Below are 115,343 nucleotides of genomic sequence, written 5' to 3' on the forward strand. Positions count from 1 at the left end.
TCACCGAGGTTCTGGAGGCGGCGGCGGCCCGGGCGGGCGAGCCCGTGCTCGCGGTCCCGGACGGCGAGGAGCGGCTCGCGGTCCTCGCCGTGGACGGCGGCTCGACCGTCACGACCTGCGTGGCGTACGCGCGGCGCGAGTCCGAGGAGGCGGGCGTCGTCATCGGCCTCTCCGCGCCCACCGGCCCCACGGCCACGGCAGGCGCCTACAAGCAGGCCGAACAGGCCCTCTCCGTGGCGCGCCGCCGGGGCCGCGCCCTGGTCGAGCACGAGGAACTCGCCGCCGGCTCCCTCCTGCCCCTGCTGGCCGACGACGCCGTACGCGCCTTCGCCGACGGCATGCTCCGCGCCCTGCGCGAACACGACGCCAAGGGCCGCGGCGACCTGGTGGCCTCGCTGCACGCCTGGCTCTCCCGCCACGGACAGTGGGACGCGGCGGCGGCCGACCTGGGCGTCCACCGCCATACGCTGCGCTACCGGATGCGCCGGGTGGAGGAGATCCTCGGCCGCTCCCTGGACGACCCGGACGTACGGATGGAACTGTGGCTGGCCCTGAAGACAACGGCCCCCAGCGCAACGCCGGAGGCCCAGTCCCCAACGGCGTAGCCCCCGACAGGCCCGCCCCCACCGACCGGCACCGGCTGCCCCCGCCCCGCCGCGCACGCCCCGCGCGGTCGCCGTACCGGCTGCGCCGTACCGGCTGCGCCGTACCGGCTGCGCCGTACCGGCTGCGCCGTACCGGCTGCGCCGTACCGGCTGCGCCGTACCGGCTGCGCCGTACCGGCTGCGCCGTACCGGCTGCGCCGTACCGGCTGCGCCGTACCGGCTGCGCCGTACCGGCTGCGCCGTACCGGCTGCGCCGTACCGGCTGCGCCGTACCGGCTGCGCCGTACCGGCTGCGCCGTACCGGCTGCGCCGTACCGGCTGCGCCGTACCGGCTGCGCCGTACCGGCTGCGCCGTACCGGCTGCGCCGTACCGGCTGCGCCGTACCGGCTGCGCCGTACCGGCTGCGCCGTACCGGCTGCGCCGTACCGGCTGCGCCGTACCGGCTGCGCCGTACCGGCTGCGCCGTACCGGCTGCGCCGTACCGGCTGCGCCGTACCGGCTGCGCCGTACCGGCTGCGCCGTACCGGCTGCGCCGTACCGGCTGCGCCGTACCGGCTGCGCCGTACCGGCTGCGCCGTACCGGCTGCGCCGTACCGGCTGCGCCGTACCGGCTGCGCCGTACCGGCTGCGCCGTACCGGCTGCGCCGTACCGGCTGCGCCGTACGCCGTACCGGCTGCGCCGTACCGGCTGCGCCGTACCGGCTGCGCCGTACCGGCTGCGCCGTACCGGCTGCGCCGTACCGGCTGCGCCGTACCGGCTGCGCCGTACCGGCTGCGCCGTACCGGCTGCGCCGTACCGGCTGCGCCGTACCGGCTGCGCCGTACCGGCTGCGCCGTACCGGCTGCGCCGTACCGGCTGCGCCGTACCGGCTGCGCCGTACCGGCTGCGCCGTACCGGCTGCGCCGTACCGGCTGCGCCGCCGCGCATCGCCCCCACCCCACCCCGCCCCCGTACGACATTGCGGCACACCGCGACACCCCATCACTCCACCCCGGACAACCCCCCACGCGCCCCCACGCCCCTACCGTGGACCCCACACGGTCATTCACCCCCGGATCTACTCGGAAGGGCCCGGACCCGCCATGACTTCCACCCACGCCTTCTGGCTCGCCGGCCGCCAGGCCACCGGCGACGACACGTTCGATGTCACCTCCCCCTGGGACAACCGGCTCGTCGGCACCGTCGCCGTGCCGACCGACGCCCAGATCGAGGAGGCCGTCGCGGCGGCGCACGCCGTGCGGGACGAGTTCGCCGCGACGCCCGCGCATGTACGGGCCGCCGCCCTCGACCACGTCTCGCGCCGGCTCGCCGAGCGCACCGAGGAGATCGCCCGGCTGATCTCCGCCGAGAACGGCAAGCCGCTCAAGTGGGCCCGCGGCGAGGTCGGCCGGGCCGTCTCCGTCTTCCGGTTCGCCGCCGAGGAGGCCCGCCGCTTCAACGGCGGCGAGGCGCAGCGCCTGGACACCGACGCGGGCGGCACCGGCCGGCTCGCGCTGACCCGTCGCTTCCCGCGCGGCACCGTCCTCGGGATCGCGCCGTTCAACTTCCCGCTCAACCTCTGCGCGCACAAGATCGCGCCCGCGATCGCGGCCGGCGCGCCGATCATCCTCAAGCCCGCCCCGGCGACACCGCTCTCCGGGCTGGTCCTCGGCGAGCTGCTGGCCGAGACGGACCTCCCGGCCGGCTCCTGGTCCGTACTGCCCGTGCCGAACGACCGGATGCCCGCCCTCGTCCAGGACGAGCGGCTGCCGGTGATCTCCTTCACCGGCTCCGACAAGGTCGGCTACGCGATCATGGATTCGGTGCCGCGCAAGCACTGCACCCTGGAGCTGGGCGGCAACGGCGCGGCCGTCGTCCTCGCCGACTACGCGAGCGACCAGGACCTCGACTGGGCCGCGACCCGGATCGCCACCTTCTCGAACTACCAGGGCGGCCAGTCCTGCATCTCCGTACAGCGCGTGATCGCGGACGCGTCCGTGTACGACCGGCTGGTGCCCAGGATCGTCGCCGCCGTCGAGGCCCAGACCACCGGTGACCCCGCCGACGACACCACGGATGTCGGTCCGCTCGTCAGCGAGGACGCCGCCAGGCGCGTCGAGGGCTGGGTCGACGAGGCGGTACGGGCCGGGGCCCAGCTGCTGACCGGCGGCAAGCGGGACGGGGCGTCCTACGCGCCCACCGTCCTCGCCGAGGTCCCCGCGGACAGCACCCTCGCCCAGGAGGAGGTCTTCGGACCCGTCCTGACGCTCCAGCGGGTGGACGGCGAGGCCGCGGCGTTCGGGACGGTGAACGGCTCGAAGTACGGCCTCCAGGCAGGGGTGTTCACCCATGACCTCCAGGCCGCCTTCCGCGCCCACCGCGCCCTGGAGGTCGGCGGCGTGATCATCGGCGACGTCCCGTCGTACCGCGCCGACCAGATGCCGTACGGCGGAGTCAAGCAGTCCGGGGTCGGCCGCGAGGGCGTGCGGTTCGCGATGGAGGACTACACGTACGAGCGGGTCCTGGTGCTGACGGGACTGGACTTGTAGGAGGTACGGGGAGCGGCGCGCCCGCACCGGTCGAGGCACGCGTCCCGTGTTCCACGACTGGTGCGGGTGCCCGGGGTCGGGTACATCTCGGAGGGATACACCGGAGGGAGACAAGGGACGCGGACGCGTCCCGGGTCCCCTTCCGCTCCCCTCCCCATCCCCCTCCCACCCCCACTCCGCGGCGAGGTGATGTCCTCATGTCCGCTCCACCCACCCGCTCGACGCACTCCGACCCGTCCCGTCCCTCCGCACCGCATGAACGTTCCGGTGAACCTTCCGGCCCGCCCAAGGTCTCCGAGCGCGAGGCCCGCCGGGTCGCGGAAGCCGCCCGCGAGCAGGGCTGGCGCAGGCCGAGCTTCGCCAAGGAGATGTTCCTCGGCCGCTTCCGCCTCGATCTGATCCATCCGCACCCGCTGCCCGCGCCCGACGACGTACGGCGCGGCGAGGAGTTCCTGGCGAAGGCGCGCGCGTTCTGCGAGACCCGGATCGACGGCGCGCTGATCGAGCGCGAGGCCCGGATCCCCGACGAGGTGATCCGCGGCCTCAAGGAGCTGGGCGCACTCGGGATGAAGATCGACACCGCGTACGGCGGCCTCGGCCTCACCCAGGTGTACTACAACAAGGCCCTCGCGCTCTTCGGCACCGCCAGCCCCGCGGTCGGCGCGCTGCTCTCCGCGCATCAGTCGATCGGCGTACCGCAGCCGCTCAAGCTCTTCGGCACGCCGGAGCAGAAGGACGCCTTCCTGCCGAGGCTGGCCCGTACGGACATCTCCGCGTTCCTCCTCACCGAGCCGGACGTGGGCTCCGACCCGGCCAGGCTGGCGACGACGGCCGTGCGGGACGGCGACGCGTATGTGCTCGACGGGGTGAAGCTGTGGACGACCAACGGGGTCGTCGCGGATCTGCTGGTGGTGATGGCCAGAGTCCCGAAGCCGGAAGGCGCCGAAGAGGCCCCGGAGGGGAGCCGGGGCGGGATCACCGCGTTCGTCGTCGAGGCGGACTCCCCGGGCATCACGGTCGAGCACCGTAACGCCTTCATGGGCCTGCGCGGCCTGGAGAACGGCGTCACGCGCTTCCACCGGGTCCGGGTCCCGGCGGCGAACCGGATCGGCCCCGAGGGCGCGGGCCTCAAGATCGCCCTCACCACCCTCAACACCGGCCGGCTCTCGCTCCCCGCGATGTGCGTGGGCGCGGGCAAGTGGTGTCTGCGGATCGCCCGCGAGTGGTCGGGCGCCCGTGAGCAGTGGGGCCGGCCGGTGGCCCGGCACGAGGCGGTGGGCGCGAAGATCTCGTTCATCGCGGCGACCACGTTCGCGCTGGAGGCGGTCGTGGACCTGTCCTCCCAGATGGCGGACGAGGACCGCAACGACATCCGGATCGAGGCGGCCCTCGCCAAGCTGTACGGCTCCGAGATGGGCTGGCTGATCGCCGACGAACTCGTCCAGATCCGCGGCGGCCGGGGCTTCGAGACCGCCGACTCGCTGGCCGCCCGCGGCGAACGGGCCGTCCCCGCCGAGCAGATGCTCCGCGACATGCGGATCAACCGGATCTTCGAGGGCTCCACCGAGATCATGCATCTGCTGATCGCGCGCGAGGCGGTCGACGCGCATCTCGCCGTCGCCGGGGACATCATCGACCCGGACACCTCCCTCTCCGACAAGGCGCGGGCGGGCGCGAAGGCGGGGCGGTTCTACGCGGGCTGGCTGCCGAAGCTGGTCGCGGGCCCCGGCCAACTGCCCGGCTCGTACGCCGAGTTCCATCCCGCCGGGCATCCGGATCTCGCCGTACACCTGCGCTATGTCGAACGGACCGCGCGCAAGCTCGCCCGCTCCACCTTCTACGCCATGTCGCGCTGGCAGGGCCGGATGGAGACCAAACAGGGCTTCCTGGGCCGGATCGTCGACATCGGCGCCGAGCTGTTCGCGATGAGCGCCGCGTGTGTACGGGCCGAGATGCTGCGGGCGAACAGGGACCACGGACGCGAGGCGTACCAACTGGCCGACGTGTTCTGCCGGCAGGCGCGGATCCGGGTCGAGGAACTCTTCCACCGGCTCTGGACCAACACCGACGAACCGGACCGCCGGGTGGTGGACGGCGTCCTGGCCGGTACGTACACCTGGCTGGAGGAGGGGGCGGTGGACCCGAGCGGCACCGGCCCGTGGATCGCGGACGCGGCGCCGGGACCGACGGAACGGGAGAACGTGCACCGGCCGATCCGCTGACGGGCCGGGCGGCCGAGGGGCCGGGCGGCCGGCCCCTCGGCGCGCCACCTGGTCAACTCATCGTCGGGTGCCGCAGGCAGGACAGAAGGCGGCCGACGCGGGCAGGTCGGCATGGCAGGACCCGCAGGTGTCGGGCCGGGCCAGCTGGTGGCCGCAGCCCGGGCAGAAGGCGCTGCCCCGGGTCTCGGCGCGGCACTGCGGGCACACCAACTGCCGTGCCGCCTGGCCGTCGAAGCGCTGCCCGGCCTGCTGTCCGGCCGCGTACGCCCGCTCCGAGGCCATGTCGTTGAGCCCGCGCTGACGGGCCGCGACGGCCTCGGCGGCGGTGTCCGGCGCGCAATTGAGACAGATTCCCTGCTCGGCGTTCCAGCAGCGGTTGCAGACGTAGTTCGTGCACCGCGCGCAGCGGTTGAAGTGCCCCTGGGCGTTGGATATCGCGCGCTGGAAGGCGGCGTCACGCGCACTGCCGTACCCCGCCCCGGCCAGCCCGTCCGCCGCGTTCGACACCCCGCTGCCGGTCCGCCCGAACAGCCCCCAGGCGGCGTTCACGCCCCGGCCGACCCAACCGGCGACCCGCCCGCTGGTGTACGGCTCGAACGGGGAGCGCCAGGTGTCCTGACACCGGTTGCAGGAGAACTCGAACTGGAAGCCGGCCCCCGTGCCCTGCTGTTCGCACAGGTCCCGGTAGTTGTTGCTGAAGTAGATCTCTGTACTCATCCGTACCTCCCCGCGCGGCGACACCGCGCCCCCAGTGGCTTGTTCACGCTCCAGCCGATTGACGCGCGGGGCGCTGTCCCGTACCGGTGCGAGGCACACAGTGACACATCTGTGCGGGTTGGCGTGCGGCTGTCGTATTTACGCGGCCGGGATACGCGCCGATACCGAGGCGCGGCCGGGGACGAGCGCGCTCCATGGCGCACAATCGGGGACCGGGCGCGCGATCGCGCGGCGCGAGCGCGCCGGCGATGGACTCATGACGGGGGTGCGGATGTTCCGGGCTGTGCGGGAAGCGGTCGTGTGGGTGGTGGCCGGGGCGGTGGTGATCGGTCTCGCCGGATGCAGCGGGGGCGGGGAGGGCGGCGCGGACGGCAAGGGCGGTCCCTCGGCTTCCGCCTCCGGGTCCGCCGCTGCTTCCGCTTCCGCCGCCGCGCCCGCGCCGGTCTCCCTGGCCCGGCTCACCGCCGCCTCGTTCACGGACGGCGAGAAGGTCGGGATGTACACCGCCTCCGAGTACGCCCTCGGTGTCCCGCTCGGCGAGAACTACACCGCCTCACCGGCCGTCTGCCGGCCGCTGGTCAGTCTCACCGAGGGCGCCACCGCGTTCGACCCGGTCGCCGAGGTCCACCGCAGGGTCGACATCCCCGACGAGATCCTGGGCCTGACCGTCTCCGTACAGCTGCGCTCGTACGCGGCCCAAGGCGCGCGCGGTGTCATGAAGGCGCTGGGCGCGGCCGGGCGGGCGTGTGCGGGCGGGTTCACCGAGGAGCGGGCCGTGGCGCGGGCGAAGTATCTGAAGGTGGAACCGGCCAAGGCGCCCGGCGTGGGGGACGAGGCCCGCGCGTACCGCTTCACGATCCTCGATGTGAAAGGCGAGGAGAAGCTTTACGAATATCTGACCGTTGTACGTTCCGGTTCCGTCACGCTCGCCTTCCGGGCCGAAATCGCCGGGATCCAGGATGTCGGGGGAGTGCCCGCGGAGATCGTCCGGGCCCAGTGGGAGAAATTCAGGTCCGCGCGGTAAGCCCGCGGTAGGCCGCGATAAGCGCGCGGTAAGGAATCGACGGGAAGCGCCAAGGGAATTCGGCCACCGGCGGGCGGCCAAGTCAGCACAGACCGGCGCACAGCGACATCCGCGGGGGCGCGCTGTCGGAGCGGCCCGCGGATGAGGCAAGAATGGGGGCATGAGCGACACCTCAGCCCCTCTCGCCGATCCGCACATCGCCTTCGATCCGACCGAGGGCCGCCGGGACATCGTCGTCCTCGGCTCCACCGGGTCCATCGGCACGCAGGCCATCGAGCTGGTCCTGCGCAACCCCGACCGTTTCCGCGTCACCGCGCTCTCCGCGGCGGGCGGCCGGGTGGACCTGCTCGCCGAGCAGGCGGCGCGGCTGCGGGTCCGGACGGTCGCGGTCGCGCGCGAGGACGCCGTGCCCGCGCTGCGGGAGGCGCTCGCGGCCCGGTACGGGACGGGCGAACCGCTCCCCGAGATCCTCGCGGGCCCGGACGCGGCCACCGACCTGGCGGCGTCCGACTGCCACACCGTGCTCAACGGCATCACCGGCTCCATCGGTCTCGCCCCCACCCTCGCGGCCCTCACCGCGGGCCGGACGCTCGCCCTCGCCAACAAGGAGTCGCTGATCGTCGGCGGCCCGCTGGTGAAGGCGCTGGCGAAACCGGGCCAGATCATCCCCGTCGACTCCGAGCACGCCGCGCTCTTCCAGGCCCTGGCCGCCGGCACCCGCGCCGAGGTCCGCAAGCTCGTCGTCACCGCCTCCGGCGGGCCCTTCCGCGGCCGTACCCGCGCCGAACTGGCCGGGGTCACCCGCGAGGCGGCCCTCGCCCACCCCACCTGGGCCATGGGCCCGGTGATCACCATCAACTCGGCGACCCTGGTCAACAAGGGGCTCGAAGTGATCGAGGCCCATCTTCTCTACGACATTCCCTTCGAACGGATTGAGGTCGTCGTACACCCTCAGTCGTATGTTCACTCGATGGTGGAATTCAACGACGGCTCGACCCTGGCCCAGGCGACCCCGCCGGATATGAGCGGACCGATCGCCGTCGGTCTCGGCTGGCCGCGCCGGGTGCCGGACGCCGCGCCCGCGTTCGACTGGAGCAAGGCGTCGACCTGGGAGTTCTTCCCCCTCGACACCGAGGCGTTCCCCTCCGTGGGACTCGCCCGGCACGTCGGGACGCTGGGCGGAACGGCCCCGGCGGTGTTCAATGCCGCGAACGAGGAGTGCGTCGACGCGTTCCTGGCGGGCCGGCTCCCGTTCAACGGCATCATGGACACGGTCACCGAGGTCGTCGCGGCACACGGCACCCCCCATGGGGGAACCGCGCTCTCGGTGGCGGACGTCCTCGAAGCCGAGACCTGGGCCCGCGCCCGGGCCCGCGAGACGGCGGCGAAGTTCAGCGAAGGCGCGGCGGCGCCGTCCCGTACGGCATCGGCCGGCTCCACCGGCGCGGCATCCACCAGCTCCACCAGTGCGACATTCAGCGAAGAACAGCCAGCGGAGGCTCGCGCATGACGATTCTGTTGACGGTCCTCGGCATCCTTGTGTTCGTCGTCGGGCTGCTCTTCTCCATCGCCTGGCACGAACTCGGCCATCTCACCACGGCCAAGATGTTCGGTATCCGGGTGCCGCAGTACATGGTCGGCTTCGGGCCGACCCTCTGGTCGCGCAAGAAGGGCGACACGGAGTACGGGATCAAGGCGATCCCCGCCGGCGGCTACATCCGCATGATCGGCATGTTCCCGCCGGGAGCCGACGGCCGGATCCAGGCGCGGTCCACCTCGCCGTGGCGCGCGATGATAGAGGACGCGCGCTCCGCCGCCTACGAGGAGCTGGAGCCCGGCGACGAGAAGCGGCTCTTCTACACGCGCAAGCCCTGGAAGCGCGTGATCGTCATGTTCGCGGGCCCGTTCATGAACCTGATCCTCGCCACCGTGATCTTCATGAGCGTGGCGATGAGCTTCGGCTTCCAGACACAGACCACGCAGGTCGCCGGCGTACAGAAGTGTGTGATCTCGCAGAGCGAGCAGCGCGACACCTGCGCGCAGAGCGACCCCGTCTCGCCCGCCCAGGCCGCCGGGCTCAAGAAGGGCGACCGGATCGTCGCGTTCAACGGGGAGCGCGTCGCCGACTGGGCGACGCTGTCCAACCTGATCCGCGAGACGATCGGCCCCGCCACCATCACCGTCGACCGCGACGGCACGGAGCAGGTGCTGAACGCCACGCTCGCCAAGAACATGGTCGCCGCGAAGGACTCCAAGGGCGAGGTCATCCCGGACAAGTACATCCCGGCCGGCTACCTCGGCTTCGCCGCCGCCACCGAGATCGTGCCGCTCTCCTTCACCGACTCCGTCGGCCGGATGGGCGACATGATCACCAACGGCGTCGACTCGATCATCGCCCTCCCCTCCAAGATCCCCGATCTCTGGAGCGCGGCCTTCGGCGACGGACCGCGCAAGGACGACTCCCCGGTCGGGGTGGTCGGCGCGGCCCGTATCGGCGGCGAGGTGATGTCCCTGGACATCCCGGCGCAGAACCAGATCGCGATGATGCTGTTCCTGCTGGCCGGCTTCAACCTCTCCCTCTTCCTCTTCAACATGCTGCCGCTGCTGCCCCTGGACGGCGGTCATATCGCGGGAGCGCTCTGGGAGTCCGCCACCCGCCGGCTGGCGAGGATCTTCAAGCGGCCCGACCCCGGTCCGTTCGACGTGGCGAGGCTGATGCCGGTCGCCTACGTAGTGGCGGGCATCTTCGTCTGCTTCACGCTGCTCGTCCTTGTCGCGGACGTCTTCAACCCCGTCAAGATCAGCTGATCCAGGGGGAGATCGGCTGATCCTCCCCGATTCACAGCGGCCGGACACCATTTGTGTCCGGCCGCTTACGTTTGGGCGGAATTTCTGTGTGGATGTGCTGCGGCGGTACGCGGTGGCGTAATCTCGGGGCTGGAGCCCGCCCGTCCCGGGACCTCGATCCACACCTTGGGGTTGCACTTCAGATGACCGCAATTTCTCTCGGAATGCCGTCCGTTCCGACGAAGCTCGCAGACCGGAGGGTCAGCCGCCAGATCCAGGTCGGGTCGGTGGCGGTCGGTGGTGACGCGCCGGTGTCGGTGCAGTCGATGACGACGACACGAACGTCGGACATCGGGGCGACGCTCCAGCAGATCGCGGAGCTGACGGCCTCGGGGTGCCAGATCGTACGGGTCGCCTGCCCGACGCAGGACGACGCGGACGCGCTGGCGACCATCGCCCGCAAATCGCAGATCCCGGTGATCGCGGATATCCACTTCCAGCCGAAGTACGTCTTCGCGGCGATCGACGCGGGATGCGCGGCGGTCCGGGTGAACCCGGGCAACATCAAGCAGTTCGACGACAAGGTCAAGGAGATCGCGCGGGCCGCCTCCGACGCGGGAACCCCGATCCGTATCGGGGTGAACGCGGGCTCGCTGGACGCGCGGCTGCTGCGGAAGTACGGCAAGGCGACGCCGGAGGCCCTGGTCGAGTCGGCGCTCTGGGAGGCGTCGCTCTTCGAGGAGCACGGCTTCGGCGACATCAAGATCTCGGTGAAGCACAACGACCCGGTGATCATGGTCAACGCGTACCGTCAGCTGGCGGCGCAGTCGGACTACCCCCTGCACCTCGGGGTGACCGAGGCCGGCCCCGCGTTCCAGGGGACGATCAAGTCGGCCGTGGCGTTCGGCGCGCTGCTCAGCGAGGGCATCGGGGACACCATCCGGGTCTCGCTGTCGGCCCCGCCGGTCGAGGAGATCAAGGTCGGCATCCAGATCCTGGAGTCGCTGAACCTGAAACCGCGCCGGCTGGAGATCGTCTCGTGCCCCTCGTGCGGCCGGGCGCAGGTCGATGTGTACAAGCTCGCCGAGGAGGTCACGGCCGGGCTGGAGGGCATGGAGGTCCCGCTGCGGGTCGCCGTCATGGGCTGTGTCGTGAACGGGCCCGGCGAGGCGCGCGAGGCGGACCTCGGAGTGGCCTCGGGCAACGGCAAGGGCCAGATCTTTGTCAAGGGCGAGGTCATCAAGACCGTCCCCGAGTCGAAGATCGTGGAGACCCTCATCGACGAGGCCATGAAGATCGCCGAGCAGATGGAGAGGGACGGCGTCCCCTCCGGTGAGCCCGAGGTCTCCGTCAGCTGACGCCGCTGACAGGCTGACGCGGTCGCTCCAGCAGACCCGGCAGACCCAGTAGACCCAGCAAGCCCCGGCAGACACAGCCGATGGAGCCGTACGGACCGCCCGGGACCCCGCGCACCTCAGCGGATCCCCGGCCGGTCCCGGCCCCACCCCGCACCTCACGGGTCTCGCGCCACCCGGCCCCCGGGCCCACCGGCCGCGAGACCCGTCGTGTGTGCGCCCCCTCCACCGCCACCGGCGGCGTACCACAGAGTCGCCAGGTACAGTGCGGGGATCAGCAGCCGTACGGTGAGGCCCCTCGTGTTGACGCAGACCACCACCCGGGTCCTCGAACCCAGCGAACTCGGCGCCGCGCTCGCCATCCTGGAGAGCGAGCCCGTCGCCAACGCCTTCGTGACCTCCCGCGTCCAGGTCGCCGGGCTCGACCCCTGGCGCCTCGGCGGCGAGATGTGGGGCTGGTACGCGGACGGACGCCTCCGCTCCCTCTGCTACGCCGGCGCCAACCTCGTCCCCATCTGCGCCACCCCCGAGGCCGTCCGCGCCTTCGCCGACCGCGCCCGCAGAACCGGCCGCCGCTGCTCCTCGATCGTCGGCCCCGCCGAGCCCACCGCCCAGCTCTGGCGGCTGCTGGAGCCCAGCTGGGGCCCCGCCCGCGAGGTCCGCGCCCACCAGCCGCTCATGGTCACGGAACAGCTCCCCGCGGAGGTCGCGCCCGATCCGCTCGTCCGCCGTATCCGCAAGGACGAGCTGGAGACGATCATGCCCGCCTGCGTGGCCATGTTCACCGAGGAGGTCGGTATCTCCCCGCTCGCGGGCGACGGCGGACTCCTCTACCAGGCGCGTGTGGCCGAACTGGTGGGCGCAGGTCGTTCGTTTGCCCGAATCGAGGACGGCAAGGTCCTCTTCAAGGCCGAGATCGGCGCCGCCACCCGCCAGGCGTGCCAGATCCAGGGCGTCTGGGTCGACCCGGACCACCGCGGGCGCGGCCTCTCCGAGTCCGGCATGGCCGCCGTCGTACGGTACGCCCTGGCCGATGTCGCGCCCGTCGTCAGCCTGTACGTCAACGACTACAACACCCCGGCGCGGGCCGCCTACCGCCGTGTCGGCTTCCGCGAGGTGGGCGCCTTCATGAGCGTGCTCTTCTGACCGGTCCGGCCCCTGTGACCGGTGACCGGTCCGACGCGCACGACAGTCCCCGACCGCCGCGAAAGTGAGGGTCCGGCCCCATGCCGAGCATCCCCGGGAGCAGCCCGCGCACCCCCGACGTCCAGGTCGGCCCCCTCGATCTCGCCGCCCGCGTCGACGACGCCCTCGCCGTACAGGCCCTCGCCTTCGGACTCAGCGAGGAGGAGGTCGGCGTACGCCGCCACATCGTGCTGCGCCACAACCTTCAGCGCGGCTGCCGCGCCCTCGGCGCCACCACCGCCGACGGACGGCTGGTCGGCTTCGTGTACGGCCTGCCCAACGACCGCGTCCACTGGTGGTCCACCGTCGTCGAACCGTATCTGCGCGTCACCGGCGACGACGGCTGGCTCGACGACTCCTTCGTGATCACCGAGCTGCATGTCCACCCCGCGTTCCAGGCGCGCGGCATCGGCCGCGCCCTCATCACCACCCTCACGGACGGCGCCGGGCAGCCCCGGTCGATCCTGTCCGCCATCGACACCGAGAGCCCGGCCCGCCGGATGTACCGCTCGCTCGGCTACGCGGACCTCGCCCGGCAGGTCCACTTCCCGAGCGCCCCCACGCCGTACGCCGTGATGGGCGCGCCCCTCCCGCTGCGCAGACCGGGTACGGCGGGATCGGGCGCGGGGGGAATCTGATTTCCGCCTGCCCCCGCGCCCCGGCTAACCTCCTGACAACAGCCGAGAGAACGCAGAACGCAGGAGTGCTCCCCATGTCCCAGGTCCAGCGCATGTCCCGTTTGATGGTCAAGACATTGCGCGACGACCCGGCGGACGCCGAGACCCTCAGCCACAAGCTGCTCGTCCGCGCCGGATACGTCCGCCGTACGTCCGCCGGCATCTGGAGCTGGCTGCCGCTCGGCAAGAAGGTCCTCGACAACATCTCCCGCGTGGTCCGCGAGGAGATGGACGCGATCGGCGCCCAGGAGGTGCTGCTGCCCGCGCTGCTGCCCCGGGAGCCGTACGAGGCGAGCGGCCGCTGGAACGAGTACGGCGACCTGCTGTTCCGCCTCAAGGACCGCAAGGGCGCGGACTATCTGCTCGGCCCGACCCACGAGGAGATCTTCACCCAGGTCGTCAAGGACCAGTGCACGTCCTACAAGGACCTGCCGGTGATGCTCTACCAGATCCAGACGAAGTACCGCGACGAGGCCCGTCCCCGCTCCGGCGTGCTGCGCGGCCGTGAGTTCCAGATGAAGGACTCGTACTCCTTCGACACCACGGACGAGGGCCTGGCCGAGTCGTACGCGCTGCACCGCGCCGCCTACCAGAAGATCTTCGCCCGGATCGGCCTCGACTTCCGGATCGTCTCGGCGGTCTCCGGCGCGATGGGCGGCTCGGCGTCCGAGGAGTTCCTCGCCCCGGCCGGCGCCGGCGAGGACACGTTCGTGGACTGCCCGAGCTGCGACTACGCAGCCAACACCGAGGCCGTGACCTTCGTGGCGCCGGCCGTTCCGGTGACCGAGCACGGCCCGGTCGAGGAGCTGGACACCCCCGACACCCCGACCATCGAGACGCTCGCCGCGCACCTCGGTGTGGAGGCGTCCGCCACGCTGAAGAACCTGCTGGTCAAGGTGGACGGCGAGATCACCGCCGTGGGTGTGCCCGGCGACCGCGAGGTCGACCTCGGCAAGCTCGGCGAGCACCTCGCGCCCGCCGTGGTCGAGCTGGTCACGGCCGACGACTTCGCCGGCCGGCCCGACCTCGTACGCGGCTACGTCGGCCCGCAGGGCCTCAAGATCCGCTACATCGCCGACCCGCGCGTCGCGGCCGGTACGGCCTGGATCACCGGCGCCAACAAGCCCGGCACACACGCCCGGAACGTCGTCGTCGGCCGGGACTTCGAGGTCGACGAGTACCTGGACGTGGTCGTCGTCGAGCCGGGCGACCCCTGCCCGGCCTGCGGCGCCGGCCTCAAGCTCGACCGCGCGATCGAGATCGGCCATATCTTCCAGCTCGGCCGCAAGTACGCCGACACCTTCCAGCTCGACGTCCTCGGCCAGCAGGGCAAGCCGGTCCGCGTGACCATGGGCTCGTACGGCATCGGTGTCTCGCGCGCCGTCGCGGCCCTCGCCGAGCAGAGCGCCGACGAGCAGGGCCTGTGCTGGCCCGCCGAGATCGCCCCGGCCGACGTCCATGTCGTCGCGGCGGGCAAGGCGCTCCAGACGGAGCTGGCGCTCGATGTCTCCGAGCAGCTCGCGGCGGCCGGTCTGCGCGTCCTGGTGGACGAGCGCCCCGGTGTCTCCCCGGGCGTGAAGTTCACCGACGCCGAGCTGATCGGTGTGCCGAAGATCCTGGTGGCCGGACGGCGCTCGGGCGAGGGCGTGGTGGAGCTGAAGGACCGGCGCACGGGGGAGCGCGAGGAGCTGACGGTGGCGGAGGCGATCGCGCGCCTGACGGCATGACCGACTGACCGCGTGCCGCGCCGCAGTCGGCGGCCTGGTGGTGGCCGTGTCGGCCGGCCGGACCGTGAGCGACCGATGAACCGGTCCCCGGTCCGCTTCGGTCCCCTGGCCGGTGTCCGATCGGTTGACCGGCAAGGGGACCACCCCGGTCCTCCCCTTGCCGGACGGGCTCGACAGCCCGTCCGGCAAGGGGCGTTCGCTCAAGGGGCGTTCGCCTACAGCCAGCCCGCGAACTCCAGCAGCAGCTCCGCGCTCTGCCGCCGGCCCGCCGTCAGCGCGCGTACGCCCGACTCCACCGCCCGGAACAGCGTCCAGCCGCGTACCCGCTCGCGGTCCAGGTCCAGCGAGTCCGCCAGCCTGCCGACGCGGCGGCGGGCCGAGGAGGCGCCGGAGGAGGCGGCCACCAGGTCCTCCACCCGGTCCCGGACCAGCCGCGCCAGATCGTAGGCGCGCTCGCCCACCACGGGCTCGGGGCCGACCGCGAGCCACGGTGCCCGGTCGCCCGCGAGAACCTTGCCCTGGCGGAACGCGCCGTGCAGGAGCAGCTCCTCGGCCGGTCCGTCCGCGCAGAGGGCCTCGCGGGCCGCGAGGGCGGCGGAGACCAGCGGCGCGAGCGTCTCGTCCTCGCTCGCCCGCAGCGCGTCCGCCTGCCGGGCCGTCCGCCCGGCCACCGTCTCGAACGGGTGATCCGCGGGCGGCTCCACCCACAGCCGGCGGACCGTACCCGCAGCCTCCAGCAGCGCCTTCGCCTCGGGCAGGGAGCGCAGCGACATCTCGGGGTGCAGCCGCTCCAGCAGCAGCGTGCCGTCCTCGGTTCCGGTGCCGTTCACCGGATCGAGGAGTTCCACCGCGCCCGAGCCGTGCCAGTGCGCCAGCGCCGCCCGCTCGGGGCCGGGCGCCGCGAACGGCGGGGCGATCTTGAGCGTCGCGGGGGAGCCGTCGGGGCGGCGTACGAGCAGGAGCAGCCCGCTCCGGCCGCCCGGCGCGATCACCCGCTCGATGTCGAGCCCGCGCCGGGCGACCGCCTCCGCCGTGGTCTCCGGCAGCCGGTCGAGCCACTCGGCCGCGCGAGAGTGCCCGTACTTCTCGCCGAGCGAGCGCACCAGACGCCCCGGCGGTTCGCCACCCATATGTGATCGGTCCCCTTCGTGCCCGGCGCCCAGTCCTGTCCGGACGGCTCACCGCCCGGCCCGCCGAGGGCGGGCTAAGCGCGTTCGGCGAGACCGGGGAAGGCTACGCCGCTGCCGCGCCACCGCGTCGCGCGCACCGCCGCCTCGCGCAGCGCGCCCGCCGCCTCGCGGCGCAGCGGCCCCTCGGCGGCCCGGACGAGATCGGAGTAGACACCCGCGACCCGGTCCTCCAGCTCGGCGGCCAGCCGCACTGCCGCCGCCGCGTCCGGGACCGCGAACGGCAGGGTGTACGCCGCCGCCGACGCGGCGGGCCGGCCGCCCAGGTCGCGTACGGTCCTGGCGAGCGCGTCGCGCCGGGCCCGGTGGGCCGCGTACGCCGCGGTGGCCTCGGCTTGGCGGGCCGCGTCGACCCGGCCGCCGACGACCCCGTACCCGTACACCGCCGCGTGCTCGGCGGCGAGCGCCGCCTGGGCGGCGGTCAGGGCGGCGGCCGGCGCACCGGTGGTCACGAGCGGGCTCCTTCGGTCAGCAGATAGGCGTGGGCGGCGTTCGCGGCGGCCAGCGAGGCCAGCAGCCGGGCCAGCTCGGGGGCGGCGGTGACGAGCGAGGCGGTGTGCGCGTCGGAGGTACGGCGCTCGGCGGCGGCCAGTTCCTTGAGCGCCTCCGCCGGATCGGAGGAGACGGCGGACGCTCCCGCGAGAGTGGCGGAAGGTTTTTCCGGAACTTTGTCCGTATTACCGCCCGTATCGGTGTCGGGATCAGCGTCCGAACTGCTGTCCGGTGACGGTTCGCCCGTCCGTAACGTCAACGCCGACACATGGCGGGCGACGGCCGCGCGCAGCGGGGTCAGCAGCTCCGTCCGCCGCGGATGGCGGGCCAGCACCGCGTCGTACCGGCGCAGCAGCTCCTCGCTGTCACCCGCCGCTCGCTTGCGCAGCGCCCGTGCCGCGCGGGCCGCCCGGGCCGCCGCGTCCGGTGACAGGACGCCGTCCGACGAGCCGCCCGAGGTGCAGGCGGTCAGCAGACCGGCCGCCGTCGCGCCCGCGGCCATGAGCGCGTGCCTGCGTGTCGTCCCCGTGCGCCCCACGCGTCTCTCCTCGGACTTCGCGATGATCACCGCAGGCGAGCGTACCCGCGGGTCACTCGTTCGTGGACGGCAACACCCCTTGGGACCGGATACCCTTTGATCCGACACACACCGATCAGACACGCGACGATCCCACAACAGCACACGCGGCCGAGGAGTCACCCGGATGAGCACCACCCAGAGCGAGAGGCTGCGCGAACTGCTGGAGCCGCTCGTCAGCGCCAAGGACCTTGATCTGGAAGAGATCGAGCTGTCGCGGGCGGGCCGGCGCCGGGTGCTGAGGATCGTGGTGGACTCGGACGACGGTGTGGACCTCGACGAGGTCGCTGAACTGAGCCGCTCCGTCTCCGAGAAACTCGACGAGACGGACGCGATGGGCGACGACGAGTACCAGCTCGAAGTGACCTCCCCCGGCGCCGAGCGCCCCCTGACCGAGCACCGCCACTACGTACGCGCCGTCTCCCGGCTGGCCCGGATCCAGCCGGTCGAGGGTGATGAGCTGGTGGCCCGGATCATGGCCGTCGACGACGAAGGGCTCGACCTCGAAGTGCCGGGCGTGAAGGGGCGCAAGCCCACCGCCCGCCGGATCGGGTTCGCGGACATCGCCAAGGCGCGTGTGGAGATCGAGTTCAACCGCAAGGACAAGAAGGAAGAGGAGGCGTAGCCGTGGACATCGATGTGAAGCTCCTGAAGGGCTTGGCACAAGAGAAGGAGATCCCCTTCGATCTGCTGGTCGAGGCGATCGAATCCGCCCTCCTCATCGCCTACCACCGCACCGACGGCAGCCACCGGCGCGCCAGGGTCGTGCTGAGCCGCGAGAACGGGCATGTGACGGTCTGGGCCAAGGAGGACCCGGCCGATCTGGAGGAGGGCCAGGAGCCCAAGGAGTTCGACGACACCCCGTCGGACTTCGGCCGGATCGCCGCCACCACCGCCCGCCAGGTCATCCAGCAGCGGCTGCGCGACGCGGAGAACGACGTCACGTTCGGCGAGTACGCGCGCCGCGAGGGCGATGTCGTCGCCGGCATGGTCCAGCAGGGCAAGGACCCGAAGAACGTCCTGGTGCGGCTGGACGACAAGCTCGAAGCCATCCTGCCCGTCCAGGAGCAGGTCCCCGGCGAGGAGTACACGCACGGGCTGCGGCTGCGGACGTACGTCGTCCGGGTGGCCCGGGGCGTACGCGGGCCCTCGGTGACCCTCTCGCGCACCCACCCCAATCTGGTGAAGAAGCTCTTCGCGCTGGAGGTGCCGGAGATCGCGGACGGCTCCGTCGAGATCACGGCGATCGCCCGCGAGGCCGGCCACCGTACGAAGATCGCGGTGCGGTCGACCCGGTCCGGGCTCAACGCCAAGGGCGCCTGCATCGGCCCGATGGGCGCGCGTGTGCGCAATGTCATGGCGGAGCTGCTCGGCGAGAAGATCGACATCGTCGACTGGTCGGACGACCCGGCCGACATGGTCGCCAACGCGCTCTCGCCGGCCCGGGTCAGCAAGGTCGAGATCGTGGACCTGGGAGCACGCTCCGCGCGGGTGACCGTCCCGGACTACCAGCTCTCGCTGGCGATCGGCAAGGAGGGGCAGAACGCCCGTCTGGCCGCCCGCCTCACCGGCTGGCGCATCGACATCCGCCCCGACACGGAGCAGTCCGACGACGACCGAGGTGACCGCGACGACCGCGGTGGTGACCGCGGCGGCGACCGTCAGGGCGGTCAGGACCGCGCCGGCGACCGCGACCGCGGTACCCGTCGGTAACGATCCGGGAGTGGTGTCGGCGCGTACGAGCGTTCGGACCTTGCCCCAAAGGGGTGGGGTCGGCGCGGGGAGGTAGACTTGAGGATGTCCGGGCGGACGAGCGACCGAGCATGCCCTGAGCGAACCTGCGTGGGCTGCCGGGAGCGAGCGGCCAAGAGCGATCTGCTGCGCATCGTGCTGGTCGGTGACCAATGTGTCCCCGATCCACGCGGTACGCTGCCCGGCCGGGGTGCGTATACGCACCCCGTTCTGAACTGTCTCGATCTGGCGGTCCGCCGCCGGGCGTTCCCCCGGGCCTTCCGGGTCCAGGGACCGCTCGACACCGCGCGACTGCGCCGGGCCGTCGGGACGAGCACCGCCATGGAGACGAGTCCGGCCATGGAGACAGGCACTGCGCAGGCAGCGCTGTAAGAAGAAGTACGGCACGGAATCCCGTGCGGTTCAGGTACCTCGCGAGTTGGAAGTAGGTCGAGATTGCGATGAGCACTCGATGAGTACGCGATGAGTACGCCCATGAAGTAGCGACGGTCCGGCGGTAACCCGGACCTAAAAGGAGCGAAGTGGCTAAGGTCCGGGTATACGAACTCGCCAAGGAGTTCGGCGTCGAGAGCAAGGTCGTCATGGCCAAGCTCCAAGAACTCGGTGAATTCGTCCGTTCGGCTTCCTCGACGATCGAGGCGCCGGTTGTACGCAAATTGACTGATGCTCTCCAGGGGCCCGCCGGCAACGGCCGGCCCGCTGCGAAGCCCGGGGCGCCCCGCAAGGCGACCCCCGCCCGTCCCGCCGCGCCCTCACCGGCGCAGGCGGCCCGTCCCGCTCCCAAGCCCGGTGCCCCGGCCCCCAAGCCGGCCGCCGCCGAGGCTCCCAGGAGCACCCCCTCCGCCGCGCCGACCCCCGGCCCGCGTCCGGCACCGGCCCCGCGTCCCGCGGCAGCTCCGAAGCCCGCGCCCGCCGCGCCGGCCGTACCGGAGTTCACCGCGCCCCCGTCGGCCCCGGCCGCCGGTCCCCGGCCCGGTGCCACCCCCGGCCCGCGTCCCGCCGCCCGTCCCACGGGCGGTCAGGGTGAGCAGCGCCAGGGTGGCGAGCAGCGTGACCAGCGCGGCGACCAGCGTCAGGGCGGCCGCTCCGGCGGCGCGCGCCCCGGCCAGGCCCCGCGTCCCGGCGCCCGTCCCGCGGGCCCGCGTCCGGGCAACAACCCCTTCACCTCGGGCGGTTCGACCGGAATGGCGCGTCCGCAGACGCCCCGTCCCGGCGGCGCCCCGCGTCCCGGTGGCGCCGGTGCCCCCGGCGGCCCGCGTCCGCAGGGTGCGGGTCAGGGTGGCGGTCCCCGTCCCCAGGCCGGTCCCGGCGGACAGACCGGTGGACGTCCGTCCCCCGGCGGCATGCCCCGCCCGCAGGCCCCCCGGGCCGCGGGTCCGGGCGGTGGCCCCGGTGGTAACCGTCCCAACCCGGGCATGATGCCGCAGCGTCCCGCTGCCGGCCCGCGTCCCGGCGGTGGCCCCGGCGGTGGCCGTGGTCCCGGCGGTCCCGGCCGTCCGGCCGGTGCCGGTGGCGGCGGTCGTCCCGGTGGCGGCGGCGGCTTCGCCGGCCGTCCCGGTGGCGGTGGCGGCGGTGGCTTCGCCGGTCGTCCCGGTGGCGGTGGCGGCGGCGGTGCCCCGGGTCGTCCCGGTGGCGGCGGCTTCGGTGGCGGCGGTGGCCGTCCCGGCTTCGGCGGACGTCCGGGTGGTCCCGGTGGCCGCGGTGGCACACAGGGCGCCTTCGGCCGTCCCGGCGGGCCCGCCCGTCGTGGCCGTAAGTCGAAGCGGCAGAGGCGCCAGGAGTACGAGGCCATGCAGGCCCCGTCGGTCGGCGGCGTCATGCTGCCGCGTGGCCAGGGCCAGACGGTCCGGCTGTCGCGCGGCGCTTCCCTCACCGACTTCGCGGAGAAGATCAACGCCAACCCGGCGTCGCTCGTCGCCGTGATGATGAACCTCGGCGAGATGGTCACCGCCACCCAGTCCGTCTCCGACGAGACCCTTCAGGTCCTCGCCGGCGAGATGAACTACGTGGTCGAGATCGTCAGCCCCGAGGAGGAGGACCGCGAGCTGCTCGGGTCCTTCGACATCGAGTTCGGCGAGGACGAGGGCGGCGAGGAAGCACTCGTCTCCCGTCCGCCGGTCGTGACCGTCATGGGTCACGTCGACCACGGTAAGACCAGGCTGCTGGACGCCATCCGCAAGACGAACGTCGTCGCGGGCGAGGCCGGCGGTATCACGCAGCACATCGGTGCGTACCAGGTCGCCACCGAGGTCAACGGTGAAGAGCGCAAGATCACCTTCATCGACACCCCGGGTCACGAGGCGTTCACCGCCATGCGTGCCCGTGGTGCCAAGTCCACCGACATCGCGATCCTCGTGGTCGCGGCCAATGACGGTGTGATGCCCCAGACGATCGAGGCGCTGAACCACGCCAAGGCGGCCGGTGTGCCGATCGTGGTCGCGGTCAACAAGATCGACGTCGAGGGTGCCGACCCGACCAAGGTGCGCGGTCAGCTCACCGAGTTCGGGCTGGTGGCCGAGGAGTACGGCGGCGACACCATGTTCGTCGACATCTCCGCCAAGCAGGGTCTGCACATCGACAGCCTGCTGGAGGCCGTGGTCCTCACCGCGGACGCCTCGCTCGACCTCCGGGCCAACCCGGATCAGGACGCGCAGGGTATCGCCATCGAGGCCCACCTCGACCGCGGTCGCGGCGCCGTCGCCACCGTGCTCGTCCAGCGCGGCACGCTGCGCGTCGGTGACACGATGGTCGCCGGTGACGCGTACGGCCGGGTCCGGGCGATGCTCGACGACAACGGCAACAACGTCGACGTGGCGACGCCCTCCACGCCCGTCCTGGTCCTGGGTCTCACCAATGTCCCCGGCGCCGGCGACAACTTCCTCGTCGTCGACGAGGACCGCACTGCCCGGCAGATCGCCGAGAAGCGTGCCGCTCGCGAGCGGAACGCGGCGTTCGCCCGCAGGGGCGTCCGGTTCTCCCTGGAGAACCTGGACGAGGCCCTCAAGGCCGGTCTGGTGCAGGAACTCAACCTCATCATCAAGGGCGACGCGTCCGGTTCGGTGGAGGCTCTCGAGTCCTCGCTGCTCCAGCTCGACGTCGGCGACGAGGTCGACATCCGCGTCCTGCACCGCGGTGTGGGTGCGGTCACCGAGTCGGACATCGACCTGGCGATGGGCTCCGACGCCATCGTGATCGGCTTCAACGTGCGCGCCGCCGGGCGTGCCGCGCAGATGGCCGACCGCGAAGGGGTGGACGTCCGGTACTACTCGGTCATCTACCAGGCGATCGAAGAGATCGAAGCGGCCCTCAAGGGCATGCTCAAGCCGGAGTACGAAGAGGTCGAGCTGGGCACGGCGGAGATCCGCGAGATCTTCCGCTCGTCCAAGCTGGGCAACATCGCGGGTGTCCTCATCCGCTCCGGCGAGGTCAAGCGCAACACCAAGGCCCGGCTCATCCGCGACGGCAAGGTCATCGCGGAGGACCTCAACATCCAGGGTCTGCGCCGCTTCAAGGACGATGTCACCGAGATCCGCGAAGGCTTCGAGGGCGGTATCAACCTCGGAAACTTCAACGACATCAAGATCGACGACGTCATCGCGACGTACGAGATGCGCGAGAAGCCGCGAGGCTGACGCACATCTGCCGTCCGGGGCCGGTCGACGGGACGTAATTCCGTCGATCGGCCCCGGCCGTTCCGTGTACGGTTTCGATGCCCCTGCCAAGCGCTGGCAGGGCGTCGAACCCGTACCGGCGGGACATCCGGACGTCTATGTATGTGGGGACTCTGTCCTTCGATCTGCTCCTCGGCGACGTACGGTCGTTGAAGGAGAAACGCTCTGTCGTCCGGCCGATCGTCGCCGAGCTGCACCGGAAGTTCGCGGTGAGCGTGGCGGAGACCGGCGGCCAGGACCTCCACCGCAGGGCCGAGATCGGCCTGGCCGTGGTGTCCGGCGACTGGGAACACCTCACGGACGTGCTCGACCGCTGCGAGCGCATGGTCGCCGGCCGGCCCGAGGTGGAGCTGCTGTCGGTACGGCGGCGGCTGCACAGCGACGAGGACTGACCGGGACGACGAGAACCGGCCGGGACTCGCCGGGACGACCGGGCGACACAAGACTGACCTGCACGACAAGAAACCCAGAAGGAAGAGTGACGGACCGGTGACCGACAACGCGCGGGCCCGCAAGCTGGCCGATCGCATCCAGGTCGTGGTCGCGGAGACCCTGGACCGGCGTATCAAGGACCCGCGACTCGGCTTCGTGACCATCACGGACGCCCGCGTCACCGGCGATCTGCGGGAGGCCACGGTCTTCTACACGGTCTACGGCGACGACGAGGAGCGCGCGGCCTCCGCCGCCGCCCTGGAGAGCGCCAAGGGCGTGCTGCGCTCCGAGGTGGGCCGCCAGACCGGCGTCCGCCACACCCCGAGCCTGGCGTTCGTACCCGACGCCCTCCCGGACAACGCCCGCACCATCGAGGACCTCCTCGACAAGGCGCGCGCCAAGGACGCGGAGGTACGGGACGTGTCCACCGGGAAGTCCTACGCGGCCGGGGCCGACCCGTACCGCAAGGACGACGACCCGGACTCCGACGACGACCCCGCCACGGACGGCGGCCCGGGCACCGACGGCCCGGGCACCGGCCGCACGGACGGTGCCGCCGCGGAATGACTCAGCAGAACACGACGCCCGACGGGCTTGTCATCGTCGACAAGCCGTCGGGCTTCACTTCGCACGACGTCGTCGCCAAGATGCGCGGGATCGCCAGAACCCGGCGCGTCGGCCACGCCGGCACCCTCGACCCCATGGCGACGGGCGTTCTCGTCCTCGGCGTGGAGCGGGCCACGAAACTCCTCGGCCACCTCGCGCTGACCGAGAAGGAGTACCTCGGCACGATCCGGCTCGGCCAGAACACCGTCACGGACGACGCCGAGGGGGAGATCACCTCCGCCACCGACGCCTCCGCCGTCAAGCGCGAAGCCATCGACACCGGGATCGCGGCGCTGACCGGCCCGATCATGCAGGTGCCGTCCAAGGTCAGCGCCATCAAGATCGACGGAAAGCGCTCGTACGCGCGGGTCCGCGGCGGCGAGGAGTTCGAGATCCCGGCCCGCCCGGTCACCGTCTCGTCCTTCCGGCTGTACGACGTCCGCGCGGCCGTCGCCGAGGACGGCACCCCCGTCCTCGACCTGGTCGTCTCCGTCGTCTGCTCGTCCGGCACCTATATCCGCGCCCTCGCCCGCGACCTGGGCGCCGGCCTCGGCGTCGGCGGCCATCTCACGGCGCTGCGCAGGACCCGGGTGGGCCCGTACGCGCTGGACGCCGCGCGGACGCTCGACCAGCTCCAGGAGGAGCTGACCGTCATGCCCGTCGCCGACGCCGCCGCGGCGGCGTTCGCCCGCTGGGACGTCGATGACAAGCGGGCAAAGCTGCTGGTCAACGGCGTACGGCTGGATATGCCGGCCTTCCCCACCAGCCCCGTCGCCGCGTTCGACCCCGAGGGGCGCTTTGTCGCGCTCGTCGAGGAGCAGCGCGGCAAGGCCAAGAGCCTCGCGGTCTTCGCCTGAACACCGTGGAGCGGGCAGGCGAGCCTGCCCGCTCCACGATCCCCCTCCGGCAGGGATCTATCCACCCCGAGCCCCGCATTCACCCCAACAGGCGGGCGCACGGAGTGTCCGGAGGGTGCACAGGGGGCGTGCCCGGCTCACGGCGGCGGTGTACCGGCCCCGGACGGCGGCGGTCGGTGGCGGCCGGCGTTCAACGGTGCCGGTGCGGGCCATGGGGGCCGGGCATGGCAGTCTTAGATCTGCGTAACTGGAAATCATGTACATGGGTTCGGGCGAGGAGCGGTCACAGTGCAGCGCTGGCGTGGCTTGGAGGACATCCCCCAGGACTGGGGGCGCAGCGTCGTCACCATCGGCTCGTACGACGGGGTGCACCGCGGACACCAGCTGATCATCGGCCGGGCCGTTGAACGCGCCCGTGAGCTGGGCGTTCTCTCGGTCGTCGTGACCTTCGACCCGCACCCCAGCGAGGTCGTCCGCCCCGGCAGCCACCCGCCCCTGCTCGCCCCCCACCACCGGCGCGCCGAACTGATGGCCGAGCTGGGCGTGGACGCGCTGCTGATCCTGCCGTTCACCCTCGCCTTCTCGAAGCTCTCGCCCGCCGACTTCATCGTCAAGGTCCTTGTCGACAAGCTGCACGCGCGCGCCGTCATCGAGGGCCCCAACTTCCGCTTCGGCCACCGGGCGGCGGGCAATGTCGCCGTCCTCGCCGACCTCGGCCCGACCTACGAATACGAGGTGGAGGTCGTCGATCTCTCCCTCAGCGGAGCGGCGGGCGGCGGCGAGCCCTTCTCGTCCACCCTCACCCGCCGACTGGTCGCCGAGGGCGATGTCGCGGGCGCGGCGGAGATCCTCGGCCGCCCGCACCGCGTCGAGGGCGTGGTCGTACGCGGCGCCCAGCGCGGCCGTGAGCTGGGCTTCCCCACGGCCAACGTCGAAACCCTCCCGCACACCGCGATCCCCGCGGACGGCGTCTACGCGGGCTGGCTCACCGCCGACGGCGAGCGCATGCCCGCGGCCATCTCCGTCGGCACGAACCCGCAGTTCGACGGCGTGGACCGGACGGTGGAGGCGTACGCGATCGACCGGGTGGGGCTGGACCTCTACGGGCTGCACGTGACCGTGGACTTTCTGACGTACGTACGCGGGCAGCGGAAGTTCGAGTCGATCGAGGCGCTGCTGGAAGCGATGGCGGCGGACGTGAAGCAGGCGCGGGAGTTGACGGCGTAGCCGTCTGTTTTTGGGCGCGCGTTCGGGCCCGGCCTGCGCGGGCGGTGCGCCCGCCCCCACCGGCGGGAGGGGGCCGGGGTCGCAGGAGGTGACGTCCCCGGATGTAGAGCGTGATTTGTGCCGCTGTACGGTCCGCAGTCGGCCGACGAAGCCGCACGCGGCGTAAATCATGCATCCGGGGATGCGCCTCCGGAGTGCCCCGGCCCCCGGCACGGGGACAACCGGCCCGCACCCCGAACCGGCCCGCACCACGGCCCCCTAGCGGTGGCGGACGGACAACAGCGCCTGGGTGTAGGGGTGCTGAGGTGTCATCAGGACGTCCTCGACCTGGCCGGTCTCCACGATCCGGCCGCGGTACATCACCGCCACCCGGTCCGCGATGTTCCACGCGAGCCCCAGGTCGTGGGTCACGACCAGCGCGGACAGGCCGAGTTCGGCGCGCAGGGACAGCAGGAGCGCCAGGATCTCGCCGCGTACGGACGCGTCGAGGGAGGCCACCGGCTCGTCGGCGACGATGAGTTCCGGTTCGAGGACGAGCGCGCCCGCGATGACGACGCGCTGGCGCTGGCCGCCGGACAGCTCGTGCGGGTAGCGGAGGAAGAAGCGTTCGGGCGGGCGGAGGCCGGCCCGGGACAGCGCCTCGGCCACGGCCGCGCGTTCGTCGCCCGGGCGGCCGTGGATGCGTGGGCCCTCGGCGACCGCGTCGTACACCGTGTGCCGGGGGTTGAGCGAGCCGCTCGGGTCCTGGAGGACGAGTTGCACGCGCTTGCGGTACGCCTTGAGGGCGCGCGAGCCGTACGTCAGGGGCTCACCGGCGAAGACGACACGGCCGGCCGTGGGCGGGACGAGACCGAGCAGGGCGCGCGCGAGGGTGGTCTTGCCGCAGCCCGACTCACCGACCAGGGCGACGATCTCCCCGGCGCCGATGTCGAGGTCGACCCCGTCGACCGCGCGGGCGGCCGGGGTGCCGCGGCGGCCGGGGAAGACGACGTGGAGGCCGGTGGCGGAGAGCAGCGGGCCGGGCCGTGGCTCCGGCGGGGTGCTCATGACGGCACCGCCGGGGCGATCCGGACGCAGGCCGCGCGCCGGCCCGGGGCCGCGTCCCGCAGCTCCGGGTCGTCGGTGGCGCAGCGGTCGAGCGTGACCGGGCAGCGCGGGTGGAACGTACAGCCGCCCGGCAGCGCCGACGGGTCGGGCGGGTCGCCGGGCAGCCCGCGGGGGGCGCGCCGCGAGGCGGGGTCGCCGACGCGCGGGAAGGCGGCGGAGAGCGCGTGGCCGTACGGATGGAGCGCGGTGTCGTACACGGCGCGCGCCGGTCCCTCCTCGACGACGCGGCCCGCGTACATGACGGCGAGCCGGTCGCAGGTGTCGGCGAGGACCGCGAGATCGTGGCTGATCATGAGCAGGCTGATGTCCTGGTCCGCGACCAGGCGTTCGATGAGCCGCAGGATCTGCGCCTGGGTCATGACGTCGAGCGCGGTGGTCGGCTCGTCCGCGACGATCAGCCGGGGGTCGCAGGCGAGCGCCATGGCGATCATCACGCGCTGGCGCTGGCCGCCGGAGAGTTCGTGCGGGTAGGCGCCGGCGCGGGCCGCGGGGAGGCCGACCTGCTCCAGGAGCGCGCCGGCGCGGGCGCGGGCGGCGGCCGGGGTGGTGCGCCGGTGGAGGAGGACGGGTTCGGCGATCTGGTCGCCGATCCGGTGGACCGGGTTGAGCGAGTGCATCGCGCTCTGGAAGACGATCGAGGCGCCCGCCCACCGTACGGCGCGGAGCCGGCCCCATTTCATGGTGAGGACGTCCTCGCCGGCGAGCAGGATCTCCCCGGAGAGCGTGGCGGTGGGCGGCAGCAGCCGGAGCAGGGCGAGGGCCAGGGTGGACTTGCCGCAGCCGGACTCCCCGGCGAGTCCCAGCTTGCGGCCCGGCTCGACGGTCAGGCCGACGCCGCGTACGGCGGGGACGGCGCCGGGGCCCGAACCGTACGTCACATGAAGGTTCTTGATCTCCAGCGCGTTCACCGGGACACCACCCGCCTCGGGTTGAGTACGGACTCGACGGCGCGTCCGCAGAGCGTGAAGGCGAGCGCGACGCACGCGATGGCGAGGCCGGGCGGCGCCAGGTACCACCAGTGCCCGGAGGAGACGGCGCCGGCCTCGCGCGCGTCCTGGAGCATGCCGCCCCACGAGACGACGACCGGATCGCCGAGGCCGAGGAAGGCGAGGGTGGCCTCCGTGAGGATGGCGGCGGAGATGCCGAGCGTGGTCTGGGCGAGCACCAGCGGCAGCACATTGGGCAGGACGTGGCGCGTCATGATGTGCCGGTGCCCGCCGCCGAGCGCGCGGGCGCGTTCGATGTACGGGCGGGACTCGACGGCGATGGTCTGGGCGCGGACGAGCCGGGCGGTCGTGGGCCAGCTGGTGACGCCGATCGCCAGGATCACCGTCCAGATCGACCGGGACATGACGGTGGCCAGCACGATGGCGAGGACGAGCGTCGGCATCACCAGGAACCAGTCGGTGACGCGCATGACCACGGTGGCGAACCAGCCGCCGTAGTGTCCGGCGAGGACACCGACCAGCGTACCGATGGCCACCGACAGCGCGGCGGCCAGCAGCCCGACGGTCAGGGAGATCCGGGAGCCCCAGATCAGCAGGGAGAGCAGCGGGCGCCCGAACTGGTCGGTGCCGAGCGGGAACCGGGCGCTGGGCGGCTCCAGCGCGGTGCCGGGCGCGTCGGTCACGCGCTGCACGCCGGCGCCGACGATCAGCGGTGCGCACAGGGCGACGATCGCGAGGAGCGAGAGCCCGGCGAGCCCGATGAGCCCGCCGCGACGGTCCCGGTAGCGCTGCCAGAAGCGGACCAGCGACGCACGGCGGCGGGCGCGCGCGAGCGCGGCGGCGGTGAGCCCGGCGGCGGCGGGCCCGGCGCCAGTGGGCGGCGCTTCGGCGGGCTCCGGTGCGGTGTTCTCCGGATTCATCGGCCCACCCGGGGATCGAGCAGCGGATGGAGCAGGTCGGCAAGGAGGTTCATCAGGATCATCGCTCCGGCGAAGACGACGAACAGCCCCTGGACGAGGGGCAGATCGGGCACGCTCAGCGCCTGGTAGAACAGCCCGCCGAGGCCCGGCCAGGAGAACACCGTCTCGACCAGGATGGAACCGGCCGCCACATGGCCCAGATTGATGAAGACCATGGTGACGGTGGGCAGCAACGCGTTCGGCACGGCGTGCCGGCGGCGTACCAGCGCGTCCCGCAGCCCCTTCGCCCGCGCCGTCGTCAGATAGTCGGCGCCCATCTCGTCCAGCAGGGACGACCGCATGACCAGCAGCGTCTGCGCGTAGCCGACCGCGACCAGCGTGATCACGGGCAGCACCAGATGGTGGGCGACGTCGAGGACGTACCCGAAGCCCGACGAGTCGCCCGACTCCATCCCACCGGTGGGGAACAGACCGGGGACGGGACCGATGCCCACCGAGAAGAAGATGATCAGCAGCAGACCGAGCCAGAAGGCGGGCACGGACCACAGCGTCAGCGCCAGACCGGTGCTGAGCCGGTCGCCCAGGCCGCCGCTCCGCCAGGCGGCGCGGGTGCCGAGCCAGAGGCCGAGCGCCGAGTAGATCACCACGGCGACCCCCGTGAGCAGCAGGGTCGCCGGCAGCTTCTCCGCGATCAGCTCACCGACCGGCGCGTGGAACTGGTACGACGTACCCAGGTCGCCGGTCAGCGCCTTGGCGCAGTACTCCGTGAACTGCCGCCACAGCGGCAGGTCCAGCCCGAACTGCCGGCGCAGGGTGGCCATCTGCTCCGGCGAGGTCGGGACACCGTGGGTCATGGCGCGGACCGGGTCGCCCGGGACGATCCGGAAGAGGAAGAAGCTCGTGACGAGGACGGCGAAGAGCGAGACGGCCGCGCCGCCCATCTTGCCCGCCACATGGAGCGGATACGCGGCCCGGCGGCCGGGAGCGGTCCGGGTGCCCGGAGCGGTACGGGTCGTACGGGCCGGGGCCTCGGCGGGTCCGTACCGCCCCTGGTCGTCGGCCGCGTCCCCCGCCACTTCGGGGCTTGCGCTACTCACGGTCTTCGGCGGTGGTACGGCGGCGCCTCAGGACGAGAACCCCGGCAGCGGCGGCGGCCACCACGACCACCCCGGCCCCGATCAGCACACCGGTGGCGGCGGAGCCGCCGGAGCCGCCCGGGCCACCGCTCGTCTCCCGGTCGGCGGGGACCGCCGACCACCAGCTCCAGTAGCCGTCCTGGCCCCAGAGATTGCCGGCGGCCTCCGGCATCGTCGTGATCGACTTGATGTGGTCGGTGCGGTACGCCTCGACGGCGTTCGGGTAGGCCATGACGTTCATGTACCCCGTGTCGTAGAGCCGCGACTGGATCTGCTTGACCAGTTCTGCCCGTTTCGCCGGGTCGTACTCGGCCGTCTGCCGCGCGTACAGCGCGTCATAGCGCTTGTCGCAGATGAAGTTGTCGGTGGAGCCGCTGTCCTTCGGCGTGGCGGGGAGGGAATCGCACGTATGAATGGAGAGGACGTAGTCGGGATCCGGGTTGACTGACCAGCCGTCGAAGGCCAGATCGTAGTCACCGGCCTGCCACGGGTCGGAGACATTGTCGAGGCACTCGATCTTCAGCCCGATACCGAGCTTCCCCCACCACTCCTGGAGGTACTTGCCGATCGCCTTGTCGTTCGGGTCGGTGGCATGGCAGAGGATCCGGAAGCCGAGCGGCTTGCCGTCCTTGCCGACACGCCTGCCCGCGCCGTCCGTCCCGTAGCCGGCCCGGTCGAGCGTCCGGGCCGCCGCCGTCGGGTCGTACCCGACCTTCTGACCGGCCGAGGGCTGCCAGAAGTACGGCGCGAAGCGCGGCGGGATGTACCCCTGGCCCTCCACGGCGTGGCCCTGGAACACCTTGTCGACGACGGCCTCGCGGTCGACGGCCTGGAAGAGCGCCCTGCGCACCGCCGGATCGCGCAGCGCCACCGCGCCGTTGCCGAACGCCGTGCCGTCCTTCGCCCGGGCGCCGGGGTTGACCGCGAGGGCGTGGAAGCGCCGGCCGGGCGCGTCGTTGACCTTGATGTTCTCGACGCTGCCCAGCGCGGCGGCCTGGGCCGGGGTGAGGTTCGGGGCGAAGGACACCTCGCCCTTCTGGAGCGCCGCGACGGCCGCGTCCCCGTCCTTGTAGTACTTGAACACCAGCTCGTCGAACTTGGGCGCGCCGCGCCAGAACCCCTTGTTCGGCTTGAGCTTGACGTACTGATCGACCTTGTAGTCCGTGATGACGAACGGGCCGTTGCCGACGATCGGGAAGGTCTTGTCGTTGTTGAAGGTGGAGAAGTCACCGACCTTCTCCCACACGTGCTTCGGCACGATCGGCACGTCGAGCGCGACCATCGTCGCCTGCGGCTTCTTCAGCTCGATGATCAGCGTCCTCGGATCGGGCGCCGTGACCTTCGCGAAGTTCGCGGTGAAACTGCCGTTGGCGACGGCCGCGTCGGGGTCCGTCATCATCTTGTTGAACGTCCAGGCGGCGTCCTCGGCGGTCGCCGGCCGGCCGTCGGACCACGTCGAGTCCGCGCGGATCGTGTACGTCCAGGTGAGCTTGTCCGCCGACGGCTGCCAGGAGGTAGCGAAGCCCGGGACGGGGTGCGCGTCCTTGGGGTCGTAGTTCGTCAGGTACTCGTACGCCAGCCGGTGAATGCTGGTGCTGGTCAGCCGCTGTGCGAGGAAGGGGCTGAGCGAGTCGATGCTCTGGCTGACCGCGACGGTCAGCACCCGTCTGCCGTCGTCCGCCCGTGCCTGCGGGGCCGGGAACAGCGGACCGAGCGGGAGTACGGAACCGACCACGAGCGCGCCGGCCGCGGCAGCCGATGCCAGGAATAGCCGCAGCCGGCGGAGGTGGGGGGTGTGGGGGAGGGTTTTTCCGACCATGGGACGTGACCTCGTGTTATCACTCGCACGGAGAAAACCGGGGTGACGCTGGTTCGCCAACTGGTGAAGCGAAGGTCTACCAGCGCTCGTACGGTCCGTCAACGGCCCCTCAAACCCCTTGTGGTCTGCGGTAATACGCCGAGGGGCCGCACCGTGGAGACGGTGCGGCCCCTCATTGGTCTCGACCTCTGAAGCGCTACTGCTGAGGCGCTGGCGGTACGGGTGGGGACTGCGGCGGAGGCCATGCGCCGGGCGGCGGCACGGGCCCCGGCGCACCCGGCTGCGCCTGGGCGGGGGGCGGTCCCTGCGGGGGCTGCGCCTGCTGCGTGGGCTGTGGCGGGGGCTGCTGCCATCCCTGCTGGGGGCCGGGCTGCTGGCCGTAGTGCTGTTGCTGCGGCTGCTGCGGGTGCTGTGGCGGGTACGGGTACGGGTAGGCCGGGGGCTGCTGCTGGGGATTCGGGTACTGCTGGGGCTGGTAGGGCTGGCCCGGCATGGGCTGGCCCGGCATCGGCTGGCCGGGCATCGGCGGCGCGAGGTGCGGCGGCGGATTGCCGTCCGCGGTCCACAGCCCCTGCGCCTGCTGCGCCCGTACGAAGTCCTCCGCGACCAGGGCGGAGAGATGGAAGTACGCCTCGCGCGTCTTGGGCCGCATCATGTCGAGGTCCACCTCGGCACCCGCCGCCAGATGCTCGTCGAACGGCACGACGACCACCCCGCGGCAGCGTGTCTCGAAGTGCTGCACGATGTCGTCGACCTTGATCATCTTGCCGGTCTCGCGGACCCCGGAGATGACCGTGAGCGAGCGCTGCACCAGCTCGGCGTACCCGTGCGCGGAGAGCCAGTCGAGCGTGGTCGACGCGCTGCTCGCGCCGTCCACGGAGGGTGTCGAGATGATGATCAGCTGATCGGCGAGGTCCAGCACCCCGCGCATCGCACTGTAGAGCAGACCGGTACCCGAGTCCGTGAGGATGATCGGATACTGCTTGCCCAGCACATCGATGGCGCGCCGGTAGTCCTCGTCGCTGAACGCGGTCGAGACGGCCGGGTCCACGTCGTTGGCGATGATCTCCAGCCCGGAGGACGCCTGAGAGGTGAACCGGCGGATGTCCATGTAGCTGTGCAGATGCGGGATCGCCTGGACCAGGTCCCGGATCGTCGCACCGGTCTCGCGCCGGACGCGGCGGCCGAGCGTACCGGCGTCCGGGTTGGCGTCGATCGCCAGGATCTTGTCCTGCCGCTCGGTGGCCAGGGTCGAGCCCAGCGCGGTGGTCGTCGTGGTCTTGCCGACCCCGCCCTTGAGGCTGATGACCGCGATCCGGTAGCAGGAGAGGACCGGGGTGCGGATCAGGTCGAGCTTGCGCTGACGCTCGGCCTCGGCCGCCCTGCCGCCGATCCGGAAGCGCGAACCGCCCGTCGAGGGACGGCTGCTCTTGGCCTTCGGCTTGTTGTTGCGGAGCAGCCGGTCCGAGGACAGCTCGACGGCCGCCGTGTAGCCGAGCGGGGCGCCCGGCACGGAACGCTCGCGGTGGTCGTGCGAGACGGCCGACGGCCAGCCCGCTCCGGCGCGGGGGTCGGCGGGCGGCGGCCCGGGTGCGGGCTGCGGCTGCTGGGGCGGTTGCGGCTGATGGAACTGGGGCGGCTGCGAGGGCTGCGGGCTCTGCGGACTCGGTGCGTTCTGAGGGGGCTGCGGGTTCTGAGTGGGCTGAGGGGGCTGAGGTGCGTACGGCCCTTGCTGCGCGGGGAAGTACGGCGCTCCGGGCCCGGCGGCGGGTGCCTGGAGCGGGAAGCCGTAACCGCCCTGAGCGGCGGCCTGCGGCTGCGGCTGCGGCGCGGCCGGATACGGGCTCGGGTGGCCCGGCCCCTGCGGAGGCGGGAAGCCGTAACCGGCGGGCGGCGCGGCGAGTTGCTGAGGCTGCGGCGCCGCTTGCGGGGTCTGTGGGGCCGGGGCCGGGGCCGGGGCCTGTGCGGCCTGCGGAGCGGGGGGCTGTCCCTGCCGCTGGTGGGGGAAGCCGTAACCGTCCTGCTGCGGCTGGTTCTGGGGCGGCCACCCGTACGGGGCCGGTGCGGCGGCCTGCGGCTGCGGCGCCGGCTGTGCCACGGGCTGCTGTGCCGCGGGCGGCTGCGGCGCGAGCTGCTGCGGCGCGGCCGGCTGGAACGCGGGCGGCAGCGGGGGCAGGCCCGGGGCGGGCTGCGCGTTCGGCGGCGGGGCCCAGGGGAGCACCGCCTCCGGGGCGGCAGGGGGAGCGTCCTGAGGCACGGCGTCCGTGACGGCGTCCACGGGCGTCGCGTCGGTGGGTACGGCATCGGTGGGCGCGGCGTCTTCGGGTGCCGCGGGGGCCGCGTCGGCGGGAACGGCGTCGGCCGGTACGGAATCGGCGGGTACGGAATCCACCGGTGCGGCATCGACGGGCGGGGTGTCGCCGGTGGCGGCCTCCCCGGGAGAGGCCTCCGCGTCAGCGGGCTGGGCGTCGGAGGGTTCGGGGGCGTCAGCGGTCGCGGTGGGGGCCGGGGGCTCCTCCTCGGGCCCGCCCTCCTCCCGTACAGCCGTCGGAGCCGCCTCCGTTACGCCGGCCTCGGCCGCGGATGCGGCCTCCGGGACGTCCGGCGCGGGGGCCGCGTCCACGTTCACGGCCGCGTTCTCGTTCTCGGCGATGGCCTCGGGCCCGGTCTTGGCCTCGGGCTCGGGAAGGTCGGTCTGTCCGTCAGCCGCCGCGGCCGTCTCGGCGGGCGTGGCGGGCTCGGAGGCGGCGTCCTCCGCCGCCTTTTTCGCGGCGTCCATCTCCGCGAACTCGCGCTTGAGCGCGGCCGGGGAGAACCGCATGGTCGCCCCGCTCTCCACATCGGCGCCCCCGTCGGCGAAGTGCTGCGCCGCGGGCGGTGCCGTGGGTACGGGTACGGGCGCCGCCGCCGGAGCGCCCTGTGCGACCGGCACCGGAGCCGAGGCCGGCGCGGCCTGAGCCGGCACCGGAGCCTGCGCCGGCACCTGGGGCTGCTGCTGTAGCTGGGCCTGCTGGGGCTGGGGGCGCTGCGGCTGGGGCGCGGGCGCCGCCGGGGGCTGCTGGTTCGGCGCCCAGTTCGGCTCGTAACCACGTCCCGCGGGCAGTCCCGGCACGGCGACCGGCGCGCCGTCGGGCGGCGGCGGCATCTGGGCGGGGGCGGGCGAGGGCGGTGGCGCGGCCGACGCGCCGCCACCGGACGTGTCGCCCGGCGCGTTCTGCGTGTACCAGGCGGGCGGGGTGTAGTCGATGGTGAACTCACCCGTCATCTCGGGCTCCACGTCGGACTGATCGTCCGCGGCGGGCCTGTTCCAGCCTCCCCGGATCTCGTCCCGCTCGCCGTTCACTTTGCCTCCTGATGTGGTCGAGCACCCTTGTGCCGTGGTGGGTGGGGGCGACCGAATCCGTCCGTCCGGTCAGCCCGGCTCTTCCCCTGGACGACGCGGCCCGCCTGCCCGTGGATCCGGCGCCTCTCCCGGCACAGGCTCCGCCCCGGCGGGCAAGCGATGCCGGTCGCGGCACCAGGCCCTGTCCGGCTGCTCCCGCGCCCGCACCCACCCTAATCGTCACCGGCGCTCCTGGGGCAGGGCGGACCGCCCACGACCGTGCCCAAGTACGTCACCGCCGCGCGCAAACGGGCCGGGCGCGGCTCCGGATGAGGGGCGAAGGAGTTGAATTCACATATACCGGTGCCGATTTCGGTCACCGTACGGTCCCTACGACCGCCACCCAACAATCCGGTCTCGGCCGGGCGGGACCGATACCGGCGGACGACGATCGACACCATATGTTCACGCACACGAAAGGGGCGCACTCCGTCCGAGCGCGCCCCTTTACGGTGTCAGTGCAGATCGAACTCGCCGTCGCGCGCGCCGAGAACGAACGCCCGCCACTCGCCCTCGGTGTACCGGAGCACGGTGTCGGGGTCCAGCGACGACCGCATCGCGACGGCTCCACCGGGCAGATAGGCGATCTCGACCCGCTCCTCGTCCGGACTGGTGCCGGGGGCACCGAGCCACTCGACACCCGAGATGTCGAGGGCGTACAGCTCGTCCTTCTCCTGTGCGCTCCCCATGAGCCAAGATTCCCTTCGGTAACGGCTTCCGTAAACGGCTTTGGTGACGGCCGGGATGGATGTGCCGGTCATGCCGGTCAAAGCCACTTCGGCATCTTAGGGCAGCTCATTGACCGAGATGGGGTACTCCGGCAACGCGGAGTCAGCAACCCGACGTCCCCGCCCCCGAGTCAGTCCATGCGCCGGGCCACACCCAGCAGACCCGTCTCGGCGTCGGTCGGGCTCGTCATCACCCAGTGCCGCTCCTGGCCGGCGCACCAGAGGGTGACCCCGTCGGCCAGCGTGGGCAGCGCCTCGCGCTCGGCCCGGGACAGCCCCAGGATGCGGCTGGTCTGCTCCGCCTCCTGCGGCGATATCCGCTGGACGCCCACCAGCCTGGCGTCCCGCATCAACCGGGGTGCCACCGGGCTCAGATACGGCAGCAGCGTCATCACGGACTGCCAGGGCGCCGACACCACGCGCCCGCGCGGCGGCCGCATCCCGCAGTCCCGGATCACCACGACCGGGCTGCCGACCGTCGCCCCCATGGGGGGTACGCGGCCCACCTCGTGGAGCGTGATGCACTCCAGGCCCGCGCCGGCCGCCTGGGCCAGCATCGTCCATGCCTGAGGCCGCCCGGTCTCGACCGCCACGCGCGCGCCCGTACCCGCCGCGCGCAGCGCCAGCACCTGCGCCGACCAGAGGCCACCGATCAGCAGCACGTCGTACGGGGTCGACCGGTGGAAGCCCACCAACTGGGGGCGCCCCTCCGCGTCGTCCCCGAGGACCACGCCGTCGTCCCCCACCGGCAGCGCCAGCGCGCCCAGATGGTCCACGGTCATGGTGTGTCCCGCGTGCCGGGGGCCGCGCAGTCCGCGCGCCGTGCCGATTCCGGCGGTCATCGCGCTCCTCCCAGGGGCAGTGTCGCCAGCACACCGGGCAGCTGCTCGCGGTCCAGCCGGATCAGCCCGACCTTCGCGTGGCGCGCGGCGCCCTCCAGCACCCGGCGCACCCGTACCAGCTCCGTATCGCTGCCGCCCGTGATCCGTACATGGCCGGCCACATCCATCGAGCCCCGGCGGTTGCCGGGACGCAGCGTCACACTGAAGGTCGTCGCATAGGCCGGGGCCGAGGTCAGCAGCGCGACCAGCCGGGGCAGCGGGGTCGCCGCGCGCCCCAACTCGGGCCAGCGGCCCACCGCGTACGTGGTGTGCCAGCGGTCGTCGCAGCGCCAGACCCGGGTGGTCTCGGCCGTACGCGCGCGGGGCGCCGACTCCGGCCGGCTCGCGCGGGCCGAGAGCGCCGGGCTGGCACAGGCCGACGTCGTCATCGCCGAGTTCAGCTCCTGCTGGTCCAGGACCACCGCCCGGAACCCGGCGCCGGTGATACGGCTCGCCACATGGTCCGCCACCCGCACCAGACAGCGCTGGGCGCCCTCGACACCACCGCCGCGCGCGTCCACCGCCTCCCGGCACAGCTCCGGATCCAGCTTCACCGCCACCCATGTCAGCCGCAGCGCCGGCGCGCCCGTCACCTCCTGGAGCGGGGTGTACGAGAGCCGGGCCACCGACTGCTCGGGCAGATGCGGCGCGGGCGCCGAACGCACCTGCTGCACCAACTGCACCGACTCCAGCACGATGTCGTCCACCTGGAGCGAGGCGCCCAGCAGGGAGAGCGGCAGCGAGCGCGCGCCGGAGACCGGGCGCAGCCCCTCACCGTTCGCCTCGACCCGGATCACCGCCGTCAGGAAACTGCCGTCGCCGAGCATCCCCACCGTGCGCCGGTCGCGGTCGACATAGGTGAACGGCCGGAAGCCCGGCACGCTCTCCGCTATCGGCGCCAGCGACGGATCCGTGTCCGGCGGGCCCGGCTTCAGCGCCCGCCTGCGCGCCCGCAGGGCGAGCGCGGCCGACATCCAGTCCTGGACGGCGTGCCCCCGGCGGCGTACCACCGCGAGCAGCACCAGCGCGCCCGCGACGACGAGCGTCGGCACGAGCCAGAGCCCGCCCAGCACACCGCCGATCAGCGCCAGCGCCACCGCCACCTCGACCAGCACCAACTGCCGCAGCTGGAAAGGCCCCACCCGGCTCGTGGCCGACAACGGCCGCAGGGTCGTCTTCGCGGGAGGTACGGGCAGGGTGTCGGTGGCCCCCATCGCCGGTACGTTGCTGCGTCGCTTACGGGAAGCGCCCGGGGCCCGTGCCGTGCCCCGCTCAGTGCGCTCGCGCGTCGCCGTACTCATCGCCGCCTTGCCCCCCTCGTGCCGTAAATCACCATTTGATCCTGGGTATTGACGGGCCGAACACCCTACCTGAGCGGTGCGCCGCAAGCCCCAGCATGCATAGTAGGGGGCCGGTACGACAGCAGCCCCTCTCGGTGAGTGTGGCAACCTGGTCGCCGCCACGGGGAGAGGGACAGCGGACAGATGGCATCACGACGGGATGAACTCAACGCATACACCTTCGCGAAGCGAAGGCTGATCGCGCAGTTCGTGCAGCCGAACGCGACCGGCTCGGAAGAGGGAGCGCCCCGCCCGCTGCGCGCGGTACTGCCCGGCACGATCGTCGGGGTCGTGATCCTCGCCGGCTTCGGCGCCTGGGGCATGTTCAAGCCGGTGGCGCCCAAGGACTGGGACCGGCCGAACGAGAACGTCATCGTCGCCAGCAAGTCCACCACCCGGTACGTGGTGCTGAGGACCAACGGCAAGACACAGCTCCATCCGGTGCTGAACATGGCCTCCGCGAAGCTCCTCCTGAACGGTGACAACAGCAAGGTCGTCAACGTCAGCGAATCGGTGCTCGACAACGGGAAGATCCCGCACGGCGCCACCATCGGCATCCCCTACGCCCCCGACCGGCTGCCCGACGCCAAGGAGGCGGGCGCGGCCAAGCGCTGGGCGGTCTGCGAGCGGCCGGGCGAGGGCGGCAGGGCCATCCAGAAGGCGGCCTTCGTCCTCGCCGAACGCGACCGGGCGAAGACCGACGGCGCGAACCGGCTGCGCGGCGGCGAGCTGATGTATGTGGAGGGGCCGGCGCCCGACCGTACCCGCTATGTCGTGGACGCGGGCGGCAAGGCGTACGAGGTCGCCCGGGACGAACTGCTGCTGCGCCAGCTGGTCGGGCAGGACCGCAAGCCCCAACGCGTCTCCGCCGCCTGGCTGGACACCCTGCACCGGGGCGACGCGATCGCCTTCCCGAAGATCGACGGCGTCCCCGGGGCCGACGCGGAGGTCCCCGGCGATCTGCCCGCCGAGCTGAACAAGGTGGGCACGATCCTCACCGCGGCCGACGGCACCAGGAAGCAGACGTACATCGTGCTGCCGGGCCGGGTGGCCCGTGTCACGGACTTCACCGCGAAACTCCTGCTCAGCAGCAAGGACCTGATTCCCCTCGGCCAGGACGGCGAGGCGAAGCCCGTCGCGCCGGGGCTGATCGAGCCCCGCGAGAAGTTCGGCAGCCAGAACGACTGGCCGGCCGACTCCCCGAAGCCCGTCAACTCGGCGAGCACCGCGCCGGGCAGCCGCAACACCGTGTGCGGCGTCCTGCGGTCGGTGGACCAGGACAGCGGCGCCACCACGCTGAGCACCTGGGCGGGCACCGACTTCCCCGCGCCGCTGCCGACCGGGTCGAGCAGCGCGTACGTCACCCCGGGATCCGGGCAGCTGTTCCGCCAGTTCAAGGGCTCCACGACCGGCTCGGGATTCATCTTCCTGGTCACCGACACCGGTCTGCGCTACGCGATGCAGTCCAACGGCGACTCGGCCACGGACGACTCCGGCATCGGCGCCTCCGGTACGGCCAAGGAGAAGGCGGCGCAGCGGGAGGCGGACCAGCAGGCCCAGAACCTGCTCGGCTACAAGAACGTCAACCCGGCGCCGGTCCCGGCCGCCTGGTCCTCGTTCCTGCCGACCGGGCCGCGGCTGTCGACGGGCTCGGCCCGCCAGCCGCAGGGCTCATGAGGGAAGGCGGAGCCATGACACCGAGAAACGGCGACCGCTCCCCGTACAGCGGCCGTTGCCCTCACCGCCTGCTGACCCTGGCGGCGGTCACCGCGGCCACGGCGCTCACCTATCTGAGCCTGCCGGTGCCGCACGCGGTGGCCGACTCGGCCCAGTGCACCTTCGGCGGCGAGAAGTACGAGGGCCGGCCCTGGTCACTTCAGCGTGTCCTCCTCGATGAGCTGCGTACCCAGTCGACCGGCAAGGGCGTCCGGGTGGCGGTCATCGACACCGGTGTGGATGTCAGGAATCCGCAGCTCACAAAGGCCGTTGATACCAAGAGCGGACGGAACTTCCTGCCGAAGGACCTCAAGGACGAGAACGGCCAGAAGATCGCACGCGGCAAGGAGAACGGCACCACGGACACCGTGGGCCACGGCACCAAGGTCGCCGGCATCATCGCCGCCCGCCCGCTCAAGGGCACCGGATTCGTCGGCCTCGCGCCAGAGGCCACGATTATCCCCATCCAGCAGAACGACGCCGAGGGCCACGGCACGGTCGAGAAGCTCGTCGAGGCCATCAACTACGCGGTCCAGGCGGGCGCGGACGTGATCAACATCTCGCAGGACACGGAGAACGCCGTCGAGCCCATTCCGGCGCTGCGCAAGGCGGTGGACGAAGCGCTGGCCCAGGAGGTCGTCATCGTCGCCTCGGCGGGCAACGACGGCCTGGGGGGCAACGTCAAGAAGACCTACCCCGCGTCGTTCCCCGGCGTCCTCGCCGTGGCCGCCTCCGACCGTAACAACGAGCGCGCCGTCTTCTCCCAGTCCGGCGAGTTCGTCGGCATCGCCGCCCCCGGCGTCGACATGGTCTCGACCGTCCCCGGCGGCGGCCACTGCGCCGACAACGGCACCAGCTTCTCCGCGCCCTATGTCGCCGGCGTCGCGGCGCTCATCAAGAGCAAGCACCCCGACTGGACACAGCGGGAGATCGTCGCCCAGATGCAGCAGACCGCCGAACGCTCGGTCGCGGGCCACGACCGCCTGGTCGGCTGGGGCGTCATCGACCCCGTACGCGCCCTCACGGAGGACGACAAGCCCATCGAAAAGCCGGTCCCCCACGAGGGTCTGACCGATGCCGAGGCCCCGACCCCGGCCAAGGTCCACCTGGGGGAGTCCCCGGAAGAACGAACCGCCCGCCTGGCGACCTACACGGTTGTGGGTGGTGGAGTCCTGGTCGCCGCCATAGCGGGCGGCGGGGTGGCCCTCCGCGACGCACGCCGCCGCACCAGGGGGCCGGACGGCCGGGTGACCGCGTGAGAGCCCGGGAGCGCGCTGAAATGCCGCGCTGCGCGGAAACCGTACAGGCTCTCACAGATCACGTCGTCCGGAAGGCGCTTGACGGATAAGACTTTTGGGGCTGTCAGACCCCATGGCTAGAGTGACATGTATGTGGCGAGTGGTGTTCGCATCACCACGGCCACGGTGCGTGTGAAGTAAACGGGGAGGGTTACGGGGATGCCAGGTCCGGGGAATGGCAGCGACGATGTCAGGCTGCATGTCGAAGCGTTGAAGAAATTCCGCTCACGGGTGGACATACTGCTGAGAGATCTCCAGGGCAGCGCCGCCGGCAGCACCAAGGTGGCCGCCCAGACGATCTCCCGCTCGTCCCTCAGCGGCCGCAACGTGCCTTTCGCCGAGGCGGACGGCCTCTACGCGCAGTACAGCCGGGTCCACGAGGCACTCGCCTCGCTGTCCAGGTCCCTCAGCGACCAGATCGAGGTCCTGAGCATCGGCGTACACGCGGCGGCGGTCGGATTCCACAACGTCGAGGAAGACATCCGCCGGCGGTACGCCACGATCCAGATGCGGATCGACCAGGAGCAGGAAGCGCGCGAGGCTCCGCAGAACGACGAGCAGCAGCGCACGAGTGACACGTCCGGTGGGTCGTTCGATCCGGGGGAGCCGAAGTGAGTGACGAGAAGACGCAGAGAGCGGACGACAACGCACGCGTCGACATCCGCAACAGCCAGATCGACATCGCGCGGAGCATGGCGTCGTCCACTCCCGACTTCTCCGGCGGGGGCCAGGGCCAGGGCCGGGGCGGCGGGCCGGCCCCGGGGCCGTTCGCCAGTACGAGCTTCGAGGGCCACGACCTGAACGAAATGATCAGCCTGGTCAACAGCGCCAACCACGCCGATCTGGTCAGCGCGGGCCAGGCCCTCTGGGCGGCGAGGGACGCGCTGAAGGACGCCGCGAGCGAGCTGAAGGACTACGTCGACGCCGTCGACTGGACGGGCCAGGCCAGCGACTCGTTCGAATCCTTCGGCAAGGCCCTGACCACGCACGCCCTCAGCCTGTCCGACTTCGCCGACGTAGCGGGAACCCAGATCGCGGCGGCGGGCTCGGGCCTCGCGGAGGTACGCACGGCGATGCCGCCAGGCGACAGCAGGCTCGTCAGGAAAAAAGTCGAAGACTTCCAGATCATCGAGAAGACGAGCACGAACAAGGACTACGCCGAGGCGGTGAAGGTCGAGGCACATCGCCAGGAGGCCATCAACCAGATGTACCGGCTGGCGTCGTTCTACGCGGTATCGGAGGAGACGCTGGCGGCGCAGCAGCCACCGGAGTTCGGGGAGAGGGCGCCGGGGGAGGTGCCTCGGCCTAAGGGCGGTGTGGATCCGGGACCGGGGGCGGCTGCCAGTGCTCAGGCTGCCGTTTTGCAGGGCGCTGCCACCCCGCAATCAGCTTCAGGCCGTGCGGAAATCGCTGCCGCTGGTGTGCCTCGCAGCGGATCCCCCGAATCGGTGCTTGTCAGCAGCCCTGGCAAGGGTATTGATGCGGTTCCGGATGGAACAGGCATCGTGCCCAGAGGCGAAGCCTCGTCTCTTCCCGGCGGGAGTACCTCGCTGGAGATCAACAGTGTCGCAGCCCCGGCAAATCCGACTACGAATGCGACTCCTCTGCCGACTTCAACGGCAAACGGTGCGCCAACGTCCGTATCTGCGCCTGGATTCAGCCCCCCGTATCCCTCTGTCAATCCTGCCCAAGGCGCGGCCGTGCGATCCTCGGGTCCGGCTGGTGCCGCCAGCACGTCAAGGGCAACGGGGAGGGCGCCCATTGGCGGGAGTGGTAATTCGGCTGGGGGACGGCCTGGCGTAGCCGGTAGTGGGCCCGTGGGCATGGGGCGCGGCGGTGCGGCGGGGCAGACACCGGCAGCGGGAAGGCCAGGCCCGGTCGGCCGACAGGGAGTTGTCGGAGGCAGCCCGAGGGCCGCTGGCGGATCCGCCGGCTCGCGAATGCCGCGAGGAACCGTTGTCGGAGGAGAGGGCAACGCTCTGGGGCGGGCCCCCTCCGGAGGCATCGGTCAGCGTGGAGTCGTCGGTGCGAACCCTGCGAAGGGTGCGGCACGGCCCGGGGGGAGGGGCACTGCCAGTTCGAACGGGGTGGTCGGTACGCCCCGTGGTGGTTCAAAATCCGGTGCCGGATTTACGCAAGGTGGTGCGGGTCTGGTACGTGGCCCAGCGGGCCGCAAGGACGACAAGAACGAGCCGGAGTCGACTGGATCGTCGCGTCCTGACTACCTGACAGAAGACGAAGAGACGTGGACAGGCAAACGGCGTGGTGCCGTACCGCCGGTGGTCGAATAAGCACAGGAAAGGTGCGGAAGTCAGGATGACGCCAGATACGAGCCGGGTCGTGAAGCGTAAAACAGCCCGTGGTGTACGGCGCGGGTTGCTCTGCACGCTTGCCGCTGCTGGCGCCTGGAGCGTGGTCATCGCGGGGCTGGCTCCGGCCGCCGTGGCTGCGGACGATGTGCGGTCGAAGCAGTGGTACCTGGACGTGATGCGTGCCGAGGACATGTGGAAGGTCACCACGGGGGAAGGCATCAAGGTCGCGGTCATCGATACCGGCGTCAACGCATCCACCCCTTCATTGAAGGGGCAAGTCTTGAAGGGACTGGACGCAACTGGCGTAGGCAAGGAGACGGACGACTACAACGGCCACGGTACGACCATGGCTGAGTTGATCGCGGGAACAGGAGAAGGTGGTGGTCTCCAAGGGCTTGCTCCTGGCGCAAAGATCATCCCTATGAGGATCTCTGATACCGATTTTCAGAATAAGAATGACGTGAACGCACTGGACGCCGAAGACGCAATCATGGCTGCTGCTGATAGCGATGCGCAAATCATCAGCATGTCGTTCGCCAGTGATTACTCGGCCGGTACGGAGAGAGACGCGGTGAAATATGCGGAGAGCAAGGGGAAGCTATTCTTTGCCGGCGTCGGAAATAACGCAGAAAAGGGCAACAAGGAGCAGTATCCTGCCGCCTACCCGCAGGTTGTCGGGGTTGCTTCGGCAGACAAGAAGGGTGTTGTTGCGGACTATTCCCGCAATGGAACCAGTGTGGATATTGCGTCGCCCGGAAATGATATCCCGCGCTGGTGCGACTCAAAATTCAAGAGCTATTGCGATGGAGATGGCGGAACCAGTGCTGCCACCGCCATCGCTTCCGCTTCCGCCGCTCTTATCTGGTCCGCCCACCCGGACTGGACCGCGAACCAAGTCCTCCGCGTGCTCTTCGAGACTGCCAGTCGCACCTGGAAAGAGGGCGACCTCAGTAACCATCTCGGCCACGGCCTGATCCGTCCCGGCGTGAATATCCTCCACGGCAAGGGCGACCCGGGCGACCCGGACATCAACCCCCTCACCAACAAGAAGACACCCAGCCCCTCGGGCTCACCCACGCCCTCCGCGTCGGAGACCGCGTCGTCCGAGGCGCCCGAGGGCAAGGCGAGCGACAAGCCGGGCGACAAGGCAGTGGTCGCCGCTACCGACAGCGGCTCGGGCAACGGCGTGCTGATCGCCGGTGTGGCTGTAGGTGTCGCTGTGCTCGCCGGGGGTGCGTTCGCCGTGATCCGTAGGCGCCGTAGCGCCTGACGACCGTTCGTTCCCGCTGACGTTCTTCTCGACGGCCACCCGGCGTCGAGACTCATGAACAACCCGGTGAGACCATCGCCTCACCGGGTTTCCAGAGAGGAAGCCCATCGCATGACTACACCCGCGCAGAAGGCGAATTCACAGAAGCTCGGCAAGCTTCAGGAAGAAATCGCCCTGAACTTCGAGGACGTCAAGGGGCAGTTGAAGCAGCTCCAGGCCACCATCGACAGTCTGGAAGGCGCGTGGCAGGGGATCGGCGCCGGTGCCTTCAACTCGAAGCAGAAGGCGATCAACGACCGCGTGGTGGACCTCGGTCTGCTGCTGGTCAAGTTCCAGAACGCCATTGGCGCTGCCCGGACCATCAACAGCAACACGGAGCACGACATTGAGGCCGCCCTCCGCGGTATCAATGTGGACGAGAGCGGCTCGGGCAGCGCAGCCGCCGCCGGCGGCGGATCTGCTCAGACGACGCGGATCTCAAGCCTCAACAGCTTCTGATCCTCGTCCCCTTGCGATCGCGCGCTCTTCCGCACCCGCGTCCGCGCGCGCACCCGCACGTAATCGGTAAGCCACACACATCTCGCTGGAGGAATTCATGGCAGACGACGGCACGATGATCGTCACTTACGGCTCGCTGGACCAGGCGGCCGGCTCCATCAGGGAGCAGGCGAAGAAGCTCGGGATGACGCTGGACGCCATCAAGGCGCAGATCCAGTCCGTCGCCGACGTCTGGGAGGGTGAGGCCAAGCAGGCGTACCACCAGGAGCAGGCCAAGTGGGACAAGGACGCCGCCGAGATCCAGGCCAACCTCGCCAAGATCGCGACCGCGGTCGATGACGCGAATGTCGCCTACCGCAGTGGGGACAAGCGGGCGGCCGCGAACTTCCACTGAGCCGGTCTTGAGGCCGGACCGAGCGCTTTAGTAGGTGATCGACCAGAAGAGGTGGGCACGCACGGGAGGTGCCCACCTCTTCTGTTTCCCTCACAGGAATTTATTCATGGCTTCGCTGTGCACCCCATGGCGGCGAATCCGGTGGGGAGGTACGCGGTGGCGAAGGACTCCAGATCCTTGCGCTGCCCGTCCGAGCCATTTCCGGTAACCGACTCGATATCCAGTATGTACTGGTTGGCATTCTTCTTCTCGGTGCAGGTGGTTGCCAGCAGCAGGGCGCTGTCGGAGACCACCGCGTCTTCTCCGATGCCAATTTTTTCGGGGTCTCGGAATTTCCCGGTCCGCTGCGTGGCGAAATCCATGACGTCAAATTTTTCCTGGTTCTTGAATTCTTTGACGTACAGTGCCGGCTTCTTGTCGACGGAGATTTCGCAGACGGAGGAGGAGCTGTCGGAGTCGTGCTTCTCCGCGAACTCGCTGCCCGACGGCAGAAGAGGCTTCAGCTTCGCCGGCTCGATCGCGCGGCCGCATATCTTCTGAGGGAGCGTGTAATCGTCCGCTTGAGTGCATGCCGATACGGCCAGCAGCGGGGCGATGACGGCCAGCGGGCCCAGGCCACGCAGGATCAGGCCGCGCAGGTTCAGGCGGCCCAGGTTCAGGCGGCCCAGAATCATGCGGCGCAGGATCGTTCGCGTCGAGATCATTGCGGTGCGATTCCCGCTTTCCTGTTCGCCGTGCTGTTCCCGTTGAACGCCGAGTTCCCGATGGAGTCCTGGCGCAGGTATTTGTTTCCGTCTTCCGCCAGCCGGTGGTCCGGATTCGCCTTGGCCCACTCGTCCGCCAAGGAGGCCAGGTAGTTCTGGCGGGACGTGAAGTTGTTGCTGTTGTCGATCGCGTTCTTGTCGTCGATCCGGCCCTGCTCCTCAAGCTGCCAGGCATAGGCTGCCGCGTCCACGCCACGCTGGATCGCGTCGCCGAAGGTGGGGACGAAGTTGAATGCGCCACCGACGATGTGGTAGCCCCACTTCGCATTCCAGGACGGGTCTTCCTTGTCCGTCTCCAGCGCCTGGTAGCGGGCGGATTCCAGGAACCCGACGGTCTGGCCGGCTCGCTTGAGCTCCTCCTCGGGATCTCCCGTGTGCTCCCCGTGGATATCGGCGACGATCGCGGTATTGATGCTCCGCATGAGGATCTCGTGGGATCCCTGGTCCCGGGAAACCTGCTTCGACACTTCGAGCAGATTTTCGTAGTCGAGCGGAGTCCTGTCCGTCTGAATCGCGCTCGCCGACTCGTGCACCTCGGCGCCCCAGTTCCCCAGCATCTTCGCGGCGCTCTCACGCAGCTCCGACGGGAAATCGTCCCCCGCTTCGGCCAGATGCTTGAGGGACTGGTCCAGCGCTTCCTTGTTCTCGCCGCTGTGCGGGACGAATTGCGCGTTCTCGTCGTTGGGGTTCATCCCCGAGGTCGCCGCGAACATGGCGTTGCCCGTCGCCTCCAGCGCCGGGTTCGGGCCGTTCTGCGGGCCGTCGTTGAAGGAGCGGCGGTCCTTGAGGACCCACTCCGCGTTGTCCTGCGGGTCCGTGCTGCTGAAGAAGTCGGCCGCCGCGTCCGGGCTGTTGGTCAGGGCCATCATGAAGCCGGTCATCGGGTCGCGGCCGAAGTCGCCGTTCCCGTCGCCCATGAAGTTCATCCTCGGCATCATGGGGCCGCCCGTGGCGCCGGTCCAGAAGTTGCCCGGGAGCTTCATCTTCTTCTCTTGGGCTATGAGCGAGTCGCCGTACTTGTTGAGGAACTTGTCGTCGTAGTCCCCGACACGCATCAGGTTGCTCATGATCTGGAAGCCGTACACGGTGGTCCCGCGGGTCTGGATGCGCTCCCCGCTGAGCTTCAGCATGTCCTCCTTCCACTCCTGCATCTTGGGGCTGTCGATCTGCGTCGCGCCGGCCAAGGTGAGGCTGAGGTTCTTCTGGAGTTCGCCGTACTGGTTGAAGCGGGTGCGCTGGAGCGCTCCGCCGTCGGACGGGTCCGAGAGGTCGGCCCAGAAGTCGAGAACCCCGCGCGGGCCCAGCGTGGCGGCGAACCTCTCCTGGAACAGCGGGTCGTTCGCGTAGGCGGCGAGTGTGGAGTTGACCTTGTCGAACTCCTCGGGGGTCATGTCGTCCCCCTTCTTCTTGATGATCTGCGCGATGTCCTCGGCCTTCTCCAGGGCCTCCACGGCGGAGTCGCGGTCGCCGTACACCGCGTTCGCGAAGCCCTGTTCCGCCTGGTCGACCAGGGCGCGCAGCACCTGGGCGGCCGTGGTGTCGCTCTCGGTCGCCCTGTTCAGGATCAGCTGGACGTCGTCCCGCAGAAAGTCGACGTCCTGCTGGGAGTGGCTGGGCACCTCGGTGCCCTTGGCCGCGCGGTCGGGGTGGACGAGCATCGTGACGGTGAAGCCCCCGTCCGCCGTGCTCGTCACCGTGATGTTCTTGCGGCGCGCCAGTTCGAGCTTGGACTTGAGATCGTCCCGGTAACCCACGAGTTCATCGCGGGTGTCCTTGAGGATGTCACGGATGGAGGTCGCCTCGGTCACCGCGTCCGCGAACTCGCCGACCGTCTTGTCGACGAACTCGCGGGTGACCGAGGCGTTGTCGCCCGCCCAGTTGGCCTTGTCCGCCTTGGCCTTGAGATCCTCGCGCGCCTGCTTCTCCAGGTTCTTGAGGTTCGTGACCACCGTGGACCAGTCGGTGATGTTCGTGTCGAGCGTCGCGAAGTTCGCGTGGAGCAGCTCATCCATGTTCATCAGGACTGCTTCCTCTCGCTGAAGCCCTCGTCCAGCAGCGTGATGCTGCTCACCGTGGTGACGGTGGCCCGTTCGTCCTCCTGGTGCGTCTTCTTGGTGAAACGCATGTGGTTGGAGATGTGCCCACAGGCGTCCAGGAGCGAGGTGAGCTGGTTCTCCCACTTCTCCTGTACGTGGTGCAGCCCGCCGCCCAGCGCGAAGCCCTGCGTCGAGAGGTCCTTGGCGGCGGTCTGACTGCTGGACCAGGCGTCGCGTCCGTAGCGTCCGAGCCCGTCGAAGAGTTCGTACGCGCTGTTGCCCACCGCGGCCAGATCCGTCTGGTTGACCTTGAGGTCCCCCTGACCGCCCGCGCCCGCGCCGCCGCCCTCGGCCTGGTACTGGTTGATCCTCATCTGCGTGGGCTGCTGCTCGGCCGCCGCGGCCTTCAGCTGTTCCCATTCGTCCCATGCCATGTGATGGGTTCCTTTCCCCCGTGCGGTAAAGCTGAAAACGGATCTTATGACGACCGTGTGCGGTCGCCCACGCCTACGGCATCAGCCCCGTCTGCACCAGCGGATTCCCACGCCGCCGGGTCACGAACACACCCCGGCCCGCCGGCATTGGGCGAGGGCGGGCGTTGCCGAAGATGGAGCCCTCGTTCGGGTCGCCGGAGAGGATCAGGGCCTGGGCGCCCAGCTCCTGGATGCGCTGGACGAAGGGCTCGTACGTCGACCGGCTCGCCCCCGCCGTGCTGCGGGCGATGATGAAGCGGACGCCGACGTCACGCGCGAAGGGCAGCAGCTCCGTGATGCCGGAGAGCGGGTTGCCGCTGGAGGTCGAGACCAGGTCGAAGTCGTCGATGACGACGTACACGGTCGGCCCCTGCCACCAGCTGCGGTCCCGCAGCTCCTGCGCCGTGACCGTCTCCGACGGGGTACGGCGCCGCATCAGGCCGGCCAGCGCCTCCATGTGGTGCACCATGTTGTTCGACATGGGGATGTACTCGGCCAGATGCGACGGCGGCGTGACATCCAGCAGGGCGCGCCGGTTGTCGATCACGAAGAGCTTGCAGACATCGCCGTCGTACCGCTCCGTCAGCTGCTTGATGAGCAGCCGCAGCAGGTTGGACTTCCCCGACTCGCTCTCGCCGTAGATCAGCAGGAACGGATCCTGCTCGAAGTTGACGAAGACCGGCTCCAGATTGTTCTCGTCGATACCGAACGCGATCCCGCGGTCCGGATACGCCGAGCCGCCCGGCAGCTCCGCGACCGGCAGTGCGCGCGGCAGCAGCCGTACGGCGGGGGCGCCCGGCGCCGTCCAGTGCCGGGTCACCTCCTGGGACATCGCGGCCGTGGCCTCCGACAGATCGCTGTCGGAGTGGATGCTGTCGATCCTCGGCACCGCGGCCATGAAGTGCAGCTTCTCCGGAGTCACCCCGCGCCCCGGCACCCCCGTCGGGACATTGACGGCGACCTTGCGGTCGATCTCGGAGTCCATCGTGTCACCGAGCCGCAGCTCCAGCCGGTTCATCAGATGGTCCTTGAGATTGGCGCGGACCTCCATCGAACGCGACGCCGTGACAATCACATGGATGCCGTAACCGAGCCCGCGCGCCGCCATGTCGACAACGACCTGCTCCAGGCCCTCGTAGTCCGTACGGAAGTTGCCCCACCCGTCGACCAGCAGGAACACATCACCCCACGGCTGGTCCGCCACCGAGATCTCGCCACGCGCCCGCAGCCTGCGGTACGTCGCGATGGAGTCGATGCCCGAGGAGCGGAAGTACTCCTCGCGCCGGGACATCACGCCGTACACCTCGGCCACCGTGCGCCGTACCCGCTCCGGATCGAGCCGCGAGGCCACCCCGCCCACATGCGGCAGTCCGGCGATCGACGACAGTCCGCCGCCACCGAAGTCCAGCCCGTAGAACTGCACCTCCTGCGGTGTGTGCGTCAGCGCGAAGGCCGCCACCAGCGTCCGCAGCAGGGTCGACTTCCCCGACTGCGGGCCGCCCACGATCTGCATATGGCCCGCCGCCCCGGAGAAGTCCCGGTAGAGCGTGTCGCGGCGCTGCTCGAACGGCTTGTCGACCACCCCGAGCGGTACGACGAGCCGGCCCGCCCCCTCGAAACCGGGCTGGGTCAGCCCGCGGCCGGGCACCTCCGCGAGCCCCGGCAGCAGCTCGTCCATCGCCGGCGGGTTGTCCAGCGGCGGCAGCCACACCTGGTGGGCCTCCGCGCCGCGCCCTTCGAGCCGCCGCACGATCACATCCAGCACGGAGTCGGCCAGCGCGTCGTCCTCCGCCGCCCGCCCCTCCGGCACCCGGGGCGCGGCGGCCGGCTCGACATACCGCACCGGCACCGGAGCCGCCGTGAACGGTACGGGCCGACGGTCCACCGGAAGCGGCCCGTCCGCCCCCGCCGCCCGCTGCGGGCCCGCCCGGTAGACCCCGGAGACATACGCCGCCTTGAACCGGACCATCTCGTCCGTACCGAACTTCAGATAACCGGAACCGGGGACATTGGGCAGCTGGTACGCGTCCGGGACGCCGATGGCCGCGCGCGACTCGGCCGCCGAGAACGTCCGCAGCCCGACGCGGTACGACAGATACGTCTCCAGACCGCGCAGCCGGCCCTCCTCCAGCCGCTGCGAGGCCAGCAGCAGATGCACGCCCAGCGACCGCCCGATCCGGCCGATCTGCACGAACATCTCGATGAAGTCCGGCATCGCGGTGAGGAGTTCACTGAACTCGTCGATCACCAGGACGAGCGACGGGATCGGCTGCAACGGAGCGCCCGCCGCGCGCGCCTTCTCGTAGTCGTGGATGTTCGCGTAGTTCCCCGCGTCGCGCAGCATCTCCTGACGGCGGTTGAGTTCCCCGCGGATGGAGTCGCCCATGCGGTCCACCAGCGTCAGATCGTCGGCCAGGTTGGTGATCACCGCGGCGACATGCGGCATCTGGGACATCCCGGCGAAGGTCGCGCCGCCCTTGAAGTCCGCCAGGACAAAGTTGAGCGTCTCCGACGAATGCGTGACCGCCAGCCCCAGCACCAGCGTGCGCAGCAGCTCCGACTTCCCGGAGCCGGTCGCGCCGACACACAGACCGTGCGGGCCCATGCCCTCCTGCGCGGCCTCCTTCAGGTCCAGCATCACCGGGGCGCCGTCCTCGCCGACACCGATCGGCACCCGCAGCCGTTCGGCCTGCGAACGGGGCCGCCACGTACGGGCGACATCGACGGAGGCCGCGTCCCCCAGATTCAGCAGATCGGTGAAGTCCAGATTGGCGAGCAGCGGTTCGTCGTCGTCCCCGCCCGACGCCACCGAGAGCGGCGCGAGCTGCCGGGCCAGCGCCTCGGCCGCCTCCGCGCTCAGCAGATCGGGCACCCCGTCGTACACCAGCCCGTGCCCCGACTCCAGCTGGAGCGCGTCGGGATGGACCACCACCGACAGACCGCCGCGCGCCCCGGCGGTCTCGCCCGGCACGACCTCGATGACCGTCACCCCCTGAAGCCCCTCCGCACCGGCGAACACCGACATCGGCGGTACGGAGCGACCGTCGAGGACCACGACCACATGCGGCTGGTCCAGCAGCGGATGGCCGGCGCCCTGGAAGCGCGGACGGCCCTCCAGCCGGTCCCCGAGCAGCTCCTCCAGCTCCAGGATGTCGCCGGTGATCAGCCGCCGGCTGCCCGCCCCGTCACCCGCGCCGCGCGCCTGCGCGTGCGGCAGCCACTTCGCCCACTCCCAGTGCGGCGCCGTCTCGCGCCCCGCGACCACGGCGACGACCAGGTCCTCCGGGGAGTGCAGCGAGGCCAGCGAGCCCACCATCGCGCGGGCCGTCGACCGTACGGACTCCGGCTCGCCGCTGACCGTCACGTGGTAGAAGGCGCGCAGCGAGACGGCCATGGGCAGCCCGTCGAGCGTGGAGTGCGCCGTCAGGAACTGCTGCATCGCCCCCGCGGTGAGCGGCTCCAGCTCATCCACCGGCGCGGTCTCCGGCGCCACGAGCGGCGTCGCCAGCTGCTGGCTGCCCAGCCCGATCCGCACCTGCCCGAAGTCGTCGTCGGCCGCGCGCCGCTCCCACACCCGGCTGCCCTCGGCGACCAGCGCCCACAACTGCTCCGGGGAGGGGTGCAGATAGAACTGCGCGTCGCGCTGGAGATGCGCGGTCTTCAGTACGGCCCGCCTGGTCTGCGTCAGATACTTGAGGTAGTCGCGCCGCAGGTCCGCGAGCTGGCCCTGACTGCCGCGCCGGTAGCGGACCAGCGTGGCGATCGCCATGGCGACCGTCGAGGCGATCATCACCATGCCCATGATGCGCATGATCGGGTTCGGCGTCATGAAGAAGAAGACGACGGAGCCGCCCATGCCCAGCATCGGCAGCAGCTGCATCATCGCGCCCTCCTGCTGCCCGCGCGGCAGTTCGGGAGGGGACTGCAACTGCACATGGTCTCCGGGCACTTCGGCCGGGAGAGCCCGTGGTGGTCGCTTGACGACGATCTGGCTCACAGCTCACCCAATCCCTTGCCGGACGGAAATGTTCCTATCGGCGCCCCCGTGGCGACGGGCTCCGTCCGCGGGGAGGGATCCTACTTGCGCGACGGGAAAGGGCGTGGCGGTAGGGTGACGCGACGCGTTTGCTCGCCGATGAACTACCGCAAAACGGAGGGTCATCGGGGAAGCGGACGGGCGGGGGCGCACAACACAGCCGGTCAGCACGCGCATCGCACCGCGCGGAGCACCACACCGGTCGCACCACGCACACCCCCTGCCCCCTCCGCACCGCGCGCCGCACCAGTGCGGGACCCACCAGCGCACGCAGGACCATCACGAGGGGAAACAGCAGGTGAGTATCACGGCGTCAGCGGCGGTCACCGGAGCCGGGCCCACGGGGCCGGCCGCCCCGTCCCGCGGCGGGACCGGATTCTGCCGGATCACGGTCGTCGCACCGGACAGCCGCGTCGATGTCGCGCTGCCGGAGGACATCCCCGTCGCCGACCTCTACCCGGAGATCCTCCGGCTGTCCGGACAGAGCCCCGCCGAGGGCGCCCCGGTCGGCTACCACCTGGTACGGCGCGACGGCACCGTCCTCGACAGCGCGCGCACCCTGGCCGCCCAGCGCATCCTCGACGGCGAACTGCTCTCGCTGCGGCCCTTCGCCGAGTCACTGCCCCCGGCCGTCTTCGACGACGTCTCCGACGCCGTCGCCTCCGCGGTGGCCCGCGACCGTACGCTCTGGACCGACACCCTCACCCGCGGCGCCGGCCTCTTCGGCGGCTCCGTCCTGCTGACGCTCCTCGCCTTCGTCCTGTGGACCGCCGACCCCCGGCACGACATGCACGGCCTGCCGGGCATCCTCGCCGCCGTCACCGGCGTCCTGCTGCTGGCCGTCTCCGGCGTACGGGCCCGGGTCTACGACGACCGCGCCTCCTCCGTCGCCCTCGGCATCGGTGCCCTGGCGAACGTCGCGGTGGCCGGCGCCGGACTGCTGCCCTTCGCGGCGGGGGAGGGCACCGGCCGGCTCCAGGCCCTGCTCGCCTGCGTCGCCGTACTGGTCGCCGCGGTGATCCTCACGATCACCGCACCCGGCGGGGACAGCCCCTTCGTCGCGTTCGTCCTCGCCTCCGGCGTCGGCGTCCTGGTGATCTTCGTGGCGATCCTGACCGGACTCACCCCCGCCGAGACCGCCGCCGTATGCGCCCCCCTCGCCGTCGGCGCCCTCGCCTTCCTGCCCGGCCTCTCCACCCGCTTCGCCCGCCTCCCCATCGGCTTCGAGCCGCCCCGCTCGGCCGTCACCGGGTACGGGAGCGCCGACCCCGCGCCCCAGGAGCCGATCGACGCCGAGCGCATCGCGGCCCGCGCCCGGCGCGGCCACGAACTCCTCGTCGGCCTGGTCGGCGGCTGCGCGCTGGTCGCCGTGGCCGCCGCGGCCGTGCTCGGCTTCTCCGACGGGCTCTGGGGCCGGCTGCTCGCCCTCGCCACCGGCGTCGCCATGCTGATGCGCGCCTCCCTCTTCCGCTACACCGCACAGGTCGGCTGCGCGCTCGCGGCCGGCCTCGGCGCGCTGGTGCTGCTCGTCCTCGGCCTCTGCCTCAACCCGCCGCCCGCCCTGATGCAGAACGCGCTCCGGGGCGACAGCGCCGCGCTCGACATCCGTACGATCTGGCTCACCACCGCCGTCGCCGCCGTCGCCGCGCTGATCACCGCCATCGCGCTCATCGTCCCGCGCAAGGGCGTCACCCCCTTCTGGGGCCGCTTCCTGGAGATCGCGGAGGCGTTCGTCCTGCTGACGCTCGTACCGCTGTGCCTCGCGGTCTTCGACGTCTACCACTCCATCCGCGCGCTGACCTCCTGACGCCCGGAGAAGCCCGGCCGTACGGACTGGTACTCTGGGCGACGGCCGTTTGTGTACATGTACCGGGAATCCGTCAGGATCCCCGGGCCCGCGCGCAACGGATCCCCGCCTCCCGAGTCACGGAAGCTCCCCAGAGTATTCGACCTGGGGCACTCGAAGGCCACGAAGACCCACGAGGAGTACGCGTGCCGCTCGACGCCGCTACAAAGAAGACGATCATCACCGAGTTCGGCACCAAGGAGGGCGACACCGGCTCCCCCGAGGTCCAGGTCGCCATGCTGTCGCGCCGGATCTCGGACCTGACCGAGCACCTCAAGGTCCACAAGCACGACCACCACTCGCGTCGTGGCCTGCTGATCCTGGTCGGCCAGCGCCGCCGCCTTCTCCAGTACCTGGCCAAGAAGGACATCCAGCGCTTCCGTGCCCTGGTCGACCGCCTCGGCATCCGCCGCGGCGCGGCCGGCGGGGCCAAGTAAGACACCGTGAAGGGAGCGGTTCCCACTTCCAGGGGGCCGCTCCTTTCGCGTATGTACGGACCGTACGAATGGACCGTACGTGATGCCGTCACACGGCCCAGCTCAGTAACCTGGTGTACGAGCACCACCGAAGAGGAGGAGCGGACTCCACCGCCGCCGGTCCTCGGTAGTGGCGCCCGGAAAGGCGCGGCCCACGCCGCCGCCCCGGGAGCTTCGATCGAAGACCGGCCCGCACCGAGGAGCGCTTCTCCGCCACGTCCCCTGCCACACGGGCACCGGACGAAGACGAGGAGAAAACACTAGTGGAGAACGAGACCCACTACGCCGAGGCCGTTATCGACAACGGAACCTTCGGCACCCGCACCATCCGCTTCGAGACCGGACGGCTCGCCAAGCAGGCCGCCGGTTCCGCCGTGGCCTACCTGGACGACGACACCATGGTGCTGTCGGCCACCACCGCCTCCAAGAAGCCCAAGGACCAGCTCGACTTCTTCCCCCTCACGGTGGACGTCGAGGAGCGGCAGTACGCGGCCGGCAAGATCCCCGGCTCCTTCTTCCGCCGCGAGGGCCGGCCCTCCGAGGACGCGATCCTCACCTGCCGCCTCATCGACCGCCCGCTGCGCCCCTCCTTCAAGAAGGGCCTGCGCAACGAGATCCAGATCGTCGAGACGATCATGGCGCTCAACCCCGACCACCTGTACGACGTGGTCGCGATCAACGCCGCCTCCTGCTCCACGCAGCTGGCCGGCCTGCCCTTCTCCGGCCCCATCGGCGGCACCCGTGTCGCGCTGATCAAGGGCCAGTGGGTCGCCTTCCCGACGCACACCGAGCTGGAGGACGCCGTCTTCGACATGGTCGTCGCCGGCCGCGTCCTGGACGACGGCGACGTCGCGATCATGATGGTCGAGGCCGAGGCCACCACGAAGACCATCCAGCTGGTCGCCGACGGCGCCGAGGCCCCCACCGAGGAGGTCGTCGCCGCCGGTCTGGAAGCCGCGAAGCCCTTCATCAAGGCCCTCTGCAAGGCCCAGGCCGACCTCGCCGCCAAGGCCGCCAAGCCCACCGGCGAGTTCCCCGTCTTCCTCGACTACCAGGACGACGTGCTGGAGGCGCTGACCGCCGCCGTACGCGACGAGCTGGCCCAGGCCCTCACCATCCCGGGCAAGCAGGACCGCGAGACCGAGCTGGACCGCGTCAAGGAACTCGCCGCCGAGAAGCTGCTCCCGCAGTTCGAAGGCCGCGAGAAGGAGATCTCCGGCGCCTACCGCGCGCTGACCAAGTCCCTGGTGCGCGAGCGCGTCATCAAGGACAAGGTCCGCATCGACGGCCGCGGCGTCACGGACATCCGTACGCTCGCCGCCGAGGTCGAGGCCATCCCGCGCGTGCACGGCTCCGCGCTGTTCGAGCGTGGCGAGACCCAGATCCTGGGCGTCACCACCCTCAACATGCTCCGCATGGAGCAGCAGCTGGACACCCTCTCCCCGGTGACCCGCAAGCGCTACATGCACAACTACAACTTCCCGCCCTACTCGGTCGGCGAGACCGGCCGCGTCGGCTCCCCGAAGCGCCGCGAGATCGGCCACGGCGCGCTCGCCGAGCGCGCCATCGTGCCGGTGCTGCCGACGCGCGAGGAGTTCCCCTACGCGATCCGCCAGGTCTCCGAGGCGCTGGGCTCCAACGGCTCGACGTCCATGGGCTCGGTCTGCGCCTCCACCATGTCCCTGCTGAACGCCGGTGTGCCCCTCAAGGCCCCCGTCGCCGGTATCGCCATGGGCCTGATCTCCCAGGAGATCGACGGCAAGACCCACTACGTCGCCCTCACCGACATCCTCGGTGCGGAGGACGCCTACGGCGACATGGACTTCAAGGTCGCCGGTACGAAGACCTTCGTCACCGCGCTCCAGCTCGACACCAAGCTCGACGGCATCCCCGCCTCGGTCCTGGCCGCCGCGCTGAAGCAGGCCCGCGACGCCCGCCTCCACATCCTCGATGTGATGAACGAGGCCATCGACGTCCCGGACGAGATGTCCCCGAACGCCCCGCGGATCATCACCGTCAAGATCCCCGTGGACAAGATCGGTGAGGTCATCGGCCCCAAGGGCAAGATGATCAACCAGATCCAGGAGGACACCGGCGCCGACATCACGATCGAGGACGACGGCACGATCTACATCGGTGCCGCCGACGGACCGGCCGCCGAGGCCGCCCGCGCCACGATCAACGCCATCGCCAACCCGACCATGCCGGAGGTCGGCGAGCGCTACCTGGGCACGGTCGTCAAGACGACCACCTTCGGCGCGTTCGTGTCGCTGCTCCCGGGCAAGGACGGACTGCTGCACATCTCGCAGATCCGCAAGCTCGCCGGCGGCAAGCGCGTCGAGAACGTCGAGGACGTCCTCGGCGTGGGCCAGAAGGTCCAGGTCGAGATCGCCGAGATCGACCAGCGCGGCAAGCTCTCCCTCATCCCCGTGATCGAGGGCGAAGAGGCCGGCGCGCCCGAGGACACGAAGGACGAAGCTACCTCGTGACACCCCGCACCAGGACGACGGCCCGCGCCTCTTCGGAGGCGCGGGCCGTCGCCCGTACCCAAACCCTCATCAAGGGCGAGAGCGGCATCGGCACGGTCCGCCGCACCACCCTCCCCGGCGGCCTGCGCGTCGTCACCGAGTCCCTCCCGTCGGTCCGGTCCGCGACCTTCGGCATCTGGGTACAGGTCGGTTCCCGGGACGAGACCCCGGCGCTCAACGGCGCCACCCACTACCTAGAACACCTCCTCTTCAAGGGCACCGGCCGGCGCAGCGCCCTCGACATCTCCTCCGCCATCGACGCGGTCGGCGGCGAGATGAACGCCTTCACGGCGAAGGAGTACACCTGCTACTACGCGCGCGTGCTCGACACCGATCTGCCGCTCGCCATCGACGTCGTCTGTGACATGCTCACCGGCTCGCTCATCGAGGCCGCCGACGTCGACGCCGAGCGCGGGGTCATCCTCGAAGAGATCGCCATGACCGAGGACGACCCCGGCGACTGCGTCCACGACCTCTTCGCGCAGACCATGTTCGGCGACAGCCCCCTCGGCCGGCCCGTCCTCGGCACCGTCGAGACCATCAACGACCTCGACCGCGACCGGATCGCCCGCTTCTACAAGAAGCACTACGACCCGACCCGCCTGGTCGTCGCCGCCGCCGGCAACATCGACCACGCCACGGTCGTCCGCCAGGTCCGCCGCGCCTTCGACAGGGCCGGCGCGCTCTCCCGTACGGACGCCGTCCCCGTCGCGCCCCGCGCGGGCAGCCGCTCCGTACGCGCCGCCGGCCGCGTCGAGCTGCTCAACCGCCGCACCGAGCAGGCCCATGTCGTCCTCGGCATGCCCGGCCTCTCCCGTACCGACGAGCGCCGCTGGGCCCTCGGCGTACTGAACACCGCGCTCGGCGGCGGTATGAGTTCCCGCCTCTTCCAGGAGGTACGGGAGAAGCGCGGCCTGGCCTACAGCGTGTACTCGTACACCTCGGGCTTCGCCGACTGCGGCCTCTTCGGCGTGTACGCGGGCTGCCGGCCCGGCCAGGTCCACGACGTGCTGCGGATCTGCCGCGACGAACTCGACCGCGCCGCCGCCGAGGGAATCAGCGACGACGAGATCGCCCGCGCCATCGGCCAGCTCTCCGGCTCCACCGTCCTCGGCCTGGAGGACACCGGCTCGCTGATGAACCGCATCGGCAAGAGCGAGCTGTGCTGGGGCGTCCAGATGTCCGTGGACAACATGCTCGAACGGATAGCCGCCGTCACCCCCGACGACGTACGCGCGGTCGCCCGCGATGTACTGGGACAGCGCCCCTCGCTGTCCGTCATCGGACCGCTCAAGGACAAGCAGGCCGCCCGTCTCGACGCGGCGGTCGCCTGAGGGACCCCCGGCCGCGAGACCGGGCCGTACACCGAAGCCGAAGGAAACAGAGCAATGAGCAAGCTGCGTGTGGCCGTCGTCGGAGCCAGGGGCCGGATCGGCGCCGAGGCGGTACGGGCCGTCGAGGCCGCCGACGATCTGGAACTGGTCGCCGCCCTCGGCCGGGGCGACCGGCTGGAGACCCTCGTGGAGACCGGCACCCAGGCCGTGGTGGAGCTGACCACCCCGGCCTCGGTGATGGGCAACCTCGACTTCTGCGTCCGTCACGGCATCCACGCGGTCGTCGGCACCACCGGCTGGACCGACGAGCGGCTCGCGCAGCTGGGCACCTCGCTCGCCGCCTCCCCGGAGACCGGGGTGCTGATCGCGCCGAACTTCTCCATCGGCGCCGTCCTCACCATGAAGTTCGCCGAGACGGCCGCCCGGTACTTCGAGTCCGTCGAGATCATCGAACTGCACCACCCCAACAAGGTCGACGCGCCGTCCGGCACCGCCCACCGCACCGCCCAGCTCGTCGCCGCCGCCCGGACGGACGCGGGCCTGCCCGCGCAGCCCGACGCGACGGTCACCGAGCTGGCCGGCGCGCGCGGCGCCGATGTGGACGGCGTACGGGTGCACTCCGTACGGCTCCGCGGCCTCCTGGCCCACCAGGAGGTCGTCCTCGGCGGCGAGGGGGAGACGCTCACCGTCCGCCACGATTCCCTGCACCACAGCAGCTTCATGCCGGGCATCCTGCTCGGTGTGCGCCGCGTGGTGTCCACCCCCGGGCTCACCTTCGGCCTGGAACACTTCCTCGACCTGGGCTGACTCCCATGCGCGCAAAGATCACGTACTTCCTCACGGCCGCCGTCCTGATCGTCTACTTCGTCCTGGTCGGCAGCCGCGGCGTGCTGCTGATCCAGCACGGCACCCTGCTCACCGTGACCTTCGGGATCGCGGTGCTCGTCCTGCCACTGATCGGCCTCTGGTTCCTCTGGAAGAGCACCCAGTTCGTCAACCGGGCCAACCGGCTCGCGGCGGAGCTGGAGGCCGAGGGGGGCCTGCCCGTCGACGAGCTGGTCCGTACCCCCGGCGGCCGGATCGACCGGGACTCCGCGGACGCCGTCTTCGCCGCCCGCCGGGCCGAGACGGAGGACTCGCCCGGCGACTGGCGCTGCTGGTTCCGGCTCGCCATCGCCTACCACGACGCCCGGGACACCCCGCGCGCCCGCAAGGCCATGCAACGGGCCATCGCCCTCCACGACGGCAAGCCCGTGGCCGCCTGAGCACACGGAAACGCAGGAGCGGGGTCCCACCTCAAGGAGGCGGGACCCCGCTCATGTGCGAAGGGATACGGCAGAACGGCCGGGGTCAGGGACGGCGGTACTCGTCGCCCCACGCCTCGACCGTGTCGGCGGCCCGTTCGAACGCCTCACCACGCGACAGGAAGTCCGCGTTGTGATCGGTGAGCAGCGCGAGCGGCTCACCCTGCCGGCGTACGACGACGAGCGCCTGGCCCTGCACGGTACGCGGCAGCCCGAGCCAGCGCACCGGCTGCTGGACCGTACGGACGCCCACGGCGCGGTCCCACGCCACGGTGACGGTCATGAACAGCCGCACCCGGCGTACGCCGTGCCGGCTCACCCATGTACCCATCCGCAGCATGCGCAGGGCGATCAGGATGGTCACCCCCGCGACCGCGAAGCAGGCCGCCGCACCGGGCAGAGTGCCCGCCGCGGCGATGATCACCGTGGCGAGCAGTACGAACGAGGCCAGCAGGAGCAGCAGCGCGGACGCCACCACCCGCCACGGGCCAGGGCGGTACGGACGCCGCCAATGATCATGATCGTCGAAGGGCAGCGCGACATCATCGGTCGCGTCAAAAGCCCGGTCGGCCGTCAGGAAGGGCAGGGGCACGACTGATCCTCACTCACAAGCACGCTCGATTGCTGTGCCCGGTGAGGCTACCGATCACGCCCCCGTCCGGACCACCCGAGGGGGCCGGACGAGTCATCAGCGTCCCTGGGACGCCTCGGACTGCTGGGCCTGACCGGACGAACCGGTCTCCAGCGCGGGCATCCCCAGCATCAGGGCGCCGACGAGTCCGGCCGTGATGGTCAGACCGATCAGCGTACGGCCCATGAGCTGGGAGGCGCTGGCGCGCTGTCTGGGGGGCGGGGTCACGTTACTGCGGAAGCTGTCGGCCTCGGCGACGAATGCGAACGGTACGGCCTCTCGCCGGCGGAACATGGGGCGGGTCTCCTCAAGGGTGGTTACGGAACGCTGCTGGTGTGTCAGCCGCTGTCCTGTCAGACGAACACCAGCGTCATTTGGTGCCCGGATTCCCCGTATTTCCGTGCGTGGACACCGTCCCCGGACGTCGCCGCCCGTCGCTGTCAGTGGCGAGCCGTAGAGTGGGCGCCGCCCGAGCGATGCGACTGGAAGGACCCCCGCCGGTGAGCGACACCCCCGCAGAGACCAAGCCGAGCTTCCGCAGTGACATCACCGTCGACCTGGTGAAACACACCGCGGGCGACTCCGACGTGCTGTGGGCCGCGCGCGTCTCCACCGCAGGTGAGCAGTCCCTGGAAGAGATCACGAAGGACCCCGAGCGCTCAAAGGGACTCATCAACTACCTGATGCGGGACCGCCACGGCAGCCCCTTCGAGCACAACTCGATGACCTTCTTCGTCAGCGCGCCGATCTTCGTCTTCCGCGAGTTCATGCGCCACCGCGTGGGCTGGTGCATCGCGGGGGACACGGAGATCACTCTGGAGAGCGAGTCCGGGACTCTCCGGCGCCGCACCATCGCGGATCTCTACCGGCTCTGGCACATGGACGTGGAGGACCGCCTGCCGCACTCGGCCGGCGGCGTCACCTGGCACGGCCCGTCCGGCAAGTGGACGGCACAGGTGCGCAGGGAGGACAGTAACCACTACCTCGGACTCTTCGAGAACCGGGAAGCGGCGGATTCCGCGGTGGTGGAGTTCCGCGAACCGCACCCGAGCACGCGACTGCGGAAGCTGGAGCCGGTCCGCCGCACCCATGTCCGCTGCTACGACGAGGAGACCCTGACCGCGAGCCGGGCCCGCATCACCGATGTCATCGAGTCGGGGGTGAAACCGCTGATCAAGATCATCACCGAGTCCGGCCGAGAGCTGCGCTCCACCGTCGACCATGCCGTGCTGACCCCCGACGGCTGGCGCAAGGCCGGCGAGCTGGCGGTGGGAGACGCGGTCATGGCCGCGGCCACCGACCCGCATCCGTCCGAGGCGCTCGTTCCGCCGGGTCTGCGCCGGGGCATCGGTGTCTGGACATCGATGCAGCGTGAGCGTCTGATCGAGGAAGAGGACTCCTGCCACCTCTGCGGAGCGGAGTTTCCCCGCAGCGATCTGGCTCTCGACCATGTGGTGCCGGTCGAAGGCGATCTCACCCGCGCGCTCGACGAGAGCAATCTGGCGCCCGTCTGTGCCGGATGTCACGCGACGAAGAGCGCGGAGGAGCAGTCACTCGCGCGGCGGGAGGGGAAGATCGCCGTTGCCCGCCCGGACCGGATCGTCTCCATCGCGGACGACGGCGAGGAGATGACCTACGACCTGTCGGTCGAAGGTCCGTGGCACAACTTCCTGGCCAACGGGATCGTCGTCCACAACTCGTACAACGAGGAGTCCGGGCGCTACCGGGAGCTGCTGCCCGTCTTCTACGTCCCGGGCGAGGACCGCAAGCTGGTCCAGCGGGGCAGGCCGGGGAAGTACGAGTTCGTGGCCGGCACCGACGCCCAGCAGGAGATCACGGAGCGCGCGATGCACGACTCCTACGTGCGGGCGTACGAGGCGTATCAGGAGATGCTGGCCGCCGGTGTGGCCCGCGAGGTGGCCCGCGCGGTGCTGCCGGTCGGTCTGTTCTCGTCGATGTACGCGACATGCAACGCGCGCTCGCTGATGCACTTCCTCGGTCTGCGCACCCAGCACGAACAGGCGAAGGTCCCGTCCTTCCCGCAGCGCGAGATCGAGATGGTCGGGGAGCGGATGGAGGAGCACTGGGCGAAGCTCATGCCCCTCACCCACGCCGCTTTCAACGCGAACGGACGTGTCGCCCCGTAACGGGTTTCCCGAAGACGCGCGAGTACGGTCCCAGCCTGTTTTGGAGCTGTTCCGGCGCCATTTCTGACCGTTCCGGGGCACAGATGTACGGTCGAGCGAGTGAAGTGTCCGTATTGCGGCGTTTCAAGAAGTTCATCTAGGCTGATCAAACGGACCCGGCACTGCTTGAACCCCCGAGCAGGCAGTGCCGGGCTCCTCTTGTCCCGTCCCCCAAGGGGACACGGCGAGCTGAGCAGCGAGTAGCGTGTTACCCATGGCTCCGATCTCCACTCCGCAGACCCCCTTCGGGCGGGTCCTCACCGCGATGGTCACGCCCTTCACGGCGGACGGCGCACTCGACCTCGACGGTGCCCAGCGTCTCGCCGTCCATCTGGTGGACGCAGGCAATGACGGCCTCGTCCTGAACGGCACCACCGGTGAGTCACCGACCACCAGTGACGCGGAGAAGGACCAGCTCGTACGGGCGGTCCTGGAGGCCGTCGGGGACCGGGCCCACATCGTCGCCGGCGTCGGCACGAACGACACCCGGCACAGCCTGGAGCTGGCCCGCGCCGCCGAGAGCGCCGGAGCGCACGGCCTGCTCGCGGTGACCCCGTACTACAACAAGCCGCCGCAGGAGGGCCTCTTCCGGCACTTCTCGGCCATCGCCGACGCCACCGGGCTGCCGGTCATGCTCTACGACATCCCCGGGCGCAGCGGTGTCCCCATCGACACCGAGACGATCGTCCGGCTGTCCGAGCACCCGCGTATCGTGGCCAACAAGGACGCCAAGGGCGACCTCGGCCGTGCCAGCTGGGCCATCGCCCGGTCCGGCCTCGCCTGGTACTCGGGCGACGACATGCTGAACCTCCCGCTGCTCTCGGTCGGCGCGGTCGGGTTCGTCTCCGTCGTCGGCCATGTGGTCACCCCGGAGCTGCGCGAGCTGCTGGACGCGCACCTCACCGGTGATGTGCAGAAGGCCACCGAGATCCACCAGAAGCTGCTGCCGGTCTTCACCGGCATGTTCCGCACGCAGGGCGTCATCACCACCAAGGCGGCCCTCACCCTGCGGAATCTGCCGGCCGGCCCCCTGCGGCTGCCGCTCGTCGAGCTGTCGGACCGGGAAACCGCCCAGCTCAAGATCGATCTGGCGGCCGGCGGGGTACAGCTCTGATCAACGACTTCACAACTGAATACGCGAAGACAGCAGTACATCGAGCAGAAAAGTGAAGCGGCCACCGGGGAACCGGACCGCGCGCACAGCCCACACAGACAACAGCAAGTGTACGAATGTCATGCGCGCCACGTGCCTCAGCGGTACGTGGCGTGTGTGGTGAGGAGAGTCTTTTGAGTCATCCGCATCCTGAACTCGGCGCCCCGCCGAAGCTGCCCAAGAACGGCCTGCGTGTCACGCCGCTGGGCGGCCTGGGCGAAATCGGCCGGAACATGACGGTCTTCGAGTACAACGGCCGTCTGCTCATCGTCGACTGCGGCGTCCTCTTCCCCGAGGAGGAGCAGCCCGGTATCGATCTGATCCTGCCGGACTTCACCACCATCCGGGACCGGCTGGACGACATCGACGGGGTCGTGCTCACCCACGGCCACGAGGACCACATCGGTGGCGTCCCCTATCTGCTCCGGCTGAAGCCGGACATCCCGCTGATCGGCTCCAAGCTGACCCTCGCGCTGATCGAGGCGAAGCTCCAGGAGCACCGCATCCGCCCGTACACCCTTGAGGTCACCGAGGGACACCGCGAGCGCATCGGCCCGTTCGACTGCGAGTTCGTCGCGGTCAACCACTCCATCCCGGACGCGCTGGCCGTCGCCATCCGCACCCCCGCGGGCATGGTGGTCCACACGGGCGACTTCAAGATGGACCAGCTGCCGCTGGACCGCAGGCTCACCGACCTGCCCACCTTCGCCAAGCTCGGCGAGGAGGGCATCGACCTGCTGCTGTCGGACTCCACCAACGCGGAGGTCCCGGGCTTCGTTCCGCCGGAGAAGGACATCTCGAATGTCCTGCGCCAGGTGTTCGGGAGCGCGCAGAAGCGGATCATCGTGGCCAGCTTCGCCAGCCACGTCCACCGCATCCAGCAGATCCTGGACGCCGCACACGAGTACGGCAGAAGGGTCGCCTTCGTCGGCCGCTCGATGGTCCGCAACATGGGCATCGCCCGTGACCTGGGCTATCTCCGGGTGCCGGCCGGTCTCGTCGTCGACGTCAAGACCCTCGACGACCTCCCGGACCACGAGGTCGTCCTCGTCTGCACCGGCTCGCAGGGCGAACCGATGGCCGCGCTCTCCCGTATGGCCAACCGCGATCACCAGATCCGGATCGTCCAGGGCGACACGGTGATCCTCGCGTCGTCCCTCATCCCGGGCAACGAGAACTCGGTCTACCGAGTGATCAACGGCCTGACCCGGTGGGGCGCGAACGTCGTCCACAAGGGCAACGCCAAGGTCCATGTCTCGGGCCACGCCTCGGCCGGCGAGCTGCTGTACTTCTACAACATCTGCAAGCCGAAGAACCTGATGCCCGTCCACGGCGAGTGGCGCCATCTGCGCGCCAACGCCGAACTGGGCGCGCTGACGGGGGTCCCCAAGGACCGCATCGTCATCGCGGAGGACGGCGTGGTGGTCGACCTCGTCGACGGCAAGGCCAGAATCGTGGGCAAGGTCCAGGCCGGCTATGTGTACGTGGACGGCCTCTCGGTCGGCGACGTCACCGAGACGCACCTCAAGGACCGCCGCATCCTCGGCGACGAGGGCATCATCTCCGTCTTCGTGGTGGTCGACTCCACCACCGGCAAGGTCGTCGGCGGCCCGCACTTCCAGGCGCGCGGCTCGGGCATCGAGGACTCGGCGTTCTCCGCCGTGCTGCCGAAGGTCGAGGAGGCCATCGGCAAGGCGGCCTCGGACGGCGTCGCGGAACCGCACCAGCTCCAGCAGCTCGTGCGCAGGACCGTCGGCAAGTGGGTCTCCGACACCTACCGCCGGCGCCCGATGATCCTCCCCGTGGTCGTCGAGGTCTGACGGTTCCGGCGCGGCATCAGGAGCGGGGGGCCTCGATTTGCTTCGAGGCCCCCCGCTCCAGTACGTTTACGGCTCCACATCGACGGGAACCCCGGGCCGAACGCATGCCCGGAGCCGCCCGAAGAGGTGGGGGAAACCGACTCGGATAACTCTGATAAAGTCGGAACCGCCGGAAAGGGAAAACGCGAAAGCGAAGAACTGGAAAGCAAGCCCCGCTCCGACGGGGAATCGGACACGAAAGAGTCTGATAGAGTCGGAAACGCAAGACGGAAACAAAACAAGAAACACCGAAGGGAAAGCGCCCGGAGGAAAGCCCGATGAGGGTGAGTACGAAGGAAGCGTCCGTTCCTTGAGAACTCAACAGCGTGCCAAAAGTCAACGCCAGATATGTTGATACCCCGACCTACCGAATACTCGGTGGGTTGAGGTTCCTTTGAAGAAAAACACAGCGAGGACGCTGTGAACCACTGGTCTTATTCCGGCCGGTGGTTCCGCTCTCGTGGTGGAACCCGCGCTTTTAATCGAGCACAGTCGGGTAAACATTCACGGAGAGTTTGATCCTGGCTCAGGACGAACGCTGGCGGCGTGCTTAACACATGCAAGTCGAACGATGAAGCCTTTCGGGGTGGATTAGTGGCGAACGGGTGAGTAACACGTGGGCAATCTGCCCTTCACTCTGGGACAAGCCCTGGAAACGGGGTCTAATACCGGATAATACTTTTCTCCGCATGGGGGAAGGTTGAAAGCTCCGGCGGTGAAGGATGAGCCCGCGGCCTATCAGCTTGTTGGTGGGGTGATGGCCTACCAAGGCGACGACGGGTAGCCGGCCTGAGAGGGCGACCGGCCACACTGGGACTGAGACACGGCCCAGACTCCTACGGGAGGCAGCAGTGGGGAATATTGCACAATGGGCGAAAGCCTGATGCAGCGACGCCGCGTGAGGGATGACGGCCTTCGGGTTGTAAACCTCTTTCAGCAGGGAAGAAGCGCAAGTGACGGTACCTGCAGAAGAAGCACCGGCTAACTACGTGCCAGCAGCCGCGGTAATACGTAGGGTGCGAGCGTTGTCCGGAATTATTGGGCGTAAAGAGCTCGTAGGCGGCTTGTCGCGTCGGATGTGAAAGCCCGGGGCTTAACCCCGGGTCTGCATTCGATACGGGCAGGCTAGAGTGTGGTAGGGGAGATCGGAATTCCTGGTGTAGCGGTGAAATGCGCAGATATCAGGAGGAACACCGGTGGCGAAGGCGGATCTCTGGGCCATTACTGACGCTGAGGAGCGAAAGCGTGGGGAGCGAACAGGATTAGATACCCTGGTAGTCCACGCCGTAAACGTTGGGAACTAGGTGTTGGCGACATTCCACGTCGTCGGTGCCGCAGCTAACGCATTAAGTTCCCCGCCTGGGGAGTACGGCCGCAAGGCTAAAACTCAAAGGAATTGACGGGGGCCCGCACAAGCAGCGGAGCATGTGGCTTAATTCGACGCAACGCGAAGAACCTTACCAAGGCTTGACATACACCGGAAACGGCCAGAGATGGTCGCCCCCTTGTGGTCGGTGTACAGGTGGTGCATGGCTGTCGTCAGCTCGTGTCGTGAGATGTTGGGTTAAGTCCCGCAACGAGCGCAACCCTTGTTCTGTGTTGCCAGCATGCCTTTCGGGGTGATGGGGACTCACAGGAGACTGCCGGGGTCAACTCGGAGGAAGGTGGGGACGACGTCAAGTCATCATGCCCCTTATGTCTTGGGCTGCACACGTGCTACAATGGCCGGTACAATGAGCTGCGATGCCGCGAGGCGGAGCGAATCTCAAAAAGCCGGTCTCAGTTCGGATTGGGGTCTGCAACTCGACCCCATGAAGTCGGAGTTGCTAGTAATCGCAGATCAGCATTGCTGCGGTGAATACGTTCCCGGGCCTTGTACACACCGCCCGTCACGTCACGAAAGTCGGTAACACCCGAAGCCGGTGGCCCAACCCCTTGTGGGAGGGAGCTGTCGAAGGTGGGACTGGCGATTGGGACGAAGTCGTAACAAGGTAGCCGTACCGGAAGGTGCGGCTGGATCACCTCCTTTCTAAGGAGCATTTCTTACCAGGGCTTGCTCTGGTCAGAGGCCAGTACATCGGCGAATGTCCGGTGCTGGTTGCTCATGGGTGGAACGTTGACTATTCGGCACATCAGGTTTCTTCTGCAAGTACTGCTTCGGCGTGGAACGCAGTGGGGGATCGGGTGTGCCGGGCGCGCTGTTGGGTGTCTGAGGGTGCGAGCGTTGCTCGCCCTTCGGGTTGCCGGCCCCAGTGAACTCGCCCTGTAGAGGGTGGGGTGGTGGGTGGCTGGTCGTTGTTTGAGAACTGCACAGTGGACGCGAGCATCTGTGGCCAAGTTTTTAAGGGCGCACGGTGGATGCCTTGGTACCAGGAACCGATGAAGGACGTGGGAGGCCGCGATAGGCCCCGGGGAGCTGTCAACCGAGCTTTGATCCGGGGGTGTCCGAATGGGGAAACCCGGCAGTCGTCATGGGCTGTCACCCGCTGCTGAACACATAGGCAGTGTGGAGGGAACGAGGGGAAGTGAAACATCTCAGTACCCTCAGGAAGAGAAAACAACCGTGATTCCGGGAGTAGTGGCGAGCGAAACCGGATGAGGCCAAACCGTATGCGTGTGATACCCGGCAGGGGTTGCGCATGCGGGGTTGTGGGAGTTCTTTTGATCGGTCTGCCGGCCGGTCGGCGAGTCAGAAACCGTATGGATAGGCGAAGGACATGCGAAAGGTCCGGCGTAGAGGGTAAGACCCCCGTAGCTGAAATCTGTACGGCTCGTTTGAGAACCACCCAAGTAGCACGGGGCCCGAGAAATCCCGTGTGAATCTGGCGGGACCACCCGCTAAGCCTAAATATTCCCTGGTGACCGATAGCGGATAGTACCGTGAGGGAATGGTGAAAAGTACCGCGGGAGCGGAGTGAAATAGTACCTGAAACCGTGTGCCTACAAGCCGTGGGAGCGTCGCTGGCAGCACTTGTGCTGTCAGTCGTGACTGCGTGCCTTTTGAAGAATGAGCCTGCGAGTTTGCGGTGTGTTGCGAGGTTAACCCGTGTGGGGAAGCCGTAGCGAAAGCGAGTCCGAATAGGGCGTTGTGTCTTTAATTAGATACTGAGTAGCGCGCTCAAGACCCGAAGCGGAGTGATCTAGCCATGGGCAGGTTGAAGCGGAGGTAAGACTTCGTGGAGGACCGAACCCACCAGGGTTGAAAACCTGGGGGATGACCTGTGGTTAGGGGTGAAAGGCCAATCAAACTCCGTGATAGCTGGTTCTCCCCGAAATGCATTTAGGTGCAGCGTCGTGTGTTTCTTGCCGGAGGTAGAGCACTGGATAGGCGATGGGCCCTACCGGGTTACTGACCTTAGCCAAACTCCGAATGCCGGTAAGTGAGAGCGCGGCAGTGAGACTGTGGGGGATAAGCTCCATGGTCGAGAGGGAAACAGCCCAGAGCATCGACTAAGGCCCCTAAGCGTACGCTAAGTGGGAAAGGATGTGGAGTCGCAGAGACAACCAGGAGGTTGGCTTAGAAGCAGCCATCCTTGAAAGAGTGCGTAATAGCTCACTGGTCAAGTGATTCCGCGCCGACAATGTAGCGGGGCTCAAGCGTACCGCCGAAGTCGTGTCATTGCAGTACATACCCCCAACGGGGACTGTGATGGGTAGGGGAGCGTCGTGTGCCGGGTGAAGCAGCAGCGGAAGCTAGTTGTGGACGGTTCACGAGTGAGAATGCAGGCATGAGTAGCGATACACACGTGGGAAACGTGTGCGCCGATTGACTAAGGGTTCCTGGGTCAAGCTGATCTGCCCAGGGTAAGTCGGGACCTAAGGCGAGGCCGACAGGCGTAGTCGATGGACAACCGGTTGATATTCCGGTACCCGCTTTGAAACGCCCAGTATCGAATCCATTGATGCTAAGGCCGTGAAGCCGTCCTGGATCCTTCGGGTGAAGGGGAGTGGTGGAGCCGCTGAACCAAGGTGGTAGTAGGTAAGCGATGGGGTGACGCAGGAAGGTAGTCCAGCCCGGGCGGTGGTTGTCCCGGGGTAAGGGTGTAGGGCGTTGTCCAGGTAAATCCGGATGACATTGAGCCTGAGACCTGATGCCGAGCCGATTGTGGTGAAGTGGATGATCCTATGCTGTCGAGAAAAGCCTCTAGCGAGTTTCATGGCGGCCCGTACCCTAAACCGACTCAGGTGGTCAGGTAGAGAATACCGAGGCGTTCGGGTGAACTATGGTTAAGGAACTCGGCAAAATGCCCCCGTAACTTCGGGAGAAGGGGGGCCATTCTGGGTGATGAGTCTTGCACTCTGAGCTTGGGGTGGCCGCAGAGACCAGCGAGAAGCGACTGTTTACTAAAAACACAGGTCCGTGCGAAGCCGTAAGGCGATGTATACGGACTGACGCCTGCCCGGTGCTGGAACGTTAAGGGGACCGGTTAGCTGACTTTCGGGTTGGCGAAGCTGAGAACTTAAGCGCCAGTAAACGGCGGTGGTAACTATAACCATCCTAAGGTAGCGAAATTCCTTGTCGGGTAAGTTCCGACCTGCACGAATGGCGTAACGACTTCTCGACTGTCTCAACCATAGGCCCGGTGAAATTGCACTACGAGTAAAGATGCTCGTTTCGCGCAGCAGGACGGAAAGACCCCGGGACCTTTACTATAGTTTGATATTGGTGTTCGGTTCGGCTTGTGTAGGATAGGTGGGAGACTTTGAAGCTTGGACGCCAGTTCAGGTGGAGTCGTCGTTGAAATACCACTCTGGTCGTGCTGGATGTCTAACCTGGGTCCGTGATCCGGATCAGGGACAGTGTCTGATGGGTAGTTTAACTGGGGCGGTTGCCTCCTAAAGAGTAACGGAGGCGCCCAAAGGTTCCCTCAGCCTGGTTGGTAATCAGGTGTTGAGTGTAAGTGCACAAGGGAGCTTGACTGTGAGACCGACGGGTCGAGCAGGGACGAAAGTCGGGACTAGTGATCCGGCGGTGGCTTGTGGAAGCGCCGTCGCTCAACGGATAAAAGGTACCCCGGGGATAACAGGCTGATCTTCCCCAAGAGTCCATATCGACGGGATGGTTTGGCACCTCGATGTCGGCTCGTCGCATCCTGGGGCTGGAGTCGGTCCCAAGGGTTGGGCTGTTCGCCCATTAAAGCGGTACGCGAGCTGGGTTTAGAACGTCGTGAGACAGTTCGGTCCCTATCCGCTGCGCGCGCAGGAGTCTTGAGAAGGGCTGTCCCTAGTACGAGAGGACCGGGACGGACGAACCTCTGGTGTGCCAGTTGTTCTGCCAAGGGCATGGCTGGTTGGCTACGTTCGGAAAGGATAACCGCTGAAAGCATCTAAGCGGGAAGCCTGCTTCGAGATGAGGACTCCCACCCCCATGAGGGGTTAAGGCTCCCAGTAGATGACTGGGTTGATAGGCCAGATGTGGAAGACCGGTAACGGTTGGAGCTGACTGGTACTAATAGGCCGAGGGCTTGTCCTCAGTTGCTCGCGTCCACTGTGTTAGTTCTGAAGTAACGAACAGCCGTGACCGTCTTTAATTAGATGCGTATCCGGTAGTTTGGTTAACTTCATAGTGTTTCGGTGGTCATTGCGTGAGGGAAACGCCCGGTTACATTCCGAACCCGGAAGCTAAGCCTCACAGCGCCGATGGTACTGCAGGGGGGACCCTGTGGGAGAGTAGGACGCCGCCGAACAATTATTGTGGGAATGCCCTGTGCCAGGTATCTGGTACAGGGCATTTCTGCGTTCAGGGCCGGTTTGGTGGGACGATAACTCGTTTGCGGCCGGCACGGTACGGTCCGGTTCGGTTCGGATCGGCTGGAGACCGGCTGAGAGTCGGAATCGGCGCCGGTTTCGAGCACGCCTGATCATCGGGTATGCTTCTACCAGTTGCTGCGCCCCAATAGCTCAGTCGGTAGAGCGTCTCCATGGTAAGGAGAAGGTCTACGGTTCGATTCCGTATTGGGGCTCAAGTACGAGAAAGGCCCCCGCCCATCGGCGGGGGCCTTTCTCGTATGTCCAGCCGGTCTCGCCGGCCTCAGAGAGGCAGCGGCTCCGGGACGCGCATGGCGAGGATGGCCATGTCGTCGGAGGCGGGCTCCGCCGCGAAGCGTTCCACGGCGCGCAGGACTCGTGAGGCGATCGCGCCGGCCGTCAGGCCCGTACAGGACGCGAGGACCTCGGCCAGGCCGTCGTCGCCCAGCATGCGGGCGCCCTCGCGGCGCTCTGTGACGCCGTCCGTGACGCACAGGAGGACATCGCCCGGGTCCAGGGTGATCGTCTGCTCGTACAGCTCCAGATCCTCCATGACGCCCAGCAGCGGCTGCGGTTCCGCCGCTGGTTCCACGGTGCCGTCCTGGCGCAGGCGCAGGGGGAGCGGATGGCCGGCGCAGACCATCTTGAGGATCGCGCTGCCGTCTTCCTGCGGCCACAACTCGCCATAGAGCAGCGTGAGAAAGCGGCTGAGGAAGCGGCTTCGGGAGCCCTCGTCGATGATCGCCGCGTTCAGCCGTTCGAGGACGGCGGGGCCGCTGAGGCCCTCGCGGGCCAGCAGACGCAGTGCGTGGCGGGCCAGGCCCGTGACGGCCGCGGCCTCCGGGCCCGTGCCGCAGACATCGCCGATGGCGAAGCCGTAGGCGCCATCCCTGATGGGGAAGAGGTCATAGAAGTCGCCGCCGACCTCATTGCCCTCACCGGCCGCGCGGTAGATGACATCGACCTCGACACCGGGTACCTGAGGGAGGCCCGGCGGCAGCAGGCTGCGCTGGAGGGCCTGGCTGATGGCCGTACGCTCCGAGTACAGACGGGCGTTGTCGAGGGCGAGGGCCGCGCGGCGGGAGAGGTCTTCCGCCAGCTCCAGGATCTCCTGGCGGAAGTGGTCGTCCGAGGGTTTGCCGAGGGTCAGCATGCCGATGACGCGGTTGCGTGCCACAAGGGGCAGGACGACTGTCTCGCCACCGACCGCCGCGGCCGTCGCCAGCGTCGTGCCGACGCTCGACGTTCCGTCGAAGGAGTTTCTGCTGAGGTCGCGCATGGAGGTGCGCAGCGCGGCCTGGTGGGCGGCGTCGGCCGGGGCCGTCCAGACGCGGGCGCCGGGGGCGGGGACCGGGTCGGGCGGGCTGATCTTGGAGAGAAGGGCCTTGAGGCCGTCGATGCGGTCCTCGTCCTCGTGCAGGACATAGGAGAGGTACGGGTCCGACGACTGGTCGGCGATCGTGTAGACGGCGCACCAGGTGGCCAGGGTGGGCACGGTCATCTGGGCCATCAGCGCGAGGGTCTGGTCGCGGTCCAGGGTGCCGGCGAGCAGATCGGACGCCTCGACGAGGAAGGAGAGCGAACCGCGCCGGAGACGCTCCAGCTCGCCCAGGCGGGCCGATTCGACGGCCAGGGCGATCCGGTCGGCGGCGAACTGGAGGCGGAGCGCCTCCTCGTTCGAGTAGCGTCCCGCGTTCTCCGCGGCCACGCCCAGCGAGCCGGTGAGCCGGCCCTCGACCTTGAGGGGGACGGTGACGACGGAGCGCATGCCGGTGCCGTTGAGCAGGGGGACGGCGCCGGGGACGGCGGAGAGATCCTCGTGGACGGCGGGCATCCGCGCCGAGCCGTAGCGTCCCGTACCGGCCTCCACGGGGACCCGTGCGAAGCGCTGGCGGGCGGAGGGCAGGCCGGTGGAGGCGCGTACCTCCAGCTCCGTCTCGTCGTCCGTGGCGAGCAGCAGGAAGGCCGAGTCGCCGTCGAGCATGTCGCGGGCGCGCTCCACGGTGCGCTGGAGGAGGCCGTCGAGATCGTCGGGGGCGGGGGAGCCGATGAAGACCTCGAAGGGGTCCGCCGCCCGGTTCTCGCCGCTCGCCTCCGTGGCGGGGGCGCGCAGCGGGGTCTGGATGACCGCGCGTTCGTAGTCGCGGACGAGCAGACAGACCGTGGAGGGCTCGCCGTGGGTGTCGCGTACCCGCAGGTGTGTGGCGTACACGGGGATGACCCGGCCGTCGGCGCCGTGGATGCCGTAACTGCCCTCCCAGCGGGAGAGCCGGAGCGCCTCGTCGAAGCCCGTGCCGATGCCGGGGGTGTGCGGCCAGGCGGCGATGTCGGCGAGGGGCTTGCCGACGACGTTCTTCGCGGAGTGACCGAAGACACTCTCCGCGTCCTCGTTCCAGTTGGCGATGGTGCCGTCGCCGTCGATCTGGACGACGGCGACGCGGACGCGTTCGTCGGCGACGGGCAGCAGATCGGTCGGGAGGACGGGGCCGGAGGAGCGGGTGCCCACCTGGCGCTGGGGAAGTTCGAGCTGGAACCACACCTGTTTGACCGTCGGGGTGTACTCGACGCCCCAGCGGGAGGCGAGGGCCGCGCACAGCAGCAGGCCCCGGCCGTTCTCCTGGTCCGGGGAGGCGAAGGCGTGGGCCGTCGCCTGGATCGGGACCTCGCGCTCCGGATAGTGGTCCGCGACCTCGATGCGGACGCCGTCCCGCATACGGAGACAGAGCACGTCGGCCGCGGTGCCGGCGTGGATCACCGCGTTGGTGACGAGTTCGCTGGTGAGGACGGTGGCGTCGTCGACGACATCGGAGTATCCCCACCCCTGGAGCGTGTCGCGGACAAAGGCGCGGGCCGTCGCCACGGACCGCCCTACCGGTTCGAACGTGGCGGCCGCACGCGCGGTGATCACAGCACTCCCCATTGGTCTTTCGTCGCTCCCCCGAGTTCTGTGCCCGTTTCTCGCGGCTTCGATTCGCTTGCCAGGCTAGACGGTCGGCCTGGAACACGTGCTACGGAGTCCCGACTCGGTTCGGCTTGATACCGTCCGCGGGCGTGCGCGGGCTGTGCGGAGTGGGTGAGGAGGGGCGGGCCGTCCTGTCGGCCCGGCGGCCGGACGTAGGGGCACGCTGTGCCCTTGTAGGCTTCAACGATTTGACGCTCGCGTGGTCACGCCCCAACTGTTGGTGGTGGCAGTGAGCCGCAGTGAAACACTGGGCAGGCTTGCGGAGAAGGCTCGGGCAGTACGGCAACCCCTGCGGGAGGGACACGGTGGAGTCTGGCACGGCGGCGCGTGGCACGAGTACGCGCGCGAAAGGCGGACGGTCCCGGAGCAACGGGACCGTCGAGGTGGACCCGGCGGAGCTGAACAGACTGCTGACGGCTCTGGTGTCGATGCGGGACGGAAACTTCCGGAAGCGCCTGACCGTCTCCGGCGACGATGTGATGGCGGAGATCGCCGCTGTCTTCAACGAGGTCGCGGACCGCAATCTGCATCTGACCGGGGAGCTTGCCCGGGTACGCCGGGTGGTCGGGCGCGAGGGGAAGCTGACCGAGCGGCTGGAGACCGGCACCTGCGAGGGCTCGTGGGCCGCCGCCATCGACGCGTCGAACGCGCTGGTGGACGATCTGGCGCGGCCGGTCTCCGAGGTGGGCCGGGTGCTCGCGGCCGTCGCCGAGGGCGATCTGGAACAGCGTATGGAGCTGCGGTCGCAGTCGTCGGACGGGCCGGAACGGCCGTTGCGCGGCGAGTTCCTGAAGGTGGCCCGTACGGTCAACAACCTGGTCGACCAGCTGTCCGCGTTCACCGACGAGGTGACCCGGGTGGCGCTGGAGGTCGGTACCGAGGGCAAGCTCGGAGGCCAGGCCAAGGTGCGCGGTATGTCCGGATCGTGGAAGGACCTCACGGACTCGGTCAACACGATGGCGTACCGGCTCACCGCTCAGGTGCGTGATATCGCTCTCGTCACGACGGCGGTCGCCAAGGGCGATCTGTCGCGCAAGGTCACGGTCCATGTGGCCGGCGAGATGCTTCAGCTGAAGAACACCGTCAACACCATGGTCGATCAGCTGTCGTCCTTCTCCTCCGAGGTCACGCGCGTGGCCAGGGAAGTGGGCACCGAGGGCGAGCTGGGCGGTCAGGCGACCGTGCCGGGCGTCGCCGGGGTGTGGAAGGACCTCACCGATTCGGTGAACACGATGGCCGGGAACCTGACCAGTCAGGTGCGCGGTATCGCGGAGGTGACGACGGCGGTCGCCAGTGGCGATCTCTCGCAGAAGGTCACGGTCAGCGCGCGTGGCGAGATGGCGCAGCTCGCCGAGACGATCAACCAGATGACCGAGACGCTCCGTACGTTCGCGGACGAGGTCACCCGGGTCGCGAGCGAGGTGGGCGCGGAGGGGCTGCTCGGCGGTCAGGCACAGGTGCCGGGGGCCGCGGGGACGTGGAAGGACCTGACGGACTCGGTCAATACGGCGTTCCGGAATCTGACGGGTCAGGTGCGGGACATCGCGCAGGTGACGACGGCGGTCGCGAACGGCGATCTGTCGCAGAAGGTCACGGTCGATGTCGCGGGCGAGATGCTGGAGTTGAAGAACACCGTCAACACGATGGTGGATCAGCTTCAGTCGTTCGGTTCCGAGGTCACCCGGGTGGCCCGGGAGGTCGGTGTCGAGGGCCGGCTCGGCGGTCAGGCGGAGGTGCCGGGGGCGGCCGGGACGTGGAAGGACCTGACGGACTCGGTCAATACGGCGTTCCGGAATCTGACGGGTCAGGTGCGGGACATCGCGCAGGTGACGACGGCGGTCGCCAATGGCGATCTGTCGCAGAAGGTCACCGTGGATGTCGCGGGCGAGATGCTGGAGTTGAAGAACACCGTCAACACGATGGTGTCGCAGCTGTCCTCGTTCGCCGACCAGGTGACGGTCATGGCGCGGGACGTGGGTACGGAGGGACGGCTCGGCGGCCAGGCGCGGGTGGACGGCGTCAGCGGTACGTGGAAGGAGCTGACCGACTCCGTCAACTTCATGGCGGGCAATCTGACCTCGCAGGTGCGTCAGATCGCGCAGGTGACCACGGCGGTGGCGCGGGGTGACCTGTCGCAGAAGATCGACGTGGACGCGCGCGGCGAGATCCTTGAGCTGAAGAACACGATCAACACCATGGTCGACCAGCTCTCGGCCTTCGCCGAGCAGGTGACCAGGGTCGCGCGCGAGGTCGGTACGGACGGGCGCCTCGGCGGTCAGGCTCAGGTGCCCGGGGTGGCCGGCGTCTGGCGGGATCTGACCGACTCGGTGAACGGCATGGCGGGGAACCTCACCGCCCAGGTCCGCAGTATCGCGGGGGTCGCCACGGCGGTGGCCCGGGGCGATCTGTCGCAGAAGATCGATGTGGACGCGCGCGGTGAGCTGCTGGAGCTGAAGAGCACCCTCAACACGATGGTGGACCAGCTGTCCGACTTCGCCGAGCAGGTGACGCGGGTGGCCCGCGAGGTGGGCACCGAGGGCATTCTCGGCGGCCAGGCCGAGGTGCAGGGTGTCTCGGGCACCTGGAAGGACCTCACACAGTCCGTCAACTTCATGGCGAACAACCTGACTTCCCAGGTCCGCAATATCGCCGAGGTGACCACGGCGGTTGCCATGGGGGACCTGTCCAAGAAGATCACCGTCGACGCGCGGGGCGAGTTCCTCGATCTGGTGACGACCGTCAACACGATGGTCGATCAGCTGTCCAACTTCGCCGACGAGGTGACCCGGGTCGCCCGTGAGGTGGGTACGGAGGGCATCCTCGGCGGCCAGGCGAGGGTCCGGGGCGTGACCGGGATCTGGAAGGACCTCAGCGACAACGTCAACACCATGGCCAACAATCTGACGAGCCAGGTGCGCAACATCTCCCGTGTCTCGTCCGCCGTCGCCCACGGGGACCTGACCAAGAAGGTGACGGTGGAGGCGCGCGGCGAGATCGCGGAGCTGGCCGACACCGTCAACACGATGGTGACCACGCTGTCGTCCTTCGCCGACGAGGTCACCCGGGTCGCGCGCGAGGTGGGTACGGAAGGCGAACTGGGCGGCCAGGCCAGGGTGCCCGGTGTCTCCGGTACGTGGAAGGACCTCACCGAGTCGGTGAACTCGATGGCGTCGAACCTGACCGGTCAGGTGCGCCAGATCGCCACGGTCACCACGGCCATCGCCAAGGGTGATCTCACCAAGAAGATCGACATCGACGCCCGGGGCGAGATCCTGGAGCTGAAGAACACGATCAACACGATGGTCGACCAGCTCTCCTCCTTCGCCGACCAGGTCACCAGGGTGGCCCGCGAGGTGGGTACGGACGGCCAGCTCGGCGGCCAGGCGCGGGTGCGGGACGTCGACGGTACGTGGCGCGATCTCACCGAGTCGGTGAACGAGATGGCCGGGAACCTGACCCGTCAGGTACGGGCGATCGCGGCCGTCGCCACGGCCGTGACCCGGGGCGATCTGAACCTCAAGATCGATGTCGACGCGGCGGGCGAGATCCAGGTCCTCCAGGACAACATCAATACGATGATCGCCAATCTCCGGGACACCACCCTCGCCAACGAGGAGCAGGACTGGCTGAAGGGCAACCTCGCCCGGATCTCCGGGCTGATGCAGGGCCGGCGCGATCTGGAGGACGTGGCGTCGCTCATCATGAGCGAGCTGACCCCGGTGGTCTCCGCGCAGCACGGCGCGTTCTTCCTGGCCATGCAGACCGGCACGGTGCCCCAGGTCGGTACGGACGTGGGCCGGGACGGTTCGTACGAGCTGTGCATGCGCGGCAGTTACGGCTACTCGGCGGGCTCGATGCCGACTTCCTTCCGGCCCGGCGAGACGCTGATCGGCACGGCGGCCGAGGAGAAGCGCACCATCCAGGTCAATGTGCCGCCGGGGTACCTGAAGATCTCGTCCGGGCTCGGGGAGGCGTCACCGGCGCATGTGATCGTGCTTCCGGTGCTCTTCGAGGGGAAGGTCCTCGGGGTGATCGAGCTGGCCTCGTTCCAGCCGTTCACCCAGATCCAGCGGGACTTCCTCAACCAGATCGCCGAGATGATCGCGACGAGCGTCAACACCATCAGCGTCAACTCGAAGACCGAGGTGCTGCTGAAGCAGTCGCAGGAGCTGACCGAGCAGCTGCGGGAGCGCTCCGCGGAGCTGGAGAACCGGCAGAAGGCCCTTCAGGAGTCCAACGCGGAGCTGGAGGAGAAGGCCGAACTGCTGGCGCGGCAGAACCGCGACATCGAGGTGAAGAACACCGAGATCGAGGAGGCCCGGCAGGTGCTGGAGGAGCGGGCCGAGCAGCTCGCCGTCTCCATGCGCTACAAGTCCGAGTTCCTGGCGAACATGTCGCACGAGCTGCGCACCCCGCTCAACTCGCTGCTCATCCTGGCGAAGCTGCTCGCGGACAACGCGGAGTCGAACCTCTCCCCGAAGCAGGTCGAGTTCGCCGAGACGATCCATGGCGCCGGGTCCGACCTGCTCCAGCTGATCAACGACATCCTCGATCTGTCGAAGGTCGAGGCGGGCAAGATGGATGTCAGCCCGACCCGTATCGCGCTGGTCCAGCTCGTCGACTACGTGGAGGCCACGTTCCGGCCGCTCACGGCGGAGAAGGGGCTCGACTTCTCCGTACGGGTGTCGCCGGAGCTGCCCGCGACCCTGCACACGGACGAGCAGCGGCTGCTCCAGGTGCTGCGCAATCTGCTGTCCAACGCGGTCAAGTTCACCGACGGCGGCGCGGTGGAGCTGGTGATCCGGCCGGCCGCCGCCGATGTGCCCGACGCCATCAGGGAGCAGCTGCTGGAGGCGGGGTCGCTGCGGGATGCGGACGGCGATCTGATCGCGTTCTCGGTGACGGACACGGGGATCGGGATCGCGGCGAGCAAGATGCGGGTGATCTTCGAGGCGTTCAAGCAGGCGGACGGTACGACCAGCCGCAAGTACGGCGGCACCGGGCTCGGGCTGTCCATCAGCCGGGAGATCGCGCGGCTGCTCGGCGGTGAGATCCACGCGGCGAGCGAGCCGGGGCGCGGTTCGACGTTCACGCTGTATCTGCCGCTCCACCCGAGCGAACTGCCGCCGCAGGGTTACCGGCAGCTGACCCCTCCGGGGATGCGGGCCCAGGTGCGGCCGGTGGACGAGAGCGCGGCGGAGCCGGCCGGGCAGACGCGCGGCGAGGTATCGGCGCCCGCGGAGCTGCCGGGGCCCGCGGCGCTGTTCAGGCGCCGCCGCAAGGCCCCGGGAGCCGGGCTGGGGGAGCGGGGCCCGATGGCGCCCGGCCAGGGCTCTCAGACGGCCGAGGAGGCTTCCGGCGGTGGCGTGTACGCGGCCGGTGCCGGCGGCGAGCAGCCGTGGACGGCGGGGGCGGCCGCGACGGGGCGTCAGGAGGCTTACGGGGAGCCGCGGCAGGAGACGTACCGGGAGAGCCGTACGTTCTCCTTCAACGGCGAGAAGGTGCTGATCGTCGACGACGACATCCGTAACGTCTTCGCCCTCACCAGCGTGCTGGAACAGCACGGGCTGTCGGTGCTGTACGCGGAGAACGGCCGTGAGGGCATCGAAGTCCTGGAGCAGAACGACCATGTGACGGTCGTTCTGATGGACATCATGATGCCGGAGATGGACGGATACGCGACGACGACGGCGATCCGCAGGATGCCGCAGTTCGCCGGGCTGCCCATCATCGCGCTCACCGCCAAGGCGATGAAGGGCGACCGGGAGAAGGCCCTCGACGCCGGCGCCTCCGACTATGTGACGAAGCCGGTCGATCCCGATCATCTGCTGTCGGTGATGGAGGGGTGGATGCGGGGAGAGTGACCGGGGCCGTGTCCAAGTCCGGTCGGGAATCGGCCCGGGGAGCCGGCTGACGGGTCCGCGGGCGTGTGAGCCGGTGCGATGCGGGGAACCTTCTGGGCTTCCGCTGCGTTTCCGATTCGAGCACAGTGACATCACAGTGACAGGGTGTGGCGACAGGCGGGGTGCGGCTACCATGACCGGCACAAGGACGGACGGCGTAAGGGAGTCGTTCCCTGGGGCGGCGCCCGGCGGATCGCCGGGTCACGTGAGCAGGGGGCGTCCCACGCCGGGGCGAGGAGGGCGGGTGGCCATGGTGCAGAAGGCCAAGATCCTCCTGGTGGATGACCGGCCGGAGAATCTGCTGGCGCTGGAGGCCATTCTCTCCGCGCTCGATCAGACGCTGGTGCGGGCATCGTCAGGGGAGGAAGCGCTCAAAGCGCTGCTGACGGACGACTTCGCGGTCATTCTGCTGGATGTCCAGATGCCGGGGATGGACGGGTTCGAGACCGCCGCGCACATCAAGCGGCGGGAGCGCACCCGCGACATCCCGATTATTTTTCTCACGGCCATCAACCATGGCCCCCACCACACGTTCCGGGGGTACGCGGCGGGCGCGGTGGACTACATCTCCAAGCCGTTCGATCCCTGGGTGCTGCGCGCCAAGGTGTCGGTCTTCGTCGAGCTGTACATGAAGAACTGCACGCTGAAGGAGCAGGCCGAGCTGCTCAGACTTCAGCTGGCGGGGGCGGGCGAGGCGCGGGAGCCGGCCGGTCTGCTGGCCGAACTGTCCGCGCGGCTGGCGGCGGTTGAGGAGCAGGCGGAAGCGCTGTCGAAGCAGTTGGACGACGACGCGGCCGATGCCTCGGCCGTGGCGACCGCCGCCCATCTGGAGCGCAAACTGACCGGACTGCGCAGGGCGCTGGACGCGCTGGAGCCCGGGACGGGTGGCGGGACACCCCCGCTTCCCTCGTAGTCCACCGCCGCGCCCACCGCCGCCGCGTTCCCGCTTTCGGCGTGCTCGCGCGGTGGCGCCGGGCGGGCCGGTGGAGACCCGCCGGGCACCCGGCATGAAGCCGCGTCAGTTTCCCGTCGCGTCGCGGGCGACACGGACGGGTGAAGCGGTGGCACACGTGTCCCCAGCCGTTCACACCGGTAACCTCACCACCATGGCCTCACGTACGTCCGGCAATGGTTCCCAGGGCACGGAGGGCACCGCGAAGCCGCGGGCCGGCCGTACGACCGGCGGCGCCAAGGCGGCGCCCGCCAAGAAGACGGCGGCGAAGAAGCCGGCCCCCGCGAAGAAGGCCCCGGCCAGAAAGCCCCCCGCGAAGAAGGCCGCCGCCCGGCCGGCCCCCAAGCCCGCGCCGTCCCCCACAGGGGGCGTGTACCGGGTGGTACGCGCCGTATGGCTCGGCGCGGCGCACGGTGTGGGCGCGATGTTCCGCGGCATAGGGCGTGGCGCGAAGGGGCTCGACCCGGCACACCGCAAGGACGGGGTGGCTCTGCTGCTGCTCGGCCTCGCGCTCGTCGTCGCCGCCGGGACCTGGTCGAATCTTCAGGGCCCGGTCGGCGATCTGGTCGAGATGCTCATCACCGGAGCCTTCGGCCGGCTCGATCTGCTCGTGCCGATACTGCTGGGCGCCGTCGCCGTGCGGCTGATCCTCTACCCGCAGCGGCCCGACGCCAACGGCCGGGTCGTCATCGGTCTCTCGGCGCTGGTCGTCGGAGTGCTCGGGCTGGTGCACATCGCGTGCGGCTCCCCGGGGCGCGGCGAGGGCGCCGAGGCGATGCAGGACGCGGGCGGGCTGATTGGCTGGGCCGCCGCCATGCCACTGATTCTCGCCACGGGCGAGGTGCTTGCCGTACCGCTGCTTCTGCTGGTGACCGTGTTCGGGCTGCTCGTCGTCACGGCGACCCCCGTCAACGCCATTCCGCGGCGGCTGCGGCAGCTCGGAGTCAGGCTGGGCATCGTCGAATCCCCCTATGGACGGGGGCATTTCCACGATGACCGGTACGACGATCCGGCCGATCAGTACGACGATCGGTACGGCAATGATGACGAGCGCTACGACCAGCAGTGGCGCGAGGCGCTGCCCAGTGCCGGGCGCCGTCCATCAGCGCGCCGGGCCGCGCCCCCGGAGGAGTACGACGCCGACCGGGCCGAGGCCGCGGCGCTCGCCAAGCGGCGCCGGCCGCGCCGTCCGTCCGTACAGCCGTCGATGGAGCGGTCCATGGACGCCGTGGATGTGGCGGCGGCCGCCGCGGCGGCCCTCGACGGCGCCGTGCTCAACGGGATGCCGCCCTCGCCGATCGTCGCGGACCTCACCCAGGGCCTCTCCACGGACCGTACGCGCAAGCCCGGGCACGGGACGGGGGAGCGGCGGTCCGACCGGCTCCAGGAGGCGGACGAGAGCGCCGTGGAGCGCTCCGCGCCCGTCCCCACGGCGCGCGAGGCGCCCGCGCGGCCCGCGGGCGTACGCCCCGGGGTGTACGCCCCGGTCGCGGACCTGACGAAGCCCACGCCCACGGTGGACAAGCCGCTGCCGGCGCGGGCCGAACAGCTCCAGCTCAGCGGGGACATCACCTACTCGCTCCCGTCGCTGGACCTGCTGGAGCGCGGCGGCCCCGGCAAGACACGCAGCGCCGCCAACGACGCGGTGGTCGCCTCGCTCAGCAATGTCTTCCAGGAGTTCAAGGTCGACGCCGCCGTCACCGGCTTCACCCGGGGACCGACGGTGACGCGGTACGAGGTGGAGCTGGGGCCGGCCGTGAAGGTCGAGCGGATCACCGCCCTCACCAAGAACATCGCGTACGCCGTCGCCAGCCCCGACGTACGGATCATCTCCCCGATCCCCGGCAAGTCGGCGGTCGGCATCGAGATCCCCAACACCGACCGCGAGATGGTCAATCTCGGCGATGTGCTGCGGCTCGCGGACGCCGCCGAGGACGACCATCCGATGCTGGTCGCGCTCGGCAAGGACGTCGAGGGCGGCTACGAGATGGCCAATCTGGCGAAGATGCCGCATCTGCTCGTCGCGGGGGCGACCGGCTCGGGAAAGTCGTCGTGCATCAACTGCCTGATCACCTCGGTGATGATCCGGGCGACCCCGGACGACGTCCGGATGGTCCTCGTGGACCCCAAGCGGGTCGAGCTGACCGCGTACGAGGGCATCCCGCATCTGATCACCCCGATCATCACCAACCCCAAGCGGGCCGCCGAGGCGCTCCAGTGGGTGGTGCGCGAGATGGATCTGCGCTACGACGACCTGGCCGCGTACGGCTTCCGGCACATCGACGACTTCAACAAGGCGGTACGGGCCGGCAAGGTCAAGGTGCCGGAGGGCAGCGGGCGCGAGCTGTCGGCGTATCCGTATCTGCTGGTCATCGTGGACGAGCTGGCGGACCTGATGATGGTCGCGCCGCGTGACGTCGAGGACTCCATCGTCCGGATCACCCAGTTGGCCCGCGCCGCCGGTATCCATCTGGTGCTCGCCACCCAGCGCCCCTCGGTCGATGTCGTCACCGGTCTGATCAAGGCGAACGTGCCCTCGCGGCTGGCGTTCGCGACCTCCTCGCTGGCGGACAGCCGGGTCATCCTCGACCAGCCGGGCGCGGAGAAGCTGATCGGCAAGGGGGACGGGCTCTTCCTGCCGATGGGGGCGAACAAGCCGACCCGTATGCAGGGCGCGTTCGTCACGGAGGAGGAGATCTCGGCCGTCGTCCAGCACTGCAAGGATCAGATGGCGCCCGTCTTCCGGGACGACGTGGTGGTCGGCACGGCGAAGAAGAAGGAGATCGACGAGGACATCGGCGACGATCTCGATCTGCTCTGCCAGGCCGTCGAACTGGTGGTGTCCACCCAGTTCGGTTCGACCTCCATGCTCCAGCGGAAGCTGCGGGTCGGGTTCGCGAAGGCGGGCCGGCTGATGGACCTGATGGAGTCGCGGAACATCGTCGGCCCGAGCGAGGGCTCCAAGGCGCGTGACGTCCTGGTGAAGGCGGACGAGCTGGACGGGGTGCTCGCCATCATCCGCGGTGAGCCGCCGGTCTAGCACTGTCTACGGGACTGGCGCGACGCGCCGGGGCGGGACCCGGAGGGGGGAATCTCCGGGGTATTCGGAGGAACCCGTAGGGCAACCGTTTCCCTTGGCCGGACGTCAAGTTGGGAAAGGGGGGAAGATGGTGTTCCCACCCCATGCCATTCGGCCATTCCGATGGCGTACAAAGTACATCCGCCCGGTTGCCCCACCCTTTCGTACCACCCATAGACTGAGCGTCCAGCAGGTGGCTACACGCTCGAAAGGCGCCCCCGTGTCCATCGGCAAATCTCCCGACGGCAAGTCCTCAGACGGCCACGCTACCGAAGACCACGCTCCCGGCGGTGACTCCGCCGAGGCCACACCCCCCGAAGACGTACGGCCCTCGATCGGCCGGGCGCTTCAGCACGCGCGGATCGCCGCGCGTCTCACCGTCGACGAGATCAGCGGCTCCACCCGGGTGCGCGTCCCCATCGTGCACGCGATCGAACAGGACGACTTCACGCGCTCCGGCGGTGATGTCTACGCCCGCGGCCACATCCGTATGCTCGCCCGCGCGGTCGGGCTTGATCCCGCGCCCCTCATCGATCAGTTCGACGCCGAGCGCGGCGGGCGTCCCGCGCCGACGCCCGCGGCGCCGATGTTCGAGGCGGAACGGATTCGGCCGGAGCGGCGCCGGCCCAACTGGACCGCCGCGATGGTCGCGGCGATCGTCGCCGTGGTGGGCTTCGTCGGCTTCACCGCGTTCAACGGCGGGGACGCCGGGACCAAGGAGAAGCCGGTCGCCGAGGGCCCCAAGCCCGACCGGACCAGCACCCGGCCGACCCCGCCGAAAACGGCCGACCCCAAGCCCGAGCCGTCGGACAGCGCCATCGCGGCGGCCCCGCGCGACAAGGTCACGGTCAAGCTGTCGGCCATAGACGACAAGAGCTGGATCTCCGCGAAGGCGCACAACGGCAAACTGCTGTTCGACGGACTTCTCCTCAAGGGCGATTCGAAGACCTTTCAGGACGACGAACAGATCGATCTGATCCTCGGGAACGCGGGCGCGATCGAGCTGTATGTGAACGGCAAGAAGGTCGAGGACGAGTTCCAGCCCGGCCAGGTCGAGCGGCTCTCGTACACACAGGGCGATCCCGAAGCGGGCTGAGCAACCCTGCACGGTAAGGGCGGGGCCAGGACAAAGTAGTCTTGAGCCCATGCCCGAACGCCGTACCGTCGCCCTTGTCACTCTTGGCTGCGCCCGTAACGAGGTGGACTCGGAGGAGCTTGCAGGCCGCTTGGCAGCGGACGGCTGGGAGCTTGTCCAGGACGCCTCCGGGGCGGATGTCGCCGTCGTCAACACCTGCGGATTCGTCGAAGCCGCGAAGAAGGACTCCGTCGACGCCCTGCTGGAAGCCAACGATCTGAAGGATCAAGGCAGAACGCAGGCCGTCGTCGCCGTCGGCTGCATGGCCGAGCGCTACGGCAAGGAGCTGGCCGAGGCGCTGCCCGAGGCGGACGGGGTGCTCGGCTTCGACGACTACGCCGATATCTCCGACCGGCTCCAGACCATCCTCAACGGCGGCATCCACGCCTCGCACACCCCGCGCGACCGGCGCAAACTGCTGCCGCTCAGCCCGGTCGAGCGGCAGGGCGCCGATGTGGCGCTGCCCGGTCACGCGCAGACCGCCGCCGAGCCGGCCCCCGACCCGGCCGCCGCGCCCGCGGACCTGCCGGACGGGGTCGCACCGGCCTCCGGTCCGCGCGCGCCCCTGCGGCGGCGGCTCGACACCAGCCCCGTCGCCTCCGTGAAGCTGGCCTCCGGCTGCGACCGGCGCTGCTCCTTCTGCGCCATCCCGTCCTTCCGCGGGTCCTTCATCTCCCGGCGCCCCTCCGATGTGCTCGGCGAGACGCGCTGGCTGGCCGAGCAGGGCGTCAAGGAGGTCATGCTCGTCTCCGAGAACAACACGTCGTACGGCAAGGACCTCGGTGACATCCGGCTGCTGGAGACCCTGCTGCCGGAGCTGGCCGACGTCGACGGGATCGAGCGGATCCGGGTCAGCTACCTCCAGCCCGCCGAGATGCGGCCCGGGCTGATCGATGTGCTGACCTCCACGCCCAAGATCGCGCCGTACTTCGATCTGTCCTTCCAGCATTCGGCCCCGGGCGTCCTGCGCGCGATGCGCAGATTCGGGGACACCGACCGCTTCCTGGAGCTGCTGGAGACCATCCGGGGCAAGGCCCCGCAGGCCGGGGTGCGCTCCAACTTCATCGTCGGCTTCCCCGGCGAGAGCGAGGCCGACTTCGCCGAGCTGGAGCGCTTCCTCACCGGCGCGCGGCTCGACGCCATCGGGGTCTTCGGCTACTCGGACGAGGACGGTACGGAAGCCGCGACGTACGACGGCAAGCTGGACGCGGATGTCGTCTCCGAGCGGCTGGCGCACCTGTCGCGGCTGGCCGAGGAGCTGACGGCGCAGCGGGCCGAGGAGCGGCTCGGTGAGAGCCTGGAGGTGCTCGTCGAGTCCGTCGAGCCGGAGGGCGCCGACGGCGAGGCGGCGGTGGGCCGGGCCGCGCACCAGGCGCCCGAGACCGACGGCCAGGTGATCTTCACCTCGCGTGAGGGACTGCGTCCCGGACTTATGGTCGGGGCGAAGGTGATCGGCACCGAGGGCGTGGACCTGGTGGCCGAGTGCTACGAGCTTCCGGGGGACGTCTCCCGGACCCCGGGCGAGGAGGCGGCCAGATGACCGGAGTCCCGGCGTCCGCGGCGGGCGGCACCGGAGCGACACCGGTGACGGGTGGTACCGGAGGTACGTCCGGGCCCGGCGGGAAACCGGGAAGCGGTACCGGCGCCTCCGGTGGTGCGGGTGCCGGCGGCAAGCTGGGAGCGGCCGTGGTCAATCAGGCCAGTCTGTGGAACATCGCCAATATCCTCACCATGGTGCGGCTGGTGCTCGTGCCCGGATTCGTGTTCCTGCTGCTCCAGGACGGCGGTTACGACCCCGTCTGGCGGGCCTGGGCCTGGGCCGCGTTCGCCGTCGCCATGATCACGGACGTCTTCGACGGCCATCTGGCCCGTACGTACAACCTGGTCACCGACTTCGGCAAGATCGCCGACCCGATCGCGGACAAGGCGATCATGGGCGCGGCGCTGATCTGTCTGTCCGCGCTCGGCGATCTGCCGTGGTGGGTGACGGGGGTCATCCTTTTCCGTGAACTGGGCATCACGCTGTTGCGGTTCTGGGTGATCAGACACGGAGTGATCCCGGCCAGCCGCGGCGGCAAGATGAAGACGCTGGCGCAGGGGGTGGCCGTGGGGATGTACGTACTCGCGCTGACCGGGCCGCTGGCGACGCTGCGGTTCTGGGTGATGACGGTGGCCGTCGTGCTGACGGTCGCCACGGGGCTGGACTATGTGCGCCAGGCGGTCGTGCTGCGGCGTCAGGGCCTGGCGGCGGAGCGTGCCGAGGCGGAGTCCGGGCGGTGAGCAGCGGGGCGGGGGCGCCGGCCGGCGGCGGCACGGCCGCGGCGGTGCTGGAGGCGCTGGTGGCGCGGGGCGCGACGCTGGCCGTCGCGGAGTCCCTGACCGGCGGGCTGGTCGCCGCGGAGCTGACGTCCGTACCCGGTGCCTCCCGGGCCTTCCGCGGGTCCGTCACCGCGTACGCGACGGACCTCAAGCGGGACGTTCTGGGCGTCGACGGGCCCCTTCTGGAGGAGCGCGGCGCGGTGGATCCCGAGGTCGCGCGGCAGCTGGCGGCCGGGGTGCGCCGGGTGCTGGGGGCGACCTGGGGCGCGGCGACCACCGGGGTGGCGGGCCCCGATCCGCAGGACGGGCAGCCGGTCGGCACCGTGTATGTGGCGATTGCCGGACCGGAAGGTGTGGGGAAAGTGGCCGCGCTGCGGTTGAACGGCGACCGGGCGGACATCCGTAAAGAGAGTGTACGGAGCGTGCTCGGGCTACTCCTCAGCGAACTGTCCGGGAACGGGCGGGCACAGGATACGGAACAGAACGGGGGGAATTGATGTTTGCAGCCCTGAGTGAACACGACATCGCTCCCCGCACGGCCGCAGCGCAAGGCGGTACGGTGGGGCGTGAAGGATGCGGCTACGCGGTCCGAGGAGGGAGCCACCGATGATTCTGCTCCGTCGCCTGCTGGGTGACGTGCTGCGTCGGCAGCGCCAGCGCCAGGGCCGTACTCTGCGCGAAGTCTCCTCGTCCGCCCGAGTCTCGCTCGGCTATCTCTCCGAGGTGGAGCGGGGGCAGAAGGAGGCATCCTCCGAGCTGCTCTCCGCGATCTGCGACGCGCTTGACGTACGGATGTCCGAGCTCATGCGTGAAGTGAGCGACGAACTGTCGTTGGCGGAGCTGGCCGCGTCGGCGGCGGCGAACGAGCCGCTGTCTGCGCCAGTACGCCCCATGCTCAACTCTGTCTCTGTGACGTCGGTGGCCGGAGTGCCGACGGAGCGGGTGACGATCAAGGCGCCCGCCGAAGCGGTGGACGTCGTCGCCGCCTGACGGCGATCAGGACGATCAGGGGCCCCGACCGGTATGCGTACCGGCCGGGGCTTTGTCGTACCCGTTCCCCTCGCAGTTCCGTTCCCCGGTCCCCGTTCCCCGCTCCCCGTTCCCGTCTTGCCGTCGTTCTCGGGGAGACCGTTTTATGGCATTTGTGCCATGGTGGGAGCAGAGAACGGACGTCAGTGCATATCGGTACGGAAGTGGAGGATCCTGCATGTCTGTCGTGAGGAGTTCCCTGTCCGAGGAGAATCTGAAGCTGGTCGGTGAGGCGCTCCAGGGCGCGCTGGTCGATCTGGTGGATCTCTCGCTGGTCGCCAAACAGGTGCACTGGAATATCGTCGGACCGCGCTTCCGGTCCGTGCACCTTCAGTTGGACGAGGTCGTGGCCACGGCGCGACAGCATTCGGACACGGTCGCGGAGCGGGCGTCGGCGATCGGGGTGACACCGGACGGGCGGGCCGCGACGGTGGCGGGGACGAGCGCGATCGGGCCCGTGCCCAACGGGTGGATCAAGGACACGGACGCCGTACGGCTGCTGGTGGACGCGCTGGGGGCGGTGTCGGCGCGGATGCGGGAGCGTATCGAGGTCACGGACGAGCCGGATCCGGTGACGCAGGACGTGCTGATTCAGGTGGCCGCCGACCTGGAGAAGCACGCGTGGATGTTCCAGGCGGAGAGTGCGTGACCGGCACGCGCCGGAGTGTGCCTCCGATGCGCCCTCGCGGCGGGTGATCGGGCGGGACTAGGGTCTTTCGTTTGGATCAGGCCGGATCAGGGAGCGGGGTCCGGTGCCGTGGATCGCAAGGCGGAGGAGGGAGGCGACGCGGAGCGTCGCCGACTGACGACAACGCGGCGAGGCGCGGTGCCGGGGCACGCGAGCCCGGCATGATCCAAACGAGAGGCCCTAGGGTCGGCCGGAGGCGGCAGCCGAGGAGGCAGCCGAGGAGGCAGCCATGGAACGGCGATGGACGCTTCTGCCGGCGGTGGCACTCGGTGGGGTGTGGTGGTGGGCGGTGCTGCGGCTCGCGCTGGAGCCCGAGCGGACCGGACTGGTGGAGGGGGCGGTGGCGGCGGGGGGCTGGGGACTCAGCCTGCTGCCCGTCCATGTCGCCGCGTCACGGCGGCGGAGGGCGGGGCGGATTGCCGAGCGGGCTCCGGAGCACGCTCCGGGGGCGGCGGGTGCCGGAACGGTGGCGGGGCCGCTGCCGGGACGGGCGGTGGGCCGGGAGACGGGCCGGGAGGCGCCGCCGGCGAGCCGTCAGCAGAGGGGGCCCGACTGGCAGGAGGGACACCAGTAGGTGGGGCGTCCCTCCTGGTCCGCCGTACGGACAGGGGCGCCGCAGCGCGGGCAGGGACGGCCGCCGCGACCGTACACGGAGAGCCGCCGGGCGGCGCCGGGCCGGTCCCGGTTGGCTTCCAGCAGTCTCTTCGCCGCCGTCACCAGGCGCTCGGGTGACGGGAGTTGACCGATCGGAAGCCAGGGCGTCGCCCGGACGGCGAAGCAGGTCTCCGACTTGAAGACATTGCCGATGCCGGCGAGGTTGCGCTGGTCGAGCAGGGCCGGCCCGAGCGGCCGGGCCGGATCGGCCAGCAGATTGCGCAGGGCAGTGGCCGGGTCCCAGTCGGGGCCCAGCAGATCGGGACCGAGATGGCCTACCACCCGCTCCTCGTCGCGGGTGCGCAGCAGTTCGAGGACGGGCAGGCGGTAGCCGATCGCCGTGCGCTCGGCCGTGGCGAGGACGGCCCGGATCTGGTACGCCGGGCCGCCGCGCCAGCGCTCGTCGCGCCCGTACACCTTCCAGGCGCCGTCCATCCGCAGATGGGAGTGGAGGGTGAGACCGCCCTCCAGGCGGGTGAGGAGATGCTTGCCGCGCGGGACCACTTCCAGAACGGTCAGGCCGGTGAGATCGGCGGTCGCGAACCGGGGCACCCGCAGCTCCGCCCGCGTGAGCGGCTGCCCGGCGAGGGCGGCGTGCAGGCGCTGGGCGGTATGGAGGACGGTGTCTCCTTCGGGCACGTCTTCCATGATGCGGTACGGAGGGCGGCGTGGGCGGAAAGGGCCGTCGCGTCCCGGCGCACGGGTCTCAGGGGCGCAGGCGCAGCCCCCTGGGGGTCGCGTGGAAGCCCGCCGCTTCGAGCGCACGTCCCAGCGGGGCGGTCAGGGCGGGCAGGCCGTTGGCCCGCTCCACGGTGACGGCTCCGAGGGCGCCCGCGCGCGCCGCTCCGGCCAGGGCCTCCGTCGCGGCGCGCAGCGCGGGGTCCTCCGGGTCCGCGGGCCAGGCGAGCAGGGTCCGGCCGCCGCGCTCCATGTACAGCGTCAGCTCACCGTCGACCAGGACGACGAGCGACCCCGCCTTGCGGCCCGGCTTGTGCCCGGCGCCGGCCGGGGGATCCGGCCAGGGGAGCGCCGCGCCGTACGCGTTGGCCGGGTCGGCGGCGGCCATGACCACGGCGTCCGGCGCGGGCCGCGCCACGGCGCGGTCGTGGGCCGTCGCGGCGGCGCGCAGCCGGTCGACCGCGCCGTCCATCGCGAACTGGGCGGCGCCCAGGCCCTCGACGACATAGCCGCGGCGGGCCTGTCCGCTGTCCTCGAACGCCGACAGCACCCGGTAGACCGAGGAGAAACCGCCCGCCACGCCCTCGGCCGCGACGGCGCCCCGGGTCACCACGCCGTGCCGGTCCAGAAGGGTGCGGGCCAGCGCGTGGGCCCGGTGGGTGGGGTCGGGCTCCGGCGCGGGGAGCAGCGACCAGCGGCCGCTGACGGTGGGCGGCCCCGAGCGGGAGGCGGGCCGGGCGGGGGCCGCCCCCGTGCCGTACCGCCCGCGCGGCACCGCGCGCCGGGTCCGGTGGGCCGTGGCGCCCGCCGTACGGCCGGAGCCGAGGAGGGAGCGCAGCGGGGCCAGGGTGTCGTTGGTGAGCCGACCGGACCAGGCGAGGTCCCAGAGGGCGTCGGCGAGCTGCGGGTCCGTCGCGTCCGGGTGGGTGGTGGCGCGGACCTGGTCTGCGATCTGCCGGAAGAACAGCCCGTACCCGCCCGAGAGCGTGGTCAGTACGGATGCGTGGAGCGCGGTCTGCTCCAGGGGGCGTGCGGGGGCGAGCAGCAGGGGCGCGGCGTCGGCGGGACAGAGCGACACCCAGCCGTCCTTGCCGGGCAGGGAGCCCGCTCCGGCCCACAGCACCTCGCCGGTGGTGGTCAGCTCGTCGAGCAGGGCGGGGGTGTAGCCGGAGACACGGGACGGCAGGATCAGCTTCTCCAGCGCGGAGGCGGGGACGGGCGCGCCCTGCAACTGCTCGACCGCGCGCGCGAGTCCGTCGATGCCCCGCAGGCTGTCGCCGCTCAGATGCTGCCACCGCGGCAGGAAGGTGGCGAGCGCGGCGGGCGGCACCGGCTCCAGCTCCTGGCGCAGCGCGGCCAGGGAACGGCGGCGCAGCCGGCGCAGCACGGTGGCGTCGCACCACTCCTGGCCGATGCCGGAGGGGTGGAACTCGCCCTGGACGACCCGGCCGCTCGCGGCGAGACGCTGGAGGGCGCCGTCCGTGACCGCGGTGCCGAGGCCGAAGCGCCCGGCGGCGGCTGAGGAGGTGAACGGACCGTGGGTCCGGGCATAGCGGGCGAGGAGGTCGCCCAGCGGGTCCTTGAGCGGTTCGGTGAAGGCTTCGGGCACACCGACCGGCAGCGCCGTGCCGAGCGCGTCGCGCAGCCGGCCCGCGTCCTCGATGGCGGCCCAGTGCGCGGTCCCGCCGATCCGTACCCGGATGGCGCGGCGGGCCGAGGCGAGCTCCTCGGCCCAGGAAGGGTCCGCGCCGCGCTCGGCCAGCTCCTCGTCGGTGAGCGGGCCCAGGATCCGGAGCAGATCGGCGACGCCTTCCGGGTCCTTGACGCGCCGGTCCTCGGTGCGCCACCGCAACTCGCGCTCCAGCTCGGCGAGTACGTCCGGGTCGAGCAGCTCCCGCAGCTCGGCCTGGCCCAGCAGCTCGGCCAGCAGCCGCGAGTCCAGCGACAGCGCGGCCGCCCGGCGCTCCGCGAGGGGCGAGTCCCCCTCGTACAGAAACTGGGCGACATAGCCGAAGAGCAGGGAGCGGGCGAAGGGGGAGGGCTCCGCCGTGGTGACCTCGATCAGCCGGACCCTGCGGGACTCGATGTCGCCCATCAGCTCGCTGAGTCCGGGGACGTCGAAGACGTCCTGGAGGCATTCGCGCACCGCCTCCAGCACGATGGGGAACGAGCCGAACTCGCTCGCCACCTGAAGGAGCTGGGCGGCGCGCTGGCGCTGCTGCCAGAGCGGGGTGCGCTTGCCGGGGCTGCGGCGCGGCAGCAGCAGGGCCCGCGCGGCGCACTCCCGGAACCGGGAGGCGAACAGCGCCGAGCCGCCCACCTGTTCGGTGACGATCCCCCGGATGTCGCCCGCGTCGAACGCGACATCCGCGGCGCCGAGGGGCGCCTGCTCGCTGACGAAGGCCGGTCCGGCCCCGTCCGGCCCGTCGCCGAGCAGGTCGAGGCCCATCGGATCGGCGTCCGGGAGGCGCAGCACGATGCCGTCGTCGGCGTGCATGACCTGCGCGTCCATGCCGTACCGCGCGGAGAGCCGGGCGCCGAGGGCCAGCGCCCAGGGCGCGTGGACCTGGGCCCCGAAGGGGGAGTGGATCACCACCCGCCAGTCGCCCAGCTCGTCGCGGAACCGCTCGACCAGGATCGTCCTGTCGTCGGGGATGTGTCCGCAGGCACGGCGCTGCTCGTCGAGGTAGGCGAGCAGATTGCCGGCGGCCAGTGTGTCCAGCCCGGCGGCCGTCAGACGCGGCCGGGCGTCCTCCTCGGTGAGGGAGCCGACCTCGCGCAGGAACGCGCCCACGGCCCGGCCCAGCTCCAGCGGGCGGCCCAGCTGGTCGCCCTTCCAGAAGGGCAGCCGGCCGGGGACGCCGGGGGCGGGGGAGACCAGGACCCGGTCGCGGGTGATGTCCTCGATCCGCCAGGACGACGTACCGAGCGTGAAGACATCGCCGACCCGCGACTCGTAGACCATCTCCTCGTCCAGCTCGCCGACCCGGCCGCCGCCCTTCTTGGGGTCGGCCCCGACGAGGAAGACACCGAAGAGACCGCGGTCGGGGATGGTGCCGCCCGAGGTGACGGCGAGGCGCTGGGCTCCCGGCCGGCCCGTGACCGTACCGGTGACGCGGTCCCACACCACGCGGGGCCGCAGCTCGGCGAAGGCGTCGGAGGGATAGCGCCCGGCGAGCATGTCCAGCACGGCGGTGAACGCCGACTCGGGCAGCGCGGCGAACGGGGCGGCGCGGCGGACCAGGGCCAGCAGGTCGTCGGCCTGCCGGGTGTCCAGTGCGACCAGCGCGACGAGCTGCTGGGCCAGCACGTCCAGCGGGTTGGCCGGCACGCGGAGCGCCTCGATGGCTCCGGCCCGCATACGTTCGGTGACCACGGCGGCCTGCACCAGATCGCCGCGATACTTCGGGAAGACCACTCCGGTGGAGACCGCGCCCACCTGGTGGCCCGCGCGGCCGACCCGCTGGAGGCCCGAGGCGACCGAGGGCGGCGACTCGACCTGGACGACGAGATCCACCGCGCCCATGTCGATGCCCAGCTCCAGACTGGAGGTGGCCACGACGGCGGGCAGCCGGCCGGCCTTGAGGTCCTCCTCGACCTGGGCGCGCTGCTCCTTGGAGACCGAGCCGTGGTGCGCGCGGGCGAGCAGGGCGGGCGCGCCCCGGGCCGCACCCGACTGGGCCATGAGCTGGGCGGGGGAGTGCTCCTCGGGCATCGTCTCGCCGGTCGCCCGTTCGTACGCGATCTCGTTGAGCCGGTTGCACAGGCGCTCGGCCAGCCGGCGGGAGTTGGCGAAGACGATCGTGGAGCGGTGTGCCTGGACGAGATCGGCGATCCGCTCCTCCACATGCGGCCAGATCGACGGCTTCTCCGCGCGCTCCGGGTCCGCCGCCCGGTCCGGCGCGGGGGAGCCGCCCAGCTCGCCCAGGTCTTCGACCGGGACGACCACGGAGAGGTCGAACTCCTTCCCGGAGGGGGGCTGGACGATCTCCACCCGGCGCTGCGGCGACAGATAGCGGGCCACCTCCTCCACCGGCCGCACCGTCGCCGACAGTCCGATCCGGCGGGCCGGGCGCGGCAGCAGCTCGTCCAGCCGCTCCAGGGACAGCGCGAGATGCGCGCCGCGCTTCGTCCCCGCCACCGCGTGCACCTCGTCCAGGATCACCGTCTCGATGCCGGCGAGCGCGTCCCTGGCGGCGGACGTGAGCATCAGGAACAGCGACTCGGGCGTGGTGATCAGGATGTCGGGCGGCCGGATGGCGAGGGAGCGCCGCTCGGCTGCCGGGGTGTCGCCCGAGCGGATCCCCACCCGCACCTCCGGCTCGGGCAGTCCGCGCCGCGCGGACTCCTGCCGGATGCCGGTGAGCGGGCTGCGCAGATTGCGCTCCACATCGACGGCGAGTGCCTTGAGCGGTGATACGTACAGCACCCGGCAGCGCTTCTTCGGCTCGGCGGGCGGCGGCGAGGAGGCGAGCCGGTCCAGGGCGGCGAGAAAGGCGGCCAGTGTCTTTCCCGAGCCGGTCGGGGCGACCACCAGCACGTCGGAGCCCTCCGCGATGGCACGCCAGGCTCCCTCCTGCGCCGCCGTGGGCGCGGGGAAGGCCCCCGTGAACCAGCCACGGGTCGCGGGGGAGAAGGAGTCGAGCGCGGAGCGTGCCATGTCCCCCATCGTGCACCCGACCACTGACAATCGCCCGGACCTGGGGAAACGGGCCGCCGGCGGGGGTACGGGGCGGTCTCCCGGCCGGGGCGGGGCCCGCCGCGGACCCGGGGGCGGATCTTGTGGGGGACGGCGCAGAATGAGGGCATGGCACGGCGGGAGCAGGCACGGCACTGGCGCTACTCGGAGCTGCCCGGGGTCGATCTGCTGCGGGCGCGCTACATCGACAAGACGTTTCTGCCGCACACGCACGAGACCTTCGTCATCGCCGCGGTCACGCACGGGGTCGATGTCTTCCAGCACAGCCAGGGAAAGCAGTACGCGGGCCCCGGCGCGCTCGCGCTGATCAACCCCGACACCCCGCACACCGGCCATGCGCAGGACGCGGAGGGCTGGCGGTACGGGGCGGTCTACCCGGCGGCCGAGGTGGTCGCGGCGATCGCCGCCGAGACCACGACGCTCCGCGGCACGCCCGGTTTCGCGGCCCCCGTGGTGGAGGACCGGTACGCGACCCATCTCGTGCACCAGGTGCTGCGCGCCGCCGAGGAGGGCAACGCCCTCGCCGCGGACACCCTCCTGCGGGTCGCGGTGACCCGGCTGCTGCGGACGAACGGCGGCACGCTCCGGCAGCGGCGTCCGGCGACCGGTGCCGGGGCCCGGCACGCGGCACGCGCGCGTGCCGTGCTGGAGGCGCGCATGGCGGACCCGCCGTCCCTGGAGCGGCTCGCCGCCGAACTCGGGACCGGCCCCTTCGCCCTGCTGCGCGCGTTCAAGGACGCCTACGGCCTGCCGCCGCACAGCTGGCTCACCGACGCGCGCGTACGCCGCGCCCGCCGGCTCCTGGAGGCCGGTACGACCCCGGCCGAGGCGGCCGTGACCGTCGGGTTCACCGACCAGCCCCATCTCAACCGGCACTTCACCCGGATCGTCGGGGTCCCGCCCGGGGCGTACCGCAAGGAGCGGCTGGGGCTCACGGGCTGAGCACGGGCTGAGCGCAAGAACGTACAAGACGGGGCCGCCCGCGCCCCGTACCGTCCGACGGGTGGCAGAACAGACAACGTCCGCTTCGGCGGACATACCGGAAGACGGTCCTCGCGCGAGCGCGCCCGGATCCCCGCCCGCACCGGCGGGCAAGCCCGACTCCGCCGTCGTACGCGACGCGCTGGGGGTCGGTATCGCCGTCGGGCTCTCCGGCTTCGCCTTCGGGGTCACCTCGGCCGGCGCCGGCCTCTCCGTGGGGCAGACCTGCGCGCTCAGCCTGCTGGTCTTCACGGGAGCCTCGCAGTTCGCGCTCGTCGGCGCGCTCGCCGCGGGCGGCAATCCGCTCACCGCCGCCGCCGGAGCGTTCTTCCTGGGCGTGCGCAACGCGTTCTACGGGCTGCGGCTGTCCCAGCTGCTGCGGCTGCCGGGGCCGGTGCGCCCGCTGGCCGCCCAGTGGGTGATCGACGAGACCACGGCCGTCGCGCTCGCGCAGCCCTCGCGGCGCGCCGCCCGGATCGGCTTCACGGTCACCGGGCTCACGCTCTACACGCTCTGGAACCTCAGCACCCTCGCCGGGGCCCTCGGCGCGGAGGCGCTCGGCGACACCGCCGCGTGGGGGCTCGACGCGGCGGGGCCCGCGGTCTTCCTCGCCCTGCTCGCGCCCATGCTCCGTACGGCCACGGAACGGACGGTCGCGGGCCTCGCGGTCGTCCTGGGACTCGGCTTCCTGCCGGTGCTGCCCGCCGGGGTGCCGGTGCTCGTCGCTGCCCTGGCGGCGCCCGCCGTCCTCTGGTACGAGGGCCGACGGCGCACAACGAGCGGAAAGGGAACGGACCGTTGACCATCTGGATCGCCATCGGCGCGACCGCGGTCGGCTGCTATCTCGTCAAGCTGCTGGGTCTGCTCGTCCCCGCGGCGGCGCTGGAGCGCCCGCTCGTCCAGCGGCTGTCGGCGCTGCTGCCCGTCGCGCTGCTCGCCGCACTGACCGCGCAGCAGACCTTCAGCGACCAGGGGGCGCTGGCGCTGGACGCCCGGGGGGCCGGGCTCGCGGCGGCGGCCCTCGCGCTGGTCCTGCGCGCCCCCTTCCTGGTGGTCGTGGGGGCGGCCGTGGTGGCCACCGCGGGCGTCCGGGCGCTCGGCGGCTGACCCGGGCCGGCGGCCGACGGATCAGCCGATGTGCCGGCCGTACGCCCGCAGGGTCCGCAGGGCCTCGATGGTCACGATCGGCCGCGACTCCCGCACGGGGCCCGGCGCCCACGCGCGCCGGGTCACCGGCCAGCCGCCGTCCTCCGCCTGCCGCCCGGCGAGGAAGTCCAGCGACCGCGCCATCTCCCCGTCCGTGAACCAGTGGCGGGCCAGGGACTCGGGCACGCGCGCGTAGTCGTGCGGGAAGTGGTGCTCGCCCGGCGCGTACCCCGGGGGCACGCGGTACGCCGACCGGTCCCGCGGATCGAGTACGGCCAGCCTCCGCTTCCGTACCAGCCGGCCGAGCCGGTCCGCCGCCGCCTCGGCCCGCGCGCGGTCGGGGACGCCGTCCAGGAAGGCGACCGCGGCTTCCACTTCGTACGGGTGCGTTTCCTCCAGCGCTTCGACGGCGGCCCAGCAGAAGTCGGTGGCGCGGAACAGCCAGGCGTGCCAGACATCGTTGCGGCGCAGCAGCCCGACCACCGGCCCGGTCGCCAGCAGGGAGCTTCGCGCGCCGTCGGCGACCGGGAGGAAGGGCGCGTGCGGAAAGCCGCTCAGTGAGGGATGGACGGCGGGCAGCGCGCCCTCGGGGGTCGACACCGCGGTGAGATACCGGCAGATCAGCTCGGCCCGCGGCCCGTCGCAGCGGCCGATGGAGTCGAGGACGCGCAGCGCGTGCGCCGTGTGCAGCGGCTGGCTGACGGGGCCGCGCAGATCGGGTTCGAGCCCGTGCCCGTACCCGCCGTCCTCCTCGCGGTACGCGGTGAGCGCCGCCTCGACCGCTTCTCTGCCACGGCCGGAGCCCTTGTCCCGGTCGAGGAAGTGGTACGCGAACCGCCGCTGTTCGAGGACGCGCGCCGTCAGCCAGATGAACCGCTCGGCGCGGGCGAGGGGGGACGCGGGGGATCCTGCGGTGCCAGCCATGGTCCGACCGTAGGCCGCGGCGGCCGGGGAACGAGGGGGTACGGGCCGGGCGGCACTCTCAGGGGCGCGATACTGAGGGCATGCGGTTGACGATTTTCTGGGAGCGGATGGCGGACCACTTCGGCGCCGCCTATGCCGACTCCTTCGCCCGTGACCATGTGATGGCCGAACTGGGCGGCCGTACGGTGCACCAGGCGCTCGACTCCGGCTGGGAGGCCAAGGACGTCTGGCGCGCGGTCTGCACGGCCATGGGGATTCCGGCTGAGAAACGCTGACATGCGCGCGGCGGTCCGGTCCGTCCGGGGCGGAGCGGTGTCACAGCCGTAGGCCAGACTGGATCCGTGGCACCGACTGACGACACCGCACCGGGCGGGCAACCGCCGATTCCCTCGCCGAGTTCTCCCGCTTCTCCGGCTTCTCCCGTGGTCGCACGACAGGCCACGTCGCCCGGGTCGCCGGCGGCGGAGCCGTGCCCACCGGAGCCGTCCCCACCGGAAGGTTCCGGGGGGCACGGCGGGACCGGTAGCGACGGCGGTCACGGCCGGATGCCCGGGTGGCTGCCGCGCGCCATGGTCCTCGCGCTGGCGCTCCTCGGCTGCTTCCAGCTGGGCAGCTGGGCGTTCCACCAGCTGGTCGGGCTGCTGATCAATGTGCTGATCGCCTTCTTCCTGGCGCTGGCGGTCGAGCCCGCCGTCGGCCGGATGGCGGACCGCGGTATCCGGCGGGGGCTCGCCACGTTCCTCGTCTTCTTCGCGGTGCTGATCGCGAGCACCGGCTTTGTCGTGATGCTGGGCTCAATGCTGGCCGGTCAGATCATCGACATCGTCGATTCCTTCCCCCAGTACCTCGACTCGGTGATCAACTGGATCAACCAGACCTTCCACACGGAGCTGTCCAGGGTCGCCGTCCAGGACAGCCTGCTCCACTCCGACTGGCTCCAGAAGTACGTGCAGAACAGCGCGACCGGGGTCCTCGACGTCTCCACGACGCTCCTGGGCGGGCTGTTCCGGCTGCTGACGATCTTCCTGTTCTCGTTCTACTTCGCGGCGGACGGGCCCCGGCTGCGGCGCGCGCTCTGCTCCGTGCTCCCGCCGGCCAGACAGGCCGAGGTGCTGCGCGCCTGGGAGATCGCCGTCGCCAAGACGGGCGGCTATCTCTACTCACGGGGGCTGATGGCGCTTGTCTCCGGTGTGGCGCACTACATCATGCTGGAGTTCCTGGACGTGCCGTACGCGCCCGCGCTGGCGGTGTGGGTGGGGCTCGTCTCCCAGTTCATCCCGACCATCGGCACCTATCTCGCCGGCGCCCTGCCGATGCTGATCGCCTTCACCGTGGATCCCTGGTACGCGCTGTGGGTGCTCGGATTCGTCGTGATCTACCAGCAGTTCGAGAACTACATGCTCCAGCCGAAGCTCACCGCCAGGACCGTCGACATCCATCCGGCCGTGGCCTTCGGCTCGGTCATCGCGGGGACGGCGCTGCTGGGCGCGGTCGGCGCGCTGATCGCGATTCCGGCCGTCGCGACCTTGCAGGCGTTCCTCGGGGCGTATGTGAAGCGGTACGACGTGATGGACGAGCCCCGGGTGCGGGGCGGGGGCCGCGGGGGCGGCCGGCGCGGTCCGTTCGCGGCGCGGCTGCGGCAGACGCTGCGCCGCGAGCGCGCTTGACAGTAAAATCGAACATCCATTCTGATGGAGGCGGGCGGTGTTTCCCCGAGCCGGTGGGTGCGGCGTGTGATGGCGTGTCCGGTGGCACCGGACCGGCCGAGTTTTCCACAGGCCGGGAGGGCGTCGGGGCCCATTGTCAGTGGCAGGGGATAGCGTCGTTGACGTGAAGCGATCGACTCAAGCAAATCGGGTGGAACCCATGGCAGGAACCGACCGCGAGAAGGCGCTGGACGCCGCTCTCGCACAGATTGAACGGCAATTCGGGAAGGGCGCGGTGATGCGCCTCGGTGACCGGCCGAACGAGCCCATCGAGGTCATCCCCACCGGATCGACCGCGCTCGACGTCGCGCTCGGCGTCGGGGGCCTGCCGCGCGGCCGAGTGGTCGAGGTCTACGGACCGGAGTCCTCCGGCAAGACGACGCTGACGCTGCACGCGGTGGCGAACGCGCAGCGGCTCGGCGGTTCGGTGGCCTTCGTGGACGCCGAACACGCCCTCGACCCCGAGTACGCGAAGAAGCTCGGCGTCGACATCGACAACCTCCTCCTGTCCCAGCCGGACAACGGCGAGCAGGCGCTCGAAATCGTGGACATGCTGGTCCGCTCCGGCGCGCTCGACCTCATCGTCATCGACTCCGTCGCGGCCCTGGTGCCGCGCGCGGAGATCGAGGGCGAGATGGGCGACTCGCACGTCGGCCTCCAGGCGCGGCTGATGAGCCAGGCGCTCCGGAAGATCACCAGCGCGCTCAACCAGTCCAAGACCACCGCGATCTTCATCAACCAGCTCCGCGAGAAGATCGGCGTCATGTTCGGCTCGCCGGAGACCACGACCGGTGGCCGGGCGCTCAAGTTCTACGCCTCGGTGCGCCTGGACATCCGCCGTATCGAGACGCTGAAGGACGGCACCGACGCCGTCGGCAACCGCACCCGCGTCAAGGTCGTCAAGAACAAGGTCGCGCCGCCCTTCAAGCAGGCCGAGTTCGACATCCTCTACGGCCAGGGCATCAGCCGCGAGGGCGGGCTGATCGACATGGGCGTGGAGCACGGCTTCGTCCGCAAGGCGGGCGCCTGGTACACGTACGAGGGCGACCAGCTCGGCCAGGGCAAGGAGAACTCCCGCAACTTCCTCAAGGACAACCCCGATCTCGCCAACGAGATCGAGAAGAAGATCCTGGACAAGCTGGGCATCGGTGTACGGCCGGACGCGCAGACCGTCGAGGCCGGGGCCGCCCCCGCGGCAGGCGCGCCCGCCCCGGCCGCCGACGCGGCGAAGACGGTGCCCGCTCCCGCTGCCAAGGCCAAGTCGGCCAAGGCGGCGACGGCCAAGAGTTAAGTCCGGACCGTGCCTTATGCGAAGAGGCGGCGGACGGAAGGGCCGGACGGCGGCTCCGACTCGTCGAGGGCCGGGCAGGAGCCGTCGTCCCAGGATCCGGCGGAGCGGGCGCGGGCGATCTGTCTGCGCCTGCTCACCGGTACCCCGCGCACCCGCGGACAACTGGCGGACGCGCTGAGAAAGCGGGAGATCCCCGAGGACACCGCGGAAGAGGTACTCTCCCGCTTCGAGGACGTGGGACTGATCAACGACGCGGCGTTCGCGGACGCCTGGGTGGAGTCCCGGCACCACGGCCGGGGCCTGGCCCGGCGCGCCCTCGCGCGGGAGCTGCGGACGAAAGGGGTGGACGCCGCCCTGATCGACGACGCCGTCGGACAGCTCGACGCGGACCGGGAAGAGGCGACCGCCCGCGAGCTGGTCGCCCGCAAGCTCCGCGCCACCCGCGGTCTGGAACGGGACAGACGGCTGCGCAGGCTCGCGGGGATGCTGGCCCGCAAGGGCTATTCGGAGGGCATGGCGCTTCGGGTGGTCAGACAGGCGCTGGAGGAGGAGGGGGAGGACACCGAAGGGCTGGACGAGGAGTTCCACTAGAACCTGTTCCTCGGGGGAGAACAGGTCCGGCGCGGGGAGGACCGGACCGGCCCTCCCTCGGCCGGTGTCCGATCCCTACCGGCTACCGGCTACCGGGCGACCGGCAGTCCCGCCTCCCGCCACGCCTGGAAGCCGCCCACGAGATCGGTCGCGCGACGGAGGCCGAGCAGGCGGAGGGAGGCCGCCGCGAGGCTCGACGCGTACCCCTCGTTGCAGACCACGATCACCCGCAGGCCGTGGTCCGTGGCTTCGGGGGCGCGGTGACTGCCCCGCGGATCGAGCCGCCACTCCAGCTCGTTGCGCTCGACGACCAGCGCGCCGGGGATCAGCCCGTCGCGGTCTCGCAGCGCGGCATAGCGGATGTCCACCAGCAGCGCGCCGTCGGCGACGGCCTTGTGGGCCTCGCGCGGGTCCACGCGGTCCAGGTCCGCGCGTACCCGCTCCAGCAGCTCGTCGATGCCGGTCGGCTCCACTGGTGCCGTGCCGTCGCTCACTGCCACTCCTCGGGGCGCTCGACCTGTTCGAGCCGGAGCACCGCGCCCGTCCGGCTGTAACGACGCATCAGCGGCAGCGGCGGGTAGTACGCGTGAACGGAGACCGCGTGCTCGGAGCCGGACTCGTTGCGCACCTCGTGCACATGGTGGCGGCCGAACGCCCGGCCCTCGCCCGCCGTCAGCCGGCGCTCGCGGTCGACGCCCTCGGCCAGCTCCAGCGTCTTCCAGCCCTCGGTGGGCAGCCTGGCCGCCAGCGAGTCCTCCTTCAGCGCGCCCGACGCCGTGGCGAAGGCGCCGTGCGAGCCGCCGTGATCGTGCCAGCCGGTGCCCGTGCCGGGCGGCCAGCCGATCAGCCATGCCTCGCTGCCCGCCGGGCCGTCGAGCCGGACCCAGGTCCTGCCCTCCGGATCGAGGGGAAGCGAGGCGATCAGCGCGCCGTCGGTGACCGTCCTGCGGACGAAGTCGAGCAGCTCGGCGGGGGTGGGCCCGAAAGCCGCGGGCCCCGCCGGCGCCGCGGGCCGGTCGGAGGGCGCCGCGACGGAGGGCGCGGAAATACGTACGGGAACAGACATCGTGACCGTCCTGAGAAGTTCGCGAGAGTGCCGTCGCCGCGGCACGACGCGGCGGGCACAGAGGGAGAAGGGCGAATCAGCAGGACGGGCGACAGACGCAGCCCGCATAGCGGAGGAGGTCCATATGGACCCTCCGCCACAGGCGCACATCGGTGTCGGTCACGTTTTGGAGTACACCACGCGAGCCGACGACGGTCAATTGACGTTCGCGGTGCGGTCCGGCACGGGCTGCTCCGACTCCTCCGCTCCGGCGGACGGAGCGCCTCCGCGCGCCGTGTCGGCCGCCGCGTAGAGGTCGGAGGGGCGCACTCCGCCGAAAGCCGCCACCAGATGCCCGTCCGGCCGCACCAGCAGCACGCTGTGCGCGGAAGCCCCCGGATACGCCTCCGTGACCAGCAGTTCGGCCCGTACCGGCAGGGAGGTCACCGCGGCGGCCAGCCGCGGCATCACCCCCGCGGTCAGCCAGTGCCGCCGGTCCCACACCCCGGTCCCCGGAGCGACCAGCACCACCAGCAGCCGGCCGCGCCCGAGCCGGTCCCCGAGCCGTACGGCCGTGCCGTCGGGCGCCGTGACCCGTACGTCGACGACCGGCCCGCCGGGGGGCGTACTCACCGCCGTCTGCGCCTCGGCGCGCGGAGGTGTGAGGGGGGAGTGCGGATAGGACGGCGGTGCTCCCAATGGTCCGTGCCCCAGATGCCCGTCCGCGAGGAGGGCGTCGTGCCCGCGCGCGGCTCCCGGCAGATAGGTCCGCAGCCCGCCGCTCCGCAGTATCGGCAGCGACTGGTCCGCGGCCCGCAGCCGCGCGGCGACCGCCGTGCGCCGCTCCGCCTGATAGCTGTCCAGCAGCGTCTCGGAGGCGCCGTGGTGCCAGTCCACGGCCAGCTTCCAGGAGAGGTTGTCGACGTCCCGCAGCCCCTCGTCGAGCCCCTGGGTGCCCACCGCGCCCAGCAGATGAGCGGCGTCCCCGGCCAGGAACGCCCGGCCCGCGCGCCACCGCCTCGCGAGCCGGTGGTGCAGCGTATAGACGCCCGTGTCGAGCAGTTCGTACGGCGGGGTCTCCCCGCACCAGCCGGCCAGGGTGTCCCTTAACCGCGCCACCAGCGCGTCGGGCGTCACCAACTCGCCGCGGGAGGGCAGCAGCCAGTCGAGCCGCCACACTCCGTCCGCGAGCGGCCTGGCGGAGACCTCCTCGCCGCCGCCGCGCCAGGGCGGCTGCCGGTGCACCAGCGCCTCGTCGGGCCAGGGGAGATCGGCGCGGAGCGCGGCCACGGCGTGCCGTTCCACCGCCGTACGCCCCGGAAAGCGGATGCCGAGCAGCTTGCGGACGGTGGATCTCGCGCCGTCGCAGCCCACCAGATGGCTGCCGCGCCAGCCGCGCGCGCCGGGCCCGCGGGTGTGCGCCGTGATCCCGCCGCCGTCCTGCTCCAGCGCGTCGAGCCGGCTGCCGGTGACCAGCCGGACCAGGTCCTGCCGGGCGACGGCGTCGCGCAGTCCGCGCGTCAGGGCGTGCTGGGGAATGTGGAGGGGCGCGGGGGTGCCGCCGCCGGGCTCGTCGAGGGCCAGCTCCCGCATCAGCTGCTTGCGCCGCATCAGACGCCAGCCGACCCAGCGCGCCCCCTCGTCACCGAGGGTGGTGCAGCCGAGCCGGGCCACCAGTTCGGCGGTGTCGGAGCGCAGTATGGCCGTACGGGCGGGCCGGGGATCGTCCGAACCGTCCCCTTCGTCCAGTACGACGGAGGGGACGTCCTGCGCGGCGAGGGCCAGGGCCAGCGCGAGCCCCACCGGGCCCGCGCCGACGACGATCACCGGGTCCACGGCGGGACCTCCGCGGCCCGTGCGGTCAAGGGGCGCCCCAGTGCTGGACGTACGGGGGCGATCCCGGCAACGCCGCGCGCGTGCGTGCCGGGCGTCGCGAGCCGGGCGGGACTTTGAAGACAGGCCCTGGGAGCCCGGTGTGTGATCACAGAACGTATGCAACCCACTGGGGGTGCCCGCGTCAAGCGACGGTCCGCGCGGCGCGTACACCCCCAGTCCCACCGGCCTCAGACGCCGCTTTCGTTCGTGGCGTGGCCCGGAGCGTTGGCTTGATGCGCGTCATTGGCACCGAGCACCGCGCCCGTACTCTTCTTGGCGCGCCGCAGCCGCTTCTCCAGCCAGCCGGCGAAGCTGGTGAGCGCGAAGTTCAGCACGATGTAGATGAGACCGATGACGACCAGCGTCGCGATGGTGTTCGCGCCGTAGTTGGCGGGGATCGGCTCCTTCTGCGAGAGCAGATCGGCGAATCCCAGCACCGCGCCGCCCAGCGCGGTGTCCTTGACGATCACGACCAGCTGGCTGACGAGGGCCGGGAGCATCGCCGTGACCGCCTGCGGCAGCAGGACGTACGACATGGTCTGGCCCTTGCGCATCCCGATCGCCTTCGCGGCGTCGGTCTGGCCGCGGGGCAGGGTGAGGATGCCGGCGCGGACGACCTCGGCGATGACCGAGGCGTTGTAGAGCACCAGCCCGGTGACCACCGCGTAGAGCGGGCGCACGTCCGACGAGACGTTGGCGAACTCCACGTACAGCCGGTACGAGAAGATCATCAGCAGTAGGACCGGGATGGCCCGGAAGAACTCGACCACCGCGCCGACCGGCACCCGTATCCAGGCATGGTCGGAGAGCCGGCCGATGCCGAGGAGCGCGCCGAGCGGCAGGGCGATCACGATGGCCAGGGCGGCCGCTTTGAGCGTCTCGCCGAGGCCGGGCAGCAGATAGGTGGTCCAGATCCTGGAGTCCTTGACGAACGGACTCCACTTCTCGGCCGTCAGCTGGTTCTTGTCGGCCATGATGGCCAGCGCCCACCAGGCCGCCAGGGCGAAGACGGCCAGGGCGGCGATCGTGTAGATCACATTCCGCCGTTTGGCGCGTTTACCCGGAGCGTCGTACAGAACGGACGTGGTACTCATCGCTTCACCGCCACGCGCTTGCTGACCCAGCCCAGGAGCAGTCCGGTGGGAAGGGTGAGGAGGATGAATCCGAGGGCGAAGAGCGTGAAGACCGCGAAGAGCGCGCTGGATTCGTTCTCGATCATGGTCTTCATCAGCGCCGATGCCTCCGCCACGCCGATGGCCGAGGCCACGGTGGTGTTCTTGGTCAGCGCGATCAGTACGTTGGCGAGCGGCGCCACCACGGCGCGGAACGCCTGCGGCAGCACGATCAGCGTCAGGACCTGACGGAAGCTCAGACCGAGCGCGCGGGCGGCCTCCGCTTGGCCCACGGGCACGGTGTTGATGCCGGAGCGGAGCGCTTCGCAGACGAAGGTGCCGGTGTAGGCGGACAGCCCGAGGACGGCGAGCCGGAAGCCGATGGACTTGAAGTCCCCGCCGCCGAGGGTGATCGAAAGGGTCTGGTTGAGCCCCAGTGAACAGCCGACCAGGACCAGGGTCAGCGGGGTGTTGCGGACGAGGTTGACGTATCCCGTACCGAAGACACGCAGGAGGGGTACGGGACTGACCCGCATCCCGGCGAGCAGCGTTCCCCATATGAGGGATCCGGCCGCGGAGTAGAGGGTGAGCTGCACCGTCACCCAGAAGGCGCCGAGCAGGTCGTACTGCCCGGAATCAAGAAAGTCGAACACGATGCCCCGCGCTCTCCCCTGGTTGGCTGGTCGGTACGCGCCGCCGGACCGGCCGGCGGCGCGTCACTGCTGTGTCAGTCGGCGATCTGCGGGGCGGGCTCGTTCTTGTAGCCGGCCGGGCCGAAGTTCGCCTGGACCGCCTTCTCCCAGGAACCGTCCGAGACCATCTTCTTGAGCGCGTCGTTGATCTTCGTCTTCAGCTCGGTGTCGCCCTTCTTGAGGCCGATGCCGTAGGGCTCGTCGCTGAGCTTGAGACCGACGAGCTTGAACTTGCCCTGGAGGTCCTTCTGCGCGGCGAAGCCGGCGAGGATGGAGTCGTCCGTGGTCAGGGCGTCAACGGCCTTGTTCTCCAGACCGGTCAGGCACTCGGAGTAGCCGCCGCGCTCCAGGAGGTCCGCCTTGGGGGCGAGCTTGTCCTTGACGTTCTGCGCGGATGTCGAACCGGTGACCGAACAGAGCTTCTTCGAGTTGAGGTCCTCGACCTTGGTGATCGAGGTGTCGTCCGCGCGGACCAGCAGGTCCTGGTGGGCGAGGAGGTACGGGCCGGCGAAGTCGACCTTCTTCTTGCGCTCGTCGTTGATCGTGTAGCTGGCGGCGACGAACTTCACGTCACCGTTGGCGATCAGGTTCTCGCGCTCGGCGCTGGGGGCCTTTTTCCAGACGATGTTCTTCGCGTCGTAGCCGAGTTCCTTGGCGACGTAGGTGGCGACGTCCACGTCGAAGCCCGCGTAGCTGCCGTCGGGCAGCTGGAGGCCGATACCGGGCTGGTCGGTCTTGATGCCGATGGTGATCTTGCCACCGCCGCTGCCGCTGCTGCTGTCGTCGTTGCTGTCGCCGCCGCAGGCGGTGACGGTCAGGGCGAGGACCAGAGCGCCGGCTGCCGCCGCGCTTGCCTTCTGAAGCTTCATGCGTGGACTTCCCTCGGTGAGACGTGGACGAACAGGTTCTGCCGAACTCGGTGGAGCCGTAAGAAGAGCTGCGAAAGGCAGCCGTGAGCGGAGCCGCGGACGCCGCCGGCGGCGGTTTCGAGGCCGGCGGTGCGGACCGTGCGTACGGAACTGAGCTGTACGGAACTGAGCTGTACGGGAACTGCGTTGTGCGGGATCAGGTGGTGCGCCGGATCAAGCGGTGCGCCGGATCAGTGGTGCAGGATCTTCGACAGGAAGTCCTTGGCACGGTCGCTGCGCGGATTGCTGAAGAACTCGTCGGGCGACGCCTCTTCGACGATGCGGCCGTCCGCCATGAAGACGACCCGGTTGGCGGCGGAGCGGGCGAAACCCATCTCGTGCGTGACGACGACCATCGTCATGCCCTCGCGCGCCAGTTGCTGCATGACCTCCAGCACCTCGTTGATCATCTCGGGGTCGAGCGCCGAGGTCGGCTCGTCGAAGAGCATGACCTTCGGCCCCATCGCCAGCGCCCGCGCGATGGCGACGCGCTGCTGCTGACCACCCGAGAGCTGCGCGGGGTACTTGTCGGCCTGCGAGCCGACGCCCACCCGGTCGAGCAGTCCGCGCGCCTTGTCCTCGGCGTCCTTCTTCTCCGTCTTGCGGACCTTGAGCTGGCCCAGCATGACGTTCTCCAGCACCGTCTTGTGTGCGAAGAGGTTGAACGACTGGAAGACCATGCCGACATCGGCGCGCAGCCGGGCCAGTTCCCTGCCCTCGTCCGGCAGCGGCTTCCCGTCGATCGTGATCACGCCCGAATCGATCGTCTCCAGGCGGTTGATGGTGCGGCACAGTGTGGACTTGCCGGACCCGGAGGGCCCGATGACGACCACGACCTCGCCACGGGCGATGGTCAGATCGATGTCCTGGAGCACATGCAGCGCGCCGAAGTGCTTGTTCACGTTGCTCAGTACGACCAGGTCGCCCGTCGCCGGCCCGGCGTCACCGGTGTCCTTGGTCGCTGACACTCCGCTCATCGGCTTTTTGCTCCGTCCTCCTCGGTTGGAGAGGACCATAGTCACGCGCTGCGATCAGCGTCATTACATCTGAGCTGAAATTGAGCATAACGATCCGATCGCAGCCGGGTACTGCGCGTAAGGGAGAGGGTGCGGGGAGTACCGGGTGGGTAACGGAAACCCCGACGTAACGGGGAGACTCTTGACTGGCACGGCGCCATCGGCGTGGATGCCAGGTACGTACTTATTGACCGCGACCTTATTGATCGCGGTTTTATGCCCGTGACTGACTGCTAAGGGGGCCCGTGAGACTGCTGCTCGTGGAGGACGACGACCATGTCGCCGCCGCCCTGTCGGCCGTGCTCGCCAAGCATGGATTCCAGGTGGTCCACGCCCGGAACGGGGAGGAGGCGCTCCAGGCGCTGCTGCCGGCCGCCAACGCCGGCCGGGCACCGTTCGGAGTGGTGCTGCTCGACCTCGGGCTGCCGGACCAGGACGGCTACCAGGTCTGTGGCAAGATCCGGAAGATCACCTCGACCCCGGTCATCATGGTGACGGCGCGCGCCGACGTCAGATCCCGGATCCACGGACTCAACCTCGGGGCGGACGACTATGTCGTCAAGCCGTACGACACCGGTGAACTGCTCGCCCGTATCCACGCCGTCAGCCGGCGTACGACGGGCGCCGACGAGGCGGGGCCCGGTCCCGAGGCGGCCCAGCTGCTGGGACGCCTCACCCTCGAACTGCCCACCAGACGCGTCAGCGTGGACGGGGTGGCCGTCCAGCTCACCCGCAAGGAGTTCGACCTGCTGGCCCTGCTCGCGCAGCGCCCCGGCGTCGTCTTCGGCCGGGAGCAGATCATCAGCGAGGTGTGGCGCACCAGCTGGGAGGGCACCGGGCGCACGCTCGAAGTCCATGTCGCGTCCCTGCGCGGCAAGCTGGGCATGCCCGCGCTGATCGAGACCGTACGGGGAGTCGGCTACCGGCTCGTCGTCCCGGCCACGCACCAGGGGCAGTAATCGCCCTGTGAGTAGCCGACTGCTGCCCCTGCTGATCGTCCTCATGGCGGGCGTACTCCTCGCACTGGGGTTTCCGCTCGCCATGAGTCTCGCCGCCGCACAGCAGCAGAGGGTCGTCGTCGACCGTATCGACGACACGGCGCGCATGGCGGCCCTCGCCCAGTTCGTCACGGAGGACCGCACGGGCACGGCCACCGAGGAACGCCGCGAACTGCTGGAGGAGGAACTCAGCCGGTACTACGAGGTGTACGGGATCCGCGCCGGCGTCTTCTACCGGGACCGCGACGCGATGGCCCGCGCCCCGGAGGACTGGCGGGTCCCGGAGGACGGGCAGGGACGCAAGTCCTTCGACGAGGCCCTGCTGGGCCGGCGCAGCGGCGATCCGGAGCAGGTCTGGCCCTGGCAGCGGGGCCGGCTCATCGTCGACTCGCCCGTCGTACGCGACGGCGATGTCGTCGCGGTCGTGGTGACCGACTCACCGACCGACCAGATGCGCTCCCGCATCCTGAGGGGCTGGCTCCTGATCGCCGCGGGCGAGGCGGTGGCGATGCTGGTCGCCGTCGGCGCGGCGGTGCGGCTGACGGGCTGGGTGCTCCGGCCGGTACGGGTGCTGGACGCGGTCACCCACGACATCGCCACCGGCCGCATGAAGTCCCGGGTCGCCGCGGCCGGCGGGCCGCCGGAACTGCGCCGGCTGGCGGGCTCGTTCAACGAGATGGCCGACAACGTCGAGAACGTGCTGGAGCAGCAGCGCGCCTTCGTCGCCGACGCCTCCCACCAGCTGCGCAATCCGCTCGCGGCGCTGCTGCTCCGTATCGAACTGCTCGGCCTCGAACTGCCCGAGGGGAACGAGGAGATCGCCGCCGTACGTACCGAGGGCAGACGCCTGGCCCAGGTGCTGGACGATCTGCTGGGGCTGGCGCTGGCCGAGCACACCGCCGCCGATCTGCGGCTCACCGACATCGGCGAGGTGGCGGCCGAGCGGGTCGCGGCCTGGCGCGCCCTCGCCGACGAGAAGGGGGTCGTGCTGACCGAGCGCGGCGCCGCCGTCACCGCCTGGGCCGACCCCATCGCGCTCTCCAGCGCCCTGGACGCCGTGATCGACAACGCCCTGAAGTTCACGCCGCCGGGCGAGGAGGTCACGGTCACGGTCGGCCGCGAGGGCGATACCGGCACGATCGTCGTCAACGACGGGGGTCCCGGGCTCGCCGACGACGAGATAGACCGTATCGGCGACCGCTTCTGGCGCAGCAACCTTCACCAGAACATCAAGGGCTCCGGGCTGGGCCTCTCCATCACCCGGGCGCTTCTCTCCGCCGGTGGCGGGTCCATCGCGTACGCGCACGGGGAGCCGCGGGGTCTGCGGGTCACGGTCAGCGTCCCGCGGTCGCTGCCGATGATGTGACGCGTGGACGCGCATCGGCGCGCGGGGCGGGTGCCTCCGGCTCGTCGCGTCCGCTCTGTCAGGGCTTGACCGACTGGTAGTACCGCTTGGCGCCCTCGTGCAGCGGGAGCGGGTCCGTATAGATGGCGGTCCGCAGGTCTACCAGCTGCGCGGGGTGCACGTTCTCGCCGATCCTGTCCCGGCTCCTGATCACCGTCCTGGTGAAGCCCTCCACCAGCTGGTCGGATATACGGTCCGTGGTGACCAGGAGGTTCGCCACCGCGATGGTCGGCACCGCCTTGTTGTCCTGCGCCCTGCCGTAGGCGTCGGCGGGCATCTCCGCGGCGCGGTAGTAGCGCGAGGCCGCGCCGCCGGCCGCGTGGACCTGCCCGACCAGGGCGGGGTCCAGCGGGACCAGGCTGATGTCGAAGCGGCTGGACAGGTTCTGCACGGCGGCCGTGGGCAGCCCGCCCGACCAGAAGAACGCGTCCAGCTTCCCCTCTTCGAGCAGCTCAGGCATGGTGTCGATACCGGCCGGGACGGCGGTGATGTCGGTCCTCGGGTCGAGCGCCGCGGCCGACAGGATCCGGTCGGCCAGCAGCCGGACCCCGGACCCGTCCTGCCCCACACCCACCTTCCTGCCCTTCAGGCCGGCCACGGAACGGATGCGCTGGTCCCTGGCGGTGACCAGCTGCACATAGTCGTCGTACAGCCGCGCACAGCCCCGGAGCCGGTCCGCGCCCGGCATCTTGTCCCGCTGGTACTTGGCGACGGCGTCGGCGGTGGCGATGGTGAACTGGGCCTCGCCCGTCGCCACCCGCTTGAGGTTCTGCTGCGAGCCCTCGCTGTTCCGGAGCGTCACGGAGACCAGCGGCAGATCGCGCGCGAGGTAGTCCTTGAGCAGCGTCCCGTACCGCTGATAGACCCCGTTGTTCCCGCCCGTGCTGAAGGTGACCGCGCCGCTCGGGGGCGGCGGGCCCAGCGGCAGCAGCCACCACAGCAGCAGCCCGGCCGCCACCAGGCACGCGACGGCGCCCTGGAGCAGCCGGACCCGGCCGAAACGGGACACGAAGGTGAACATGTCGCCGATCCTGTCAGCTCGCTCCCCGTGATGACCAGGGCTCTGGCCCGGGCCGCCGCGTACTCCCCGGGAATCCCCGGACGACGGCCCCGGCGGACCCCGTACCCTGGTGGGCGAGATGAGCGCGAAGACTTACGAGGTGCGCACCTACGGGTGCCAGATGAATGTCCACGACTCCGAGCGGCTGTCGGGCCTGCTGGAGGGAGCCGGCTATGTCCGCGCGCCCGAAGGCGCCGACGGGGACGCCGATGTTGTCGTCTTCAACACCTGCGCGGTGCGGGAGAACGCCGACAACAAGCTGTACGGCAACCTCGGCCGGCTGGCGCCGATGAAGACCAAACGGCCGGGCATGCAGATCGCCGTCGGCGGCTGTCTGGCCCAGAAGGACCGCGACACCATCGTGCGGCGCGCGCCCTGGGTCGATGTCGTCTTCGGCACCCACAACATCGGCAAGCTGCCGGTGCTCCTGGAGCGCGCACGCGTCCAGGAGGAGGCGCAGATCGAGATCGCGGAGTCGCTGGAGGCGTTCCCCTCCACGCTGCCGACCCGCCGCGAGTCCGCCTACGCGGCCTGGGTCTCCATCTCGGTCGGCTGCAACAACACCTGCACCTTCTGTATCGTCCCCGCACTGCGCGGCAAGGAGAAGGACCGCCGTCCCGGCGACATCCTGGCCGAGATCGAGGCGCTGGTCGGCGAGGGCGTCTCCGAGATCACGCTGCTGGGGCAGAACGTCAACGCGTACGGCTCCGACATGGGCGACCGCGAGGCGTTCTCCAAGCTCCTGCGCGCGTGCGGCGCGATCGAGGGACTGGAGCGCGTCCGCTTCACCTCCCCGCATCCGCGCGACTTCACGGACGACGTGATCGCGGCCATGGCCGAGACACCGAACGTGATGCCGCAGCTCCATATGCCGCTCCAGTCCGGCTCGGACCGGATCCTCAAGGCGATGCGCCGCTCGTACCGGCAGGACCGTTACCTCGGCATCATCGACAAGGTGCGCGCCGCCATCCCGCACGCCGCCATCTCCACGGACATCATCGTGGGCTTCCCCGGCGAGACCGAGGAGGACTTCGAGGAGACCATGCGGGTCGTGCGCGAGGCGCGCTTCGCGCAGGCGTTCACCTTCCAGTACTCCAAGCGCCCCGGCACCCCGGCCGCCGACATGGACGGACAGATCCCCAAGGAGGTCGTCCAGGAGCGCTACATGCGGCTGTCCGCCCTCCAGGAGGAGATCTCCTGGGCGGAGAACAAGACACAGGTGGGCCGGACCCTCGATGTCATGGTGGCCGAGGGCGAGGGCCGCAAGGACGGCGCCACCCACCGGCTGTCCGGCCGCGCGCCCGACAACCGGCTCGTCCACTTCACCAAGCCGGACGAGGAGGCGCGGCCGGGCGATGTCGTGACGGTCACGATCACCTACGCCGCGCCGCACCACCTGCTCGCCGAGGGGCCGTCCCCGAAGGTGCGCCGCACTCGCGCCGGCGACGCCTGGGAGCGCCGGAACACGGCCGCGGCCGCGAAGCCCGCCGGTGTGCTGCTGGGGCTGCCCACGGTGGGCGTACCGGCGCCGCTGCCCGCGGTCACGGGCGGCTGCGCGGTCGAGTGACGTCCGGCGGGTGGGGGCTCGTCTAGGCTGCGGATCATGCTCGTATCCGCTGCCGTGTGTCCCTGTCCGCCGCTGCTCGTCCCCGAGGTGGCGGCCGGCGCCGCTCCCGAACTCGACGCCGCCCGCGCGGCGTGCGCGGAGGCGCTCGGGGTGCTGGCCGCCGCCCGGCCCGACCGGCTGGTCGTCGTCGGAACGGCGGACGGGCCGGGCCGGGAGGCGTATCCCGAAGGCGCCACCGGGTCCTTCCGCGGCTTCGGGGTGGCCGCCGAGGTCGTCCTGGGCGCGCGAGCGGAATCCGGTGCTACGGGGCCGGCAACAGACCCGGAGAGGGGCGCGACGGGCGGGCTGCCGGTCTCCCTCGCCGTCGGGGCCTGGCTGCTGGAGCAGGTCTGCTGGGCCGCCGCACCGGTCTCGGGGCTGGGAGTGGGGGAGACGTCCGGTACGCAGGAGTGCGTCACGGCCGGGCGGGAGATCGCCGCCGTGTCCGACCGGGTGGCGCTGCTGGTGATGGGGGATGCCAGTGCCTGCCGTACGGTCAAGGCCCCCGGATACCTGGACGAACGGGCGGCGGGCTTCGACACCGAAGCGGCGCGGCTTCTCGCGGCGGCCGACGTACCGGGTCTGCTGGCGCTCGACGCGGGGCTGGCCCGGGAGCTGCGGGCGGCGGGCCGGGCGCCCTGGCAGGTGCTCGCGGGCGCGGCCGGGGGCGCGGGTCTCGCGGGTGAGCTGCTGTACGAGGACGCGCCGTACGGTGTCGGCTATCTGGTGGCTGTCTGGTCGTAATGCCGTCTGGTCGTAGTGGCCGGTACGAACAAGACGGATGTTGTACGACGCGACGTTGACGCGACACACGGCGGCGGCAGCCGCGTGACGCTCTGCGCGCCGCGCCGCTGCCGCCGGGTGGGATGCTTCAGAAAGTGGCCGGCGGCGGAGTGCCGTCGTCCTTGGGGGTGCCGTCATCCTTGTGGGCGAGCTTGCCCAGGGCACCCTTCGCCTTGTCCGTTCCGGTGCCGATCTTGTCGCTGTACTTGCCCTTGGTCTTCTCGTCGACCGTACGGGCGGCCTTGTCCAGCCCCTGTTCGATCTTGCCCCCGTGCTGCTGCGCGAGGTCAGCGACCTTTTCCCGGGCCGGACCGATCTTGGCCTTCAGTGAATCCAGGAAGCCCATGGGCCACC

General features: G+C 70.3%; 87 protein-coding genes, 1 tRNA gene, 3 rRNA genes and 2 pseudogenes (1 of these 93 running past the window's edge). 60 read left to right on the forward strand and 33 right to left on the reverse strand.

Translation table 11 applies throughout. From position 1 onward, the window contains the following. The 4 genes from DVK44_RS26160 to DVK44_RS26185 all read left to right on the forward strand — a co-directional run. Positions 1 to 605, forward strand: the 3' end of a protein-coding gene (locus DVK44_RS26160) for a PucR family transcriptional regulator (RefSeq protein WP_114662470.1). 1,123 nt of this gene lie to the left of the window's left edge; only the last 605 of its 1,728 coding nucleotides appear in the window; the start codon falls outside the window, past its left edge; it ends in the stop codon at positions 603 to 605. Further along, positions 542 to 1,693, forward strand: a complete 1,152-nt coding sequence (locus tag DVK44_RS36510; protein WP_162794052.1) for a hypothetical protein — start codon at positions 542 to 544, stop codon at positions 1,691 to 1,693. Before DVK44_RS26160 ends, DVK44_RS36510 begins: the two co-directional genes overlap by 64 nt. Further along, entirely contained in the window at positions 1,690 to 3,135 is a 1,446-nt protein-coding gene (locus DVK44_RS26180; protein ID WP_114662472.1) for an aldehyde dehydrogenase family protein, read from the forward strand. The genes DVK44_RS36510 and DVK44_RS26180 overlap by 4 nt, the downstream gene beginning before the upstream one ends. Positions 3,136 to 3,332: 197 nt before the next feature. After that, positions 3,333 to 5,357 (forward strand): acyl-CoA dehydrogenase family protein, encoded by a 2,025-nt coding sequence (locus DVK44_RS26185; RefSeq protein ID WP_114662482.1) that lies wholly within the window; start codon positions 3,333 to 3,335, stop codon positions 5,355 to 5,357. Positions 5,358 to 5,414: 57 nt separating this feature from the next. Here the strand turns inward: DVK44_RS26185 and DVK44_RS26190 are convergent, their stop codons facing one another. Continuing rightward, positions 5,415 to 6,074, reverse strand: coding sequence for a zinc ribbon domain-containing protein (locus DVK44_RS26190; RefSeq protein ID WP_114662484.1), 660 nt, complete (start codon positions 6,072 to 6,074; stop codon positions 5,415 to 5,417). Positions 6,075 to 6,357: 283 nt separating this feature from the next. On the opposite strand from DVK44_RS26190, the gene DVK44_RS26195 reads away from it, so the two are divergent. The 7 genes and pseudogenes from DVK44_RS26195 (at position 6,358) to DVK44_RS26225 (ending at position 14,829) form a co-directional block, all read left to right on the forward strand. Beyond that, positions 6,358 to 7,098 (forward strand): hypothetical protein, encoded by a 741-nt coding sequence (locus DVK44_RS26195; RefSeq protein WP_162794054.1) that lies wholly within the window; start codon positions 6,358 to 6,360, stop codon positions 7,096 to 7,098. Positions 7,099 to 7,258: 160 nt separating this feature from the next. Then, positions 7,259 to 8,509 (forward strand): annotated as a pseudogene (gene dxr, locus DVK44_RS26200) (1-deoxy-D-xylulose-5-phosphate reductoisomerase); the annotation flags it as partial. Between the two features lie 95 nt (positions 8,510 to 8,604). Next, positions 8,605 to 9,906, forward strand: a complete 1,302-nt coding sequence (locus tag DVK44_RS26205) for a M50 family metallopeptidase (protein WP_114662487.1) — start codon at positions 8,605 to 8,607, stop codon at positions 9,904 to 9,906. Positions 9,907 to 10,088: 182 nt separating this feature from the next. Then, positions 10,089 to 11,243, forward strand: coding sequence for a flavodoxin-dependent (E)-4-hydroxy-3-methylbut-2-enyl-diphosphate synthase (gene ispG, locus DVK44_RS26210; protein ID WP_114662489.1), 1,155 nt, complete (start codon positions 10,089 to 10,091; stop codon positions 11,241 to 11,243). A 297-nt stretch (positions 11,244 to 11,540) separates the two neighbouring features. Continuing rightward, complete coding sequence (locus tag DVK44_RS26215; protein WP_181957529.1) at positions 11,541 to 12,386, forward strand: GNAT family N-acetyltransferase; 846 nt, start codon at positions 11,541 to 11,543, stop codon at positions 12,384 to 12,386. Positions 12,387 to 12,466: 80 nt separating this feature from the next. After that, the gene (locus DVK44_RS26220) at positions 12,467 to 13,063 is read left to right on the forward strand and encodes a GNAT family N-acetyltransferase (protein WP_114662491.1); all 597 of its coding nucleotides are present in this window, start codon (positions 12,467 to 12,469) and stop codon (positions 13,061 to 13,063) included. Positions 13,064 to 13,137: 74 nt separating this feature from the next. Then, on the forward strand, positions 13,138 to 14,829 hold the full coding sequence (locus tag DVK44_RS26225) for a proline--tRNA ligase (RefSeq protein ID WP_114662493.1): 1,692 nt from the start codon (positions 13,138 to 13,140) through the stop codon (positions 14,827 to 14,829). Positions 14,830 to 15,044: 215 nt separating this feature from the next. Here DVK44_RS26225 and DVK44_RS26230 read toward each other — a convergent pair whose 3' ends face one another. The 3 genes from DVK44_RS26230 to DVK44_RS26240 all read right to left on the reverse strand — a co-directional run bounded on the left by DVK44_RS26230 (position 15,045) and on the right by DVK44_RS26240 (position 17,076). Beyond that, entirely contained in the window at positions 15,045 to 15,959 is a 915-nt protein-coding gene (locus tag DVK44_RS26230; protein ID WP_114662495.1) for an aminoglycoside phosphotransferase family protein, read from the reverse strand. A 74-nt stretch (positions 15,960 to 16,033) separates the two neighbouring features. Continuing rightward, positions 16,034 to 16,468: a ferritin-like domain-containing protein gene (locus DVK44_RS26235; protein WP_114662497.1), complete on the reverse strand. Its 435-nt coding sequence runs from the start codon at positions 16,466 to 16,468 to the stop codon at positions 16,034 to 16,036. Continuing rightward, positions 16,465 to 17,076 carry a hypothetical protein gene (locus tag DVK44_RS26240; protein WP_331461636.1) on the reverse strand — a complete coding sequence of 204 codons (612 nt, stop codon included), beginning with the start codon at positions 17,074 to 17,076 and terminating at the stop codon, positions 16,465 to 16,467. Before DVK44_RS26240 ends, DVK44_RS26235 begins: the two co-directional genes overlap by 4 nt. A gap of 136 nt (positions 17,077 to 17,212) precedes the next feature. Between DVK44_RS26240 and rimP the strand changes: the two genes are divergently transcribed. The 8 genes from rimP (at position 17,213) to DVK44_RS26280 (ending at position 25,630) form a co-directional block, all read left to right on the forward strand. Next, complete coding sequence (gene rimP, locus DVK44_RS26245) at positions 17,213 to 17,710, forward strand: ribosome maturation factor RimP (protein WP_114662499.1); 498 nt, start codon at positions 17,213 to 17,215, stop codon at positions 17,708 to 17,710. Positions 17,711 to 17,712: 2 nt separating this feature from the next. Beyond that, positions 17,713 to 18,798 (forward strand): transcription termination factor NusA, encoded by a 1,086-nt coding sequence (nusA, locus tag DVK44_RS26250; RefSeq protein ID WP_114662501.1) that lies wholly within the window; start codon positions 17,713 to 17,715, stop codon positions 18,796 to 18,798. Between the two features lie 84 nt (positions 18,799 to 18,882). After that, positions 18,883 to 19,209, forward strand: coding sequence for a YlxR family protein (locus tag DVK44_RS26255; protein ID WP_114665447.1), 327 nt, complete (start codon positions 18,883 to 18,885; stop codon positions 19,207 to 19,209). A gap of 149 nt (positions 19,210 to 19,358) precedes the next feature. Next, on the forward strand, positions 19,359 to 22,469 hold the full coding sequence (infB, locus tag DVK44_RS26260; RefSeq protein ID WP_114662503.1) for a translation initiation factor IF-2: 3,111 nt from the start codon (positions 19,359 to 19,361) through the stop codon (positions 22,467 to 22,469). 137 nt (positions 22,470 to 22,606) lie between these two features. Next, a complete protein-coding gene (locus tag DVK44_RS26265) occupies positions 22,607 to 22,900 on the forward strand; it encodes a DUF503 domain-containing protein (RefSeq protein WP_114662504.1) in 294 nt (97 codons plus the stop codon). A gap of 97 nt (positions 22,901 to 22,997) precedes the next feature. Further along, a complete protein-coding gene (gene rbfA, locus DVK44_RS26270; protein WP_114662506.1) occupies positions 22,998 to 23,507 on the forward strand; it encodes a 30S ribosome-binding factor RbfA in 510 nt (169 codons plus the stop codon). Next, positions 23,504 to 24,403, forward strand: coding sequence for a tRNA pseudouridine(55) synthase TruB (truB, locus tag DVK44_RS26275; RefSeq protein WP_114662508.1), 900 nt, complete (start codon positions 23,504 to 23,506; stop codon positions 24,401 to 24,403). The genes rbfA and truB overlap by 4 nt, the downstream gene beginning before the upstream one ends. Before the next feature lie 288 nt (positions 24,404 to 24,691). After that, positions 24,692 to 25,630, forward strand: coding sequence for a bifunctional riboflavin kinase/FAD synthetase (locus DVK44_RS26280; RefSeq protein WP_114662510.1), 939 nt, complete (start codon positions 24,692 to 24,694; stop codon positions 25,628 to 25,630). Positions 25,631 to 25,900: 270 nt separating this feature from the next. Here the strand turns inward: DVK44_RS26280 and DVK44_RS26285 are convergent. From DVK44_RS26285 to eccE, 9 genes and pseudogenes are all read right to left on the reverse strand, one after another. Continuing rightward, positions 25,901 to 26,677: pseudogene (locus DVK44_RS26285) on the reverse strand (ABC transporter ATP-binding protein); the annotation flags it as partial. After that, complete coding sequence (locus tag DVK44_RS26290) at positions 26,674 to 27,645, reverse strand: ABC transporter ATP-binding protein (RefSeq protein WP_228447378.1); 972 nt, start codon at positions 27,643 to 27,645, stop codon at positions 26,674 to 26,676. The pseudogene DVK44_RS26285 and the gene DVK44_RS26290, both read right to left, overlap by 4 nt. Then, complete coding sequence (locus DVK44_RS26295) at positions 27,642 to 28,604, reverse strand: ABC transporter permease (protein WP_114662512.1); 963 nt, start codon at positions 28,602 to 28,604, stop codon at positions 27,642 to 27,644. The genes DVK44_RS26290 and DVK44_RS26295 overlap by 4 nt, the downstream gene beginning before the upstream one ends. Then, positions 28,601 to 29,545 (reverse strand): ABC transporter permease, encoded by a 945-nt coding sequence (locus DVK44_RS26300; RefSeq protein ID WP_114665449.1) that lies wholly within the window; start codon positions 29,543 to 29,545, stop codon positions 28,601 to 28,603. Before DVK44_RS26300 ends, DVK44_RS26295 begins: the two co-directional genes overlap by 4 nt. Before the next feature lie 148 nt (positions 29,546 to 29,693). Next, entirely contained in the window at positions 29,694 to 31,559 is a 1,866-nt protein-coding gene (locus DVK44_RS26305; protein ID WP_114662514.1) for an ABC transporter substrate-binding protein, read from the reverse strand. Between the two features lie 196 nt (positions 31,560 to 31,755). Continuing rightward, a complete protein-coding gene (locus tag DVK44_RS26310; RefSeq protein WP_114662516.1) occupies positions 31,756 to 34,902 on the reverse strand; it encodes an SCO5717 family growth-regulating ATPase in 3,147 nt (1,048 codons plus the stop codon). A gap of 494 nt (positions 34,903 to 35,396) precedes the next feature. Continuing rightward, positions 35,397 to 35,630, reverse strand: coding sequence for a DUF397 domain-containing protein (locus DVK44_RS26315; protein ID WP_114662518.1), 234 nt, complete (start codon positions 35,628 to 35,630; stop codon positions 35,397 to 35,399). Between the two features lie 170 nt (positions 35,631 to 35,800). After that, positions 35,801 to 36,511 (reverse strand): hypothetical protein, encoded by a 711-nt coding sequence (locus DVK44_RS26320; protein WP_114662520.1) that lies wholly within the window; start codon positions 36,509 to 36,511, stop codon positions 35,801 to 35,803. Continuing rightward, positions 36,508 to 37,851, reverse strand: coding sequence for a type VII secretion protein EccE (gene eccE / locus DVK44_RS26325; RefSeq protein ID WP_181957532.1), 1,344 nt, complete (start codon positions 37,849 to 37,851; stop codon positions 36,508 to 36,510). Before eccE ends, DVK44_RS26320 begins: the two co-directional genes overlap by 4 nt. Before the next feature lie 183 nt (positions 37,852 to 38,034). Here eccE and eccB point away from each other — a divergent pair, with 183 nt between their 5' ends. The 7 genes from eccB (at position 38,035) to DVK44_RS26360 (ending at position 45,378) form a co-directional block, all read left to right on the forward strand. Further along, positions 38,035 to 39,567, forward strand: a complete 1,533-nt coding sequence (eccB, locus tag DVK44_RS26330) for a type VII secretion protein EccB (protein WP_114662522.1) — start codon at positions 38,035 to 38,037, stop codon at positions 39,565 to 39,567. Between the two features lie 14 nt (positions 39,568 to 39,581). Next, entirely contained in the window at positions 39,582 to 40,865 is a 1,284-nt protein-coding gene (gene mycP, locus DVK44_RS26335; RefSeq protein ID WP_114662524.1) for a type VII secretion-associated serine protease mycosin, read from the forward strand. Between the two features lie 270 nt (positions 40,866 to 41,135). Further along, positions 41,136 to 41,519, forward strand: coding sequence for a hypothetical protein (locus DVK44_RS26340; RefSeq protein ID WP_228447379.1), 384 nt, complete (start codon positions 41,136 to 41,138; stop codon positions 41,517 to 41,519). Beyond that, the gene (locus DVK44_RS26345; RefSeq protein WP_114662528.1) at positions 41,516 to 43,195 is read left to right on the forward strand and encodes a hypothetical protein; all 1,680 of its coding nucleotides are present in this window, start codon (positions 41,516 to 41,518) and stop codon (positions 43,193 to 43,195) included. The genes DVK44_RS26340 and DVK44_RS26345 overlap by 4 nt, the downstream gene beginning before the upstream one ends. Positions 43,196 to 43,220: 25 nt before the next feature. Next, the gene (locus tag DVK44_RS26350) at positions 43,221 to 44,486 is read left to right on the forward strand and encodes a S8 family serine peptidase (protein WP_114662530.1); all 1,266 of its coding nucleotides are present in this window, start codon (positions 43,221 to 43,223) and stop codon (positions 44,484 to 44,486) included. A gap of 111 nt (positions 44,487 to 44,597) precedes the next feature. Next, positions 44,598 to 44,984 (forward strand): WXG100 family type VII secretion target, encoded by a 387-nt coding sequence (locus tag DVK44_RS26355; RefSeq protein WP_114662532.1) that lies wholly within the window; start codon positions 44,598 to 44,600, stop codon positions 44,982 to 44,984. A gap of 97 nt (positions 44,985 to 45,081) precedes the next feature. Beyond that, positions 45,082 to 45,378: a WXG100 family type VII secretion target gene (locus DVK44_RS26360; RefSeq protein ID WP_114662534.1), complete on the forward strand. Its 297-nt coding sequence runs from the start codon at positions 45,082 to 45,084 to the stop codon at positions 45,376 to 45,378. A 104-nt stretch (positions 45,379 to 45,482) separates the two neighbouring features. Here DVK44_RS26360 and DVK44_RS26365 read toward each other — a convergent pair whose 3' ends face one another. The 4 genes from DVK44_RS26365 to eccCa form a co-directional block, all read right to left on the reverse strand. Beyond that, the gene (locus DVK44_RS26365) at positions 45,483 to 46,082 is read right to left on the reverse strand and encodes a hypothetical protein (protein ID WP_114662536.1); all 600 of its coding nucleotides are present in this window, start codon (positions 46,080 to 46,082) and stop codon (positions 45,483 to 45,485) included. Then, complete coding sequence (locus DVK44_RS26370) at positions 46,079 to 48,160, reverse strand: DUF6571 family protein (protein ID WP_181957533.1); 2,082 nt, start codon at positions 48,158 to 48,160, stop codon at positions 46,079 to 46,081. The genes DVK44_RS26365 and DVK44_RS26370 overlap by 4 nt, the downstream gene beginning before the upstream one ends. Beyond that, complete coding sequence (locus DVK44_RS36815; protein ID WP_181957534.1) at positions 48,160 to 48,612, reverse strand: hypothetical protein; 453 nt, start codon at positions 48,610 to 48,612, stop codon at positions 48,160 to 48,162. Before DVK44_RS36815 ends, DVK44_RS26370 begins: the two co-directional genes overlap by 1 nt. Positions 48,613 to 48,685: 73 nt before the next feature. Continuing rightward, positions 48,686 to 52,648: a type VII secretion protein EccCa gene (gene eccCa / locus DVK44_RS26375; RefSeq protein WP_114662547.1), complete on the reverse strand. Its 3,963-nt coding sequence runs from the start codon at positions 52,646 to 52,648 to the stop codon at positions 48,686 to 48,688. Between the two features lie 337 nt (positions 52,649 to 52,985). Between eccCa and eccD the strand changes: the two genes are divergently transcribed. The 6 genes from eccD (at position 52,986) to DVK44_RS26405 (ending at position 60,136) form a co-directional block, all read left to right on the forward strand. Then, complete coding sequence (eccD, locus tag DVK44_RS26380) at positions 52,986 to 54,494, forward strand: type VII secretion integral membrane protein EccD (RefSeq protein WP_114662549.1); 1,509 nt, start codon at positions 52,986 to 52,988, stop codon at positions 54,492 to 54,494. A 185-nt stretch (positions 54,495 to 54,679) separates the two neighbouring features. Continuing rightward, positions 54,680 to 54,970, forward strand: coding sequence for a 30S ribosomal protein S15 (gene rpsO / locus DVK44_RS26385; RefSeq protein ID WP_114662551.1), 291 nt, complete (start codon positions 54,680 to 54,682; stop codon positions 54,968 to 54,970). Positions 54,971 to 55,272: 302 nt separating this feature from the next. Beyond that, on the forward strand, positions 55,273 to 57,498 hold the full coding sequence (locus DVK44_RS26390) for a polyribonucleotide nucleotidyltransferase (RefSeq protein ID WP_114662553.1): 2,226 nt from the start codon (positions 55,273 to 55,275) through the stop codon (positions 57,496 to 57,498). After that, positions 57,495 to 58,871 (forward strand): M16 family metallopeptidase, encoded by a 1,377-nt coding sequence (locus DVK44_RS26395; protein WP_114662555.1) that lies wholly within the window; start codon positions 57,495 to 57,497, stop codon positions 58,869 to 58,871. The genes DVK44_RS26390 and DVK44_RS26395 overlap by 4 nt, the downstream gene beginning before the upstream one ends. A gap of 54 nt (positions 58,872 to 58,925) precedes the next feature. After that, on the forward strand, positions 58,926 to 59,678 hold the full coding sequence (gene dapB / locus DVK44_RS26400; RefSeq protein WP_114662557.1) for a 4-hydroxy-tetrahydrodipicolinate reductase: 753 nt from the start codon (positions 58,926 to 58,928) through the stop codon (positions 59,676 to 59,678). 5 nt (positions 59,679 to 59,683) lie between these two features. After that, positions 59,684 to 60,136 carry a tetratricopeptide repeat protein gene (locus DVK44_RS26405; protein WP_114662559.1) on the forward strand — a complete coding sequence of 151 codons (453 nt, stop codon included), beginning with the start codon at positions 59,684 to 59,686 and terminating at the stop codon, positions 60,134 to 60,136. Positions 60,137 to 60,221: 85 nt separating this feature from the next. Here the strand turns inward: DVK44_RS26405 and DVK44_RS26410 are convergent, their stop codons facing one another. Next, positions 60,222 to 60,767: a hypothetical protein gene (locus DVK44_RS26410; RefSeq protein ID WP_114662561.1), complete on the reverse strand. Its 546-nt coding sequence runs from the start codon at positions 60,765 to 60,767 to the stop codon at positions 60,222 to 60,224. A gap of 96 nt (positions 60,768 to 60,863) precedes the next feature. After that, positions 60,864 to 61,100: a hypothetical protein gene (locus DVK44_RS26415; protein ID WP_114662563.1), complete on the reverse strand. Its 237-nt coding sequence runs from the start codon at positions 61,098 to 61,100 to the stop codon at positions 60,864 to 60,866. 206 nt (positions 61,101 to 61,306) lie between these two features. Here DVK44_RS26415 and thyX point away from each other — a divergent pair, with 206 nt between their 5' ends. The 7 genes from thyX (at position 61,307) to DVK44_RS26455 (ending at position 71,967) form a co-directional block, all read left to right on the forward strand. Next, on the forward strand, positions 61,307 to 62,953 hold the full coding sequence (gene thyX / locus DVK44_RS26420) for an FAD-dependent thymidylate synthase (protein ID WP_114662565.1): 1,647 nt from the start codon (positions 61,307 to 61,309) through the stop codon (positions 62,951 to 62,953). Between the two features lie 253 nt (positions 62,954 to 63,206). Then, complete coding sequence (dapA, locus tag DVK44_RS26425) at positions 63,207 to 64,106, forward strand: 4-hydroxy-tetrahydrodipicolinate synthase (protein ID WP_114662567.1); 900 nt, start codon at positions 63,207 to 63,209, stop codon at positions 64,104 to 64,106. Between the two features lie 173 nt (positions 64,107 to 64,279). Beyond that, complete coding sequence (locus tag DVK44_RS26430) at positions 64,280 to 65,965, forward strand: ribonuclease J (RefSeq protein WP_114662577.1); 1,686 nt, start codon at positions 64,280 to 64,282, stop codon at positions 65,963 to 65,965. Positions 65,966 to 66,507: 542 nt separating this feature from the next. Continuing rightward, positions 66,508 to 68,033 (forward strand): 16S ribosomal RNA (locus DVK44_RS26440). Between the two features lie 302 nt (positions 68,034 to 68,335). Then, a 23S ribosomal RNA gene (locus tag DVK44_RS26445) occupies positions 68,336 to 71,477 on the forward strand. Between the two features lie 97 nt (positions 71,478 to 71,574). Next, positions 71,575 to 71,691 (forward strand): 5S ribosomal RNA (gene rrf, locus DVK44_RS26450). Together the 16S, 23S and 5S rRNA genes with 1 tRNA gene alongside form the textbook arrangement of a ribosomal RNA operon. Positions 71,692 to 71,894: 203 nt before the next feature. After that, positions 71,895 to 71,967 (forward strand) — tRNA-Thr (locus DVK44_RS26455). Between the two features lie 68 nt (positions 71,968 to 72,035). On the opposite strand, the gene DVK44_RS26460 is transcribed toward DVK44_RS26455, so the two are convergent. After that, complete coding sequence (locus DVK44_RS26460; RefSeq protein WP_114662579.1) at positions 72,036 to 74,672, reverse strand: SpoIIE family protein phosphatase; 2,637 nt, start codon at positions 74,670 to 74,672, stop codon at positions 72,036 to 72,038. Positions 74,673 to 75,019: 347 nt separating this feature from the next. On the opposite strand from DVK44_RS26460, the gene DVK44_RS26465 reads away from it, so the two are divergent. From DVK44_RS26465 to DVK44_RS26510, 10 genes are all read left to right on the forward strand, one after another. Then, positions 75,020 to 80,578: a HAMP domain-containing protein gene (locus DVK44_RS26465; RefSeq protein WP_181957535.1), complete on the forward strand. Its 5,559-nt coding sequence runs from the start codon at positions 75,020 to 75,022 to the stop codon at positions 80,576 to 80,578. A gap of 289 nt (positions 80,579 to 80,867) precedes the next feature. Further along, on the forward strand, positions 80,868 to 81,530 hold the full coding sequence (locus tag DVK44_RS26470; protein ID WP_114662582.1) for a response regulator: 663 nt from the start codon (positions 80,868 to 80,870) through the stop codon (positions 81,528 to 81,530). A gap of 193 nt (positions 81,531 to 81,723) precedes the next feature. Further along, the gene (locus tag DVK44_RS26475) at positions 81,724 to 84,609 is read left to right on the forward strand and encodes a DNA translocase FtsK (protein ID WP_114662585.1); all 2,886 of its coding nucleotides are present in this window, start codon (positions 81,724 to 81,726) and stop codon (positions 84,607 to 84,609) included. 373 nt (positions 84,610 to 84,982) lie between these two features. Next, complete coding sequence (locus DVK44_RS26480; protein ID WP_228447679.1) at positions 84,983 to 85,744, forward strand: helix-turn-helix domain-containing protein; 762 nt, start codon at positions 84,983 to 84,985, stop codon at positions 85,742 to 85,744. A 49-nt stretch (positions 85,745 to 85,793) separates the two neighbouring features. Beyond that, entirely contained in the window at positions 85,794 to 87,323 is a 1,530-nt protein-coding gene (gene rimO / locus DVK44_RS26485) for a 30S ribosomal protein S12 methylthiotransferase RimO (RefSeq protein ID WP_114662592.1), read from the forward strand. Further along, positions 87,320 to 88,063, forward strand: a complete 744-nt coding sequence (pgsA, locus tag DVK44_RS26490; protein ID WP_114662595.1) for a CDP-diacylglycerol--glycerol-3-phosphate 3-phosphatidyltransferase — start codon at positions 87,320 to 87,322, stop codon at positions 88,061 to 88,063. Before rimO ends, pgsA begins: the two co-directional genes overlap by 4 nt. Beyond that, a complete protein-coding gene (locus tag DVK44_RS26495; RefSeq protein ID WP_408055359.1) occupies positions 88,060 to 88,599 on the forward strand; it encodes a CinA family protein in 540 nt (179 codons plus the stop codon). Before pgsA ends, DVK44_RS26495 begins: the two co-directional genes overlap by 4 nt. Positions 88,600 to 88,708: 109 nt before the next feature. Continuing rightward, positions 88,709 to 89,092 (forward strand): helix-turn-helix domain-containing protein, encoded by a 384-nt coding sequence (locus DVK44_RS26500; protein WP_114662598.1) that lies wholly within the window; start codon positions 88,709 to 88,711, stop codon positions 89,090 to 89,092. Positions 89,093 to 89,309: 217 nt separating this feature from the next. Then, complete coding sequence (locus DVK44_RS26505; protein ID WP_114662599.1) at positions 89,310 to 89,780, forward strand: Dps family protein; 471 nt, start codon at positions 89,310 to 89,312, stop codon at positions 89,778 to 89,780. 268 nt (positions 89,781 to 90,048) lie between these two features. Next, entirely contained in the window at positions 90,049 to 90,393 is a 345-nt protein-coding gene (locus DVK44_RS26510; protein ID WP_114662602.1) for a hypothetical protein, read from the forward strand. Here DVK44_RS26510 and DVK44_RS26515 read toward each other — a convergent pair. Together DVK44_RS26515 and DVK44_RS26520 are read right to left on the reverse strand one after the other, a co-directional pair. Further along, a complete protein-coding gene (locus tag DVK44_RS26515; RefSeq protein WP_114662604.1) occupies positions 90,354 to 91,112 on the reverse strand; it encodes an Fpg/Nei family DNA glycosylase in 759 nt (252 codons plus the stop codon). The genes DVK44_RS26510 and DVK44_RS26515 overlap by 40 nt on opposite strands. 67 nt (positions 91,113 to 91,179) lie before the next feature. Beyond that, entirely contained in the window at positions 91,180 to 95,811 is a 4,632-nt protein-coding gene (locus DVK44_RS26520) for an ATP-dependent helicase (protein ID WP_114662607.1), read from the reverse strand. Positions 95,812 to 95,958: 147 nt separating this feature from the next. On the opposite strand from DVK44_RS26520, the gene DVK44_RS26525 reads away from it, so the two are divergent. The 3 genes from DVK44_RS26525 (at position 95,959) to DVK44_RS26535 (ending at position 97,938) form a co-directional block, all read left to right on the forward strand. Next, positions 95,959 to 96,792, forward strand: a complete 834-nt coding sequence (locus tag DVK44_RS26525; RefSeq protein ID WP_114662609.1) for an AraC family transcriptional regulator — start codon at positions 95,959 to 95,961, stop codon at positions 96,790 to 96,792. Between the two features lie 61 nt (positions 96,793 to 96,853). Next, positions 96,854 to 97,633: an AzlC family ABC transporter permease gene (locus DVK44_RS26530; RefSeq protein WP_114662611.1), complete on the forward strand. Its 780-nt coding sequence runs from the start codon at positions 96,854 to 96,856 to the stop codon at positions 97,631 to 97,633. Next, positions 97,630 to 97,938 carry an AzlD domain-containing protein gene (locus DVK44_RS26535; protein WP_114662613.1) on the forward strand — a complete coding sequence of 103 codons (309 nt, stop codon included), beginning with the start codon at positions 97,630 to 97,632 and terminating at the stop codon, positions 97,936 to 97,938. Before DVK44_RS26530 ends, DVK44_RS26535 begins: the two co-directional genes overlap by 4 nt. Positions 97,939 to 97,959: 21 nt before the next feature. Here DVK44_RS26535 and DVK44_RS26540 read toward each other — a convergent pair whose 3' ends face one another. Then, complete coding sequence (locus tag DVK44_RS26540; protein WP_114662615.1) at positions 97,960 to 98,901, reverse strand: hypothetical protein; 942 nt, start codon at positions 98,899 to 98,901, stop codon at positions 97,960 to 97,962. A gap of 80 nt (positions 98,902 to 98,981) precedes the next feature. On the opposite strand from DVK44_RS26540, the gene DVK44_RS26545 reads away from it, so the two are divergent. The 4 genes from DVK44_RS26545 to recX all read left to right on the forward strand — a co-directional run bounded on the left by DVK44_RS26545 (position 98,982) and on the right by recX (position 102,489). Continuing rightward, entirely contained in the window at positions 98,982 to 99,176 is a 195-nt protein-coding gene (locus DVK44_RS26545) for a DUF3046 domain-containing protein (RefSeq protein ID WP_114662617.1), read from the forward strand. Between the two features lie 270 nt (positions 99,177 to 99,446). Continuing rightward, complete coding sequence (locus DVK44_RS26550; RefSeq protein ID WP_114662619.1) at positions 99,447 to 100,568, forward strand: AI-2E family transporter; 1,122 nt, start codon at positions 99,447 to 99,449, stop codon at positions 100,566 to 100,568. Between the two features lie 199 nt (positions 100,569 to 100,767). Then, a complete protein-coding gene (gene recA, locus DVK44_RS26555) occupies positions 100,768 to 101,898 on the forward strand; it encodes a recombinase RecA (protein WP_114662629.1) in 1,131 nt (376 codons plus the stop codon). Between the two features lie 9 nt (positions 101,899 to 101,907). Continuing rightward, positions 101,908 to 102,489, forward strand: coding sequence for a recombination regulator RecX (gene recX / locus DVK44_RS26560; protein ID WP_114662630.1), 582 nt, complete (start codon positions 101,908 to 101,910; stop codon positions 102,487 to 102,489). An 89-nt stretch (positions 102,490 to 102,578) separates the two neighbouring features. Here the strand turns inward: recX and DVK44_RS26565 are convergent, their stop codons facing one another. The 8 genes from DVK44_RS26565 to DVK44_RS26595 form a co-directional block, all read right to left on the reverse strand. After that, positions 102,579 to 102,983, reverse strand: coding sequence for a rhodanese-like domain-containing protein (locus DVK44_RS26565; RefSeq protein ID WP_408055360.1), 405 nt, complete (start codon positions 102,981 to 102,983; stop codon positions 102,579 to 102,581). Beyond that, positions 102,980 to 103,555 (reverse strand): cupin domain-containing protein, encoded by a 576-nt coding sequence (locus tag DVK44_RS26570; RefSeq protein ID WP_114662634.1) that lies wholly within the window; start codon positions 103,553 to 103,555, stop codon positions 102,980 to 102,982. The genes DVK44_RS26565 and DVK44_RS26570 overlap by 4 nt, the downstream gene beginning before the upstream one ends. Before the next feature lie 76 nt (positions 103,556 to 103,631). Continuing rightward, positions 103,632 to 103,718, reverse strand: coding sequence for a putative leader peptide (locus tag DVK44_RS37980; protein WP_311307652.1), 87 nt, complete (start codon positions 103,716 to 103,718; stop codon positions 103,632 to 103,634). Between the two features lie 32 nt (positions 103,719 to 103,750). Then, positions 103,751 to 105,370: an FAD-dependent monooxygenase gene (locus tag DVK44_RS26575; protein WP_114662636.1), complete on the reverse strand. Its 1,620-nt coding sequence runs from the start codon at positions 105,368 to 105,370 to the stop codon at positions 103,751 to 103,753. A gap of 227 nt (positions 105,371 to 105,597) precedes the next feature. Continuing rightward, the gene (locus DVK44_RS26580) at positions 105,598 to 106,503 is read right to left on the reverse strand and encodes an amino acid ABC transporter permease (protein ID WP_114662638.1); all 906 of its coding nucleotides are present in this window, start codon (positions 106,501 to 106,503) and stop codon (positions 105,598 to 105,600) included. Further along, positions 106,500 to 107,174: an amino acid ABC transporter permease gene (locus DVK44_RS26585; protein WP_114662640.1), complete on the reverse strand. Its 675-nt coding sequence runs from the start codon at positions 107,172 to 107,174 to the stop codon at positions 106,500 to 106,502. The genes DVK44_RS26580 and DVK44_RS26585 overlap by 4 nt, the downstream gene beginning before the upstream one ends. A 74-nt stretch (positions 107,175 to 107,248) precedes the next feature. After that, on the reverse strand, positions 107,249 to 108,082 hold the full coding sequence (locus DVK44_RS26590; RefSeq protein WP_114662642.1) for a glutamate ABC transporter substrate-binding protein: 834 nt from the start codon (positions 108,080 to 108,082) through the stop codon (positions 107,249 to 107,251). A gap of 230 nt (positions 108,083 to 108,312) precedes the next feature. After that, on the reverse strand, positions 108,313 to 109,098 hold the full coding sequence (locus DVK44_RS26595; RefSeq protein WP_114662644.1) for an amino acid ABC transporter ATP-binding protein: 786 nt from the start codon (positions 109,096 to 109,098) through the stop codon (positions 108,313 to 108,315). Between the two features lie 284 nt (positions 109,099 to 109,382). Here DVK44_RS26595 and DVK44_RS26600 point away from each other — a divergent pair, with 284 nt between their 5' ends. Beyond that, positions 109,383 to 110,096, forward strand: a complete 714-nt coding sequence (locus DVK44_RS26600; protein WP_114662646.1) for a response regulator transcription factor — start codon at positions 109,383 to 109,385, stop codon at positions 110,094 to 110,096. Positions 110,097 to 110,103: 7 nt separating this feature from the next. After that, complete coding sequence (locus tag DVK44_RS26605; RefSeq protein ID WP_114662648.1) at positions 110,104 to 111,501, forward strand: sensor histidine kinase; 1,398 nt, start codon at positions 110,104 to 110,106, stop codon at positions 111,499 to 111,501. A 58-nt stretch (positions 111,502 to 111,559) separates the two neighbouring features. Here DVK44_RS26605 and DVK44_RS26610 read toward each other — a convergent pair whose 3' ends face one another. After that, the gene (locus tag DVK44_RS26610; protein WP_114662650.1) at positions 111,560 to 112,561 is read right to left on the reverse strand and encodes a TAXI family TRAP transporter solute-binding subunit; all 1,002 of its coding nucleotides are present in this window, start codon (positions 112,559 to 112,561) and stop codon (positions 111,560 to 111,562) included. A 118-nt stretch (positions 112,562 to 112,679) separates the two neighbouring features. On the opposite strand from DVK44_RS26610, the gene miaB reads away from it, so the two are divergent. Both miaB and DVK44_RS26620 read left to right on the forward strand, forming a co-directional pair. Then, positions 112,680 to 114,167 (forward strand): tRNA (N6-isopentenyl adenosine(37)-C2)-methylthiotransferase MiaB, encoded by a 1,488-nt coding sequence (miaB, locus tag DVK44_RS26615; protein ID WP_114665452.1) that lies wholly within the window; start codon positions 112,680 to 112,682, stop codon positions 114,165 to 114,167. 36 nt (positions 114,168 to 114,203) lie between these two features. Continuing rightward, a complete protein-coding gene (locus DVK44_RS26620; RefSeq protein ID WP_114662652.1) occupies positions 114,204 to 114,950 on the forward strand; it encodes a class III extradiol dioxygenase subunit B-like domain-containing protein in 747 nt (248 codons plus the stop codon). A gap of 127 nt (positions 114,951 to 115,077) precedes the next feature. Here the strand turns inward: DVK44_RS26620 and DVK44_RS26625 are convergent, their stop codons facing one another. Continuing rightward, complete coding sequence (locus DVK44_RS26625; protein WP_114662654.1) at positions 115,078 to 115,335, reverse strand: antitoxin; 258 nt, start codon at positions 115,333 to 115,335, stop codon at positions 115,078 to 115,080. Between the last annotated feature and the right edge of the window lie 8 nt (positions 115,336 to 115,343).

Origin of the sequence: Streptomyces paludis (assembly GCF_003344965.1) — a bacterium.
GTDB lineage: Bacteria > Actinomycetota > Actinomycetes > Streptomycetales > Streptomycetaceae > Streptomyces > Streptomyces paludis.

Excerpts from the sequence above, each read along its gene's own strand:
- DVK44_RS26180 (WP_114662472.1), top strand. The coding sequence starts at position 1,690 with ATGACTTCCACCCACGCCTTCTGGCTCGCCGGCCGCCAGGCCACCGGC.
- DVK44_RS26185 (WP_114662482.1), top strand. The coding sequence starts at position 3,333 with ATGTCCGCTCCACCCACCCGCTCGACGCACTCCGACCCGTCCCGTCCC.
- DVK44_RS26190 (WP_114662484.1), bottom strand. The coding sequence starts at position 6,074 with ATGAGTACAGAGATCTACTTCAGCAACAACTACCGGGACCTGTGCGAA.
- DVK44_RS26205 (WP_114662487.1), top strand. The coding sequence starts at position 8,605 with ATGACGATTCTGTTGACGGTCCTCGGCATCCTTGTGTTCGTCGTCGGG.
- ispG (WP_114662489.1), top strand. The coding sequence starts at position 10,089 with ATGACCGCAATTTCTCTCGGAATGCCGTCCGTTCCGACGAAGCTCGCA.
- DVK44_RS26220 (WP_114662491.1), top strand. The coding sequence starts at position 12,467 with ATGCCGAGCATCCCCGGGAGCAGCCCGCGCACCCCCGACGTCCAGGTC.
- DVK44_RS26225 (WP_114662493.1), top strand. The coding sequence starts at position 13,138 with ATGTCCCAGGTCCAGCGCATGTCCCGTTTGATGGTCAAGACATTGCGC.
- DVK44_RS26230 (WP_114662495.1), bottom strand. The coding sequence starts at position 15,959 with ATGGGTGGCGAACCGCCGGGGCGTCTGGTGCGCTCGCTCGGCGAGAAG.
- rimP (WP_114662499.1), top strand. The coding sequence starts at position 17,213 with ATGAGCACCACCCAGAGCGAGAGGCTGCGCGAACTGCTGGAGCCGCTC.
- DVK44_RS26255 (WP_114665447.1), top strand. The coding sequence starts at position 18,883 with ATGTCCGGGCGGACGAGCGACCGAGCATGCCCTGAGCGAACCTGCGTG.
- DVK44_RS26265 (WP_114662504.1), top strand. The coding sequence starts at position 22,607 with ATGTATGTGGGGACTCTGTCCTTCGATCTGCTCCTCGGCGACGTACGG.
- truB (WP_114662508.1), top strand. The coding sequence starts at position 23,504 with ATGACTCAGCAGAACACGACGCCCGACGGGCTTGTCATCGTCGACAAG.
- DVK44_RS26295 (WP_114662512.1), bottom strand. The coding sequence starts at position 28,604 with ATGAATCCGGAGAACACCGCACCGGAGCCCGCCGAAGCGCCGCCCACT.
- DVK44_RS26300 (WP_114665449.1), bottom strand. The coding sequence starts at position 29,545 with ATGGGCGGCGCGGCCGTCTCGCTCTTCGCCGTCCTCGTCACGAGCTTC.
- DVK44_RS26305 (WP_114662514.1), bottom strand. The coding sequence starts at position 31,559 with ATGGTCGGAAAAACCCTCCCCCACACCCCCCACCTCCGCCGGCTGCGG.
- DVK44_RS26315 (WP_114662518.1), bottom strand. The coding sequence starts at position 35,630 with ATGGGGAGCGCACAGGAGAAGGACGAGCTGTACGCCCTCGACATCTCG.
- DVK44_RS26320 (WP_114662520.1), bottom strand. The coding sequence starts at position 36,511 with ATGACCGCCGGAATCGGCACGGCGCGCGGACTGCGCGGCCCCCGGCAC.
- eccE (WP_181957532.1), bottom strand. The coding sequence starts at position 37,851 with ATGAGTACGGCGACGCGCGAGCGCACTGAGCGGGGCACGGCACGGGCC.
- eccB (WP_114662522.1), top strand. The coding sequence starts at position 38,035 with ATGGCATCACGACGGGATGAACTCAACGCATACACCTTCGCGAAGCGA.
- mycP (WP_114662524.1), top strand. The coding sequence starts at position 39,582 with ATGACACCGAGAAACGGCGACCGCTCCCCGTACAGCGGCCGTTGCCCT.
- DVK44_RS26350 (WP_114662530.1), top strand. The coding sequence starts at position 43,221 with ATGACGCCAGATACGAGCCGGGTCGTGAAGCGTAAAACAGCCCGTGGT.
- DVK44_RS26355 (WP_114662532.1), top strand. The coding sequence starts at position 44,598 with ATGACTACACCCGCGCAGAAGGCGAATTCACAGAAGCTCGGCAAGCTT.
- DVK44_RS26360 (WP_114662534.1), top strand. The coding sequence starts at position 45,082 with ATGGCAGACGACGGCACGATGATCGTCACTTACGGCTCGCTGGACCAG.
- DVK44_RS26365 (WP_114662536.1), bottom strand. The coding sequence starts at position 46,082 with ATGATCTCGACGCGAACGATCCTGCGCCGCATGATTCTGGGCCGCCTG.
- DVK44_RS26370 (WP_181957533.1), bottom strand. The coding sequence starts at position 48,160 with ATGAACATGGATGAGCTGCTCCACGCGAACTTCGCGACGCTCGACACG.
- DVK44_RS36815 (WP_181957534.1), bottom strand. The coding sequence starts at position 48,612 with ATGGCATGGGACGAATGGGAACAGCTGAAGGCCGCGGCGGCCGAGCAG.
- dapB (WP_114662557.1), top strand. The coding sequence starts at position 58,926 with ATGAGCAAGCTGCGTGTGGCCGTCGTCGGAGCCAGGGGCCGGATCGGC.
- DVK44_RS26405 (WP_114662559.1), top strand. The coding sequence starts at position 59,684 with ATGCGCGCAAAGATCACGTACTTCCTCACGGCCGCCGTCCTGATCGTC.
- DVK44_RS26415 (WP_114662563.1), bottom strand. The coding sequence starts at position 61,100 with ATGTTCCGCCGGCGAGAGGCCGTACCGTTCGCATTCGTCGCCGAGGCC.
- dapA (WP_114662567.1), top strand. The coding sequence starts at position 63,207 with ATGGCTCCGATCTCCACTCCGCAGACCCCCTTCGGGCGGGTCCTCACC.
- DVK44_RS26460 (WP_114662579.1), bottom strand. The coding sequence starts at position 74,672 with ATGGGGAGTGCTGTGATCACCGCGCGTGCGGCCGCCACGTTCGAACCG.
- DVK44_RS26470 (WP_114662582.1), top strand. The coding sequence starts at position 80,868 with ATGGTGCAGAAGGCCAAGATCCTCCTGGTGGATGACCGGCCGGAGAAT.
- DVK44_RS26475 (WP_114662585.1), top strand. The coding sequence starts at position 81,724 with ATGGCCTCACGTACGTCCGGCAATGGTTCCCAGGGCACGGAGGGCACC.
- rimO (WP_114662592.1), top strand. The coding sequence starts at position 85,794 with ATGCCCGAACGCCGTACCGTCGCCCTTGTCACTCTTGGCTGCGCCCGT.
- pgsA (WP_114662595.1), top strand. The coding sequence starts at position 87,320 with ATGACCGGAGTCCCGGCGTCCGCGGCGGGCGGCACCGGAGCGACACCG.
- DVK44_RS26500 (WP_114662598.1), top strand. The coding sequence starts at position 88,709 with ATGATTCTGCTCCGTCGCCTGCTGGGTGACGTGCTGCGTCGGCAGCGC.
- DVK44_RS26505 (WP_114662599.1), top strand. The coding sequence starts at position 89,310 with ATGTCTGTCGTGAGGAGTTCCCTGTCCGAGGAGAATCTGAAGCTGGTC.
- DVK44_RS26510 (WP_114662602.1), top strand. The coding sequence starts at position 90,049 with ATGGAACGGCGATGGACGCTTCTGCCGGCGGTGGCACTCGGTGGGGTG.
- DVK44_RS26520 (WP_114662607.1), bottom strand. The coding sequence starts at position 95,811 with ATGGCACGCTCCGCGCTCGACTCCTTCTCCCCCGCGACCCGTGGCTGG.
- DVK44_RS26525 (WP_114662609.1), top strand. The coding sequence starts at position 95,959 with ATGGCACGGCGGGAGCAGGCACGGCACTGGCGCTACTCGGAGCTGCCC.
- DVK44_RS26540 (WP_114662615.1), bottom strand. The coding sequence starts at position 98,901 with ATGGCTGGCACCGCAGGATCCCCCGCGTCCCCCCTCGCCCGCGCCGAG.
- DVK44_RS26545 (WP_114662617.1), top strand. The coding sequence starts at position 98,982 with ATGCGGTTGACGATTTTCTGGGAGCGGATGGCGGACCACTTCGGCGCC.
- DVK44_RS26550 (WP_114662619.1), top strand. The coding sequence starts at position 99,447 with ATGCCCGGGTGGCTGCCGCGCGCCATGGTCCTCGCGCTGGCGCTCCTC.
- recA (WP_114662629.1), top strand. The coding sequence starts at position 100,768 with ATGGCAGGAACCGACCGCGAGAAGGCGCTGGACGCCGCTCTCGCACAG.
- DVK44_RS26570 (WP_114662634.1), bottom strand. The coding sequence starts at position 103,555 with ATGTCTGTTCCCGTACGTATTTCCGCGCCCTCCGTCGCGGCGCCCTCC.
- DVK44_RS26580 (WP_114662638.1), bottom strand. The coding sequence starts at position 106,503 with ATGAGTACCACGTCCGTTCTGTACGACGCTCCGGGTAAACGCGCCAAA.
- DVK44_RS26590 (WP_114662642.1), bottom strand. The coding sequence starts at position 108,082 with ATGAAGCTTCAGAAGGCAAGCGCGGCGGCAGCCGGCGCTCTGGTCCTC.
- DVK44_RS26595 (WP_114662644.1), bottom strand. The coding sequence starts at position 109,098 with ATGAGCGGAGTGTCAGCGACCAAGGACACCGGTGACGCCGGGCCGGCG.
- DVK44_RS26610 (WP_114662650.1), bottom strand. The coding sequence starts at position 112,561 with ATGTTCACCTTCGTGTCCCGTTTCGGCCGGGTCCGGCTGCTCCAGGGC.
- miaB (WP_114665452.1), top strand. The coding sequence starts at position 112,680 with ATGAGCGCGAAGACTTACGAGGTGCGCACCTACGGGTGCCAGATGAAT.
- DVK44_RS26620 (WP_114662652.1), top strand. The coding sequence starts at position 114,204 with ATGCTCGTATCCGCTGCCGTGTGTCCCTGTCCGCCGCTGCTCGTCCCC.
- DVK44_RS26625 (WP_114662654.1), bottom strand. The coding sequence starts at position 115,335 with ATGGGCTTCCTGGATTCACTGAAGGCCAAGATCGGTCCGGCCCGGGAA.